This is a genomic window from Roseivirga sp. YIW32 (assembly GCF_057219245.1).
In genome coordinates, this window is sequence record NZ_JBXVVG010000002.1 from 634,386 (window position 1) to 749,728 (window position 115,343).

Here is a 115,343-nt window from a genome sequence, read left to right on the forward strand (position 1 = left end):
CCAGTCACTAATTGGTTTACCGCATCTTTTAGGTAATTCCGTGTTGCTCTTATCGGATTTCGACTGTTGTTGTCAATGCTTCCTTCATAAACAAGTTGAAAGCCCTCGTTGCTCTTTTTGAGTAAAAAGGCATGTGGACTACTTTCAGCACCGAGGGCCTTTGCAAGTTCGTTATCAAGGTCGATCAGGTAAGGGAAAGAAAGCCGGACCTTAGCCAAGTAGTTGGCTAAAGAAACAATAGAGCTTTCGAATGAATCAATCTTCGTTTCAATGGCAATAAGAGGAATGCCGAAGGACGAGAATTCTTCATAGAGCGCATTCAGCCGCTCGAGGTACAATTGAGAGTAGAGGCAATTGTGGTTGGTGAAAACAAGAACCAGACCTTGTTCGGCGTTTGCACCCGGATCAATGATCTGACCATAAGCATTCGGCAATGAGATCAAGCTGACGTCTTCACTTGGTTCTGCTTGGCCCCAACAGAGTAGTCCATTGAAAAGACATGCGATGGTTGCCAAGTAAGTTATTCTCCAATTCATGAAAGACTTTTTTCGTTACCTCAATAACAAATTTAAGGATGTATTCTGATCAACCTCGACGTAGCACACACTTTAAATTGTACTATTCTAAGATTGTACTTTTCGTCAATAGAATTGAGGGAAATCTATGCGTGTTGTTGACCACCGAGGGCATAAGAGATTCTTGATATAAACTTAATCCCTGATTAACAACACATAACCTCTGATTAGGAGAGAATTCCATCGGCCAAATGCACTATTTTCATTGCCCTAAACTCGTTGTTTTTGTCTAAAACATTTCTAAAAACCTAAAACAAAAAGCCTTTGCTTGCGGCAAATTTTGTCAGGAGTTTTAGACAAAAAAAAGAATCAAAAATTCCTCAAAGTTTTTTTCCACATTTTCAAGAATTTATCCACACCACTTTAGATAAGTTATGTAACTTACTAATAATGAGTTTTTTATAAAATAAAAGGGTGATTTTGATTTTGTTGATAACTTTTGTCTCAATGCAACTTTTTTATATTTTGTGAGCCTCTTGGAGGAGAAGAGGTAAAAGTGGCCTAGGTAAGCTCAAGTCCTTTTTTCTGTCTTTTCAACAAAGTGCGGTAAGCGTTAAAGATCCTTGATTTTGAAACGATACCCACATAGCCATTTTCATCGACTACCGGTAGGTTCCAAGCTCCTGTCTTTTCAAAGCAATTCATTACTTCTTGCATTTTTTCATCTGCCGTGATGATTGCAGGGGGTTTATGCATGAGGGTAGAGACAATTACACTTTTCTGTGAATCAGGATCAAACATGATCTCTCGGATATCATCGAGGGTGATGATTCCCACTAATTCGTTATCGGGACTCACAACGGGAAAAATGTTACGATGCGATTTTTTAACTAGGGCTACGAGGTCAGCTAAGGTTTCCTCGGGTTGAATGATCAAGAGGTCTTTTTCAATGAGCCGGTTGATCTGCATCAGGCTAAGCAACTGTTTGTCCTTGTCGTAAGGAATGAAGTCACCGGACTCTATCAATTTGCTGGTGTAGAACGAATATTTTTCAAAATACTGACTGGCATAGTAGCCTATGGCAGAGACCAGCATTAAAGGTAAGAACAAGGTGTAGCCACTTGTGATCTCTGCGATAAGGAAGATGGCGGTTAAGGGAGCGTGTAAAACTCCACTCATCACCCCGCACATGCCCACAAGGGTAAAATTGCTGACAGAAAGCGGATCGCCGTTAAGGATGAGGTTGCCGGTTTGTGCAAATACAAAGCCGACCAAAGCGCCCATGAACATACTGGGTGCAAAGATCCCACCGTTACCGCCAGCGCCGATGGTCAACCCTGTGGCAAAAGGTTTTAGTAGAAGAATGAGAAAGGCGAAAACAACCAACAACCAATCTGAATCCCACAATAGGAGGAGGCGATCACTAATGATCTCCTCGGCCTGTCCCTGCAAGATCAGCTTGATGCTGCGATAGCCCTCACCGTAGATGGGATTGAAGAAATAGATGATCAATCCAAGTGTCAATCCGCCAACAATGGCGCGGAGGTAATTGGATTTGACCTGTTGAATGAGTTTTTCTGCCAGTAAGGTACTTCGAGTGAAATAAACAGATCCTAAACCACAGAAAATACCGAGTAGAATGAAATAGGGAAAGTCACTTGCCAAAAAGGGGTCTTTCAGGTCAAAAGAGAAAAGAACATCGTCTCCAAGCAATAACATGGAGACCAAGGCGCCGCAGACTGAAGCGATGAGTAAAGGAATGAAGATGGCAACCGTCACTTCCGTTAGGATCACCTCAATACTGAATATCACCCCAGCGACCGGTGAGTTAAAGATACCGGAAATGGCAGCAGCGGCTCCACAACCAATGAGCAAGGTTCTTTGCCGGTAATTCATGTGCATCAGCTGACCGATATTTGAACCGATGGCTGAGCCTGTCACGACAATTGGGGCTTCCAGCCCCACAGAACCGCCAAAACCTACCGTGATCCCAGAAGTGACCATTCGGCTGAACATCTTATTCTGGCTGATCTTCGATGATTTTTTTGAGATGATGTATAGAATGGTCGTGACACCATGACCAAGCTGCTCCTTCAGTACCTTTTTGGCAAGAAATGTCGTGATGAGGATACCGATCATGGGCAAAACCACGTAGAGCCATGGGATATCAAGATGCTCAAAGCTGTCACGAAGCCAATGGACAGTACTCTTGAGTGTCACCGCAGCAACACCTCCGACAAGTCCTGTGATCGCACCCAAGATGATGACAAAGTTCTTGGTGCTGATGTGCTTGACACGCCAAAAGAGAAATTTCGATAAGGTTCCTTTTCCTATCATTTGAGCTTTTTGGCCTCTTCCCAATAAACATCCATTTCAGCAAGGGTCATTTCACCGATGTTCTTCCCGAATTTGTTGGCTTGTTCTTCCACATATTGAAAACGCTTGATGAATTTAAGATTGGTTCTTTCCAATGCTTCTTCCGGATCAATGTCGATGAACCTGGCATAGTTGACCAAGGAGAAGAGCATATCGCCAAATTCATTTCGTGCTTTTTCCTTGTTGATGGCGGTGCCTTTTTCAATATCAATCTCTTGTTTGAATTCTTGCATTTCCTCCTCAACCTTCTCCCAAACCTGTTCCTTCTTCTCCCAATCGAAGCCTACTCCTCTTGCCTTATCTTGAATTCTGGTTGCCTTGACCATTGCGGGTAATGAGGTAGGCACACCTCCCAGCACTGATTTATTTCCCTTCTCTTTGAGTTTGATCTTTTCCCAATTGGCTTTTACAGCTTCTTCATCCTTAGCCTCTACATCACCATAAATGTGTGGGTGACGATGTATAAGTTTGTCGCAAATGGCATGCAAGGCGTCGCCAATATCAAAATGGCCCTGTTCATCTGCAATTTTGGAATAAAAGACCATGTGGAGCATTAAGTCACCGATCTCTTTCTTGATTTCGTCGATATGCTCATTCAGTATGGCATCAGAAAGCTCATAAGTTTCTTCAATGGTCAAGTGCCGAAGGCTTTCCAGCGTTTGTTTCTTGTCCCAAGGGCAGTTTAGCCGTAATTCATCCATGATGGTCAGAAGCCTGTCGAATGCCGCCAATTTTTCTTTCCTTTTGTCGTCTTTCTTTGGTTCGATCATGATAATTGTTTTCTGCCCAGAAACTTATGCCGCAAAGGTAGTGTTAAGGCATTAAGAATATTAAATTTGCATCAAAATACTGCGAAATGACATTAATTGCGACTCTCGTGTTGATGGGATTGTTTTTTGTGGGCATGTCCGTACGATTAATTTTATTGAAGAATGGTGAGTTCAAAGGCACCTGCGCTTCCCAAAGCCCATTCTTAAATAAAGAAGGCGTGAGATGTGGTTTTTGCGGTAAAGATGTGAAAGCCGGTGAATCTTGTGGAAACCCAGACAACGAGGTGGACAAGGTATTGGCTAAATTCAAATAAGCTTTTTTTCAACAGTTTTCTTCCCTGGTTTGGTACTTCCTTCGACAAGGAAATGACTATCTTTGCCTCACCAAAAAACCCTATAAAGAAGTGACATTAATTAAATCTATCTCTGGTATCAGAGGAACCATTGGCGGCAAGGTTGATGAAGCCCTTACTCCAATTGATGCAGTAAAATTTGCCGCTGCATTTGGAACCTGGGTAAAAAAGGAAACAGGTAAAACGCGAATTGTGATCGGAAGAGATGCAAGGCCTTCGGGTCAGATGATCTCTGATTTGGTTTCTTCTACCCTAGTGGGGCTGGGCTTTGACGTGATCGACCTTGGTCTTTCCACTACTCCAACGGTCGAGATTGCTGTTCCGCTTGAAAAAGCTGGCGGAGGGATCATCTTGACGGCAAGCCATAACCCTGTTCAATGGAACGCCCTGAAACTCTTAAACGACAAAGGGGAGTTCATTAGCGGAGATGATGGCCAGGCGGTATTGGCGATTGCTGAAAAAGAAGACTTTCAATTTGCCGAAGTGAAGAAGTTGGGCAAAGTCACTAAGAACGACACCTATATTGACAAGCACATAGATATGGTCCTGGCACTGCCTTTGGTTGATGTAGAAGCAATCAAGGCGGCTCAGTTCAAGGTGGTGATCGATTGTGTTAATTCAACGGGTGGAATTTCATTGCCTCCTTTATTGAAAAAACTAGGCGTTAAAGTAGAAGAGTTGTACTGCGAACCGAATGGTCAGTTTCCGCATAACCCAGAACCGCTGCCGGAACATCTATCGGAGATCTCTCGTGTGCTTGAAAAAGGAAAATACGATTTGGGTATTGTCGTGGATCCGGATGTGGACCGTTTGGCGTTCGTTTCTGAAGATGGAACACCATTTGGAGAAGAATATACTTTGGTTGCTGTTGCGGATTACGTTTTATCGCAGACGCCTGGCAATACCGTGTCGAATTTGTCCTCCACCAGGGCCCTCAGGGATGTGACTGAGAAACGAGGAGGAGCCTATTTTGCTTCTGCCGTTGGCGAAGTGAATGTTGTGACTCAAATGAAGAACAATCAAGCCATAATTGGGGGTGAAGGCAATGGGGGAATCATTTATCCTGAACTTCACTACGGGCGTGATGCCTTGGTTGGAATTGCGCTTTTCTTAACGCATTTGGCTAAGTTCGGAAAACGCGTTTCCAGATTGCGTGCTTCTTATCCGAATTACTTTATCTCGAAAAATAAGATCGACCTATCCCCTGAGATAGATGTGGATGCTGTGTTGGCGGGCATGAAAGAACGATACAAAAATCAGCCTGTGAATGCCATCGATGGGGTAAAGATAGAATTTGGCAAAGAATGGGTACATTTACGCAAGTCAAATACTGAACCGATCATTCGTATTTATGCGGAGTCTGAGAGTGAAGCAACAGCAGAACATTTAGCGAATAAGATCATCAGTGATATTAGAGAGATTGTTGCGAAATAATTTTTTTGGCCATGAAGGTATATTTCGATAATGCGGCTACGACAGCCTTAGATCCTGAAGTGTTTGAGGCGATGAAGCCTCTCATGCTCGACATGTACGGGAATCCCTCTTCTACTCATGCACATGGGCGAGAAGTAAGGACCAAGATCGAATGTGCCAGAAGGACCGTGGCGCAACTGTTGAATACATCTCCGGCAGAAATTTTCTTTACCTCAGGAGGTACCGAAGCAGACAATACAGCGATACGTGGAACGGTGGAGGCTTACGGCATTGACCATATCATTTCCTCACCAATTGAGCACCATGCCGTTCTTCATACCATCGAGCGTTTGGAAGCTGAGGGCAAAGCGAAGGTAAGTTATGTGGAGCTCGATGCCTTGGGCCACGTGAATATGGATCACCTGGAAGAGCTGTTGAAATCAAATAAGCGCTCCTTGATCACCTTGATGCATGGTAACAATGAAATTGGAACGCTCAATGACATAGCGACTATCGGTGAACTGGCAGACGCCTACGATGCGGTGTTCCACACCGATACCGTGCAGACCATGGGGCATTTTCGCCATGACCTGCAAACCTTAAAATGCCACTTTCTAGTTGGTGCCGGACATAAATTTCACGGACCTAAGGGAGTAGGTTTTTTAAGGGTCTGCAAATCAAAGACCATCCCAAGGTTTATTGAAGGAGGAGGTCAAGAACGTAATCGCCGTGGCGGTACGGAGAATGTCTACGGCATAGTGGGCCTGGCCAAGGCTCTCGAAATCGCTTACCGTGACATGGAAAAACACCAGCAACATGTACAGGGGCTCAAATCGAGCATGATCGAGCAGTTAAAAGAGAAGATCCCGGGGGTTGGTTTTAACGGAGACCTTGACCCTCAAAAGAGTTTGTATACGGTACTCAATGTGAGCTTTCCTCCACATGAGGACAATGACATGCTGTTGTTCAATTTGGATATCAATGGAATATCTGCTTCCGGAGGAAGCGCCTGTTCAAGCGGAGCCAATACCGGATCGCACGTGTTGACCGGAATAAAAGCAGATCCAAATCGTCAAGGCATTCGATTCTCCTTTAGCAGAAACAATACCCAGGAAGAAGTTGATTATGTAGTTCAGAATTTGGCCGATATTGTTCAACCCTTAACGGTCGCTTAGCATGCGATTATTTAGGATGTTGATAGGGCTCTTTTTACTGGCAAGCGTTGCTTGTTCGGATACAGATGAATTGCGCATGATAGAAGGGGCCGGTCAAGTACAAGACTCTCCAGCAGGCTATGAAAACTGTGGTTGGGTGATCAATCTTGATGGACAATTCTTTAAGCCTTCGTATGTTCCGAGTCAATACAAAGTCGACGGGCTCAACGTGTTTGTTAGTTTAGAACTTGTGGATAGAGAAGAGAGCTGCCAATTGAGTAGTAATACCTTGATCGCAGGAAGAATTTTACAAATCAGCCAGCGCTAGGCAGTTTTCACCAGGTCTTCTAGGCATTCCACCCAAGTTGATGAAGTATTCAGGCTTGGTACTAAATCCCATACTTCTCCTCCTGCTTCCTCAAATTCTTCTTTGAATTCTTCGCCCACTTCGAGCGTCGTTTCTAGGCAGTCAGCAATAAAGGCTGGTGAATAGGCCAACACCTTTTTAATTCCTTTTTTCGGCAATTCTTTTAGCACCTCATCAATGTATGGCTGCACCCAAGGGTCTCTTCCTAATCTTGATTGGAAAGCCGTCGTGTACTCTCCCTCCTTTAGCCCAAGTGCTTTTACCAAGAGTCTAGTCGTTTGGAAGCACTGTGCGCGATAGCAAAACCGGTTGCGTTCGTGGAAGGCTTCACAGCAGCTACCGAGCTGGCATTGATCTCCCACTGAACCCTTACGGATGTGTCGTTCCGGCACTCCATGGTAGCTGAAGATCACATGGTCATATTCCTTTTCAGCCATCATCTTTTTGCCATTCTCAGCGAATGCTTGGATGAATTTAGGATGCTCCAGGAATTGATTGACATGTGTGATGGATGGAATAATTTGCCATTTGCTTACGATCTCATTGACCTTTGCGGACACGGATCCTGTGGTAGCAGAGGCATATTGAGGAAATAAGGGAATAACGATGATCTTGGACACATTAGCTTCCTTCAGTTCCTTGAGTGCAGATTCAAGACTAGGACTTTGGTAGCGCATGCCCAGAACCACTTTGTAGGTATCGCCCAGGGCTTCTTGCAACATGTCGCGAACATCTTCTCCCGTGTACTTCAGTGGAGAGCCACGGTCTTCCCATAGCTTGGCGTATTCCTTGGCAGATTTTGGTGCCCTGAAAGGAGCGATGATTCCATTTACTAGAAGAAAACGAGGAAGGGCCGGGATGTCGATGATCCTCCCATCCATTAAAAACTGTCTGAGGTATTTGCGTACATCACTGGTTTTAGGACTATCCGTTGTCCCCTGATTTACGATCAATACACCGGTTAAAGATTTTGCCATTCGCTCGGGTTTCCACTCAAAAACTGACCGTAAAGGTATTTGTTTTTAGGAAAGGAGAAATGAATGGAAAAGACAAAAAATAAGCCTGTATTCCAACAAGCTTACTTTTTATTCACGCTCACCCCAATGGGATATTCTAACCGATAATTTCCTCCAATCGGATCAACAACCTGTGAGCGATCTTGATTAGGTAGTTACTATAAAAACACCTTTACTCTGTTTAACCCTTATTCTGCCTCGGAATTCTTTCGACCATGCATTGAGTAGAAGTTTTGATGTGCTTTTGATAACTTCCTGAAAGAAAGCGCCAGCACAATAATTCGAAGTCACAGCCCATGAAAACCATTCACGTGTCATTCACCAATCCAGACGGTCATGACCTGTCCGCCAGTATTGAAATGCCAGTCAATAAAAGACCCATTGCCTATGCCTTATTTGCGCATTGTTTCACCTGCAACAAGAACCTTCAAGCGGTCATCAACATTAGTCGTGCGCTTACGGCCAAAGGAATTGCCGTGATGCGATTTGACTTTACTGGCCTTGGAGAAAGTGATGGCGATTTTGCGGATACCAATTTTTCTAGCAATGTGGAGGACTTAATTTGTGCTGCTAATCACTTGGAGAGCGACTATCAGGCCCCAAAGATCATCATTGGTCATTCATTGGGTGGTGCTGCTGTTATGATGGCTGCTGCTCAAATTTCGAGTATTGAGGCCATCGCAACCATTGGTGCTCCGGCCGATCCTGTGCACGTCAAGCGCTTGTTTAGGAGCTCTGTCGAGGAAATTGAAGAAAAGGGATATGCTAAAGTGTTTATTGGTGGCAGGCCGTTCACCATAAAAAAACAGTTTATGCAGGACTTGGAAGAGCGGAATGTCATTCAACGCCTGGCTGAGCTAAGCAAGCCGTTACTCATATTTCATTCGCCTCAAGATGCTATTGTTGACATTGCCAATGCAGAAAAGATCTACAAAGCGGCACATCATCCGAAGAGTTATGTTTCATTGGATAAGGCAGATCATTTGTTATCCAATGAGCGGGATGCCATTTATGTGGGTGAAGTGATTGCTGCTTGGGCCGACCGCTACGTGAATATGACAAAGGAGAACGGTTTGGATACAGACCATCAGGTGCTTGTAAGAAATGAGGCTCCTAACGGCTATTTGGCCGAGATCAATGCCAATGGACATTATTTGCTCGCCGATGAACCGAAAAGTGTGGGCGGAACCAACTTTGGAGGCACACCTTATGACCTATTGGTCAGTGCTTTGGGTGCCTGCACAGCATTGACCTTGAGGATGTATGCCGATCACAAGCAGATCGATCTGCAAGAGGTAAAGGTGCATTTGACGAGAGTGAAACGGCATGCAGAAGATGCTGAGCACCTAGACGTAACTAGTTTAATGGAATTCGTTGATGTTGAGTTGGAATTGTCTGGGCAAATGACACCGGCTCAAAAAGAGCGAATGATAGAAATTGCCCATAAGTGCCCTGTACATAAGACATTGACCCATGGTCTGCGCATACAGGTCAAATCCAAGCCTTAGTACATCCAAACAAAATTGGAATTGAATGGTGCTGCATTGAGCAAAGCTCCTTATTTTTCCTGTTTATGGAAAACCTACAATCGACCCTGATACTCCTTGGAGGCTTTGCCATAGTGGCTGTCGCTGCCAATCAAATTGCGCAGTTTTTTCAAAAACTGAAGCTTCCCTTGATCACCGGTTTACTCGTGATCGGACTATTCTCTGGGCCTTTCATATTCAAATTATTGCCATCCGGAACGGGGTCAGGGCTGCAATTCATTAATGACATTTCCTTGGCATTTATTGCCTTTGCCGCTGCCGCTGAGTTGTACGTCAAAGACATGCGCAGCCGTTTCAAAAGCATCAAATGGATGACCTTCGGTCAGCTTGGCGTCACGTTTATTGTCAGTGCGATTCTGATCTACTTTTTAGCCGATCAGATCGAGTTTATGCAAGGGATGAATACGGCGACGAAAGTGTCGGTGGCCATGCTCATGGCGACAATTTTCGTAGCACGTTCTCCGGCTTCTGCCATTGCTGTGATCAATGAGATGAGAGCCAAGGGGCCTTTCGTACAAATGGCGATGGGAGTTACGGTGATCAAAGACTTTTTGGTGATCCTGTTGTTTGCCATTTGTTTTTCCATTTCCGTCACATTGGTGAGCGGAGAGCCCTTTACCATTTGGTTCTTATTGATCCTAATCGGGGAACTATTGGTCTCTTTTGGTTTGGGTTATGTGGTAGGACGTGTCCTGTCTCTTGTGTTGAGCATTCGAATGAACGAATATGCCAAAGCGGTCTTCATTTTAGCCATTGGTTATGGTGTCTATGCGCTCAATTATTATATCGAGTTGCATTCCTTGGAGTGGGTTGGTAAGAAGATTCACCTAGAACCACTCTTGATTTGTATCATAGGAAGCTTCTTTGTTACCAATTATTCGAGGTTTCGTCAAGAGTTCATTAGAATCCTAGAAGACATTGGTCCTATCATATACATCTGTTTCTTCACCCTAACAGGAGCTTCTGTTTCGTTGGATGTACTCATTAGCCTGATCGGCGTGGCATTCATTCTTTTTGCTATTCGCTTAGTTACCATGATCGCCGGGTCTATAATCGGTGGAACCTTGGCTGGTGATCCTCCGCTCTTCAGACGAATTGGATGGATGCCCTTTGTAACGCAAGCCGGCGTGGGTTTGGGTTTAGCGACGGTTGTGGCCAATGCGTTTCCAGCCTGGGGGAATGAGTTTCAAACCACTGTTGTAGCGGTCATTGTGATCAACCAGTTTGTCGGGCCACCGCTCTTTAAATGGTCGATCAACTTGGTTGGAGAGGCACGCCTGCGGGCCAATACCCCACACTTCGACGGAGTGCGTGATGCGTTCATCATAGGCTTTGAGTCACAGACTGTGGCGCTGGCTCGTCAATTGAAAGAACATGGATGGGAAGCAGAGATCATTACGAAGAACAAAGAAATAAACGTGGAGGAATTTCCTGATCTCATCATCCGTCAAGTTGACGATTTTAGCCTGGAAACCCTTGAAGCGCAAGATATTCAAAAGGCAGAAGCTGTTGTATTGACACTAACTGACGAAGAGAATTTGCGAATTGCGGAGGCAGTTTATGAAGAAGTCGGTACGAAGGACATTGTGGTGCGCTTAAATAAACGCGAGAATTTTGAAGCCTTTCATGCTTTGGACTGCTTGATCGTAGATCCGACAACAGCCATGGTGAGTTTAATGGATCATTTGGTACGATCGCCTCAAGCCGCGACATTGCTCCTGGGCATGCAAGAAGATCAAGATACCATGGATGTGGAGGTCATGAACCAAGATCTTCGTGGTATTCCGTTGCGAGACCTGAGGCTACCTCAAGACATCATTGTGCTTTCGATCAATCGTGGTGGACAAACCTTGATCACCCATGGATATACGCGATTGCGTATTGGTGACGTGCTGACCATGGTGGGTTCTAATGATAGCTTACGAGAAGTGGCGTTGAAATTTGATCGTTAAAACACACGAAAAGGAACGCTGGCTTTTACCTTGTCCCATGCCATAATGAGTTGGGCTTCATCGTCATTATCGGCAAAATCAATCAAGAACTGCTCGACAGGTTGAGGTAATGCGGCAACATTCATGCGCACTTCGAGCACATTTTGACTTGGATCATATTCCGTTCCCCAATCGGGGATGAGCTGATTAAAAATCAGCAACCAATGCTCAGGATAAGGGATGGTCACAAGGGAATACTTCCCCGCAAGCAAAAGGTCTTTTTCATTGAAAAGTACATCGCGCGACAAATTTATGGTGGTCGGTTCGTTGGCTCCTGTCCGCCACCACTGACCATAAGGCACCAATTCCCCAAAAATGACCCTGCCTTTTTTAGAAGGCCGGTTGTACTCTACATCGATGCGCACGTCACCGCTGACGTATTGCACCTTAGCTCCGGGACTATATTGTTTAGTGAGAAACAATTGGTATTGCTGAACGCCCACAATGACCACGAGTATAATGATCAATGCTCCGGATATTGCCAATAACTTTTGTTTCATTTTCATCAAAATAACAGATTTAAAGCGGCCTAAGATGCTTTAATCCATGAGACGCACATTTTTCATGCCATCGGTTAATTCATTGGAAAATAGGGGGTGTTGGGTGGAGAAAATTCGCCCAATGAAAAGCTGTTTTTAATTACCGCAGAAGGACAAGATGCGTGAAAAAGGCCTTTTTGGTAACCTTCAAATACATATCTTTGCGCCATGGCACAGAATGACGACAATTTGCTCAAAAAGATCACAGCGCATGCTAAGGAGTATGGGTTTATTTTTCCTTCAAGTGAGATTTATGATGGCCTTGGCGCCGCCTATGATTACGGGCAAAATGGAGTAGAACTCAAGAACAACATCAAGCAGTATTGGTGGAAGGCGATGGTTCAGCTCAATGAAAACATTGTCGGTATTGATGCGGCCATATTCATGCACCCCACGACATGGAAGGCCTCAGGACACGTCGATGCATTCAATGATCCATTGATCGACAACAAGGATTCGAAAAAGCGTTATCGCGCGGATGTGCTCATCGAAGACCACATAGCGAAGTATGAGGCTAAAATTAAAAAGGAAGTAGCAAAAGCAGAGAAGCGATTTGGCGATTCTTTTGATAAAGCACAGTTTTTGGCTACCAATCCAAACGTTTTGCGCAACCAAGCAAAGATCGACGAGATCGAAAGTCGCATGGGGGAAAGTTTGGAAAAAGGAGATTTAGCCGCTGTCAAAGCCTTGATCGAAGAGTTGGGAATCGCTTGTCCTGTCTCGGGGTCAAAGAACTGGACGGAAGTACGTCAGTTCAATTTAATGTTCTCAACAGAGATGGGTTCGGTGGCTGACGATGCCAACAAGATCTACCTTCGGCCAGAAACAGCACAGGGCATCTTTGTCAATTACTTGAACGTACAAAAGACCGGAAGAATGAAGATCCCCTTCGGTATTGCACAAATAGGAAAGGCATTTAGAAACGAGATCATCGCACGTCAATTCATTTTTAGAATGCGCGAGTTTGAGCAAATGGAGATGCAATTCTTTGTGAAACCAGGTGAAGAGCTCAAATGGTATGAAGCTTGGAAAGAACAGCGAATCGCATGGCACAAAGCCCTAGGCATAGATGAATCGAATTATCGTTTTCATGATCATGTGAATTTGGCACACTATGCCAACGCTGCGGCTGATATTCAGTTCAACTTCCCAATGGGCTTCAAAGAGCTGGAAGGTATTCATTCAAGAACCGACTTTGATCTAAAAGCACATGAGGAACACTCAGGTAAGAAGTTACAATTCTTTGACCCTGAAGAGAACAAGTCATATGTGCCCTATGTCGTCGAAACGTCTATTGGCTTAGATCGGATGTTCTTAGCGATCATGACCGCTGCTTTTACGGAAGAAACATTAGAAGATGGTTCGGAGAGAACAGTTTTAAAGATTCCTGCCCCTTTGGCTCCATACCAAGTAGCCGTTTTGCCATTGTTGAAGAAAGAAGATTCCGGCTTACCTCAAAAGGCCAGAGAAATACTGAAAGAACTCAAATTCGACTTCAACTGTCAATACGATGAAAAAGATGCGATCGGTAAGCGTTACAGAAGACAAGATGCGATCGGTACACCTTACTGCGTCACGATAGATCATCAAACCTTAGAAGACAATACAGTAACAATCCGAGATCGGGATGACCTTTCTCAGATCAGAGTTTCTATTGAAGACGTAAAGGCCAAATTGAAGGAAACTACTTCGATGGAATCGTTACTTCGTAAGCTATAGACTCAAGACAGCTTTGTGCAATTAACAGTCAGAAATTCAATACTAAAAAAGCCTCAATTGTCCCTTTTCTGTTCGAACAAATAGGTCAGTTCTTAAGACGGTTTTCTCTATTTTTGGAAAATATTTCGCCTTGCCGAGTTCGAACAATCGCTGTATTGATTGGATCATTCGTCCTTCACCACGCATGCGGCTTCCAAAGCGACTATCGTTGAGTTGCCCGTGGTGTGCTTCTTTTATCTGATTCAAGATCTTTTCTGCTCTATCTGGATAGGCGCGGCGAACCCAGTGGGTAAATAGATCTCCTATTTGTCCATTGAGCCTAACAATGGTGTAGTTGACCCTTGTTGCGCCTGCGTTTGCCGCAGCTTGCATAATGTCCGGTATTTCATGGTCATTCAAGCCGGGAATGACTGGCCCGATCATTACGCCAACTTCAGCACCAAGATCGGCCAGTGCTTTTATGGCCTTAAGTTTTTGCTGAGCGGTAGCGGTTCGAGGTTCTAGCTTTCTTCTGAGCGATTCGTCAAGGGTGGTCAATGAAAAATAGGCAGTGAAGAGTTGATGATCCACCAAGGGACGAATAATGTCCAAGTCACGAGTGATCATGCTGTTTTTCGTGATAATGCCTACAGGGTTTTTATAGGTCAGGAAGACCTGGAGTAGTTTTCGGGTAATCTGGAGTTTCTTTTCAATGGGTTGATAGCAATCCGTATTGCCCGATAGAACGATGGTTCTTGGCTGCCAATTAGGATTTTGGAAGTGACGTTCTAGTAATTGAGGGGCATTGGTCTTGTATAGAATAACTCGTTCAAAGTCAAGTCCTGGGTTATAGCCCCAGTACTCATGTGAGTTGCGTGCATAGCAATAGATGCAACCATGTTCGCAGCCTTGGTAAGGATTGAGTGAATAGTCCATTCCCACATCCGGACTTTCGACTTTATTGACTATGGTCTTTGGATGTATTTCTAAATAGGTTGAGCGTGGTGCTTCCGTATCAAATTCATCAATTCCCTCGAGGTGCTCTTGCACGTAGTCATGCAGAAAAAACCTGTTTTTCAATTGCTTTTGAGCACCTCTTCCTTTGTAAATTACCTATTAAATTTAGTTTAACTAAAAATAATAGAAAAATGCTAAGCAAATACTAAGAATATGAGTATTGTGGCCAATGTAATGACCTCATAGGAGTCCTGTGGATGATATCATCCAATTAAGCATAAAACGCAGCAGAGAGGTCTTCTCCTGTTTCTTTGGAGATACTAAGCAGTCAAAAAAGCTGCACCGAACACACCGGCACTATCGCCTAGTTTGGGCCGAACGATCTTGGTGTCAAGTCTCAGATTGAAGACATACTTTGCCGCTTCTTCTATTCCTGCTGAGTACAGTTCGTCAATATTGCCGACGCCACCACCTAGAACGATCACATCGGGATCGAGAATATTGATGATGTTGGAGATGCCAAGTCCGAAGAAGTGGATCAAGCGTTGTAGGGTTTGCACGGCTACGGGATCCGTCTTGTCTCGGGCTGCAGGGATGATCTCTTTTAGCTTTTTTCGTACCCCCGTTTGTTCTTCATAATAGTTTTCCAAACCGGTTCCTGAGATGATCTTTTCAACGCAGCCGGTCTTTCCGCAATAGCAAGGTCCTCCACTTTCATCTAAGAAGTTATGTCCCCATTCTCCGCCAATTCCTTGTTTTCCATTGATCACTTGCCCGTTGACCACCACACCGCCACCGCAGCCGGTTCCCATAATGACACCAAAGACCACCTGGGCCAATGGGTCTACGACAGGCACAGCGCCCATGCGTGCTTCAGATAGTGCAAAGCAATTCGCATCATTCGCCATTTCGACAGGCACGCCAAAAAGATTGGTGAGGTCTTCCTTGAAGGCTTGGCCGTTGAGTACTGTTGAGTTGCTATTCTTATGTAAGCCAGTTTGTGGATCTCGTGTCCCAGGGGTACCAATTCCGATGGAAGTCGGTCTTTCTCCTGCTTCCAACATAAGCTTATCGAGCAGCTCTTTCAGCCGATTCAACACATGCTGATAGCCCTTATCTGCTTCAGTTTCGTGCCTGAGACGCACGAGAACTTCCGGTTCTTCTGCCGATTTAAGGACGACACCTTCCATTTTGGTTCCTCCCAGGTCAATACCCCAAAGTTTTTTACTCATGATTTAATCGTTTACTCTGAATAGTTTGGCTTCCCAAGGCCTCAGCAACAAATCTTCTGTGCTGTCATTGTAATTATAGACCAGCAATTCTAAGCCGGTAATGATGGGCTCAAAGTCTACGGTCTGCTCGGAGAAGTTCAACACCACCAAGAATTCATTTTCTTCATCCCACCGGCGATAGGCATAGATCTGCGGGTGCTCATTCATGATCGATTCGTAGTCGCCATAAACCAAGGTGGGGTGGGCTTTTCGAAAAGCGATCATTTCTCTGTAAAAATTCAAAATGGATTGACTATTCCGTTCCTGGTAGGTCACATTGAGATCTGCATAGTTTGGGTTGCTCTTTATCCAAGGCTCCACTAAAGAGAATCCTCCATTGGGTTCGTCAGTCCATTGCATGGGAGTTCTCGCATTATCGCGCCCCATTTTGTGCACATTGGGTAAATAGTGCTGTGGATTTTTACCCTCTATTTCCAGTGATTTAAAATAATTGATCGTTTCGATGTCTCGGTAGTCATAGGTGGTATCAAAAGCCACATTGGTCATACCAATTTCGTCCCCTTGGTAGATGTATGGCGTTCCTCGCATACTCAACAAGAGCATGGCAAGTAGTTTAGCCGACTGAATATGATATTCCCGATCATTTCCGAACCTTGAGACAATACGGGGGAAATCATGGTTGCCTAAAAAGATACTTCCCCAACCTTTGCCTTTGAGCTTTTCGTCCCACTGTGTGAAGACATTCTTGAACTCTACCAGATCGTATCTTTTTGGATCGAATTTTCCTCCAGGTCCAAAATCGATGAACATGTGGTCGAAGTGAAACACCATGTCGAGCTCTTCTCGAGCTTCATCCACATAATCCAGTCCATGCTCAAGGGTGATGCCAGGTCCTTCCCCGACGGTCATGATGTCGTACTTGCTCAGCACCTTTTGATTCAACTCATGCAAAAATTCATGAATGCGTGATCCATTTGCGTATTGCTGCCGAATGGTATCTTCAAAGACTTCTGAGACCATGTCGTCATATTCAGGTCTTTTGGAGATGAGAGAAATCACATCCATTCGGAAGCCGTCGACGCCTTTGTCAAACCAGAATTTGACGATGTCTGCCACTTCTTCTCTCACCTTCGGGTTTTCCCAATTGAGATCAGGTTGTTTTTTGGTGAAGAGGTGTAAGTAGTATTCTTCCGTAAGTTCATCATAGGCCCAAGCAGAGCCACCAAAAAAGGCTTGCCAATCTGTTGGGGGACCACCATTTTTTCCGGGCTTCCAAATGTAATAATCCCGAAAGGGGTTGTCTTTGGATTGTCGGGAGGCTTCAAACCAGGCATGTTCGTCAGAGCTGTGGTTCACCACCAGATCCATTATCAATTTGATTCCACGTAGGTGGCAGCCTTCCAGCAATTCATCAAAATCTGACATGTCGCCAAATTCGTCCATGATGTTGCGGTAATCAGAGATGTCGTAACCGTTATCGTCGTTCGGTGATTGATATACAGGACAGAGCCAAATGATATCTACTCCGAGGGAGGCGATGTAGTCAAGCTTTTGAATGATCCCTTGAAGATCTCCAATACCGTTGCCTGTGCTATCCATGAAGCTTCTAGGATAGATCTGATACACAATTCCTTCTTTCCACCATGTCTTTTTCATCGCATTCAATTTTGTGTTAACCAGAGCATTTCATAAGGGCGAAGTACTAATCTACCATTTTCGATGGAGACGGCACGATTAGTCAGCTTGTCCTTCAGTTCAAGCGGATTCAGCTGTGCTTGTTGAAAGACCAAATGGCTAAAAACTACTTGATCATCATCTTTGAAGTTTGCTAAGACTAAGGTGCGTGCTTCTCCCACGTAACGTTCAAAGGCAAAAACATGCTCGTTGGACGTTTCTACCAGCTTGAAGTTATTCTGATCGGTAAATTCAGGGCTCTTGCTGCGAATCTCGATCATGCGTTGGAGGGTAGCAAAGACCTTGGCCTGAGGACTGTTTTTAACATGCCGTTTTTCGGCTAATTTCCAATCCATTTTTGGTCGGTGCATCCAGCGATTGTCATCGCTTTTGTGTTCGTCCTCTAAAAAACTATAGTCATTGAGCATGGCGATTTCGTCGCCAGAGTAGATAACGGGAATTCCTCCAAAGGCCAGAATGACACCATGCAACAAATTTATTCTTGCGATCGATCGCTCAATGCCAAGCTTGTTTTTTTCTTCCAAGGCCTGCTCCAATCCGGCTAAAGAGGCTAAACTACCTGAAATCCTAGCATCACCCGTTTTTGGGTTATACATAAAGGGTAAGCCTTTGGCGAATGATCCGTGGAAATCGCCGGTAAAGAATTTTGTCAGAAAACTACGATGCGCACTCGGGTCAAAGCCTGATTCTTGTATGTGTCGGTCTTCAAAGCTCATCCCGATGTCATCATGGCAACGCACATAATTCACCCATGTAGTACCTAATGGTTTTTTAGGTTTATCGCGAAGGCCTGCTTTCATGACACGCGTACTTCTTGTGGCAATAGAATTCCAGAGCAAGGCCATGAAGGTGGCATTGTAGGCCATGTCATGTTCATTACTCCAAACGTCTGCCTCTCCAAAGTACTTGACAATCTCTTCTGGAGCAACGATGGCTTCTGCTAAAAAGGCAACTCCAGGAGCAACTACTTGTGAACACAACTTAAAGAGCTGATGTATGGTATGTGCTTCGGGTAAGTTCTGGCAGCTTGTGCCTAATTTTTTCCAGACAAAGGCCACAGCATCCATTCTGAAAATGTCAACTCCCAAATTGGCCTGAAGAAGCACATTGTTGAGCATCTCGACAAAGACATAAGGGTTGCGGTAGTTCAGGTCCCATTGGTAGGTATTGAAGACCGTCATCACCCATCTATCCATTTGCTTATCATAGGTAAAGTTTCCCGGTGCACTCTCAGGGAAGACTTCCGGCAAAGACTGTTCGAAGGCATCCGGAGTACTTCGATCTTCAAATGTGTAGTAGAAGTCCTGGCAATGTGGATCGCCCTTTTTCGCTTTTTTTGCCCAAATGTGCTCATCAGAGGTATGGTTGACAACAAAGTCAAGCATGAGGAGCTTGTTGGATTTTTTTAAAGCCTTGGTTACTCTGCTCAGGTCTGCATTGGTACCAAACTTCGGGTCGACTTTTTTGTAGCTGCTGACGGCATATCCTCCATCACTTTTTTGTTTTGGGCTTTGAAAAAGCGGCATAAGGTGAAGCATGTTGACACCCAATTCATCAAAGTAATCCAATTTGTTCAAGAGCCCATTCAGGTCATCGTTGAAGCGGTCCACATAAAGCATCATGGCAGTGATGTCCTGTGTGCAAAACCACTGATGATTCGCCTCGCGCGCAGTATCTGTTTTCAGCAGGTGACTACCTCTTTTACACGCTGCATCAGCCATCACATCCATGAGCATGTCTAGTGCGGGTTCGTAATTCGGGTGATCGCCATACAGCTGGGTAAACCGACTGTAAATGGCAGAGAATAAAGCCGTAAGACGCTGGTGAAAATCACTTGACAGTTGTTGGCTCTGTAAATTTTTGTTTTTGGCTCTTAGCTCCTTTAAAACAATATGGGCAGTAGGATTATACATTTAGCAATACTGTGGACGACGAATGTATTTTTTAATCAGTAGAGTGCCAACGATTTGGCATAAAAAACCCTGACTCTGCTGTGGCAGAATCAGGGAAGTATACTAGCGATAACTTATGCAAACCAGATCACGATAGCGGCTGTTAGCAACAAGAGTAGCAAAGACAGTACTCGGTAGTTTTTGTACCATGGCAAGCCCTCCAACTCTTTGGTCTCTTCTGTGTAGATCTTTTTTGACCAAATCATTCCTTGCAACTTCTCATCAGTTGGTGCTGGTGAGAATTGACTGATGACGAGATTCAAGGCAATGGCGATCACAAATAGAATCGGAACAGTATATAAGAAATGGACTCCGGTGTCTTCTGTGCTAATACCACCAAAAGTGGCAAATGCGTAAAGGATCCATGCAATAACAATGAGGTAAGAAAGCACCAAACTCCAAAAGCCTCCGTTTGCGTTCGAGCGCCTCGAGAACAACCCGACAACAAAAGCGGCAACAATTGGAGGTGAAATAAAGGCTAGGATTTGCTGCAAATAGGTCCACAATGAACGGAAGGTTTCGATCATTGGCGCCCAGGCAGCTGCTAAAATCACTAGGATGACGGTGGCCACCTGGCCCGCTCTTACCAGTTGTTTAGACGTCATGCCCGGCCTTAATTTTTGGGTGAAGTCCATCGTAATCAGTGTGGAGGCCGAGTTTAAGGTAGCAGAAATACTTGATGACATGGCAGCAAGTAAACCTGCGATCACCAGCCCTAGAATGCCCGTAGGAAGCAAAGAATAGATCAGTACGGGATAGGTCATATTAGGACAGTCCTTTAAGGTTGTGCAGGTTTCAAATCCTGTTTCTGTAGGGACACTGTAATTCAAAAAACTGATGTCCGTATCTGAAAAGAGCAGAATCGCCAAAACCCCAGGAATCACCATGATGAAAAGGACGGGAAGTTTCAATAAACCCGCAAAGATGGCACCCCAGCGACCATGGTTCAGGTCTTTTGCGGAGAGCACCCGCTGCACCATGAATTGATTATTCGCCCAGAAATAAAAACCCAACAAAGGAACCCCAAATAACAAACCGAGCCAGGGCATGGCTTCGTCGGAATTCGGCCGTATGAGACTCAGCACCTCATCTGATGTTTTGCTGAGTTCACCAGCGGCATGCATGTTATTCAATCCATCAATCATGGCTCTCCAACCGCCAACTTCACTGAAAGCAAAGTAGGTGACGAGCACGGAGCCAAAGATCAATAAGACGGCTTGAATTACTTCGGTATGGACAACCGAGGAAAGTCCGCCGGGAATCGTATAAGCTGCAGCGGCAAAGGCCAATAATGAGATGATGATCCAGGAGGGAACGTCTGGAAAAATGATCTTCAAGATCAAGTTTCCGGCATAAAGGCCTGACGCCGTATCAATGATCACATTACCAACTATGGTAATACCAGAGAACAAATAGCGAGAACGCGTATCGTACCGCCGTTCCAGAAACTCAGGCATGGTATATACCTTCGATTTAAGGTAAAATGGCAAGAAAAAGATGGCAAAGATGACCAGTACAACAGCGGCCATCCATTCGTAATTGTACACGGCCACGTTGGTGTTGAATGCATCGGAGGTTAGACCGATCAAGGTGTTTGAGCCAATATTTGCTGCAAAAAGAGAGATTCCAACGATTGGCCAGGCCATGTTTCGACCTGCCAAAAAATAATCTTCTGAGCTTTCCTGCTTTCCTTTTCTGATGCCGTACCAGACAATGCCGACGAGATATACGATGATGATCGCAAAATCGATGGTCGTTAAGCCTATGCTTTCCATGTTGTGAGTTAAGGTTGATGATGGTGCACCCACACTTATCGTGTGAGATGCTTGAATCTTAATAATAAGGCATAAAGCCTAAAATTCATAGTGAATTAGTGCCCAAGTACCTGACGTATGGCCTTATTGGCCAATGGAGCCATCATTTGATAGCCGGCTTCATTGGGGTGTACACCGTCATAGGTTAATTCTTCTCGGAGATCATTCTTACTGCCCACCATTGCCGAATAATAATCGAGGTAATGATGCCCCTCTTTTTCACAATAGCTCTTGATTAGGGCATTGAGCTTAGGAATCTCCATATTTGGTGCTTTTCCTGGGGCCCAGGGATAATTGAAAGCAGGCAGAACGGAAGACAGAATCACGTTGATATGATTAGCCTTGGAAAGCTCTGCCATGCTTTTGATGTTGTCCATGATCTGTTCTAAGGTCATTGGCCCAGTATTGCCAGCAATGTCGTTTGTACCAGCGAGTAGGATTACTACGTTTGGCTTAAGGTCAATGACATCTTGTCGAAAGCGCAAAAGCATTTGTGGGGTCGTTTGTCCACCAATACCTCTACCCAAGTATTGGTTTTGCTCAAAGAACTCAGGCATCATGCGTACCCAGCCTTCAGTTATCGAATTGCCTATGAAGACCACGGGGTGTTCTCCTGGAATAATCTGTTCATTTTCAGCTTGATACCTTTCCAAGTTTGCCCAATCTTGTGATAACACTAGCGTATGCATAAGGAATAAGAAACCGATGGTCAGTGACTTTTTCATCAATCCAAGATCAATAAAAAAGCCGACAAATACATGACGGCTTTCTTAGTGCTTAACTCGTTTATTGTTGACTCAGCGTTTCGTTTCTCAACTGCAATTTGTCTACAATGAAATGCCCAATGGCTCGGCCTTGAGTTACTCCATTGGCAATGGCTGGCATGTAGTGAATACCACCGTATAATCTTGAGATCGCGGCTTCTTCTGACGCGTGCCTGAAAGAGTCAAAGGAACGGATGGGTAATCCGTATTTTACTTCCGTGTCATCATCAAAGGAAAAATTATCGCCATAAATAGAGGTGAGAACCACAGCCGCTGCATTGGATATAACGGAATGCCCACTGGTGTATTCAGGGAACGGGGGTGTTTGTAAAAGAGGCAACCATTCTTCATCGATGTGTTGATTGATCAATGTTTCAGGTCGGATCAAACTAGATCTATATTTTTCATCCCAGCAACTAATAAACCCATCAGCCAGGGCAATAGAGGTGAGCGCATAGGCTTCAGCTGATTGCATCAGATCAGATCCTGCTTTTTGTGCCGCGATTTTCACGATCCCTATCCAGTGACCACCAGGGGTGATTTTTTTTGTTGCAGCCATTACATGACCCGTTACATTCATAACATACGGATTGCAATCCCAAAATGAGGCAATCTCTTTTTGTTCATCTGTTAGGTTGTTGCCAACCTCATAAACTTCCATGATCTCTTTGTAAAAGGCGCTTCCTTTTGTCAGATCAAAAGGTGTGGGTCGCTCAGGTACAAACTGGTTGGCCGAGTCGATCGCGAATGGTCTGATCTGATTCCAATGGGGCTCTATCGCTTCCATATACCCAGGGGGCGTAGGTTCCCATCGTGTTGGGTCATCGGTAATGGTAAATTTAGGATAGGTACGTGTCTGCTTGTACATGTCTCCATCTGCCCAGGCCATAATATGTGTGGCTACTTCGTTGCCATAGGCCAGAGAGGCCTCAAAGTACAATTTGTTCACTCCTTCGCTAAGCTCTTCATAAAGCGCTGCTTTGTACGTGTCTAGTTTCGCTTCGGAAAAGATCAATGCCGTTCCAATGTTGAGAAAGGCCTCCAATGCAGCAAGGTCATAACTGATGTCTTCGGTCGGTTCTGGAATGGCGGTTAAACCTGTGAGTTGTCCCGCGAGCGATTTGTATCGGTTATCGTTACTTGCCAGCACCTCGTAGGCGGCAATGCTCGGATAAGCGTAGATTCTGCTGGCCACAGGCGGCGAAAAAATGTCGTGAACGCTCACCTGGCTCAACTCTTCCATCGCCTCATGGTAGACGTTGGCCTCAATGCTTAATTCCTTTACGCCATTGTCGCAGGCAGTAAAGAATAAGGCTGTAATCAATAGTATTAAAAAGTTGGTCTTCTTCATCTTTGCCTTCTCGCTGTTGCTACTCGAAATTAGCGGTTTATCTCTTGAACTTTCAAGTGAACGCCTTGATAATTCTCTATTCTTGAAGAAATTCCATCACTTTTTCATTTGCTTCATGTGGCAAGAATTGATCGAACTCGTAGAAATACAGTTCCTGGCCAAGTGCTACGAATGCCTTGTATTTTCCATCAGGTCCGAGCGTAAGTTCCGAATTCCTCAGTCGCAATACCCCATTTGTTTTGACATAATCAAACCAGCCGTCCAGGTCTGTGAGGACAAAGGACATGTTCACTGCTTTTTCATCAGCATAATTGCGCATTCCTCTTCGTTCATCGACTAGTCCAATGAATCCACCTTGGCTCCCTTGGTAGATCTTTGTCCATCCTTGGTCAGCGACAAGCTCAAGACCCAGCACGTCTTCATAGTAGTTTTGAAGGGCCAACAGGTCTTTGTGATAGAGCCAGGTAATGCTGCCATGGAAACCAAGCGTTTTGCCATCATACCGCACGGTGGTGGGTACTTCTTCATTCTGTGCTAGGCGAGTAGCAAAAGGCTCATTTTCTTTGTGTGTTTTAAATAGCTCAAATTCTAGTAAATAACCTTCAGGGTCGACGGCGACAAAGCCGTCATGTGGGCCTCCTTCTTGTGGTTTGTAGGTATACTTGATGCTGACATTTTGTTCTTGAAGGTGAGCATACCAGTTGGGAAGGTCGCGCGTCAAGAAAGCCAGTGCGACAGATTTATCTTCGTCCGCTGAATGCATCCCCTTAGCCTCATCAACTAAAACGAGCATGGATTGATGCGAGATCTTGAACATGGAAGCATTATCATACTTTCCGATTAAGGTCAAACCCAAAGTCTCTTCATAAAATGTGGTCGCTGCCTCTAGGTCTTTGTAGTACAAAAAAACATTGGTCGCTTGAATTCCAAAGTCCTGTAATGTGCGGAAATCGGTGTTTTTCGCCAGTAGTTCATTAATATAATGGGGTTGATAACCGAGCAATCGACCAAAACGCCTGGCGATGTCCTCTCTTGCTGCTCCCTTGTAGGCATTCGCTGCTACCAGGGCTTGCTTGTCTGCTTTGATCTTCTCATAAGTGGCCAGTGTTTCGCCTTGAAAGAGCAAGACGACTTCTTTTCCTTCCGTAGCAGTTGTTGGAAAAAGATCAGTGACTAAAAAATCACCTTCTCTTTTTGCCTCCACTTGGTAGTTGGCTGCTTCCTGCTGTGCTAGTACAAAAAAGTCGTCCATCGCATAAGGCATCATGGAGGCACTCAGGGCCATGGGTTTGGCTCCCGCATGTATCGCTTCTGAAAAGGCAGCGATTTGTCCAAGTTCTCTTTGGAAATTATTGCTGCCGCAGCTCAAGAAGAAAAGGGAAAGGACAAATCCCTTAAAACTTGTTTTTAATAAGACAGCGATAGGACTACTGATCTGAAATGGGCTTTGCATAGAAAAGAGGGGGATGTTTTTCATCATAATCTGTAAGGGATTGAAAGGCTTTTGCCATGGTCAATAGTGTGCCTTCTTGGTATAAATTTCCGATAAACGTCATGCTTGTGGGCCTGCCTTTATCATCAAAGCCTGTTGGGACGGAAATCACAGGATGACCGGTAAGGTTGGTGATCTGCAATTGACGACCTCCGAATGATGGAGCGATGATCACATCATAGTCCAAAAAAAGCGCGTTGACCGCTTCGATCAGTTCACGTCGATGTCGGTTCGCTTGGAGGTAGTCCACTGCCGGAATAAAGAGGGCTTGCCGCAAGGAATTGGCACGAGAGCCTTGATGCTGCTCCACCAACTCATCTACTTTGCCCGAGCGAATCAGTTCATCAAAAAAAGCACCGGCTTCAGCTCTGAGAATGATGTCAAATACTTGGAAAGGGAAGTTGGAAGGTAAGGCAATAGAATCAGGTTCGATGCCAAATTCATCTTTGAGCAGCATTACTTGTTTACGCAAGTTGTTGCCGTTTGCCGATGTATCGCGATCCGCATCGGCTTTCAAATAAGCGAGCTTTAAGTTTTCTACGGCCCTAAAATCTCGAGTAAAAGGAGCCCGGTTGGTCGATGGGTCATTTACATCAAAGCCATAAATGGCATTAAAGACAATTTCACAATCCTCAGCGGAACGACAAATGGGGCCTATTTTGTCCATGGACCAGCTTAGGCTCATTACCCCATATCGACTGACGCGGCCGTAGGTAGGACGAAGGCCGGTGACACCATTTCTTGCAGCAGGCGAGGTGATGGATCCTAGCGTTTCGGTTCCCAACGAAAAGGCGACCAAGCCGGCAGAGGTGGCTGAACCAGAACCTGCAGAAGAACCACTTGCCCCTTGACTCAGGTCCCACGGATTTTTTGTTTTTCCGCCAAACCAAACATCTCCTCTAGCCAATGTTCCTGATACCAGTTTGGCGATCAAGACAGCCCCTTGCGCTTCCAGCAACTTGACAACAGTAGCCGTTTCGTTCAACATTTGGTCTTTGTAAGGAGCTGCTCCCCAAGTGGTGGGGTAGCCTTCCACAGCCATCAAGTCTTTTACCCCGTAGGGGATTCCATGGAGAATTCCTTTGTATTGACCTGCAGCAATCTCTTCATCAGCGCGTTTGGCTTGAACAAGGGCCATGGAATCGGTCACAGTGATCACAGCTTCTAATTGTGCATCGTAGGTCGCAATGCGATCCAGGTAGATCTGGGTTAACCGAGTGGAGGTTAATTGTTTATTCTTGAGCAGTGATGCGAGCTCCTTGATGCTTAAGAAGGCAATTTCTTCGTCTGTTTCTGGAAGAATTATTCCGCCTGGAATATTGGGTTGAAATCGCTGCTGCTTGCCCTTTGGCATGTCAAAACCATGCGGATGTGGATCAAAGGTTATCGCTGGGAAGGTGTTTTGGTTTGGAGTGAACCTCCTCATGTTTTCGTACCCTCGCTTATTTCGACCGAGGTAATTGTACATGGTGTCGATCGCTTCTTGTTGAAAATCGAGCCCGTAGAGGCGTTGTGCACTTTCTATATCTTTGGTGCGAAAGCCGTATTGCGGTGCTTTGCAGGCGGCAATGGTTAAGAGCAAAATGAGGTAAAGCGATACGTTTTTCATGTCAAGCCTGATGAATTCAACCCATAATCTCTGTAAAATCAAGGCAAGAACATAGCTGGATCACACAAATTTCATGCATGGCGTATTCTCATTGCCCCATAGTTCTTTCAAACAATAGGAATTGCAATCTACTTATTACTGGGAAACAAAAGGAGTTCGGACCTCAGGTCTCAAGCCACATCTGACGCAAGCTGAATTTTCAGTTGGCGGACCCGAATGGTTTAAGGTTAAGAAGAATTGGTGATTGATCATTCCTGACGGCAATGAGAAGGTTTTCACTCAACATTGCGGCACCACGATATTCCCCCCAAGTTGTGGTTGTATTCAAATAAGCATCCTGTGTAGTGGTAAAGCGTCCATTCCCTTTGCCTAGCAACAAGGTGATAGGCTTTGCATCTGCTTTGCCTTGATTAACTCGATAGGAATAGTTGTTACCAAATAGGATGAGATCCTTCAGGTCATCTCCATCAATGTCTTCAAAGACAATACTCATGGTTGGACTCATTTGAGCCTCCTGGGGTAGCAGGAGCTTCTCGAAATTTCCACCTCCCTTGTTCAATAACACAAGAGAGTGTAGTTCTGTGGCCAACAAACGCAGGCTTTCCTTCACTTGATCAGCACCAAGCAATTCCTTTGGACCGCTCAGTTTTGCGTATGATTTGTAGTCGCTGTGTTTTTTCTTGAACGCACTGACTTGTTTGATCAGTTCATCTCGGCTAGTGAAAGGGGTTTGTTGTCCTTCCTGGTAATGGAAAAGTATGGGGTCCGTTTGTTCGTTCTTATCAAAATCACCAACAAATAGGGTCAGGGGTTCTTCCTCAGAGGCCTTTAGTTTTGAATTCAAGCCCAAATTTCCCGCAACGAAATCCACTAAGCCATCCTCATTGATGTCGGTTACTAAAAGTGAGGACCAAAACCCGCTTCCACTTCCAGTGGTTCGATCTCTAAAAACGCCCCTACCATCATTTTCAAGCCAAAGCACTTCTGTCCATTCCCCGGCCAGCACAATATCCAAGTCCCCGTCATTGTCGACATCAGCCATTTCAGCTGCATTGATCATTCCAAGCGGACTAGAAATGTCCATTCTTCGCTGAAACTCATCGTTGAATTGCCCCCTACCGTTGTTGATCAGCAAGTACTGTTTCGGTGCTAAGCCGTAATTTCCTTTGTTGACATTGGCACCAACGAAAATGTCTAGGTCACCATCCCCATCGATATCTCCTGTAGTTATGGTCTTGCCCTGAGAGCCAATTTGTGGCAAGGCCATCGGTGCGAAAAAGAGATTTCCCTCTCCATCGTTGAGAAAAAGCTTATCGTAATTGTAGAGTTGTCCGTCAGCAAATTCATTTCCTGCTGAGGTAACGTAGAGATCTGGAGCCCCATCTCCATTCGCATCGAAGAATTCGGCGGCCACATCTTCTGATTTAGCCAATTGCTCGAAGGCACGATTCTTTTTTCGCTCAAACTGTTCGTTCTGTTTTTGTAACCAGAGCTCTGCAGCCTGTTCACTGGCTCCTCCAAAAAAGACATCGTTTAGGCCGTCTCCGTTCACATCAGCAAGAGCCAGTGCAGGCCCTTCGGTATTGAATTTACGAGGAATCAGGTACTCGATATCGAAATCACTGTAGCTGTTCTCCTGATGTCGATAGTCAATGTTGTGGTCCACAATGGCAATTTGTTTACTGGCACCAATGCCTAGGCTAAGGCGCCCGCCTTCTGGCGAATAGTTGATTTCAACCAATTGATTTGTAGCGACTTTTGTCATTGTTTGTTTCTGGCCATCAGACCAGATCACTTCAATATCGACTTCAGGGATGGTTCCTAAGCCAAAGTAAAGCTGTGGAGGCACGGAGGATTGAAAACCGCGAGTCGTATAATTTTGCCTGAAAAAAGATTGTGCCTTGTTTCGTACAATCACCTTAGCCCCGATGCCGAAAGGATTGAATGCTGGTCCATTGAGCTTAACCGTCAAATAATTTGCTTCCGAATTGGTTGTGTTCTCGTAGAGGAAAGCCTCTTGCTCTGTGTTATTGATGATCAATTCAAGATCGCCGTCATTGTCCAGATCAGCGAAGGCGGAACCATTAGAATAACTGGGTTGGTCGAGGCCCCATTTGTTGGCCACATCTTCCATCTGCATCTTGCCAAGATGCTTCTTTGCCATGTTGGGAATCTTTACTGTGGGTAAGGTATTGATCAAGAAGGCATCTCTTTCTTCTTGACTTTGTCCTCCTTCTGGTGGATTGGACAAATAGTTGAGGTAATCCAAGTCATTGGGCCTTTTGAAGATGCCATTGGTGATGTGGAGGTCTGGTAAACCATCGTTGTCCATGTCAAAAATCAGAGGCGACCATGACCAGTCAGACGCGAAAGTACCGGCCATTAAACTGACATCTGAAAACTGCCCATTTCCTAAATTTTGCTGTAAGGTATTTCTAACGTATTGATCTCCATAGCCCAGTCTCTTTTTGATCTGATAGACTTCCACTTTGTCTTCAGTAACCGATTTTCTCCAAATCTCAGGGTCTGAAGGAAGCATATCTGTAGTGACGACCTCAGGAAAGCCATCGTTGTTCATGTCGGCGATTTCGTTGCCCATGGAATAGCGGCTGGTTTGACGAATGCGCTCTTCAAGTCGTTCTGAAAAAGTACCATCTTGGTTATTGATGTAGAGGTAGTCGTTTTCCGTGAAATCATTTGAAACATAAATGTCTGGCCATTGGTCCTGATTCACGTCGCTGACCGTAAGGCCCAAACCAAAACCAATGATGCTACTGTAAATTCCTGCTTTTTCGGTTACATCAATAAATGTGTTTCTTCCTTGCGCTAGTTGGGACTGAAAAAGCTTGTCACCACCGGCATCTGCTTGTCTTCGGGCCTGGGATTCGCTAAAGACTTCCGGGTTCTTTACGGCATGTGTCAACAGGTACATGTCCAGATCACCGTCCCGATCGTAGTCAAAAAAGGCAGCTTGCGTGGAAAATCCTTCAAAATCGAGTCCATAAGTTGCTGCGGATTCAGTAAAGGTGCCGTCTTGATTGTTGATGAACAGTTCGTTCTTTCCCTGTGCTGTTTTGTAATTGCCAACGTTCGATACGTAAATATCCAACCAACCATCCCCATTGACGTCGGCCATGGTGGTTCCTGCTGACCAAGTACTTTTTCCGGCAACACCGGCTTTTTCCGTCGCATCTTCAAACTGAAGATTGCCTTTGTTGAGGTAGAGTTTGTTGGGTTTTTGGTTGGCGGTGAAATAAAGATCCACAAGTCCGTCGTTGTTGACGTCTCCAGCAGACACACCGCCTCCATTGTAGTAATAGAGGTATTCTAATATGTTGAATTCTACACTTGGTGAGAGCTCATTGATGAAATCAATTCCTGTGTCTTGGGAAGAGCGCAACTGAAAGCGTTTGGCGTCTTCCTCCTGACAAGAACAAAAGATCAATAAGATCAAAAGTGCGCCAATGGCCTTTTTCATTTTACCTGAATTTAAAGGCACGGATCGCTTCGTTATTCATGGCGACCAACAAAAACTGCTCTTTGCCTTCACCGATAATTTTGAGGTCTCTAGCCTCGCCGACAAGACTCAAACCACCGGCTGCTTTATCGATCTCTTGAAAATTACCTTTTCCATCACCCAATAGGAGAATGCCATAGTTCGCATCGTATTTTCCAACTTGTGGTTTAGCGGCATGTAAGTTGCCCACGAGAAGAATGTCAACATGTTCATCGCCATTAAAATCATGGGATTGGGTTGCATAGACTGGGGCATATTGCGCCTTAGTTGGTAAATCCTGAACTTGAAAATTACCTTTTCCATCATTCCATAAAATGGCAGAAGCCAGGTATTGTACTTCTTGGTTGACTGCATTTTCAAGCTGTTCTGGTGTAAAGATATCCTCTAAGGTTTGATCGTTGTATGCTTCGAACTTCAGGTAGCGCTTCTTGATTTCCGGAATTTGCATTTGCAAATCCTGTTTCAAGACATAAGGCAAATTTCGGTCGTTTGCTATTCGTGTAAGGATTTGCTCAGGGCTCCCATTTTGATCGAAATCATTGACGTATACTCGAATGGGTTCTTTTTGGCTCGCCTTAAATCGTGAATTCAGGCCATGATTTCCTACGACAAAATCCATGTCCCCGTCATTGTCGAGGTCAGCGGCTTCAATTGAGTTGTACCAGCCTGCGTAACCTTTTCCTATGGCTTTATTGCTCAAACTCAGTTCTCCCTGATCATTGATCAGGACCTGTGGTTCCATCCACTCTCCAACAATGATCAGGTCTTTGTCCTTATCCCCATCAATGTCAACCCAAGTCGCGTCGGTGACTAACCCGATATTTTCTAGGCTTGGGGCTAAGTAGTCACCACTCGTGAAGCCATCATTTTTATTGTTGATGTACAGATAGCTTGTTGCCGGAACGCCATAGAGAAAGGGCCGAAGACGTGTACCCACAAATAGATCTTGGTAGCCATCCCCATTGATGTCGTAGGCGATGGCAATAGATGAACTGGCTCTGTTGGCATTCAATAGGGGGACCTCTGCTTTCGTAAATTGGCCTTTTCCATCATTGAGGTAAAGCCTGTCGCTGAGCGCAAGATCACCTACACCGTGTTCATTTCCACCACTGGCGATAAAGAGGTCTTGGTCGCCATCATTGTCGTGATCGTAAAAGAGCAAGCTAAGGTCTTCCGATAGCTTATCTTGTTCAAATGCTTCTTGCGGGCTCTGTTGGTAGGTCCCATCGGTTTGTTGAAGGTACAGCGTGGCAGAAAAACCCTTCGCTCCTCCAAAAAGGAGATCCTTTAATCCATCTCCATTGACATCCGCTTCAGCGATCTTGGGTCCTTCATTTGATCGCATATGATAGGTAAGGCGGTCTCTGTCAAAATCAACAAAAGCATTTTCCTGGTGCTGAAAGGATAATGTGCTACTGACATCAAATTCACGGAAAATTGCTGCATCCGATGTTTTGGTTTGTGCTGGCATGTCCATCGCGTCAGCCTGTGAAAGGGTCAACTCTTGGTCAGTGCTGACTTGGGTCAAACGACTTGCTTTACCATTTGGCCAAATAATTTCCAGTTCGTCGATCGTGCTGTTATTTCCTAACCCAACCACCGGTTTTGTGCCAACAGTTGATTGAAATCCTCTAATGGGCATCTGTTCGATATAGTATTGATCCTTTCCGGCCTTGATTTTGATCTTGGAACCTACACCAAAGAGGTTAGCGTCTTCCCCTTTCAAGTTGAACTTGATGTAATGCCGTTCAGGAAAAAGCTCATTGGCTTTGTTCTCGAAAATATTCGAAACCGCATTGATGTTGTTGACCACTAGGTCTAAATCACCATCATTGTCTAAGTCGCCATATGCAGAGCCATTGGAGTGCACCGGTTCACCCAAACCCCATGCTTCCGCCATGTTTTCAAAACGAAGATTCCCTTTGTTCTGGTAGGCATAATTGGGAATAGGGTTGACCGGGATGGGGTCGATCAAGGCGCGATAATTGGTTCGTCCATTGGATTTAATGGCCGCTTTTGTGTCTTCATCATCGATAAAGTTCAGGTAATCAAGATCCGTTATGTCTTGGTAAATGCCATTGGCCACAAAAAGATCCTTTAATCCGTCGTTGTCCATGTCAAAGAACAAAGCTCCCCAACTCCAGTCCGTCGCCTCGATCCCTGCCATACGTCCGACCTCAGAAAAGGTCTCGTCTCCGTTGTTGAGATGAAGCATGTTTCTTGAATATTGATAATGGTAGCCATTTTGAACACCATAATGATGCCTATCCCAGCTTTCGAAGGTAGTTACCTGTTTTATGCGTTGGTCAGGCTCCGGCAACATGTCAGTTACAAAGACATCAGGACGCAAATCGTTGTTGATGTCTGCCATGTCAGCTCCCATTGAGGCTGCTGAGATAGACTGCATACTGTTTTCTAGCACTTCATCGAAGGTGCCGTCGCCGTTGTTCAAGTAGAGATAATCGCGTTCAAAGAAATCGTTCGAAATGAACAGGTCTGGCCAATTGTCATCGTTGACATCACCAACCGTAACCCCCAAACCAAAGCCAATGATACTGCCGTAGATCCCGGCTTCTTCGCTAACGTCCACAAATTGACCATTGTCGTTGCGGTAGAGCTTATCGCCCCCAACCGGATCTCTTTTCGGTCGTTCGTTGATGCGCAGGTTGAATTCTCCAATGGCCTTGTACGAGTTATTGAGGAGGTAGACGTCGAGGTCGCCGTCTCTGTCATAATCAAAGAAAGCAGCATGTGTGGAGAACCCTTTGTCTGCTAACCCATAGGCCGCGGCCTGTTCAGAGAAGGTGCCATCACCATTATTGATGAACAGTTCATTTTGTTTATCATCTCCATCAATATCTCCGGAGTTGCAGACGTAAATATCTAAGAAGCCGTCGCCATTCACATCTGCCATGCTGACTCCCGTACTCCATGCCTTTGCACCGGCTACACCAGCTGTTGAGGTAATGTCTTCGAACTGTAACCCACCCAGGTTACGATAGAGTTTATTGGCTTGTCGATTGGAAGTGAAGTAGATGTCTTCGAGTCCGTCGTTGTCAATGTCTCCAATAGCCACACCTCCACCGTTGTAGAAGTTCCTGTAGGTATAAATGTTGAAGACGGAATCATACGTCAATGTATTAGTGAAATTCACCCCCGTTGCCTCTTCGCTCAACTTATTGAATAAAGGGGGTTGTTTTTGCTCAGTTGTACAAGCCAGTAACAGTCCAAAAAGTCCCAAGAAGCTTAAGTTTCTTAGTTTCATTAAAAATTAGCTTTTTTGATTACGCTCAATTTCGTTCTTTTTTGCCAAATCTGTAATGGTAACTAGGGCCGTAGAGATGTTCTTTCGGCCTAGGCGAATCTGTCGGTTGCCATCAACCTTGACCCAAATGGTTAAGGAGCCGTCGGGAGTTTCCACAGCAATGAAATCATTTCCACCATACCAGTCGATCAACACGTCTTTAAGTTCTTCGATCAGTAAGTCTACCGTTGTCTCTTCGTTCCAAAGCGCCCAATCCTGATAGCGAAATTCCATGGGCATTTCAATCATTTGTCCGTTGATGTATTTTGGGTAAAAAGCGAGGTTCGTGGGTCTGGAAAAGTCTTCACTTACATCATATAGCACTTGACTACCAACCCCGTTCGTAAAGAGTCCTTTGCTGTTCATCTCCCAGCAATAATCGAAAAAGTCCTTTTGTGTCATGCTAAACGAAAGACCTGCAAAAAGGCTATCGTAGACTATGCCGGTAGCGAGTTCCGCGTCTACCATGCGTTGGTATTCACTCTTCGGTTGACAAGCTTGTAAGCAAATAATACTTAATAAGATGAATAATGCCACTTTCTTCCTCATACTCCGTTACTTAATTCAATTCGAAAGCTAAGCTTTTCTCATTGTTTCTGATAAATACAATTACTTCTTTTTCCCCGATCAATAGCTTTTTGATCGCACGGGTTTCTTCGGGAACCCATAAGCCACTTTCCTCAAGGGGCATGGCCTCAAACCCACCTTCTTGAATTCCTAAAAGGACCAAACCATAAGACGCATTGTTACTTCCCAACTCCGGCTTCACTCGTTTTTGATTTCCTGCAAGAATGATATCGACTAACCCGTCACTGTTGAGGTCTTGCACATAACTCGCATATACTTGAGAAATTTGGGCCTCAAATGGAAATTCATACATGACAAACCCTTCTTCTGCTTGAAGAAAATAGGCAGAAGAAAGCTGCTGTACCTGATGTACTATGGAGTTGGCAAGCACCTCAGGTTCAAAGATTTGTTCGATCGTTTGATTTTTGTAGGCCTCATGTTTGACATACTTTTTCTTCAAGGGAGGCAGTTGTTTGATCAGATCAGGTAGCATCACTATCGGGTATGCTTGTTCATTTTCGTATTGCGTAATGAGTTGTTCAATACTGCGGTTTTGATCGAAATCATTCACGTACATCTTGAGCGGTTGGTCTGGACTTGCTTTGAGCCTGGTGTTCAGGCCATGGTTGCCACCAATGATATCAGGGCGACCGTCGCCATTGATATCAACTACGTCAACATGATGCCATAGTCCTGAAGTATTTTGGAGTCCAAAGCGTGCGGTGGCATTTTCAAATTGCCCCTCAGTGTTGATGAGAATGGTAATGGGCATCCATTCGCCAGCCACAACAAGGTCAAGGTCGCCATCAGCATCTAGGTCTGCGAGTTTACCGGAGGTGATCATGCCAAGGTCTGTAAAGGCAGGGACTTGAACCTCGACAAATTGCCCTGCCTCGTTTTCGTAAAGGTGCAAACTCCCTGCGATGCCGTAGGCAAAAGGAATCTGGCGAGTTGCTGTCAATATATCGAGGTCACCATCTCCATCATAATCGAATGGTTGAATAAACGAGGAGGGTTCGGCAATCGACTTAAATGCAGAAGAAGGCGTAAAATTGCCTTGTCCGTCATTGATGTACAGACGATCCTTAAGCTGTAGGTTGTTCAAACCAAACTCATGTCCTCCACTGCCTACTAAAAGATCGAGGTCTCCGTCTTTGTCGATGTCCACGAGCTGGGCGTCTACATCTTCACTGTTTTTGTCATAGTCAAATTGGATTTTTCTAAAGCCTCTTGTCGTTTGCAAGTGAATCTGGGCTGCTATTCCTTTAGATCCACCAATAAACAGATCCTCCGATCCATCGCCGTTGATGTCTCCAATAGCAACAGCAGGCCCTTCATTCGAGCTCATTTGTAAGATCAGTCGATCCCTGTCAAAGTCGGAATAGTCGTTTTCTTGATGTGCAATTGCCACCGCTTCGGTACTTTCGAACATGGGCTTTACGCGTGGATAATTCATTGAGATGCCCATGTACTCTTTTGCGGTCAGGTCAATGTTCTGATTGGGTTGTACTTTGGAAATGGTGCTGGTTCCGCCATCCGGCCATTTGACGATGAGGCTGATTGCTGTTGTATCAGTGCCCAATCCAAAATGCATTTCATGGGACATAGAGGACATATAGCCCTTCACAGGTGTATATTCTTTGGTTTGTACCTTACCATTGCTGACGACGGAGACTTTTGTGCCGGAAAACTTATATCCTTCCTTGCCAAAGTTGAGCTTGAGGTAATTACTTTTTCCAGCGTCAGAGCTGAGGTTTTGATAGAGCAAAAGGTCGCCATTGATGTTATTGATCACCAATTCAAGGTCTCCGTCCTGATCGAGATCGGCATAGGCTGCGCCATTGGAGAAGACTTCGTCAGAGAGACCTGCGTTATTCGCCACATTTTCAAATTGGAAATTTCCTTTGTTTTGGTATAAGAAGTTTTGAAGAGGAACAGATGGAATGACGTCAATTAGTTTGGTAATGACGACGCTATCTCTTTTATATTCTTCAAACTGGAGCGTATTGTTCGCGTAAAAGTTGATGTAGTCTTGATCGGTCAGGTCTTTGTAAATGCCATTTGCGACGAATAAGTCATCACGCCCGTCGTTGTTGTAATCAAAAATAAGGGCACCCCAGCTCCAGTCTGTGGCTTCGACCCCTGACAATCGCGAGACCTCGCTAAAAACAGGAAAGCCATCGACGTTTCCCCGGTTCCATTGCAGCGTATTTCTTGTGAACTGATGATGATACCCTGCGTCAGCGTTGGCTTTATGCTTGTCCCAGTTTTCGAATACGGTTTTTGTCTTGACACGTTCAGGGTCATTGGGCAACATTTCTGTCACGAAAATCTCAGGTCGGCCATCGCCATTCAAGTCTGCGATATCGGCACCCATAGAACCCATGCTGGTTTCAGTGATCGACCGTTCTAAGACTTCTTCAAAGGTTCCATCTCGCTGGTTGATGTACAGGTAATCCCGCTCGAAAAAGTCATTCGACACAAAAATATCGGGCCAATTGTCATTGTTGACATCCGCAAAGGTGACGCCCAGACCGTAACCGATGGCGCTTCCGTAGATACCAGCGGCTTCACTGACGTCTGTAAAGTGATCGCCATCATTTCGATAGAGTTTATTGCCACCTTCAGGGTCTCTTTTTTCTCGCTGGCCTTTTCTCAGGTCGTAAATACCAACCGATCGCGTGCTGTTGTTCAACAGGTACATGTCAAGGTCGCCGTCCTTATCGTAGTCAAAGAAGGCCGCATGATTGGAAAGCCCTTTGTCGGCGATCCCCCACTCTTCAGCAGCCTCTGTGAACGTGCCGTCTTGGTTATTGATGAACAGTTCGTTGTTTCGGTTATTTCCTTCTAAGGGGCCAGACTTGCAAACGTACAAATCAAGCCAACCATCCCCATTGACATCGGCCATGCTCACCCCGGAAGACCACACATTTGGACTAGCGACGCCGGCTTCGCGAGTGATGTCTTCAAAGGTTAAATTGCCCTTATTAAGGAATAATTTATTATCGACAAGGTTACCGGTGACATAAATGTCTTCCAATCCATCGTTGTTGATGTCACCAATAGCGACACCAGCTCCGTTATAAAAATTCCGATAGGTATAAGGGTTTAGTTGCTCATTATAGGAAAGGGCATTATTGAAGTTAAGCCCTGATGATTCGGCGGGTACTCGAACAAAGGACGGTGTTGTCTTACTTGCCTTTTGACAAGAGGAAAACGCATAAAAAATAACAACTAACCCAACTAAAAATCTCTTATCCAACAGCCTCTTATTTAACGATTTGAGGATAAAAAAAAGGACTTGCTAAAGCAAGCCCTTTTTGAATTATAAATGTAAGTTTTTACTAGTATCCAGGGTTCTGTTGTAGATCTGGGTTGGCATCAAGCTGTTGCGTTGGAATAGGGAAGATGTTACGGAAAGCTTGAGAAGCTGGTTTTTCCCACCAGGCATCATTGTACTTACCGAATCTGATCAAGTCAGATCTTCTATAGCCTTCGGCAAACATTTCTCTACCTCTTTCTGCTAACAAGATGTCTTCATCAAGTGTAGCCAAAGCAGCAACTCCTGCTCTTGCTCTTACTTGATTCACAAAGTTCAATGCAGCTCCAGGACGTCCTTGTCTCAATTCTACTTCAGCTTTCATCAATAAAGCATCACCATATCTAAAGATAGGCCAGTCATTACTTAAGCTTTGTGCAGCACCAGATTGGATTTCGAATTTACCCACTCTAGCACCTGCTTGACGCAATGAATTTGGCTCTAGCTCATTGATCTCAGGAGTGAACGTCAATGGCGCACCATCAGGATCATTAGCCTCGGCTGATTCATCTTCTAGTCTCTGTCCAGTTGAAGAGAACTGAGGACCCACCAAGAAGCTATTTCTTCTGGTATCGCTGGCATCATAGGAGTTGTAGAACTCTTCCAAAGAAGCGTAACCATTCCATGGCTGCTCTTGCATATCAAACGTGAATTGGGTCAAGTAGTGACCTGTCATCTGACCTAGGTTGAACCCACCTGCATTGTCTTGATCATAAGGTAATGTCAAGATGTTTTCAGAAGATCCACCGTTGTTAGTAGAGAAGTTAGCGAAGTAATTGTTCTCTAGAGAGAACGGACCGTTGTTGATCACGTCATCCAATGCTGCTTGAGCATCGGCCCAACGAGCTGAACCCGTATACACTTCAGCATTTAAGTAGAGTTTCGCCAAGATCATTTTAGCAGACCAGTAGTTCAACGTCGTTTTTGTATTGTCTCTTGACAATAAAGCGAGGTTGTCATTTACTGAAGCTTCGATGAAGTTGAATACTTCCTGACGAGAACTTGTTGGTGGTGTTGGATCATCATCTGTTTCCAAGATGATTGGCACATTACCCCAAGCATCGATCAACCATAGGTAAACCAAGGCTCTTAACACTCTTAGCTCCGCACCGAGTGCAGGAACATCTGGGTACTGTTGTAAGAGTAGGTTGATGTCCCCAATAGCAGTGTAGCAGTATGCCCAACCGTTGTAGATCGCACCCTCTTGAGGGTTATACTCATGTTTATGCATTCTTAACCACAAACCGCCATCGAACCAGTCACCACCTTTTTGTGCAATGACCATTTCGTCAGAAGCCACTTCATGGATAGACCAAATGGAGTTGTGACCTCCCCATGAACCAATGATTCGCTGATAGGCAGATGCTTTCAATACATCCGTCAACGCAGTGTTATCGCTGGTTGCCAATTCTTCAGCTGAATAGCCGTTGAATATTTCTTGCTCAGGTTCGGCACAGGCACTGACCAAAATCAGTACTGCGGCAAACCACGCTAAGCTTTTATTTAATTTAAACATATCTAAGTAGTTTACTATTTAATATTTACTGTGAAACCGAGAGTGAACGTTCTTGTTAGGAAGTAAGTGTTTCTTCTCTCAAGTCCTGGTGACAAAGCACCTCCAATACCACCCTGGTTTTGGTCTACCCATCTTACTTCAGGGTCTACACCAGCGTAGTCAGTGATAGTGAACAAGTTCTGTCCAGCAACATAAACTCTTAAGTTTTCAACCCAATCAGCAGTTGTTGGGATGTTATATCCAATCTGCATGTTATCCAATCTGATGAATGAAGCATCTTCGATGAATTGATCAGAGAAGAGAGGACCAGAAGTGATTTCCGGAGTTTTATCAGTAGTTACTGAGTTCCATGTGTTCGACCCAGCATCTTGGTTCTCATAGAAACCTCTGAATGAGTTGTATAGCTGGTGTCCGAAAGATCCTCTTAGGAAGAATGACATATCCCAGTCACCGTATACGAAAGAGTTATTCCAACCGAAATCTGCATCTGGAAGCGCATTACCTAAAATAGAGTACTGCGAGTTGTCGTTAGGGTCGATTCTAGTCGTTCCATCAGGAGCAACATAGAATGCAGTTCCGTTTTCAATGCCACCTAATTTAGGACCCCAGAAGTTACCCAAAGTCTCACCTACTCGGTTTTCAATCGTTGGGTTGTCATTCTGACCTGGAGATCCAGGAGCAGAACCTTGAGGTCTGATGAAATCAAATCCAAGTCCTCCTTCGACAGAGAGTGATTCGATTGTTGTTTTGTCATAGATGGTAAAGTTCACAGATGGAGTCCATACCACAGGACCTAAGTTCACGCCATTATAAGAAGCAACAAACTCAAATCCTCCAGAAGAAAGCTCTGCTAGGTTTACCCAAGTAGTTCCTGCTGTGTTGAAGTTTCCTGGATCGAATGGATTAGGAGCTCCAACAGGTACTGTAATAGGGAACAACAAGTCTTCTACGTTTTTCTGATAGTACTCAACAGCACCGGTGATCTTATTGTCCAATAGACCGAAATCAAGCCCGATGTTAAACTCTTTACGAGTCTCCCATTTCAACAACTTGTTCGGGTTTCTATTTTGCTGCGGAGAGATGTATACATCATCTGATGTAGTTGGGTCTCCGTCAAGATCAATTCTTGGTCCATTTTCAAATACACCAAGTGCCAAATCAGCAGAAGGAGGCAATGCACCTGTAATACCGTAAGAGGCTCTGAATTTCAATTGGCTTACCGGACCAAGGTCGAAGATCTCAGTTAACTCAGCACCAGCAGAAACTGATGGGAAATAACCAGTTTTCTCATCCTCACCGAAACCAGAGAAAGATTCTTGTCTGATACTAGCAGATAAGAAGTAGATTCCTTGGTAGTTCAAGTTCACTCTTGCGAATGCTGAATTCAATACGTCTTGGTTCTTGTAAGAATAGACGTTGGTGTTGTTTCCTAATCTTACCGCACCAGCACCTAGGTTATTCCAAGTGTTTGAGTCAAACAAGAATTGTCTAGTTCTTGCGCCGAAGCCTTCGAACGTTCTTTTCTGCTGCTCACCACCTAATAGAACAGTCATGTTCAAACCGTCAGTGATTTCTGTGTTGTAGTTCAAGGTACCCGTTACAATTTGGGTGAAACCTTCGTTGCTGATTCTCTCAGCAATACCTCTGTTACCTAAACCAAGGACAAGGTCTTTTCTTGACCAGAATGAGCCGTTCATCTCGGTGAAACGGTCTTGGTTGTATTGAACAGCTGCAGTTAAGTTATCCAAAATGTCAAATTCAGCTCTGTAAGAAGTCAAGAACGTTTTTCTTGATCCTCCGAATAATTGCTGTTGTCTAAGTGCTTCTGGATTGTAGAAATCAAAAAGGTCTCTTTGGAAGAATGGTCCTACTTCAGCTTCACGATCTAATGAATAAACCGGAGCAGTAGGGTTATAAATCATTGCATACCTAAAGATTTCATTGTTTCTCGCAGTGAAGTCTCTGTTAGTGAATGTTGCATTCACATTTAGTCTCAATCTATCGTTGATGGCGCTGTGAGAAAGGTTCAAACGAGTGTTCAATCTTTCGTTGCCGATTCCTTTTACAACCCCTTGGTTCTCCCGCCAGTTAACAGAAGCTCTGTACGACGTTCCTCCAAAAGAACCACTAACAGAAGCATTGGTTGCTTGTGATACGGCAGTTCTTGTTACTTGGTCGATCCAATCGGTGTCACCACCAAAATCGGTTCCACCTCTTGCAAGAAATTCTTCTGTAGAAAGAGGCTCGATTTTATTGAGTACCACGTTGTCAATCGCAACGAATGATCCCACTGAAATATTGGTTACACCTTGCTCGCTTCCACCTTTAGTAGTGGTGATCAAGATGACACCGGAAGAAGCTCTTGCACCGTAGATGGCAGCAGCAGAGGCATCTTTCAATACATCGATTGACGCGATATCGTTCGGGTCAACGTTGTTCAAGTCTGCGCCTGGTACACCATCAAGTACAATAAGTGGTGAAGCATTCGCACCGAAGGTAGAAACACCTCGTAGACGAATATTAAACCCACCGTTAGGGTCACCACCCGGACGTGTAATAGAAAGACCTGCTACTTTACCAGCCAAAAGCTGTGTAGGGTCGGCCACGTTACCTTTGTTGAAGTCTTCAGGTTTGATGCTGGCCACAGCACTGGTGATCTCTTTCTTTTCCTGAGATCCGTAACCTACAACGACAACTTCGTCCAATTCAGCATAATCAGGTTGTAAGACGATGCTTATCGTCGACTGATTACCTACAAGAACTTCCTGAGAAACATAGCCAATGAAAGAAAAGACCAATGTTTCGCTTGAGCTCGCCTCGATGGAATAATTACCATCAAAGTCTGTCGCAACACCTCTAGTGGTGCCCTTAACCGTTACGTTTACTCGTGGAATGCCTAAGCCGTCATCCCCACCAGTTACCGTACCGGTAATTGTTCTAGTTTGTGCCAGTAGCGTCCCTTGGAAACCAACTGACATAACAAGAAGGATTAGTAAAAACTTTTTCATACAATCATTTTTAATTTACTTGTTAATTGGCCATACCTCGCCAATAAAGTGCAATCGAATGCTCAAAGTACAAGGCTTGTACTGCATTTCATAGGTATTCTTTCTTAAAATTAACGCAAACGATTGCAAAAACAGGTGAAAACGGGTTAGAATAGGAACTATCAAGGAGTTAACTGCTACACGTTAAGTTTATAGATGAAAGTGCTCGCTAGATCAACGGGAAATAATCATCGACTGAATTGCTCCTCTGGCGTCTAACGATTCCACAAAAGATATGGGGCTATGCACGCATTCATTGACGCCATTTTTTAAGTTCGGTCAGAGGGAGTATTTTCGCCTAACTTACTGCCATGGACTGGAGCGAATTATTACATACGGCCGCCTATAGCGAACCGGTGACAAGCCGATCGCAATTTGATCGAGATTTTGATCGTATTATCTTTTCACATCCTTTTCGCCGGCTTCAAGACAAAACGCAAGTTCATCCATTGCCCGAGCATGATTTTGTTCACAACCGCTTGACGCATAGCCTTGAGGTTTCGAGCGTTGGCCGCTCACTGGGTAGAACCGTTGGGCAATGGGTATTGGCGCAACAATCGGCATTAGATAAGGTTCTTTCTGCGCATGATTTTGGAGCCATTGTTGCCTCAGCCTCTTTGGCGCATGATATTGGCAATCCACCATTTGGTCATTCGGGAGAGGCCAGCATTTCCGATTACTTTAAAACCCATGAATCGGAATTCAGCACGCTCTTTAGTTCGGAGCAAAGGGCTGACCTAACCAACTTTGAAGGTAACGCACAGGGACTACGCCTGATCGCCAAATCAGGTAACGATGGCCTCAAATTAAGTCTTCCCACAATTGCCGCCTTTATTAAATATCCCAAACCGGCGCTCCCCACGGTAGTATATAAGGATAGAAAAAGTCAAAAGAAGTACGGTTACTTTACTTCGGAGGCAGACCAGTTTCTTCATATTGCCAACACCTTAGGTCTGCATCAGCTGAGCGAATCCCAGTTTGTGCGGCACCCATTGGCGTTTTTGGTAGAAGCAGCAGACGACATTTGCTATAATGTCATAGACCTCGAGGACGGTTGTAACCTGGGTTTGGTATCCTATGAACAAACTGTCGGCTTATTTGGAAAGATTTTAGGCGAACGTTTTCAACCGGAAAAGCTTGAAAGAATTCCTCTAATGAAAGACAAAATCGGCTTGTTGCGCGCATTGGCCATTGGCGTATTGGTCGACCAATGTGCAGCAGAATTCATTGCCAATGAAGAAGCAATTTTGGCAGGAACCTATGATCAGGCCCTCGCAGATCATGTCGATGCCAGTGGAGCACTTGGAGAGATCAAATCGTTGAGTATCGAAAAGATCTACCGGTCTCGAAAGGTTGTGGAGATCGAAGCCGCCGGTTATCGCGTGCTGAATGGTTTGCTCGAAGTGTTTGTGCCTGCTTTAATAGAATCCTTTCAAGGGAATCGCGCATACCGGCATCAGTTGTCGCTCCGATTATTGCCGGATGATACCCTCCAGCTATTGAAAGCGGAAGAAGGCATCTACGAGCAACTGCGTGTGTTGCTTGACTTTATTAGTGGAATGACGGATTCGTACGCCGTTAACCTTCACCGAAAGATCAATGGAACTACCTTGCCGGGAATGAACTGATTCTGAGCTGTTAATAAACAATTCCATCGGTATGATTAAAAGGTGAAAATATTACCTTTGTGTCCTTATTTGAACATGTGGTCTAAATTCCCTCATATCGTCCTGAAATACAGGTTAATACTGATCATTACCTTATTGGCCTTTACGGCCTTTATGGGATATCAGGCGCGTAATGTCAAACTCGCCTTCAATTTCAACACGGCTGTACCGGAAACAGATGAAAACTATCAATACTTCCAGAGCTTTAAGGAGAAGTTTGGTGAGGATGGTAACGTGCTGGTGCTTGGGGCAAAAGACAGCAGCCTTTATGCACTTGAGCAATTCTTGGCTTATCGGGAGTTAAACAAGACGCTAGGAGAGCTACCGGGCATCACCAACGTGATTTCGTTGGCTTCGCTACAGAAGGTAGTGAAAAACACAGAGGAGCGCACTTTTGACCTAGAACCCCTCATTCAACAAGAACCGCAATCGCAGGCGGAGCTAGATGCCATTCTGCAAGAAGCCATGGGACTTAAGTTCTATTCTGGTCAGCTGCTGAATCCTCAAAATGGCGCTACGCTCATCTTGATCAACATGGAGCGAGATGTCCTGAACTCTAAAAAGAGGAATGACCTCATTGACGAGATTCGAGTGATCGGTGCAGCTTTTAGTGAAGAGACAGGAATCCAGCTGTATTACTCTGGGATGCCTTTTGTTCGTACGGTCATGCAGCAAAAGACAAGTCACGAACTCCGTCTATTTATTGCCTTGTCCATTGGGGTGACGGCATTGATCTTGTTTTTGTTTTTTAGGTCGTGGACAGCAGTGTTGGTGCCACTTTTTGTCATCGGAATTGTGGTCACCTGGGTACTTGGTACTGTGGCGCTTTTAGGTTATCAGATCAATGTGCTCACGGGGTTAATTCCTTCGATCATAATTGTCATTGGCATACCCAACGCGGTCTATTTGCTGAATAAGTTTCATCAGGAATTTGCCAAACATGGCAATAAGATGAAGGCGATCAGTCGGATGATCCGTAAGATTGGTCTGGTTACGCTGATCACTAACTTCACCACAGCGATCGGATTTTTGGTATTGGTCTCCACGGACATTACCATCTTGAAAGAATTCGGCTTAGTGGCCGGAATCAACATTTTGGCCACCTTCATTGTCAGTATGGTACTCATTCCTGGAGTACTGACCTATTTGCCACCACCAAAGAAGGAGCAGCTCAAACATTTGGAATTTCCTTTGGTCATCAAGTTTTTGACCTTGCTGGATCTATTGGTTCATCGGCACCGCTACCGTGTTTTTGTCGTTACGGCGATCATTGTGGGGTTTTCCATTTTTGGGGTGACAAAGCTGTATACCATCGCCTACATGGTAGACGATATTCCAGAGAAGAGTCAGCTCAAACAAGACCTTTATTTCTTTGAGAAGAATTTTGCAGGGGTAATGCCGCTCGAGATCATCATTGATTTTGGAGAGCCACGTTCAACTATTAATTCAAGAAACTTAAGAAGAGTAGACCGATTGGAGAGGGCTTTAGCGCCATTGGAGAATGTTTCTCAACCCATTTCCATTGTGTCCTTTGCCAAAGCTGTGCGTCAAGCCTTTTACAATGGGAATTCCAGTTATTACGGTTTGCCTAGTCCAAGCGATAGGAATGTGATCTTGAGCTATTTGGCTAACCAACAAAGCAAAACAGATTTTCTAAGTTCATTTGTTGATTCTACCGGGCAGGTCATGAGGGTCTCCTTGAAAGTGGCCGACATCGGGTCGCATAAAATGGACTCATTGATCAATCAAGTCATACAGCCCGAGATCGATAAGGTATTTGGAGATGATGTGGATACCGCCGTTACCGGTTCGACACTGCTTTTTGTCAAAGGAAATCAGTTTTTAATCGAGAATTTGAGGCAGTCTTTGCTACTGGCCTTTGGGATCATCGCCATCATCATGGGCATTTTGTTTGCCAACGTACGAATGATCATCATCTCATTGATCCCTAATTTCATTCCCTTGATCATGACGGCGGGTATCATGGGTTATTTCGGCATTCCTCTTAAGCCAAGTACGGTGTTGATTTTCAGCATTGCTTTTGGTATCTCCGTTGACGATTCCATTCACTTTTTAGCCAAGTATAGACAAGAGCTGTTTGCTAAGAATTTCTTTGTTCCGGTCGCCATTAGCAATAGTATTCGAGAAACGGGATCGAGCATGTTGTATACATCCATCATTCTTTTCTTTGGTTTCGTGATCTTCATTTTCTCTAGTTTTGGAGGAACCGTTGCCCTTGGTCTGCTCACCTCTATTACCCTATTCTTTGCTATGTTGACCAATTTGACATTGCTCCCTGCCTTGTTGATGGTATTTGATAGTGGAAAGCGCAACAAGAATTTTCATCCTTTGATCGAGCATTATGAATTCTACATTGAAGATGAGGATGAAGAGATTGATACAAAGAGTCTATTGATTAAAGAAAATGACCCCTTTGTCGGGTCAAGTAAAAAGGAACGTTAACCTCGTTTAAAAGGAAGAAGCGTGAAGAAATATACAGAATACAAGCAATCGAATTTCGCTCAGGTTGGTACCGAAAAGTTAACCTACTGGAAGGAGAACAAGGTCTTTGAAAGGTCAGTAAACGACCGAGAAGGGCAGCCTACGTTTACGTTTTTTGAAGGACCTCCTTCGGCAAACGGCACCCCGGGCATTCACCACGTCATGGCGAGAACGGTTAAGGATATTTTCTGTAGATACAAAACCCAAAAGGGATTCCAGGTCAAAAGAAAAGGAGGCTGGGATACCCACGGGCTGCCTGTTGAGCTTCAAGTTGAAAAGGAACTGGGGATAAAAAAGGAAGACATCGGTAAAAAAGTAACGGTTGATGAGTACAATCAGAAGTGCCGTGAAACCGTGATGCGCTTCAAAGACCAGTGGGATGATTTAACAGAAAAAATGGGGTATTGGGTCGACTTGGAGGATCCGTACATCACTTTCGATAAAAAATATATTGAGACGCTGTGGAGCCTATTGAAGCAGCTGTACGATAAAGGCTTGCTTTATAAGGGCTACACGATTCAACCTTATTCTCCTGCTGCGGGCACCGGATTGAGCTCTCACGAGCTAAATCAACCAGGTACCTACAAAGACGTCAAGGATACGACGATCACTGCCATGTTCAAAGTGGTAGGTACAGAAAATGATTATTTCCTTGCATGGACAACTACCCCATGGACCTTGGCAGCCAATAACGGCTTAGCGGTTGGTGCAGGAATTACCTATGTGAAGGTCAAAACCTTCAATCAATACACATTTGAGCCTATACAGGTGATTTTGGCAAAGGACCGTGTGAATGCCTACTTCCAAGCCAAGGCAAAAGAGTTGAAGTTGACAGACTATACACCGGGCGATAAATTGATTCCCTTTGAGATCGTTGAAGAGTTTACGGGAAGGGATCTAGCGGGAATGGACTACGAGCAGTTGATGCCTTATATTCCTATTGAAAAACCAGGCTGTACGGTCGTCATCGGTGATTTTGTGACCACAGAAGATGGAACGGGTATCGTACACATCTCCCGCACTTTTGGAGCAGATGATGCACGTGCTTCCGAGCAAAATGGGCTGCCTGGTGTATTCGTCAAAGACGAGGAAGGAAAGGATGTTCCCATTGTTGATAAACAAGGGAAATATGTAAAAGAGATTACTGATTTCGCTGGAATGTACGTCAAGAACGAGTACTACACTGAAGGCGAACAACCGGAGAAATCGCTCGATGTGCTGATCTCGATCAAGTTGAAGGAAGAAAATAGGGCATTTAAAGTTGAGAAGTACGAGCATACCTATCCGCACTGCTGGCGAACGGACAAGCCCATTCTTTACTACCCACTCGATTCCTGGTTTATTAAAACCACGGCATACAAACAACAACTGGTTGAATTAAACAAAACGATCAATTGGAAGCCGGCATCGACAGGTGAAGGCCGGTTTGGAAACTGGTTGGAAAACTTGGTCGACTGGAACCTTAGCCGTTCACGGTATTGGGGAACTCCCCTGCCAATTTGGGTTTCTGAGGATAAAAAGGAACAAAAGTGTATTGGTTCGATTGCTGAACTAGAAGCGGAGGTAGAAAAGGCCATTGCCGCTGGTTTTATGACCGAACCTTTGGGTGAGGATTTTGACCTGCATCGTCCGTATGTGGATGACATTGTTTTGGTGAGCGAAACAGGGCAAAAAATGTTTAGAGAGCCAGACCTCATCGATGTTTGGTTTGACTCTGGCGCCATGCCTTATGCCCAGTGGCACTACCCGTTTGAGAATGGGGATATTTTCAAAGAGAATTTCCCGGCAGATTTTATTGCTGAGGGTGTTGATCAGACAAGGGGTTGGTTCTTTACCCTTCACGCCTTGGGGGTAATGCTCCATGGTAGTGTGGCTTTTAAGAATGTGATTGCCAACGGATTAGTGCTGGATAAGGATGGGAATAAAATGTCCAAAAGACTCGGCAATGCCGTCGACCCCTTCGAAACCATTGCCCAATATGGACCAGACGCAACACGCTGGTACATGATTTCCAATGCCAATCCTTGGGATAACCTGAGGTTTAACATTGACCGCGTTGGTGAGGTCCAACGAAAGTTTTTTGGCACACTTTATAACACTTATAATTTCTTTGCGCTCTATGCCAATTTAGACGGGTTTACTTTCGAGCAGACCCCAATTCCATTGGCTGAACGAACCGAAAGCGATCGCTGGATCTTGTCGCGCTTGAACTCGTTGATCGAGGCTGTAGATCAGGCCTATGAGGAGTACGAACCCACTAGGGCCGCTCGCCTCATCACAGATTTTGTAACGGATGAAATGAGCAACTGGTACGTTCGTCTGAACAGAAAGCGTTTCTGGAAGGGTGAATACAACGACGATAAAAAAGCAGCCTATCAGACTTTGTATACCTGTTTGATCACAGTGGCCAAAATAGGAGCCCCAATTGCCCCTTTCTACATGGAGCAGCTCTATCAAGACCTGAATGCAGTGACCGGAATGGAAAAAGGAGATTCCATTCATTTGACGGATTTCCCTCGAGTCGATCAGGCTTGCATCAACCCTGACTTAGAGGAAAAAATGAGGTTGGCTCAAACCATTTCTTCATTAACACATTCCATTCGTAAGAAGGAAAAGATCAAAGTCCGTCAGCCATTAACCAAGATCATGATCCCGGTATTGGATGAAAGGATCAAACATCAAATTGAAGAAGTTTCTGAGTTGATCAAATCAGAAATCAATGTGAAGGAGATTGAGTTCTTGCATGACACCTCAGGGGTTTTGGTTAAAAAGATAAAGCCTGATTTTAGGCAGATTGGTCAAAAATTCGGTCCTAAAGTCAAGTTCATTGCTGCAGCCGTGAATCAATGGGGTCAAGAAGAGATCGCGGCAATCGAGGCAACGGGATCTTTTGAACTCTTGATCGATGGAGAGCCGGTTTCGCTAAGCTTAGAAGACGTAGAGATCAGCAGTGAAGACATTCCGGGTTGGTCAGTCGCTTCTGAAGGAAGGGTAACTGTAGCACTCGACATTCACCTAACAGATGAATTGAGGCGAGAAGGATTTGCCAGAGATTTTGTGAACAGAATTCAGAACTTGAGAAAAGATGAAGGTCTGGAAGTTCAAGACAAGATCGAGTTGTTGATTTCAAGTGACGAATCTTTTGTATTGGAGGCGATAACGCAGAACCAAGAGTATGTGTGTGCAGAAACACAAGCCTTGCGCCTTGCTGTTGTGGAGGCTGCCGATGCGCACACCCTAGAGATCGATGGGCACAATTTAGCCTTGAACCTACATTTGATTGAAGCCAACTAAGTACTTTTTATTCGTCCTGTTGCTGCTTATTGCAGATCAAGCCAGCAAGCTTTCGGTTGATGCGTTTATGCAGATGGGACCAGATGGAGAGGTTTCATTAATTGGCGATTGGTTTAAACTGCACTACATTCTCAATAGAGGAATGGCCTTTGGACTCAGTTTAGAGGCCAACAACGGGAAGTTCATTCTCACCCTCATAAGGATATTGGCTGCTGGCGTCATGGTTTACTTGCTTTTCCGCCTTTCGCGCCAGCGCTACCCAAATGGCTTGCTTTGGTCATTGGCCGCCATATTAGGAGGTGCCCTCGGGAATGTGGTCGACAGTGTTTTTTACGGGGTGTATTTGGAAAACGCGCCTTTAAGTGCTCCAACACCTTGGTTTCATGGGCAGGTAATCGACATGTTCTACATAGATCTATGGGAGGGATTTTTGCCTGATTGGATTCCCGTTTGGGGAGGCGTTGAAATTGCCTTGCTGCCTATTTTTAACCTGGCCGATGCAGCCATTTTTATAGGGATTATCTTATTGCTGGTTAATCAAAAGCGCTGGTTTCACAAACCATTTATCATTGAAGGGTGAATAGACTTTTTTTAATATGAGACGAATTAAAGTCAAAAAATTTCATCTTTTCGCAATACTTTCATAGTTTAACTATTCACATAGTTAACACAATGAACATGAAACAATTAAAAAGCGTAGTTATCTGCCTTCTGCTGATAGGCCTTTTCTCATTTAACGGATTTGGACAAGACTTACCCACCGATCCTAGTGTTAAGATTGGAAAGTTAAAAAACGGGTTTACCTATTACCTGAGGAGCAACCCACGTCCTGAGAACAGAATTGAGTTCAGGCTTGCCGTCAAAGCAGGGTCAATTTTAGAGGATGATGATCAACAAGGACTGGCTCATTTTACAGAGCATATGTTGTTCAACGGCACCAAAAACTTTGAAAAGAATGAATTGATTGATTTTCTCCAGAAAATGGGGCTTGAATTTGGTGGTGACCTAAATGCCTACACCAGTTTCGATGAAACCGTCTACATTTTACCTATTCCTACCGAAGACCCCAGCCACATCGATGACGCACTCCTGGTGCTTAGCGATTGGGCACATCAGGCGAGCTTCGAAGATGAGGAGATTGACAAAGAGCGCGGGGTGGTCATGGAAGAATGGCGCTTACGTTTGGGCGCTTATGAACGAATGCGTCAGCAGATTTGGCCAGTGACGCTTGCGGGTTCCAGATATGCGGAACGCTTGCCCATCGGTAAACCTGAAGTGCTCGAAAACTTTGATTATGATGCAGCGAAGAGATTCTACAGAGACTGGTATCGTCCGGATCTGATGGCGGTAATTGCTGTTGGCGATTTTGAGCTGGATGAAATGGAGGCCAAGGTCAAAAAGAACTTTGGTCAGATCAAAGGCCCCAAAAAGCCCAAGGAAAGAGTTGAGTACGGCAAACCAGATTTTGAAGGTACTCGTGTAGCGATTGCCAGTGATGATGAAGCCACAGGAAATACCATCAATGTAAATTTCATTACCCCAGGTTCTATCGAACGCAAGGCAGACAAAGCAACCTTTAGAAAGGGATTGTTGAGAGGCTTGTACTCAAGCATGATCAATCAGCGCATGCGCGAATTGGCACAATCATCCAACCCGCCTTTTCAGTTTGCCTTCAGCTCTTATGGTGGCTCCTTAGGCAAAGGAAAATATGAGTACACCATTTATGTGGATGTCAAAGAAGACCAGTTTGAAGAAGGCCTTCTTGCTGCGGTAAGAGAAAATGAGCGAGTAAGAAGGTATGGCTTTACAGAAGGAGAATTTGAACGAGCAAAAGCCTCTTACCGGAATAGTTACGAGCGACGGGTCAAAGAAGCCGATAAGCAAGAGTCAGGTCGACTGATCAATCAATACGTCAACCACTTTTTGAACGGAGGCTATTTGTTGAACAATGCACAAGAACTGGCATTGCTTGAGGAATTCTTAGACGGGATTGAGCTCAATGAAATCAATGACCTGATCAATGGGTGGATTCGAGAAGACAACCGAACGATTGAAATTCAAGCAAAATCAGAAGATGAAGCAGCGATACCGACAGAAGCCGAGCTAATCGGTATTTTGGATAATGTAAGAGAAGACGAGAGCATCACTCCATACGAGGAAGAGGAATTGGCAGCTTCTTTAATGTCTACTATACCGCAACCCGGCAAAGTGATCGAGACAGAGTCCTTTGATCAAACCGGAATAACGCACTGGACCTTGTCCAATGGGGCCAACGTTTACCTCAAACCCACAGACTTTAAAAATGACGAGGTTCGAATGACCGCCTTTAGTTTTGGTGGAACATCGCTTTATTCAGACGAAGAGTATTTTACGGCCTCGAATGTAGGTCAAATTGCCAGCGAATTAGGTTTTGGTGAATTTAGTAGTGTTGATCTGGCCAAATTTATGACGGGTAAAACGGCAAGCGTTTACACGTCGGTAGGCTCTTTAGAGGAGACAGCCGGTGGTTTTTCCAGTGTTAAAGATTTGGAGACCTTCATGCAAATGCTCTATATGAAGTTTACTGATGTGCGCGATGATAAAGACGCATTCGACAGTTGGTTGAGCAAAACGAAGAACTTGTATGCCAACATTTTGAATAGTCCTGACGTCAAATTTCAGATTGAATTAATTGATGTGATTTATGGAGGCCATCCGAGAGCAGGATTTCCCACACAAGCGCAATTTGAATCCTTAGACTATGATCGTGCAAGAGAGATCTATTTGGAGCGTTTTGCCGACGCAAGTGACTTCCAGTTTGTTTTTGTTGGCAATATTGACCTTCAGACCTTTCAGCCCCTTGTTGAACAGTACATCGGAGCGTTACCTTCTTCAAATAGCAAGGAGTCTTACAAGGATGTAGGGCCAAAATTGATGGATGGACAGGTCGATAAAAACATCTACGTTGGGGTGGATGATAAAAGCCAAGTCAACATCATTTTGCATGGAGATTATGATTATTCTTTAGAGAACAACGGGTTGATGGATGCCATTGCAAGTATTCTTTCGAATAAAATGATTGAGACCTTACGCGAAGAAATGGGAGGTGTCTATGGAGCCGGTGCCTCCGCCAGTTTGGTTGAGCGTCCGAAAGGAGAATTTAATTTCTCCATATCTTTTCCATGCAAGCCTGAGAATGTCGAGGCCCTGACGCAAGCCGCGTTGGGCGAATTAGACAAAATCAAGGCCGGAGATTTTTCTGAAGAGGACCTTCAAAAGATCATAACAGCAAGAATCCAAAACTTTGATGAGCAGATCAAACAGAATGGTTATTGGGCTTCAGCGATGACTGGATACATAAGGGAAGGCAGAGATTTTGATCTGATTTTGGAAGGAAACGAAAGAGCAAAAGCAATGACCAAAGAAAAAGTGGTCGCCATAGCCAATAAATACCTCACCAAAGAGAACATGATCAAGGCCGTCAAATTACCAGAGAAGATGAAAGGGGAAGATTTGGGTCAAGAGATCAAGAAAAATTAAACAAAGAGGGCCTTTAAGGCCCTTTTTATTTGATGATCACTTCATTAATGACGCTTTCTCCAAATTCTTGCGTGAGCATGACCAAAATTTTTCCTCTTGACATGTTCAACTCATGTTTGAGTGGTGCGGAATTCAAATAGACAAAAAGCTTTTTGTCTTTAATAAAGAGTTTGGTGGTACGTTTGGCAATGGGTGTTCCCATCACTTTTTCCCAAGAGTTCACCAGATTACTTTCATGAAAGCGGCCCTCAATTTTAAAGGATTTGAGCATATCATTGATGGCAGACCCTAGGTCTGTCGGTTCATTCTTTCGCCCATTTCTTGATCGATAATTGGTCATGGTGTAAAACCCTTTGTGCGAAGGTATCTAATCTTCAGACGAATACACAAATAAGTCTGAAGCGATCTTGTCGGCCAGCAGTTTTCCTGATTGGGTCAAGATCAAATGGCCGTCCTCTTCAAAGAGATAACTCTGATAGGCCAGCTTCTCCAAATGATTGCCATGGATCTGCAAAAGGTCAACGCCGTATTTCTCTTTTAAAAGGCTTAAGTCGCAGCCCCATTTCGTACGTAATGAGGTCAAAAGGTATTCGTTGATCTGATCCTCCTTGCTCAAGGTGATGACCTCGAATGGAATCGTTCGATCCTGTAGTCCCTTTACGTATTTCGCATTATTGGAGACATTCGCCTTTCTGAATTTTCCATTGTAGGAATGGGCGGATGGTCCTATGCCCAAGTACTTTTCATCTCGCCAATAGCCGGAGTTGTGCTGAGACTCGTAACCCAGTTGCGTAAAATTGGAGATTTCGTATTGCTCGTATTTGTACTTGGCCAGCGTTTCCACCAATAATTCGAATTGTTCAGCTGCCAGGTCTTCGTTTATCGGCTGGATGAATTCTTTTTGGAGCCAGTTACCAAAGGCCGTTTTGGGCTCGATGGTCAAACAATAGGCTGATATGTGCTCTGGGTTTAACCTGACCATTTTTTGCAGGTCGCTCATCCATAGCACATGATCATCTGCAGGAAGAGCGTAGATCAGGTCCATGCTGATGTTCTCGAATCCGGCCGCTCGGGCGTCATAAAAACACTGTTCGGCCTCTTTAGCCGTATGCTGTCTATTCATCCACTTGAGCATCTCATCATGGAAAGTTTGTACGCCAATGCTCAATCGATTGATGCCATTGGCATAAAGCATCTGTAGCTTTTCTTTCGAGAGGTCATCGGGGTTGGCTTCTAGGGTGATCTCTGGGTTGCTACTGAGCGGATAATCATAGGTGATCTGCTTCATGAGTTGCTTGAGGTGTTGCTCTTCTAGCAACGAGGGTGTGCCACCACCAAAATAGATCGTTTGTATCTTGTCATTCCCTAAGAAGTCGCGCTGCAGATCGAGTTCGAGGGATATGGCCTCCACCATGTCATCGATTTGTTTGACATTTTGTGTAAAATGAAAGTCGCAGTAATGACATGCTTTTTTGCAGAATGGAATATGAATATATAATCCGGCCAAAGATTCGTTAGTTTTGAATAAATGTTAGAAACATTGAGATCGTTTCGCCTGATTCTTTGCACCTTTTTGTTCTCTGTTCAGCTGGCACTTGCACAGTCTGAGCTACAATTACAGGTACGATCGCAAGACGCTTCGGAAGTTATTCTAAATCGATACAAGTTCAAACAAAAGCATCCGGATTCCTTGTCCGTCATGCGCACGCTCAATGAATTGGTTGCTGCAATGCACAACGACGGGTACCTGCTTGCTCGGGTGACAGCAACTGAATTGAAAGAGCAAATAGTAGCAGCACAGCTAGAAATCGGCCCCGCTTTTAAATCCATTGATTTGTCTCCCGGCAATGTGGATCCCTTGCTGTTGAGAAAAGTGGATTACCGAAGGAATTCCAAAGGTCGAGACCGATTCAATTACCGGCAATTGGCGGACATAGAAAATGAGTTGCTCAGGTATGCTGAACGAAACGGACATCCCTTTGCCTCTTTGCGCTATGATTCATTGACCATTGCTGACGATCAGATTGGGGCTTCCCTGAACCTTGAGCTAGGGCCTCAGATCCGTTTTGATTCGATTCGAGTGAATAAGGAGGTGGTGAAACGAAGGTTCTTTGAAAGTTACCGAAGCATTCAAATGGGAGAGCTTTACGATGAATTGACCGTAGAGCGAACCGTTCAGAGAATACGCAATCTGCCCTACGTGCGGTTGGTGAAGTCACCCGACCTTAGCTTTCAAAACGAAGAGGCAACGCTTTACTTTGAGTTGGAGAAGCGCAGGATCAATCGAGTTGAGGGGATCATCGGGTTTTTACCACGTGCTGGAAATGGCAATGGACTACTGATCACGGGCCAGTTCGATCTGGACCTGTATAACCCTTTTCTTTCGGGTAAATACATAGGCATACATTGGCGCAGCCCACAAGAAAAGTCTCAAAACCTCAACATGACCTATCATCATCCGAATGCATTCAGGAGTCCGGTTTCGTTCAAAGGAGCACTTGATTTTCTAAAACAAGACAACACCTTTACCAAACTCGATTTCCGCATTGATTTTGATATCCGGGTAGGAAGCCGTTCACAGCTGGCTGTTTTTACCACAACAACGAGCTCGAATTTGCTCTCCACTAGCCAATACGACAACGCGACCGCATTGCCTGAGTTTGCAGACATCGATCAAACACTTTACGGGTTGGCCTTTTCGAGCAATCGTTTGGACGACCCGTTGCTTCCGCGACGAGGATCGAACGTATACCTCAGTGCAGGTTTGGGGAATAAGCGAATCAATCCGATCGCGACTTTACCAAGCGAATTGTATGCTGGGCTAGCGCTGAAATCTGTTCAGTACCAAATGGATCTTGATGTTCAGTACTATGTCGATATTCGTACAAATTGGAATGTGAAGCTGCATGCCAATGGTGGTTGGATCAGCAATGAAAACCTTTTTCAAAACGATGCCTATCGAATTGGAGGGTTGAGCTCGATCAGAGGCTTTGATGAGAATCACTTTTTTGCAACAAAATACCTTGCCAACTCAGTGGAAAATCGATTCTATTTTGAAAGCAATTCCTATCTCTTGTTATTTGCAGATTTCGGATTATTGGAGAATGTCGCACGCGCTAAGGAAAGGGAACATTTTATTGGCTTTGGAACTGGAATTAGTTTTGAAACCCAAAGAGGAATATTCAATTTGGTGTATGCCTTGGGCTCATCGGAAAGTACAGGACCGGTGAATTTTACGAGTTCTAAGATCCATTTTGGATTTACAACGAGATTTTAATGGAGGAAATTCAAGTTCTATACGGTACCCGGAGTGGCTTTATCATCATTATTGCCCTGATCATGGCAGGGTTTACAGGCATTCGATACGCCTATACGAACATTTTTAGAAATACCTATCAGCCCGTGGCCTTGTTCAGCCTTAAGCCGATGGCAGAGCAAGGTGCCGGAATAAAACTACTCAGTACGGAAAACCTCTTGATCACGCTCTTGCTGTCCGGCAGCTTGGCCTTCTCGGGGCTAATATTCGCTCGACATTTTGGGCTATCAGCTGATCTTTTGCCCAATTCGTTTGGTGGCATTATGCTTTCTTGGGCAATTCTGCTAGCGGGTATTGGGGTGCTTTTTTTACTCAAATTCATTTTTTTGGCCTTGGTGGGCTGGCTGTTCGATTTTCCCCTCTCACAAAGTGCGCATTACCAAGAGTATCAATCTATGAGCCATGTTTTCAATTTCTTTTTCGCCCTGGTATTGGGCTTAGGTTTGATTGGCATGAGTAAATTGAATGATTCCTTTATGCAGGTAATGGCGTATACCTACTTATTCTTTTTCGTTCTCCGCCAGGGCATTTTACTATTAAGGCTCTATGTAAAAGGAGGATATACTATCTATTATATATTTTCTTACCTTTGCACCACAGAATTGATACCGTGGATTATCTGTATCGGAATTCTTTGGAACAGATAGTCAGATAGCGTTGAAAAGTAGGGAAAATCTATGTCAAACAACATGCAAGAAGATAGGTTGAATGAGGTAAAAACCATTCTGGTCTCACAACCTAAGCCGGCAGATCCTAAGTCACCTTATTATACATTAGCCAAGAAATACGATATCCAAATCGATTTCAGGCCCTTCATTCAGGTAGATCCGATTGCAGCTAAAGAGTTTCGCAAACAAAAGATTGATATACTGAAGCATTCTGCTGTGATTTTCACAAGCCGGAATGCCGTTGATCATTTCTTCAATATCTGCAAAGACCTTAAGATTGAGGTTCCTGCAGACATGAAGTATTTCTGCATCTCAGAGCAAACGGCCTACTATCTTCAAAAGTACATCGTAGTCAGAAAACGAAAGATATTCACTGGTTCTAGAACAGCACAAGACCTTATCGAGATCTTAAAAAAGCATAAGAACGAAAAGTATCTTTTCCCATGCTCAAACATCAGAAAGGATGATATTCCTAAGTTTCTAGAAGACAATGGGTACGATTTCTCGGAAGCCATTATCTACGAAACTGTAGCAAGTGACTTGTCTGATTTGGACGATGTACTATACGACGTGATCGCCTTTTACAGTCCAAGTGGGATCAATAGTTTGTTTGTGAATTTTCCTGAGTTCAAACAGAACCAGACGAGAATAGCGGTGTTTGGCCCTACTACGGCACAAGCAGCACGCGATGCTGACCTGATCCTAGATATTGAGGCGCCCATGCCGAATGCACCTTCCATGACCGGGGCTCTTGAACTATACATCAAAAAGGCAAATAAGCTGTAAATCAAATAACCGATAAGGGCTTTTTGTGGTTTGTATGTAATAAGTTTATGTCATATCAATAAATGGCTTAGATTTAGCGTTAACTTCATATGCCAAGATTTGCGGTTTTTGTACTTGTGTTCACCCTTGTAGGGTACTCATTGCGCGGTCAGCAGGATGCTCAATTCACGCATTACATGTACAATCAGGTGTATTTCAACCCTGCATTTGCCGGTTTAACCAATACCAATTCCCTTATGGCCATCCATCGCTCGCAGTGGTTTGGTTACGATGGCACCATTAACGCAAGCGGCGCACCCAATACACAATTCATTAGCTACAATGGGGTTTCTAACCTCTGGAATGGAGGTTTCGGAGCCTATGTTGTGAATGATAATTTGGGGCCGGTTAACAACCTAGAAATTCAATTGGCCGGGTCTTACACATTCAACCTTGGCGACCGAAGTTCCTTGACTTTTGGTCTGAAAGCAGGGCTTTTTTCCAACAGCATTAATTTTGACGAAATAATTGTTGTTGATCCCAATGACAATTTAATTGGGATGTCCGGCAAAGAATCACAATTGAACCCTGATATCGGTGTTGGTCTCCTCTACCGTAATGGAAATTTTTTTGGTGGTTTGAGCGCAAATCACTTACTTCAACCAAGATTTGATTATGGTAATGATCAAGTTTCCAATCAACTAGTTCGGCACTACTACGTAATGGCGGGGTATGATTACGCTCTGAATCAAGAAGTGACCATCACACCAACTTTGTTAATCAAGAACATAGGCTTTAACGAATACAGCTGGGATATAACAGCAATCGCAAAGCTCAGGGATAGGATTTGGTTTGGTGCAGCATATAGAGATACGGAGTCAGCGAGTGCATTGGTCGGTTACCGATTATTGCAAGATCGTTCGCTTTCTTTGGGTTACGCCTTTGATTTTATTATCAATGATGCAGCCAATAAGGAGCCGACTTCTCAAGAAATCATGTTGATCTACACATTTAGTTCAGAGGGCGGCGGAAGAAGAAAATTAGGAAAGAATATCATAAGAACTCCAAGATACCGTTACTAGTAATACCGAGAATGGAGATGAGGAAGTAGAAAATACGGACTATTTGTACATAAATGACAATAAATCTCTATTTTCAGCGCTTTATTGAGGAGCCGTGCAAATTGCACAACAGATAAGACTACAAAAACTAAACGAATGAGGAAGACTTTACTGGGTCTGATGTCTTTTACCTTCATATTACTCACCACGGGGTGTAGTATGTTCGAAGGATTTCTGGGGGGTGGAGGTAAAGACCAGCAAAACTATGAGGCAGGCCAACTAATGGGTATTCTCGACAGGGAAGGTTGGTACCAAGAATTACCCTATGGCATGGTTGAGATACCTGGCAATACATTCTTTATGGGGCAGGCTGATGAGGATGTAGCTGCCTCACAAATCAATTACAACCGTCAGGTGACCGTCAGTGCTTTCTTCTTGGATGCAGAGGAGATCACCAATAATGAATACAGACAGTTTTTGACTGAAGTTGCCAAAATGGTTGGCGATGATGCCTGGACCGATGACGATCCTATCATCTACCAATACCATATGGCAGGACTAGAAACCACAGGCGCAGCAGGAAATGGTGGCGCTGGTGGCAATACCGGTATCAAGCAACGACTATTAGCTCAATTGCCTTCATGGATACCAAATTCAAACGTCTGGAAAGAAGAGTTTGCCTACCACTACAGCTCAAGAATGCAAGAGTATTATTTTGAGCACCAAGCCTTTGATAATTATCCTGTCGTGGGAATTACTTGGGAAGCAGCGGACGCCTTCACCAAGTGGAGAACCTATTGGTTGAATCAAAATGAATACCTAGAAAATCAAGTGGCCGGTGGAGGTGGTGGTTTCTTTGGCATGTTTGGCGCGGATGATCCGGCAGCAATTCCTGAGAATCCTTCTGATGATCCTTTTTACACGCACGCCGATATTATGAGTAGATATCCTCGCTTCCGTTTACCAACCGAGGCAGAATGGGAATACGCAGCACGAGGCGGAAAAGAAATTGTGAAATACCCTTGGGGTGGACCTTATACCAGAAACAGAGACGGTTGTTTTTTAGCCAACTTCAAGCCAGGTAGTGGGTCTTATGCCGATGATGGGTACGATTACACAGCTCCGGTTAACACCTTCCTTCCCAATAACTTTGGCTTGTATAACATGGCCGGAAATGTTTCAGAATGGTGTCAAGACGATTATTCTCCCGTATACAATCCATTGGTTTGGGATTTGAATCCGTTGTTTCTTTATGATCCGGTGAAAGATGCCAACAGTCCTCATTTGAAAAAGAAAGTAGTAAGAGGAGGAGCATGGAATGATGTTTCTTATTATATCCAAACCGGTACAAGAACCTATGAGTACAGAGATGTTGCTTCTGCATCAACAGGATTTCGATGTGCAATGGATTATCTTGGAAAGCTAAAGAATTAACCAAAACGATCTTCAACCTTATATTTATCAATAAAAATGGCTGATAATAAAAACCTTAAGATGGCTCAAGCAGGAAAACCATCGCCTGCTCCAGCAAAAACAAATGTAGTGGCTACTAAATCAGCAGCTAAGAAGGAAGAAAAGTCTTTCTCCTCTAAGTTTTACGGCGACATCATGCCTAAGATCTATGGTCTAGGTGCGGCAGTTGTAATTGTAGGTGCAATGTTTAAGCTGAACGGATGGCAAGGAGCCACCGAAATGCTAATTCTTGGTCTTGGTGTAGAAGCCTTGATTTTTGCATTTAGTGCATTTGAACCAAAGGCAACAGATTACACCAAGTTGCTTTATGAAGGATCTGGTGGTGATAGTGCTCAGAAAAATGATGATGACATTTCATTCAAGAAGCTTCTGCAAGAGGGAGCAATGAGCAAAGAGGACATTCAAAACCTCAGAACGGGCTTCAATAGCTTGGCGACCAATGCAAAAGAATTGTCAACAATGTCTAGTGCCTCTGTAGCAACCAACGAATATGCACAAAATGCCAAAAGTGCAGCGAGTTCATTGGCTAAAATCGGACAGTCAACGGAAGCAGCTGCTAGTGCTTTTTCTGAGGTAGCAACAACAGTGAAATCTACAGGAAGTAATCAAGGCCAATTGAAGCAGGCAACTGAGCAATATTATGGAGAATTGAACAAGGCAACAGAAGGCCTTAAGTCGATGACCGCCATGTATAAGTCTGAGTTTGCTGATTCAGAATCTGTGAAAAAATATTTTGAAGCCTATATGAAAAATATGGAGACAGCGATTGAGGGAGCGACGAAGAGTTCTGCAGAGATGAAGAAATTCCAAGCGCAACTGACTGAGTTGAATTCCAATGTAGGTGCATTGAATAAAGTATATGGCAGCATGCTTACTGCCATGAAACAAGGATAATCTTAAAGAGTTAGAAAATGGCTGGCGGAAAAGAAACCCCAAGACAAAAGATGATTGGCATGATGTACCTTGTACTGACTGCCCTTCTGGCTCTGCAGATTAAAGACACGGTACTTGAAAAGTTCGTGTTGATTGAAAATGGTTTGAAGGAATCGAATATTGCCATATTTGATTACAATCAAGCGGTTTTAGCCGATATCAAATCGGATGTAGCGAATCAAGGGAATAAAGAGGGTGATCAGGCGGTTGCGAAAGCAGCAGAGAACATTCGAAAATATACCAATGGATTGATACAAGACATTGAGGCACTTAAGGATGAGGTAGGACAAGTCTCTTCTGGTTCTCAAAATAGAGATGATTATTATACCAGAGCAGTTCTTAAGAAATACGAAGCTCAGTCAAACCTGATGGTTAATCAAAAGAAGGCAGACGAGTTGAAGGAGTGGCTGGATAATTATCCTACGCAAGTCAATGCAGCGATCGCTTCTTTAGGTAAGGGCGTAATGGATGAAGAGTGGGCCGAGAGCTTGGCCATCAAGGCAGAGGATATTGAGTTCTATGCGAATAATCCAGAGGCTTTGAAAGATGACTATGCGCATTTTAACTTCTACAAAGCACCACTAGCGTCCGTGTTGGCGCAATTGACCTTCTACCAGAATCAGCTGTACAGTAAAGAATCTGAGGCGCTGAATTATGTGGCGGATCTCATTGGTTCTGGCGTAACAGTATCTCCGAATGATGTACCAGACTTAGGTGGGTTGGCACCAGTAGAAGCAGCTCCGGCAACAGAGCAAGCTTCAAATGAGCCAGCAGAAAACACCAGTACACCAACTGCGGCTCCTAATCGAGGCAGTGGACCAAGCGCGATTCCACAGGAAGATATGCTAAAAAGAGCTTTCCAAGGAATTGACTACGCACAGGCCGTAGTGCTCGCAAAAAGCAATACCGTAACGGCTGGGTTGGATTTTGAGGCTGAGGCTTTCCTGACCTTGGGTAACTCTGCGCTTACGCCTACGATCACTAGAAATGGACAAGACGTTGAAGTGGTGAATGGAAGAGGTGTGATCACCTTCAAAGCAAGCGCTAGCCCTAACGAATACGATGCCAACGATTTAGCCAAAAAGTCATTTGAGTTGGAAATTTCAGCTAAGGATGGTAGCGGTGGTGAGGTCACAAGAACAAAGACGCACGAATACTACGTCGCTCGCCCAGTGATTGAGGTGGTGGCCAAATCAGTTCAAGCGCTGTATAGAGATTGTGCGAACAATGTGACGATCAATGTGCCAAGTTTGGGTGCATCGTATTCACCAAGTTTCCGCATGACGGGAGGTACATTCACAGAAGGTTCAGGCAAAGGAGAGATTCAGATCGCTCCTGAAGGTAACGAGGCTTCTATCCAGGTGTATAGCTCAGGATTAGCCATTGGAACCAAAACATTCCCGGTACGTTCTGCTCCTGCACCAGAGGTTGATGTATTAACGAATGGCCAACCGTATGATCCGGAAGCTGGATTTACAGGGTCATTGAATGACATTTCATTTGCCTTCAATGTGGACCCTGATTGGAAAGAGTCTTTTCCAAATGATGCTTCTTTCTTGGTGTCTAAAGGACAGATTTTGATTCAAAGAGGGTCATCTGTTGCTGCAAGAGTTAACATTGATTCGCCTGATGCCATCTTTAATATGGCACAGTATAGGAACTTGTTATCTACTGGTGCAAATGTTATTGTGAAGATAGAGGAGATCGTTCGTATAAACTTTGAAGGCAAGCAAATTAGAACACCTAAGTTCTTCAATGCAACGATCCGTATAAACTAATAGAAAATGAAGCGTTTAATTTTAGCTCTCTTTTGTTTGATGCCGATGGCTTTGTATGGATTTCAAGATCCACAAAACGGAGCTGGAAGTACTGGCAATGGCTACATGGATATTTTGAAAAGAGCCAAAGATGAGGTAAGAGCTGACACAGCTGGCAATGTGGTAAAAATGGCCAATTTAGGCAGCTATGGAAGGCAAAACGATACATCTTCGGTACGTCCGATCCGAGAATCGGATGTCATGTTTAAAGTGCGTCTTTGGTCTAAGATCAATTTCAATGAGAAGATCAATGCGAACTTTATCTCAACCCAAAGCGACATCATCAAGATCATTTATGAGGGGGTACAGGCTTACTATGATGCCGGTGCACCTACTGCTGGTGATGGGCTTCAATTGTTACTCGATGAAGGCTCGGTGATCGTTCCTTACAACGACAAAGATGTTGAAGGAAGTGTTGGGTATGAGAAAAGTAAATTCGTTGAGAAGACACCGTTAACAAAAGCAGAGTTTGAGAAAGCACTGGAAAGCCAAGAGTTTACCAGACAGAACTTTGATGAAGGAAACAACGAGGCTACCTGGACGTCGAAGGTTCGTGCAGACCAGAGATACCGAGATTTATTGAGTAACCCAACAGCACTAAGAGAGAAGGCCCAAGAATTGTTCTTGGCCAATCAGGACAGTACGTTCAAAGCGAATGCGTACAATCCGCTGGCTGGGGCTAAAATGGATCAGCTGCTGATTGAAGAGGACTTGTTATTTGACAAGAACCATTCATTACCGATGTGGGATATTATTTCAGTGACCGTGTTTAGCCCATCGACTAGTCCGAGTCAAGAAGGCTTGTTCAAGGTGGAATATGCTCAATTGAAAAAGTACATCGAAAAAGTCTACAGCGAGTCGAATGCAGAGCGTGCATTTTGGTTTAACACCAAGAATCCTGGTAACAAATCTTTGAGTTTTTCAGACGCAATTGATAAGCGATTATTCAACGCTTACATCGTTTCCGTTGAGAATGTGGGCAATGAAGACATTCTAGGAAGCTTTGCCCAATCAGATGAATACAATGCGCTATTGTTTGCCGAGAAGATCAGGCTTCAATTGCTAGAGCGAGTACATAACCTCTGGGAGTACTAGACTGACATTTAAAAATAAAGAGAAAAGGAAGCTTAGGCTTCCTTTTTTTGTTGTAAGTAGTTCTTAATGAGTCGCGCCCTGGCTTCTCCAACAAGTGTCGCCAGCTCTCCCTCAGAAGCCGCCTCTATGTTCTTCATGGTTTTGTACGTCTTCATGAGCTGGTCTACTGTAACGCGCCCTACACCTTTGACGTTCTCAAGAGCAAAGTTGAAGCTGTTTTTGCTTCGCAGATCACGGTGGAAGGTGATGGCAAAGCGGTGAGCCTCATCTCGTAGTTTTTGAATTAGCTTCAGTGATTCGGATTTCTTGTCAATGTGTAGGGGAAAAGAGTCTTCGGGGAAATACAGTTCTTCTAAACGCTTCGCTATCCCTATTATCGGTATCTCTCCATATAAGTTGAGGTTTCTCAAGGCATCGCATGCTGCATTTAATTGACCCTTGCCTCCATCAATCACAATGAGCTTTGGTAAGTCTTCACCTTCATCGAGCAGACGTTGGTATCGCCTGCCAACAACCTCTTTCATAGAACCGAAGTCGTCAGGGCCTACTACTGTTTTGATCTTAAAGTGGCGGTAATCCTTTTTGGACGGGCGCCCCATTTTGAAACAAACCATGGAGGCCACAGGATTGGTTCCTTGGATATTCGAGTTGTCAAAGCATTCTATGTGTGTTGGCAACTCCTTGAGTTGTAGGTCTTGCTGGAGTTGTTTTAGGACTCGATTGCCTTTGTCTTTGACATGCTCGAGGTTCTCATACTTCTCTTTTTTCGCAAATAGTGCATTCTTCAATGAAAGCTGTATGAGCTTCTTTTTATCTCCAATTTGAGGAACATACAACTTGAAGCCCTCTTGCTCTAAATCGATGGTGACATTGGTCAGCACCTCTTTGGCAGTACTCTGGTATTGATCGCGCATATCGACCATCACTAAGGCAAGAATATCAGCATCTGCTTCGTTGAGTTTTTTCTTAACCTCAGAAGTAATGCTCAAGTTGATCGTCCCATTCTTAATGCGTAGGTAGTTCACAAAGGCATACTTTTCGTCTGAGTTGATGGTGAAAACGTCAAGATCTGTGAGCTTGGGGCTGACAACGATGGAGCGAGATTGAAACCTGTCCAGCAGATCGAGGCGTTCCTTGTAGCGCTGGGCTTGTTCAAACTCTAGCTGTTCAGCGGCTTGATGCATGGCCTCTTTAAAGTACTGCTTGGGAATACTCAGGTTACCCTTCAGAATATTTCTGGCCTGATCAATGTCTTTTAGGTAATCTTCCTCTGTTTGTAGGCCTTCGCACGGGCCCTTACAATTACCGATATGGTATTCCAGACAAACTTTAAACTTCCCTTTATTGATGTTGTCTTCGGAAAGATCATATCGACAGGTGCGGAGCATGAAGATGTTATTGATCAAACGCAACACATTGTTCATGGCCTTCACATTAGCAAAAGGCCCAAAATAGGTCCCTTGTGAGGGAATCATTTTTCGAGTGCTGTAGATTCTGGGAAAACGTTCATTGGAAAGACAGATGTAAGGAAACGTCTTGTCGTCTTTCAGCAGGATGTTGTACTTCGGCTGGTTTTGCTTGATCAGATTATTCTCCAGCAAAAGAGCATCGAATTCTGAATTGACGATCGTTATGGCGATGGTTTCAATTTCAGAAACGAGCCGTCGTGTTTTTCGGCTAATGTCTTTTTGTTTGGTGAAATAGCTGGAGACTCTCTTCTTTAACGACTTGGCCTTCCCAACATAGATCAGTACTTCTTTTTCATTGAAGTATTGATAAACGCCTGGTTGATCGGGAAGCTTGCTTAGATCGTTCGGATGGAGCTTTGTGACCTGCATGGGTCGAAATTAAAAAATCTCGTCATCAAAAATGATGGTATTGGTCGTATCTGTTGGACTTGCGATCTGCTCGAATAAAGCGCAATCAATTTCCATGTTGAGGTCTGCTGGTCTCTCAAAGAGTGTTTTTTCAAATCCGATGGTTGTATCGGCATAGACTTTTTGCATGAATAAGCCAACGATTGGTAATGCCGTTCTGGCTCCTTGTCCTTCTGGCCATGAACTAAAGTGTATGGCACGATCATCACCGCCAACCCATGCACCTGTGACGAGTTCATTGGTCACGGAAACGAACCAACCGTCCGATGCATTCTGAGTGGTTCCGGTCTTAGCACCGATGCTATTCTTCTCTTGCTCCCGATCCACCAAGCCGTACATCCACTGCAGTCTCGCTCCTGAGCCACTTTTGACCGTTTCTTGCATCATATTGAGCATGATGTAAGCGACATCTTTACTTACTGCTCGCTTCTTTTTCGGCACATTTCTGTAGATCTCATTGCCAAATCGGTCTTCAATTCTATCGATATAATAGGGTTCGATATGTGTTCCCTCATTGGCGAAGGTGCCATAGGCTCCTACAACCTCTTCTAAAGAGACATCTTCTGTTCCTAAGGCAATGGAGTAGTAGGGAGGAATTGGACTCTGGATGCCTAAGCGTTTGGCCATGTTCACTACTTTTTGTGGTTTGACAATGTCCATCACGCGCGCTGTGATCGAGTTGACCGATTTGGCCATGGCCAGTTTTAAGGTGAGCTCATCTCCACTGAATCGGCCCTCTGCATTTTGCGGAAACCAGGGTTCATCTTGTCCGGGAATATCGATGGTGATGGCTTCATCTTTAAAGGTGAAGCAAGGAGAGTAGCCTTGTTCAATGGCTGCTGCATAGACGAAAGGCTTGAATAAAGAGCCGGGTTGTCTTTTGGCCAATCGCACATGATCGAATTTGAAGTGTTTGTAATTGACACCTCCTACCCAAGCTCGTATAGCTCCTGTGGTGGGGTCGGTGGCTAAGAAGCCCGCTTGTAGAAACTGCTTATAGTACATTAGGGAATCCATGGTACTGAATAAGGTATCCCGTTCACCTTGCCAGGAAAAGACATTCATCTCTTTCTTAAGGTTCATGTAATAATCAATGGAGTCGGAATCTTCGCCATACTTTTCGACCAAGTTCCGGTAAGCAGGAAGTCTTGGGACGATGAAATCTTCTAAGAAGTCATTCATGTCGCGTCCTTTGCTGTCGATCCAAAGGCTACGATCCTCTGCTCGGAAGATGGAGTCAAATCGCGCCTGCAGGGGCCTCATCGCACTGTCCATGGCGTCTTCGGCATATTGCTGCATACGTGAATCAATGGTCGTGTAAATGCGCAATCCGTCTCCATAAAGATCATAACCCAACGAACTGGCGAGGTCTCTAAGGTCTTTTCTTGCCTCTTCTCTGAAGTATTGGGCAAGGCCTTGGTTCTGATCTTGCTGACGGAAATTAGTGAGATCGATTTCTGTATTCTTTAAGCTGTCATAAGCAGTCTGTGATAAGAAGTCATATTTCACCATCTGATTCATCACAATATTTCTTCTTTCCTTCGAGTTTTGAGGGTTAATGTCGGGCCGGTAGGTGGTCACTCCTTTTTGCATTCCTGCCAGAACAGCGGCTTCTTCTACGGTCAGCTTATCGGGGAGCTTTCCAAAGTAGGTCTTTGCTGCGGCCTTGATACCGTAAGCATTGTTGCCAAATTCAACCGTGTTGTAGTACATGGCCATGATCTCTTCCTTGGTGTAAGACCTCTCCAATCGTACCGCCAAGATCCATTCTTTCGTTTTGTAGATCAGTTGATCCAAAACCCCAATTACTCCTTCTAAAGCTCCTTTTTCCTCTTCTCGAATTACCCTTGTTTTGAAGAGGTTCTTAGCGAGCTGTTGGCTAATGGTACTACCTCCCCCTCTCTGGTTAAAGGTTAGTACACCAAAGGCTACCCGAAACATTGAAGGAAGGTCGATGCCGGCGTGCTCATAAAAGCGGATGTCTTCCGCAGCAAGTAGTGCCTGCTGAAGGTTTTCTCCTAATTCATCGTAGGTTACCGGTTTGCGGTTATCTCTGTAATAACCAGAGCCTAACTGCACGCCATCGATGGTGTATACGATAGAGGTAAGGTTCTGCTTGGGATTTTCTAGTTGTTGATAGCTAGGTAATGGACCGAACCAATTATTGATGTTGTTGCTTACGGCCCATAGGTATACCGGAAATCCAATGATGCCAAGCACAAAGAAAACCCAGAGTAGCCTCGTAACTAATTTGAGTTTCAATTTTTGAGAAAGTTGTACGCCCATGCTAATGGATTATGCTATTGGTAGAATTTCTTATTGAACCCAAGATACTCTTCTAACCTCTTGCTTTGGAAAAGCAGGGTAAAATTATCTCTTGAGATAGCAAAATTATGAAAATTTGGGTCGGGTTGGCGATCCATTGATCTTAACGCTTTAGTCAGCGCTAAATTATATGTAACCGATGCGGATTTGGTTTTGAAAGAATTCACGAACATAATGCCGCTTTGTGTCTTCTCATCAAAGTTTAAAAAGCCAACAGAAAGCCGTTGGCGTTCGAAATTCTCAGCATTGAAAGCCTCTATGAATAATTTCAACTGCTCAGGGTCTGTCAATGATAGATCGAAGGATAAGGCAACCAAATGCAATTGATTGAAGTCTTCGCTGTACTCAAAGTCATCCGTTACCACAAGATCACTTTTTGCCGGGTTCACTTTGTTCAACAGTTCTTGTGCATAGGCATGCAGTTCTCCTTCCGGATATTTTGCTGAGAAGTCTTTCAACGCCTTTTCGTAAGAAAATAAGCCTTCTGTTCTACCCTTGATGATGGCAGCCAATAACTCTACATTTTGCAGAAAGTCCACGTCTTCGAAATCGTCTAAGGCCTGCCGAATCATTTGATCGGCCTTCACGTAATCCCCTTGATCGTAGGTTCGGTAGATCTCTTCATAGCGACGTTGAAGCGCTTGATTTCGTTGTTCCTTTTCAACCAGGTAATTGGGGTTGATCAATAGCTTGGCGATCAGACTATCTGGATAATCTTCGATGATGGTTTCTTTATAATTAGTGGCGTCGTTGATGTTTTTTGTTTCATTGAGTGTGTAGAGTGCATACAAGGTTTCAAGTCGTAATTTCGACCGAGGATAGCGCGAAAGTAGCGTCAAATAGGATTCCTCAGAAAGGTCTTCTCTCTCCAATCCAAAACGATAGATCCTTCCACATTCAAATAAGGCATCGGCAATGGCTAAATTGAGTTGCTCCTTTTCCTCGGCCGTTCGAGGAACAGTAGCAATGAGTTGTTGCTTTTGGGCAGCGCGATCATCCGCTTCCGGGGGAGTTTGTTCTTCTTCGGCAAGTACTTCATCAACTTTTTCAGGAGCACTATCATTGGTGATGCCAATGGTTGTTTTCTGTGAACGACGCCAATCATCAGCCAATGGTCGATTGCCCCAGTTTTTTTGAAATTCCTGTTGGCCTTGTCCGACGGCCACAATATTGTAGAAGTACCACGTGCCATCGGTGGGCTCATCAGCACCAGCATCAATCAGTGTATTTGAGCCTGCAAAGTTGTTTTGGTTTTGGTTGGCTCTTTTGCGTGATGCGGCTTTTTTTGCCTCTTCTTTTGCCAAGTATTGGTCGAGAAAAGCATCGAGCTGAATGGGGCTGAGTTCGGAGAGAGCCAGTAAGCTATCGTTTTTATCGATCACGTTGAGTTCTTGTACCAATTCCTTGAGTACCTCTTGTCGTTTAACGATACGCTCATAGCCGGGCTCGTCTTCAGGCAGTTTCATAACAGTGCTGTCGTAGTAGGTACTTGCGTAGCGATAGTTTTCGAATTCATCGTAGTAGATCTGCGCAATTCTAAGGCTGGCCAGGCCTTGCGTTCGTGCATTGGGTTGCTCAACGTCCAAGGCCCTAAGGTAATTGGTTATGGCGCGTTGGTATTCTTTTCTCCTTTGCTCGAGCCTACCCATAGAATAATAGATCTTGTCTTGGTACTCGGCGTTCTTTCCGTCTTTCAAAAGTTTTTCATAGAAGGCATAGGCTTTTTCCACATCGCTGTCATTTCGAATATCAGTAACCGCCATTTTTCGAAGTTGCGTATGAAAAAGGAGTTCATAAGGTGGGTTTCCTTTGATCGCTTTCTCATAATAGGCAAGCGCATTCGGAAAGTCTCCTTCTCTTTCGGCTAATTGGCCGAGAATGAAATAGGCTCTTCCTTTCGGGTCCTTTGCCGGTATGTACTCGGCAACGGCTTCTAGGTCTTCTCGCATTAGCGATGTTTCTCCCAGTCGCTGATGGAGAAAGGCTTGTTGTAATTTGTACTCGATGGCATTTTCTACCGTCAAATTCTCCTTGTCGAGGTAGTCCATCACTTCATAAGTGAGCTCTCTCTCGTCCATGTCCATGTAGGTGCGCATCAATAAGATGAGTGCTTTTTGCCGAGTTGGTGCGTCGTCAGATTTATTGTACACGTATTGAAACGTTTCGATGGCAAACTGAAACTCGGCGCGCAAGTACCTGATTTTCCCAATGATCAAGTAATTGTCATCTACCCAATCGCTGGTCGGATACCATTCAATGACTTGGGAGCTTTTTTTGAATGCTTCATCGAGCTTCTCTTTGTTGCTTTGTATGGTGGAGGAATCAATGTCAGGATAGATTTTTAGCAAGTCATTGAAGTTGTAATCATAGGCTTCTTCAATGTCGAGATACACCTCATTGACGAATTCGTTGGCATAGAAATACCCATTATAGCGGGCATTGATGTTCTGATAGGCCTTGGTACCGCAACCCATTGCAGATAAAATCAGTATAAGGAGGGCAAAGAGGATATGGGGGCGATTGTTTTGCAAAAGTAGTTTGATGACTAGAACACAACGAAATTAGTGAGCTATTCATACAATTAAAGATGCATTCTTACTTTTTAAGTAAAAATTTTATTCATTTTAGACATTCGTTTTGGCAAAATTCAAAAAGACCCTTTCCAATTGGCTCAATGCCCGTCATAACCTGATCATTCAGAATGAGGAGAATTTTTCTGAAAAGGCAACCTACAAATTCACTTACGCCAAAGTGATCTTTTTCTCTTTTATCGTCTTTTTGCTTGTGTTGTCCTTGGCTTTTTATTTGGTCAATACGGTGTTAAAGCAATGGTTCGACCCTCGCTATACGGCCCAGCAAAACAGAATAGAATTGATCGAAATGAGGCAATCGCTGGACTCTTTAGAAACAGAGCTCGACGAGCGTGATAATTACATTCAGAACATCAAACGGATCCTTTCGGGTGAGGAGCAAGAGCCCATGGGCGAACAGGACAAGGCTCCGGCGAAGGAGACAGAACCGAATGAGCGATATGCCCAGATCGATTCTTCTTTCAAGTCAGAGTTCGAAACAGGGGGTGATTTTTTATTGACCGCTGTCAATGACAATTTGGAATTGCGTGAAGTGTACTTCTTTTCCCCAGTTAATGGGTATAACATTTCTGCCCCATTCGACCCGCTGAATGAACACTATGGCATCGATGTATTGAGTAAAAAGGACGAGACGATCAAGAGTATAGCCGATGGTACGGTCATCTTTGCCGATTGGACACAGAATGATGGCTATGTGGTGGCGGTACAGCACAGCCAGAACTTGATTTCCGTGTATAAGCATAATTCTAGTTTGACCAAAGCATCGGGAGCGATCGTTACGGCGGGAGAAGTGCTGGCGATTATCGGTAATACGGGAGAACGAACTTCTGGTCCTCATTTGCATTTTGAGCTCTGGTATGATGGTGCCCCAGTGAATCCTGAAGAGTTCATATCATTCTAATTTTAGCTATATTCGCGCTATGTTCGCTAAAGACGATAAAAACAGCACTGTGGAGCTTTCGACGATTTCTAATATCATCGGAAAAGACACCATGTTAGACGGCAGTATGTCGTCTTCCGGAAATGTTCGTGTGGAAGGAAAAGTAACCGGCGACGTGAAAGCAAAAGCGAAGTTTGTGCTAGGAGGAGAGGCTGTGATCAAGGGCAATGTGGTTGCTCGCTCAGCCGAAATCGCCGGACGAATTGAGGGCAATATCGAGATCTCAGAGGTGCTCACCTTACGACCCACAGCTGTGATCAACGGAGACATCCTTACCAATAAACTGGTTGTTGAGCCCGGTGCCACTTTCAATGGTGGCTGTCGAATGGGACATCTTGCCAAAGAAATAGAAATAGAGCTACCCGAGCGTGCCAGCGAAAAAGTCTTCAAAAGAGCCTAAGGAACAGGCCAATGCTTTCCTCAAGTATTCTCAGTTGGGATTACAGTTATTCATCACCATCGGAATTTGCGGATACCTGGGGTACCTCATGGACGAAAAATGGCGAGAGGGATCTGCTTTATGGGTCATCGTCATGGTCATGGTGGGTACGGGTGGAGCACTCTATCATTTGTACCGGTCCTTGCCCAAAGAATAAAACAACGGACTGTTTTATGGTAATATGCCGTGAGAAGTCGCCCAACGGAGCACCCTTTTTACCAGAATATCTCTGAACTTTGCATTAGTATCTACCATTGAAAAGCCTACCTTTGCGGCATGAAAAGTCTGAGGAGGCAAATAATGGAGTCTTTGATCTTCTCCCTTGCCTTGACACTGCTTATTTGGGTCTTGACCTTTATTCCTGGAGCTGAGCGATTTATCCATGCGCAGATCTGGGGAATTCTTATTTTTTCAGCCCTTTTGGGGATATTGGTTGCCGGCATTGCCGCTTGGGGAATGAGCACATTTGATGCCCAATCTAGACCCAATATTTTCTTAGGTCTGACGGTGCTGAGGATGCTCTTGAGCATGGTATTCATTGGCATTGTAATCTTTTCAGGAGTAGAAGAGCGAATCCTCTGGGTAGCAGACTTTTTTGGGGTGTATTTATTCTACTTAGTATTTGAAATACTAAGCATTCTATCTAACTTGCGCGCGATTTCGGCAGAGGGCGAAAAACCATGATGAAAGAAAGACGAACTAACAAACTCAATTTACTGATCATAAGTGCTTTAATCGCACTTTTCAGTTTAACAAACAGTTCAACTCTTTTTGCTGCATCGGGCAGTGGAGAAGAAGGCGAAGGAGAAGAGAGCAAGACCGAATTCATCATGCACCACATCGCTGATGACTACCAGTGGCACATCATTACGCTAGGGCACACCCACGTGACGATTCCGTTACCCGTCATTATTTACGATTACGAAGAAGGATTAAAGGTATTTATGTCGTCTGACTTCTATGATGAGCACCACGAACCCGTTGCTCATGGTGGATTCATGATCGATCATGGTAAACTCATCAAAGTAGGTCCGGAACACAATGATCCTGAGCATGCGGACATGGTGAAAGAACATCACGGAGAAGGCGCTGAGGGGATGCATGAAGCACACGCCGAAGACGACGAACATGCCGGTACTACTTCAGGCTTTTTAGACATTTCCATTACAAAGAATGTGGCCTCTATGCTCATCAGCATGGTCCTTTTGATTATCGTATTTTTCTCCGTAGCAAAAGGCTACAAAAAGGGAGTTTCTGCGCCAAAGGGAATTCAGTCGTTCTTTGAACCCATCATTGTCTTCATACGAGATGATATTGCCAAAACGAACATTGGTGCCGATAAGTACGAGCGTTTTATGCCGTATTTGTTGACCCTTTTCTTCTTTATTTTATTCAATAACCTTATGGGCTTAACGCCTGGTGCAGCTAACCTTTCCGGTAACATTGCGGTCACCTTGTGTTTGGCATTGTTCACCTTTTTTATCACACAGTTCAATGGAAGAAGCGCGTATTGGGGGCACATCTTCTGGACGCCTGGTGTACCGCTTCCTTTACGACCTATTATTATGCTGGTAGAGGTAATTGGTATTTTCACCAAGCCGATCTCCTTGACGCTTCGTTTGTTCGCTTCGATCACAGCAGGGCACATCGTGGTATTGAGTATTATCGGATTAGGATTCATTTTAAATAGTTTGGCCGTTGGTGTTGTAGGAACCTTGTTCTCTACCATCATTACGCTAATAGAGATAATTGTTGCTTTGATTCAGGCTTACGTTTTTACATTGTTTTCTTCAATGTACATCGGCCAAGCTGTGGATGATGGGCATCACTAATTAGAACCATTGTTTCATTTATTAATAAACAAATTATGTTATCTATTTTATTGACAGCTGGTTATGCCCTAATGGGAGCCGGTATTGGTGCTGGTCTTGTTGCAATTGGCGCAGGCCTTGGTATCGGAAAAATTGGTGCTGCCGCTATGGAAGGTATGGCACGTCAGCCTGAGGCTGCAGGTAAATTGCAGTCTGGTATGTTGATTATTGCTGCCTTGATCGAGGTAATTGCGCTTTTTGGCGTTGTTGCTTGTTTCTTGTTGGCTGTAAACGGCGACATCGTAGCTGCACTTTAATTGATTTGAATGTACTTCCGCTTTTGCATTAGGCAGGCGGAAGGCATTCTATTTAACTCTTAGAAACATGGATTTATTAATACCAGACACCGGTTTATTTATTCTGCAGACATTAGCGTTTTTAATTCTATTGTTTGTTTTGGGCAAGTTTGCCTGGAAGCCCATTTTGTCAGGCTTAAAAGAAAGAGAGGAAACCATTGAAAATGCATTGCTCTCTGCGGAAAAAGCCAAAAATGAGATGCAGGCGCTTCAAGCCGACAACCAAAAGCTGTTGGCAGAAGCCAGAGCAGAAAGAGATAAGACCTTGAAAGAGGCTGTCGCTACTGCTAATGCCATCAAAGAAGAGGCAAAAGAAGAAACGTCAAAGATTGCTGCCAAAATGATCGAAGACGCAAAAGCTTCCATCGAAAATGAAAAGAGAGCAGCTTTAGCAGACGTAAAATCGACCGTGGCTGCATTGTCATTGGAGATAACAGAAAAGATCCTGAAAAAAGAATTAGCTGACGAAAAAGCGCAGCAGAGCCTTGTTGAAGGATACATTAAAGAATTGAACTTAAACTAATTCTGACGAATGTCTGAATATAGAATTGCTTCTCGTTACGCGAAATCACTGCTTGAACTGGCTGTTGAAAAAGGCAAGTTAGAAGAGGTGCATGCAGACATGCAGCTTCTTAACAAACTGGCTGATGAAAACAGAGACTTTGAGCTGATGTTGAAAAGTCCTGTGGTCTTGCACCAAAAGAAATTGGCTATCCTGAACAAGGTATTCACCGGTAAAGTGGATGAGTTGAGTTTGTCGATTTTTCAATTATTGACGAAAAAGCATCGAGAAGAATATTTGCCTTTGATCGCTAAGGAATTCCATCACATGTATAACGACCATAATGGAATCGCAGAGGCAACAGTGACAACGACCTTTGCCCTTGATAAGAAAACAAAGGCGGCCTTTGAAGAGGTGGTCAAGTCCATCACAAAAAAGAAAGTAGAATTAACAGAAGTGGTAGATAAAGAATTGATCGGAGGCTTTGTGCTGAAGGTTGGTGATCGTCAGATTGACGATTCTGTCAGCTCAAGGTTGAAAGCACTGCGGGTTGATTTTTCAAAGAACCACTATCAAAAAGCATTTTAAAAAATAACTGATCATAAAATGGCAGATGTAAGACCTGATGAAGTATCAGCAATATTGAGGGAACAACTCTCAAACTTCAAATCTGAAGCCGAACTCGAAGAAGTAGGTACAGTATTGCAAGTAGGTGATGGTGTAGCCAGAATCTACGGACTATCTAATGCTCAATCTGGTGAGCTGTTAGAATTTGACAATGGGTTGAATGCCTTGGTATTGAACCTAGAGGAAGATAACGTAGGAGCTGTATTGCTTGGCGAATCTTCTGAGATCAAAGAAGGAGATACTGTCAAAAGAACAGGACGAATCGCTTCGATCAATGCTGGAGAAGGCATGGTGGGTCGAGTTGTCGATACATTGGGTAATCCAATTGATGGTAAAGGACCTATCGAAGGGGAAACCTTTGAAATGCCTTTGGAGCGTAAAGCGCCAGGTGTAATTTATCGTCAGCCAGTAAACGAGCCTCTTCAAACAGGTATTAAAGCGATTGACTCGATGATTCCGATCGGTAGAGGTCAGCGTGAGTTGGTAATTGGTGACCGTCAAACGGGTAAGACTGCCGTTGTGATCGATACGATTATCAACCAGAGAGAATTTTACGAAGCTGGAGAGCCGGTATTCTGTATTTACGTAGCGATCGGTCAAAAGGCGTCTACAGTAGCGGGTGTGGTAGCGGCATTAGAAAAAGGTGGTGCAATGGACTACACTGTGGTTGTTGCTGCTTCTGCTTCAGACCCTGCTCCAATGCAGTTCTTTGCTCCATTTACAGGTGCAGCCATTGGTGAATTCTTTAGAGATACAGGTCGTCCTGCTTTGGTGGTTTATGATGATCTTTCTAAGCAAGCGGTAGCTTATCGTGAGGTTTCTCTTCTATTGAGAAGACCTCCGGGACGTGAAGCATATCCTGGTGATGTTTTCTATCTTCACTCAAGACTCTTGGAAAGAGCGGCAAAGCTGAACGATAACGATGAGATCGCTGCAGCAATGAACGACTTACCTCCTTCTTTGCAAGGAAAAGTTAAAGGTGGTGGTTCATTAACAGCCCTTCCGATCATTGAAACACAAGCGGGTGATGTTTCGGCTTATATTCCCACGAATGTGATCTCAATTACGGATGGTCAGATCTTCTTGGAAACTAACCTTTTCAACTCAGGTGTACGTCCTGCCATTAACGTAGGCATCTCTGTATCTCGAGTTGGAGGTTCTGCCCAGATCAAATCGATGAAGAAGGTATCCGGTACGTTGAAGCTTGACCAAGCTCAGTTCCGTGAACTAGAAGCCTTTGCGAAGTTCGGTTCCGATCTTGATGCAGCGACTCAATTGACGATCGATAGAGGTAGAAGAAACCAGGAGGTATTGAAGCAAGCGCAGTTCTCTCCGGTTCCTGTTGAAGAGCAAGTAGCGGTTATCTATGCGTCTACCAAAGGGTTGATGGATAAAGTACCTGTTGAGAAGGTGAAGGAATTCGAAGCCGAATTCTTGACGATTTTGAGAACGAGCCATGCCGATGCATTGGCGAATTTCAAAGCAGGTAAACTAGATGAGTCAGCAACCTCAACATTAGAAAAAGTAGCAAAAGAAGTTTCTGCTAAGTATTAATTAACGGCTACGGCCCATTGAAATAGCTTATGGCAAGCTTAAAAGAAGTAAAAGAACGAATCAAATCCGTCTCCTCGACGCAGCAGATCACGAAAGCCATGAAAATGGTGGCCGCTGCTAAATTGAGAAAGGCGCAAGACAGGACTGTCCAACTCAGACCTTACTCTCAGAAGTTAGGTGCTATTTTGGCCAATGTAAGTTCGGGCACCGATGAGGGGCTCGATACCTACGCAGCTGAAAAAGAAGGTGGAAAAGTGCTGGTTGTTGCGGTTTCCTCAGATAGAGGACTCTGCGGTGCGTTCAATTCGAATGTATTCAAAGGGGTGAAGGCGCTGATGGCTAACCATGAGTTGGGAAAAGCTGATGTGGATGTTATGCCAGTAGGCAAGAAATCCTATGACTTCTTTAGAAAGAATGGATTTAATCTTGTCGATTCTTATTGGGATGTATTTGGTGATTTGACCTTCGAGAACGTTCGTGCAGGTGCAGAACATGCCATGTCTTCTTTTGTGGCGGGTGATTACCATAAGGTAGTGATCGTTTACAATGAGTTCAAAAATGTGGCGACGCAGATCGTAAGAACAGAGCAGTTTTTGCCAATTCTGGAAGTGCCAAAGGTGGAAGGAGCGGAAACGAATGCTGATTACATCTACGAACCATCAAAGGAGTATATCATTGAGGAGCTCATTCCTAAATCATTGAAGATACAGTTCTATAAAGCTGTTTTGGAATCTAATGCTTCTGAGCATGGGGCACGAATGACAGCCATGGGCAAAGCAACAGATAACGCTGGCGAGTTGTTGAAGGAGTTGAAATTGACCTATAACAGAACGCGTCAGGCGGCCATTACCAAGGAAATCTTGGAGATTGTAGGTGGTGCCGAGGCTTTATCCTCTGATCGTTAAGAGAAAGAAATCATTTCTGATAAATTTAACCCTGATCCCGATTAATCGGCATCAGGGTTTTTTTATGGTCAAGATCATTCATTTCATCCAAAATCTAAGCATAGACATCACAGTGGGTTCGGTGATCATGACCCTGTTCATTGCCAAAGTGTTTGGTGTGGAATTGACCACACCAATGGTGATCGGTTTGTCCATTGCCATTTGGCTGATCTATACGCTTGATCATTTATTGGATGCGAAGAAATCAAAGGAAAAAGCCACAAATCCTCGCCATGCATTTCATCAGACGTATTTTAAACAGGTCGTGGGTCTTGCCCTTATCATTTTTGCCTTTGGGTTGTGGAATTTGAAATTTCTACCTGAGTCGACGCTAGTGTTTGGGTTTTTTCTGGCGGGAACCAGTGGCATTTACCTGATCTATTCCTTTTTGAGCAAGAAGCCCTTTCGCAAAGAGCTATTTGCGGCCTTCGTGTACACCGCAGGAATTGTGACAGCACCTGTAAGTTTGATGAACACAGTCAGCTGGTATGAATTACTGCTCATGGTCCAATTGTTCACGCTGGCGTACGGCAACCTTTTGATCATTCCTTTATTCGAACATGATATTGACATAAAGGATCAACATGCCTCGGTTGCAACCTTAAAGGGGGCTTCTATCGTGAAGCAGCGGGTTCTGTTGATATGCACCTTCAACGCCATCTTTATTGCCTTTCAGTTTTATGGCCCACTTCCGGAGGCTATTCCGATCATCTTTGCTTTGATGACCTTTGTGCTCTTTGCATTGATCAACAGACAAGACCTTTTTCGACGGGTTCAATTATTCAGGATTTTGGCCGATGGCATCTTTTTCTTACCCGGGATCTACCTCATGCTATGAAAAATGATTTCGATCGGTTGGCAAGCGTTTATGACCTCTTGGCCCAAATGGTATTTGGCCGTCAACTTGATCAAGCGCAGCAGGTGTTCCTGACAGAACTGGCTCTGCACGACAAGGTATTGATCGTAGGGGGTGGCACCGGTAAGGTATTGGAATGGCTACCCGCAGAATTAGCGGTCCAAGTGGATTACCTTGAGCTGTCCGAGAAGATGATGGCGAAGGCCAAAAGAAGAAAAAGCAGTGCGTCACTAACGCATTTTTATCATGGAGATATTCTTGAGCATGAAGGATCATATGATGTCATCATTGCCAATTTTTTTCTCGATTGTTTTAGCGAAGAGGTCTTGCATCGTGTACTCCGGAAACTATCGGGCATGATGGACAAGAGTAGTACGTTGATCGTTACGGATTTTAAACAAGCGAGGAGACGTAACAATCAGCTCCTGCAACAAGTCATGCACTGGTTCTTCAGGCTATCGTCGAACTTGGACGCTGATCATTTACTGGATCTTCACAAGGCCCTGCTTCACGCTGGTTTTAGAGAAGTGCAGTACAGGGAATTGTCTAAGGAGCAATTGTTTGCAGGCGTCTTCCAAAGATCTAATGGATGATCACTTTAAAGGTTTTTGTTCCTCCTGCATATTCGGCTAGTCGTAGGAGGTAAATGCCTTTCTGAAGGTTTGCTGTCTCAATCGTCAGGTCATTGTCTCCATCCGAAAGTAGGATTGATTGATAGAGAAAGCGCTGCCCTTTGTTATTGATGATACTCACTTGTGCCTGTTGTTCGCGGGCAGAAAAATAATTGATGTAGATGGTTTCTCTTTGCTTTACAGGATTAGGGTAGAGTCGAGCGATTTGACCTGGTTTTCCAATAAAATCCACTAATACAATGGCAGAATATTCAAAGTTCCCATTGAGGTCTGTTTGCTTTAATCGGTAAAAGTTGAAGCCTTTTAATGGGTTTGAATCGGTGTATGCATAATCGATTTGTTCGGCGCTATTGCCTGCGCCGTCAATTGTTGCAATCGGGCTGAAGTTGCTGCCATTGGCACTCCTTTCAACGGTGATGAACGAGTTGTTGCTTTCATTGGCAGTTGACCAAAATGTTGTCATAGCCGGCATTGAGTAGGTCAGATCGATATAGGGCTTCTTCGTTCAGCACTATGTCGGGGTTGATGTTGATTTCATCTGGGGTTGGGCCCGTATCGACATTCGTGTATTCGTAGAAAATGACCAATTGAGTTCCAGCATCCACACGACGGATCACCAAGGTATCTGGTTTTATGAATCGATCGAATACCTCGGTTATTCATGTAACTGTGTAGGAGGTTACAAAAAGATTGTTGGCCGTTCCATAGAGCATTTGATACTCAGCATTTGGCGTTAAGCTTCCTCCAGCATCTGAAGGAGCAAAGTCAGTATAGTCATTTGCTGTGGCTCCGGCACCCGAAGTGGTTGTGGTAGATATGGTTGCAATGCCTGTTTGTCCTATCAAGAGATTACTTGACTGGCACATAAAAAAGATAACCAAAAGAAAAGACTTTCTTATCGGCAAGACTAATAGTGCATTTAGGTGAAAAGAACTATCGTACCCTTTTCTAGCAAGGGCAAGTAGTGCTCGACTGCAAGATAGCTGTTTTTCTGATATTTCTAAGGGCGCCGCGATAGGTTTACTACACCTCAACACGCCAATCCCCTACGTATATTAAGAATGGTTTAAACCTAATGACCAGTTGGTTGAGTATAAAAAAGAGCTCTTTATAATTATTTGTAGGTAAAGGTCTCTTGACCACTCCTAATGGTCACTTGCGACTGTTCCGAGGCTTCAACGCGACCAACGATTTGGGCTTCAATGTTGAATGATCGCGCAATGTCGATGATGGTTTGGGCATGAGCTTCGTCAATATAGATCTCCATGCGGTGGCCCATGTTAAATACCTTATACATCTCTTTCCAGTCGGTTCCACTTTCTTCTTGGATCATCTGAAATAGTGGAGGTATAGGAAGGAGGTTGTCCTTAATGACATGCAGTTGATCGATAAAATGTAGAACCTTGGTTTGTGCACCGCCACTGCAATGGATCATGCCACCGATCTGCTGCCTTAGTTCTTTGAGTATCTCTATGATCACCGGAGCATAGGTTCGAGTTGGGGAAAGCACGAGCTTGCCTGCATCTAAGGGGCTTCCGTCAACGGAATCGGTTAACTTTTTACTACCAGCATAGATCAGGGAATCGGGCACGCTCGGATCAAAGCTTTCCGGGTATTTCACCGCAAGACTGTTGTCAAACACATCATGTCGTGCAGAAGTAAGCCCATTTGAGCCCATGCCCCCATTATACTCACTTTCGTAGGTGGTCTGACCATAAGAAGCCAGGCCGACGATTACTTGACCGGGCTTAATTTTTTCATTAGTGATCACGTCTTCGCGCCTCATCCGGGCGATGACCGTGCTATCTACTACCACAGTTCTCACCAAGTCACCGAGGTCTGCGGTTTCGCCTCCCGTACTGATGATATTCAAGCCATTGTCTCGAAGCATCTGCAAGACTTCTTCTGTGCCATTGATCAAGGCAGAGATGACCTCTCCAGGAATCAGGTTTTTGTTTCGGCCAATCGTAGAAGAGAGCAAGATGTTTTCTGTTGCGCCGACACACAACAGGTCATCGATGTTCATGATGATGGCATCTTGGGCAATGCCCTTCCACACCGAAAGGTCACCAGTTTCTTTCCAATACATGTAGGCCAAAGACGACTTCGTTCCGGCACCGTCAGCATGCATGATGTTGCAATAGTTCTTATCACCACCCGTGAAATCTGGAACAACTTTGCAGAAGGCTTTTGGGAAAAGTCCTTTGTCTAGGTTTTTAATGGCATTATGGACATCTTCTTTTGATGCAGAGACGCCTCGTTGCATGTACCGATCACTCATGTGCTTGGAAATTATCTTACAAAAATAAAAAAGCCTCCTGAAAGGAGGTCCTTTTCACCAATATCTTCCGGCTTATTTATCGACGGAAAGTACCTTGAATTCGGTTCTCCGGTTTTGCTGATGTTCTTCTTCCGAGCATTCGTCGATGCGTTCGTTGGTACAGCCATTGATCAGCTGTGATTCACCATAACCTTTGGCGACCAATCGATCTCTTGAAATTCCTTGCGAAACAATGTAATCAACAGCGGATTGGGCCCTTCGTTGTGAAAGGTCCAGGTTATAATCATCTTCTGCTCGGGCATCCGTATGTGAGCTCAGTTCGATACGCACAGTGGGATTGTCAGCCAATAAAAGCACCAATTTGTCGAGTTGCTCGGCGGCATCGTCGCGTATTTCTGCACGGTTTAAATCATAGTAAATATTTGGGATGACGATGGCTTTGTTCAAGATGATGGGGTCTAAGGTCACTTCTGTGGTCAGTGTTTTTTCAGTAAATCTCTCAACTAACGCTTCCTGAGGAATCGATTCACCGATGGTAGAGAAGGCTGTTCTTTCAGAAAAGAAATTCTCCTTGTCGCCAATGAGAGTGTATGACTTTTCGGGTTCAATAGGGAAGCTGAATGATCCTGCTCTACTACTTATGATGTCGTCCACTAGGTTGCCTTGCTCATCAAGCAGCTTCACCAGCACATTTCCAAGGATGCTTTGCACACTATCCTCGTCGCGTTGGTAGGTGGTTCCTTTAAGCACGTAGGTGATCTGTTTTAGATCCGATGAATTATCGACAAAACTATAAATGTCATCTCCGCCGGCACCACCTTCTCTATTGGACGTAAAGAAGCCTTCGAATGGGAAGTCAGTATAAATCAAACCGAAATCGTCTGCTGAGGTATTGAAGGAAGGACCGAGATTTCGGACAGTAACATTTCCTCCTTGATTGACCGCTTCAAAGAGGTCTAATTGACCAAAACCGGCATGGCCGTTACTCGCGAAGTAAAGTTTGTTGTCTGGCGAGACGTACGGAAAAACTTCGTCTCCCGCAGTATTGATGTCTGGCCCCATATTGGTCACGTCTGCCCAACGACCTCTCTCATTCAGTGAAGCTCGGTAAATATCCGAACCGCCGTAACCTCCGGGCCTGTCGCTAGCGAAATAGATGGTGGTTCCGCTGTTGTTAAAAGCAGGTGAGGTATCCCAATAATCGGGACTGTTAATGGTCATGAATGCAGGTTGCGTCCACTGCCCATTCTTTTTTTCTGAAAGGAATAGGTCAACACTTCTTCTTCCTTTTTTGTCGTCAGAATTGCCCTTGGCAAAAACCGCCAAATTGCCATCCGGGGAAAAGGTTATGCTGCCTTCATTAATGTTCAGGTCGTTGAATCGGCCCGGCATTGAGCCGGTGGTACCTTCTTCTATGCGTAAGCCGTTGAGTTTCGCCCGATTGATCTGGCTGAAGGGAGTGCCGTAGCGCTCAAATGTTTCAGGTTCATTAGTCGATACGTAATAAAGATCTCCTTCAAAATACGAAGGGCTGTATTCAGATTTTTCAGTATTGATCTCGTTAAGCAGTTCCAGTTCAACATTTCGCACCTGCAGTCGGATGGTATCTAATTTCTTCAGGTTTTGAAGCTCCTTTTGTGCCCTCTCTTTGTAGATCTCTGTACTTACGAAGGTTAAATAGTCCGCTAATACTTCTTGTGCTTTTTCGTATGCTTCATTCGCCTTCAAGGCCAAGGCATAATTAATTTCTAACTCTTCTTGTTGATAACCCAATTCAACAGCCTTTTCATAATAAGGAAGAGACGCTTTGATTCGACCTAATTTCCTGTACGATTCTGCCAAAAAGAAATTGACGTCTGGTGCATTTGGATTCTCTACTAGTTCAGCCTCGAGATCGCTGATGGCTTGAATATAATTTTCATCTTCGACGTAGGTTTCCAAGTACTTGGGCATTTTCTGCTCTTCGCTCTCTTCTATTGCGGCTGCCGTGGCCGCGGTCTGATTTTGTTCGAATGTGGCATTAGAAGGAGGAACAGCTGTTTTTTTTGGTGGTTCTTGGACGCCTAAAAAATTGACATTTTTAGATGATCCACAGCCAAATGCCAAGTAAAGGATACCAATAAGAATAGCCAGCTTCTTTTTCATGAATTGATTGCGAAACAACTCTCTGTAATTATACGGTTTCTGTGGCGTTAAAGTATCTTTTCAGCCAACTTTCCTCAGCTTTAACGAGCCAATTATCATTGAGTTCTTTCAGCGTTGAAATATTGCTGTTGAAATATGGGGTGGAGCGAGTGATCAGCCCTGCGGTAATTTGTTCTGAAAGCTCACTCAATTGAATGGCCCTGATACTACCGTCGATCTTGAACATGAGGTTCGTTCTTTCGAAAAAGTTGATGTTGTATTTAGCTCCTAATTCTTGCACAAAACGAACCGCACTGTCGATAGAGCATCCACTTGCCATTTGGAAAGTTTCATCAGCTGCTATGATCAAAAAATATCCCTCCAATAGTTGTGCTGAGGCTTTTAAATCGCTGCCATGTGCAGCCCATCGACTTAAAAAAGCAGCACAATCCTTCAGGATGTCCTCGTGAGTTTGGTCATTTATCAGTTGGTTCGAGGTGTAAACCCAAACCCTGGAATCAGGATGAAATGCGTCAAAAGTAGAATTCATTGCTTGTCTTGCTGTTTGCAGACTATAAACCTTCGTACTGCGCGATAAGTTCAGCCAGATCCATTACCTCTACCGTTTCCTCTTTTTCCTTATTCTTCACTCCGTCCCTCATCATGGTTAGACAGAATGGGCATGCTGCTGCAATGATGGAGGCACCTGTGTCTAGTGCCTCTTCGGTTCGTTCGATGTTTACCTCTTTGTTACCGGGTTCAGCATCTTTGAACATTTGTGCCCCTCCCGCTCCACAGCAAAGGCCTTTGGTTTTACAGCGCTTCATTTCTACCAGTTCTGCGTCGAGGGCTGCCAGTACTTCACGAGGAGCCTCATAAATGTTATTGGCTCGTCCAAGATAGCAAGAGTCGTGGTAGGTAATTTTTTTGCCTTTGAATTCACCTCCGCCTTTTAAACCGACCTTCCCTTCGTTGATCAGTTGCTGAAGAAAGGTAGAATGGTGGATGACCTCATACTCACCACCCAATTCTGGATATTCGTTTTTGAGCGTATTGAAGCAGTGAGGACAAGCAGTGACAATTTTTTTCACATTGTATCCATTCAACACCTGTATGTTGGCAACGGCTTGCATCTGAAATAGAAACTCATTTCCTGAGCGTCTAGCAGGATCTCCTGTGCAGGTTTCTTCCTCTCCCAATACGGCAAAAGAGATGCCGACCTTGTTCAATATTTTGATGAAGGCCAATGTGACCTTTTTATAACGATCGTCGAATGAACCGGCGCATCCTACCCAAAAGAGCACTTCGGGCGATTCTCCACTTGCCGCCATTTCGGCCATCGTTCTTACTTTCATATCCTGACTCATCGTTTAGCTATTTTTATTGATTTCATCTGCCCATTTAAAGCGATCGGTCGGTGCAAATTTCCATGGTGAAAAACTCGTTTCGATGTTTTGGAACATGTTGTTCCAAGAAGCGGGAGCACCTGATTCTTCCATGGCGACGTAACGTCTCATTTGAAGTATGATCGAAAGTGGGTCAATATTTACCGGACAAGCTTCTACACAAGCATTACAGCTGGTGCAGGCGTTGATCTCTTCTTTGGTAATGTAATCGCCTAACAAAGACTTCCCATCCTCTAAACCTTTTCCTCCTTTTACCAAGCTTGCACCAACTTCTTCCGCACGATCTCTCGTATCCATCATGATCTTTCGAGGAGAGAGTTTTTTTCCAGTCATATTCGCCGGGCAATTAGACGTACAGCGACCACATTCCGTACAGGAATAGGCATTCATGATGTTGACCCAGCTTAAGTCATTGACATCCTTTGCTCCGAATCGGGCAATTTCTGCTGGAGGATCATTGCTTCCTTCAACAGGCATCCCAAGCATCATTTTTACTTCATTGGTTACCACAGGCATGTTTTCCATAGTTCCTTTCGGGTTGAGATTGGAATACCATGTATTTGGAAAGGCCAAGGCAATGTGCAAGTGTTTGGAGTAGGTGACATAGACAGCGAAGGCTAAAATGCCAATGATATGGAACCACCATGCAAAGCGTTCGATCAAGATAAGGGTGCCTACGTTGAGTCCTTCGAACAGTGGAACCAAAAAGCCACTAAAGAAGAATTGTCCAGTTTGTACGTAGTGCTCATCCTTTCCTTGAATCAGCATGTCTGTTGCATTCATGGTTAGAATGGCAAACATCAAAATGATTTCGATCACTAAAATGAGGTTCGCATCTAAGGTCGGCCACTTTTTCATCTCGTCGCCACTGAAGCGCTTGACCTTAAGCACATTTCTTCTGATTAGGAATACGACACAAGAAAATAACACTCCAACAGCTAAAAATTCGAAAATGTTGATCAAGACGGTGTAAAAGTCACCTAAGAACGGAGCAAAGATGCGGTGGGTACCGGCCATGCCATCGATAACGAATTCCAAAACCTCCAGGTTGATGACAAGGAAGCCCACATAGATCAAAAGATGCAAAAGGGCCGGGATGATCTTTTTGAACATTTTTTGCTGTCCAAAAGCCACTAGCAACATGGTTTTCCATCTTGTCGATGATTGATCATTGCGCTCGGCCTTTTTTCCAAGAAAGATGTTCTTTCGGATTTGTGTAATGCGCTGATAAATGAAATAGGTAGCGACACCCACTACAACTAAAAATGCGATCTGTGATATGTATTGCATCATATTGGTCTGATTAGCGGTGTTTTAAAGGTATTCGATATTTATAGAAAATGTTTTGCACCGATTGAGTTTTTGTATACTTTTGTGCCTCCAATTCGAGGTGCTGTAGCTCAGTTGGTAGAGCATCGGACTGAAAATCCGTGAGTCGGTGGTTCGAATCCACTCAGCACCACGTACAATAGGCCTCTCCTTTCGGAGGGGCTTTTTTGTTGAATATGTATTCAATCGATTGCAGCCCACATGCGAATATAGAGAAGACAGGGAAAAAATAGTATGCATGCATACTATTTTATTTTATCCAGCGAATTTCTTTTTCTGTTAATTGTCGCCATTTACCTCGGGGGAGGTCTTTTTTGGTGAGGTTACCGAACATGACCCGGTCGAGTTTCTCTACTTGATAACCCAGGTGTTCGAAGATCCTTCTGACGATACGGTTTTTCCCTAAATGGATCTCAATGCCTAATACCTTCTCGTCTGGACTTACAATCGCCAGGTCATCTACTTTGACCATGCCATCCTCGAGTTTAAGCCCATCAACGATGGCCAAAAAATCGGCTCTGGTTATGGGTTTGTCCAAGGTGACTTGATAGACTTTTTTGATCTTATTCGTTGGATGCGTGAGCTTTTTTGCCAACTCTCCATCATTGGTAAAAAGGAGCAAACCCGTGGTGGTTCGGTCTAATCGCCCGACGGGAAAAATTTGTTCGGTGCAGGCATTTTCAACGAGCTCCATTACGGTCCGGCGACCTTTTGGATCAGAAGTGGTGGTAATAAAGCCCTTGGGTTTATTCAATAAGATGTATTGCTTTTTTTCAGGATTGAGCTGCTGTCCTTTGTAGCTCACTTTATCGTTGCTCTTTACACGAAAACCGAGTTCTTGAACAACCTTCCCGTTTACGGAGATGGCACCTTCTGCAATAAGTTTATCCGCTTCTCGTCGCGAGCAGATGCCGGCGTTAGCGATGTATTTGTTCAAACGAACGTCCTCTTTGATGACATGTTCCTCTTTGGAAGGGCTGGAAGATGCCTTTTGACGAGGCTTATGCTGTGGTTTTGGTTTTCTACGGTTCTGCATTTGTATTCAGTATCCCTACTGTATTTATTGCAAAGGTAGTATTAATCTTCCGTAGCGTCGCTCTCTGATTCAAGTTGACCGATTTCATTTTCGTTAGGGCTGAAATCCTTGGGTGTTGGCAGCTCTTTGATGTCGTTGATGCCGAAATAGTCCATAAAACGTTCAGAGGTGCCATAAAGCAACGGGCGACCAATAGCTTCTGACTTTCCTTTGATCTCAACCAACTCTTTTTCGAGCAATTTTTGGACAGTGTAGTCGCAATTGACCCCTCTTATTTGCTCAATTTCAGATTTCGTCACCGGTTGTTTGTACGCAATGATGGAAAGAGTTTCTAGGGCAGAAGTAGATAGTCTTTTTTTCGATTGCTGTTTTAGCAAAATTCCAATGCTGGCTTGATAGGCTGGTTTAGTGAGAAACTGGTAGCCTCCTCCTGTTTGCACGATTTCGAATGAGTAAGAATCCTCTTGATACTTTTTCTCCAGTTGGGAAAGAGCCGATTCAATATCGCTTACAGGCACGTCTGCCTCAAACATTTCATTGAGGCAATTGTGAATTTCTTTCTTTTGAATCGGTTTAGGGGCACAAAAGATGAGGGCTTCGATATGATTGCCCAAAAAGTCCATTACTTACGTTGTGCCAGTTTCGCTTCAATAGAATGCATGGTGTGTGGAACCGCCATTAAACGTTCTTTTGAGATGAGTTTACCCGTATCAACACAGATGCCATAGGTGCCATTTTTGATTCTAATTAAGGCATTTTCTAAGTTGTTAATGAACTTCTGTTGTCTTGCAGCCAACTGGTTCAAGTTTTCTTTTTCTAAGGTATCGGCACCATCTTCCAACACTTTCGTAGAATTATTGGTAATATCCTCTCCAGAATCTCCACCTTTTTGAAGGCTTTTTTTCAGCTCAGTCAGTTCATTTTTAGCTTTGTCGATCTTGTCGATGATGAGGGCTTCAAATTCTTTCAATTCGCTCTCAGTATACCTTGTTTTCTCTTCCTTACCCATAACGTATCAATCAATATTTAAAGATGCGCTAAGATAGAATTGACCATAGCAATAGCAAAACTTTAGTTTGTTTTTCAATCGAGGCTAAGGAGTTAAAAGGCATATCTATCCCTTCAGGGGAGGAAAGATTCTGAAAACGTGGCCTTAGAGCAAATATTATTGAGCCATCTATTGCAAAGCTTGCAGTCTTCTGAGCAGCACTTGGGCATCCATTTTTATCCGGTGCTTGATTCTTAAGTATCGAGAGATGACTTCTGCGTTGGCTTCTTTTCCTTTAAAGCGAGTGAGGGTTTCGTTGATTAAGCAATTCATAGGTGGTGTAAAAAGTTGAGTTTTATAATAATAGACCAATCTACTATAAATTGTTTGGTTTCGTTATTACTTAGCCCTTAATAAACGTTGTTATTCAAAGGATTTGTGTGAACCTAGAATCTACCTGCAATGGCGACCTTGTCTTTGCGATAACTCACTCTCCCTTCGGCATTGATTACTTCCGTAAGGATCATGTAATAGCCTATTCGTGCCCTGCTTCCATCGTCCTTGGTACCGTCCCATGTCAAAAAAGTAGTGGTGCCGGCGAGATTGTTCTCTGATAGACGGCGTATGAGATTACCATTTGCATCGTAGATCGTCACATTCAACACATTGCCCGGATTATCAAAAGAGTAGGTTAGGGTGGTAAAGTCTGCCGTACCGCTGATGTCAGGCGAAAAGGTCAATGGAGCTACCACGACGATATCATTTCGAGCATCTCCCATTAAGGCTTGAGAGTTCACAAAACCTGGAGTTGCGTAGTTCGTTGCGGCCACTGCTGAGAACCAATTATTTGCATCATTGCTCTCGCCATTGTGCCTAAGCCGTTCTAGAGAGACGCCCTCATTGTCATTTAATAAGGGAGAATGATAGGCTTCATCATAATCAAAGCGATCGATGGTTCTACCGGTGTTGTCGAGAATGATAACAGCGCCCTTGTCATCTCGCATTGACGGCATGGAGCTTATTTCAATGAATGCTTCAGCTACTGTGGCTGGATATTCTGTTTGAATATTCGTGAGATCATCGGTGATCCCTAAATAACTATTTGGAGGAATGATCAGGTCTTCTTCGCTAATTAGTCGGGTATTATTGAGTCCACCAATTCGCCAATCTTTTAAATTGATGTACTTATTGGAAGAGTTATACCACTCGACGAACCTCGCTCCTCCAGGTCTTGGATTGAACAAAACTTCGTTTACGAGTAGGTCTTTGGGTTCTGCAAGGGCCGGTACGATCAGCTGAACGCTGTTGCGTGTGCGATCGATCAGGTTTCCGCTGCAATCGGATAAGTTGTCAACGGTTAACGTATAGACCTGGTTGTTGACTAAGTCAGCTGACGTGTACAGGGTGACTAGTCGTTCAGTATCGTCAAGGAGGAAAGCGATAAAACTCAATCCATTGTCAATGCCAAAGTCTGCAACGTCTATACTACTTGCTGCCAAACGTTCTGAAAAGCGTACTTGTATACTTCCTTCGTCGAGCATGACAGCCTGAAGAAGCTGGGGCCCTTGATTGTCCGGGTTGATGCCATTGATTGAATTGATTCGTCCTGGAGTTCCTCCGTCGTTAGATTCGCTTGCCGACCAATTGGGAGATTCAACGCATGGAAAATTCAGATCGATCATCTCCAAGCTATACCCACCATTCGCTTTTAAACTACTTCTGTACCACGATTCGTTAAAGCGCAAGCTGAACAAGAGGCTGTTCTCTGCATTAAAGAGCTTGACAATCTCCTCTTCTTGATTCAGGTTAGGCCAGTTAAAAACACCAATTGTATTATCCGCGAAATCTTTTGCCGTAGAGTTAGGGGTCAGCAGGAGGTAGTCTCCCGGGTAGATGACGGTGTCCGGTAGAGTGGTTGAATTGACCGCATCAGCCAGGACCACATTCTTGAGGCTCAAAACATCAGAAGACCGGTTATAAATCTCGATGTATTCACTCTCAGGTAAACCAACTGACGGCGACGGGTTAGCCATCAATTCGGTAATGATCAGCTCGTAGGCTTGTGGCGATCGCCCTCTGACAAATTCAAATGACCTTGGTACTATTGCATTCCCGGCACAGTCTCTTAGGTTGTTGAGTTCTAAAGAATGAATAACACCATAGCTGAATGGCGCATTAGTTTTGATCAGTAATTGATAACCAAACGAGTCGACTGCTTCTATGCTCGCTATTGTTAAGCCAGGGTTGAAAACGATATTGTCAGCAACAAAGGTGGAAGCATCCATGGCTTCGTTAAAGGTCAAACGGAAAGAGGTGTCTGATAGCACTTCGAAATTTGTCACCTCTGGAGCAAGAACATCAGCTGCTGAGGTAAACAGGGAATTTTGTTGGCCAGGAGTTCCTCCTTCTTGTGCCGTTGAAGCTGCCCAGTTATCAGGGCTTTGACAAGCCGGATTGAGCCTGATCATTTCTAAGCTATAACCGCCTTGTGCCTTTTTCTCATTTTTGAAGAAAGAACGATCGTAGGCCACTCTAAAGAGTATCGTTCCATCTGCATTTTCAAGACGTACTTCATCTTGTGTGGTTAACGTTGGGAAAGAGTTAATGCCTTGAACATTTCCATACCCATTAAATGCATCCACCGCGCTGTTCTTTGTCAGGACCAGATAACCACTTGGTGCTATATTGATCTCGCCAATCCGTGTTTTTCCAGCATTATCAGCCAAATAGACATCGTTAAGTGCGATAATGGTCGTTGTGTTATTGTAAAGCTCAACGTATTCATGAGGAGGTAATCCATTCGAGGGAGTTGGCGTCGCCATGATCTCGGTGATCAACAGATCATTGGCTGCAGGCAGAGCCCCTAATTCGAAATTCAATTGAACATTAATTCGGTTGCCCGAGCAATCCTCAACACCATTGATGAGCAGTCGTTCTGTCGTGCCTCGTTGAAAAGCACTTTCCAGGAAGAGTTCCACCTCTCGACCGAAGGGGTCGTTCACGAGAATTTGACTGATGCGAATGCCTGATTGCAGGTTGAAATTGGCTTCAGTCAAGGTGCTAAGGTTGAGGGCTTCGGTAAACTTCAATCGGATGGCTGTGGTAGAGACAATTTGTAATTCATCGACTTGTGGAGCGGTTGAATCGGGACTTGAGTTGAATACCGCATTTTGATTTCCCGGAGTACCCCCTGAAGGATGAGTTGAGCCCGCATAATTGGCCGGATCGAAGCAAGGTTTATAGGGGTTGATCAGCTCTATGCTGTAGCCTCCGCTTGATTTTGAGGCATCATTGTACAAATCTCTATTAAAGGCCAATGAATCTACTATCCTATTGTTGCGATCGATCAGAAAAATGGTTTCTCCTGTATTGGAAAGCGAGGGAAAACGCGAAAGTGACAAACCGTTGAATGCACGAGCTCCGCTGCTGGTTGAGAGTACCAAGTGCTCTCCACTATTGAGGGTCTGCGTTTTGAAAATGGCCGTATCATTTTTATCGGTAAGCTTAAAATCGCGTAGCTGGAAAGCAGTGTTTCCTGCATTGAACAGCTCAATAAATTCATAAGGGGCAAGACCACTTGAGGCATCCACATCAAAATAAACTTCGTTGATGACGAGCTGCCTGAAGTCGGGAAGAGCGAGCGCCTCAAAAGTGAAATTGGCAGAGGTTAAGTTTATCGCTTTTCCTTGGGTATCTTCCACACGATCAATTGACAGAACGTAGGCTTGTCCATCGATTAATGCATTGGCAAAAGTGAGGGTGACCTTGTTCTGTTCGGAATTGCTGAACGCCACCTTTATCGGTGCTCCGATGCCATTATCAAGGGCATAATGATTTAAAGCCAAACCGGAAACAGGGTCTATGCGTTCGTTGAATGCAACTTCAATTTCATTCGTGTAGACTGAATTTACAGCTGTCACTACTGGTGGTGTTATGTCGTAGACGAATTTGGTCGAAAAATGAGGTAATGTTCCTCCAAAAGAGTCTCTTAGTCCGGTAAGGGTCATTTCATATTCGGCCGATTCCTGAAGGTTAGCGCCTAAAGTCAGCGTTACCTGAGTTGGATTTGAAGGATTGAGCACCGCACTAACGGGGGCGCCAATATCGCTAATGAGAAAATGTGCCGGGACTTCGGCAGGTGCCTCCAAGAGTTCGACATCGAAGGTTAGCCTAAGACTAGAAGGAGACAAGATCTCTAAGTTGTTCAGGTGATCGTTGAAGGTAAAATCATAAGTTGTGGGCGGAATGAAATTGCCAAATACATCTTCAAGGCTATCAACCACCAAGCGGTACCTGATGTCTTCTTTCAGTTTCGTTGTGAGGGTTATTTCGACAATCGAAGCATCCGTAGAGCTTTGTGAAATGCTGAATGAACCGATGCCATTGTCAAAACCATAATTCTCTACATCCTCAGCTGATGCTTGTTGGAGGTCTTTGGTGAATTGTATTTGCAGTAAGGTATCAGCAAGGATATCAAAATTCCCAAATTTAGGGGTTAAACTACTGAAAGGGACTGTGATGTCTTGGGCTAGGTCGTTCGAGAATTGGTCGCGTTGATTGGAGATGGTTAGGGTATTTTGTGCATTATTTCCAAGTCCGCTAAAAGTCAAAAGCACCTTTTGAGTTGCACTATCGAGCCGGAGTGCCTGAGTAGGGTTTCCAATGCCATTGTCCACTGTATAGTTAGTGATATCCTCGGCAATTCCTTTTACAACTTCTTCTGTAAAACTAATCAGCAAGGAACGAGGAGAATAAACAATGAGGCTGTCGAAGCGAGGGGCTAAGGTATCAAAGGTGAAGTCTAAACGCCTGTTGGTAGAAATGCCATTTTCGCTTAAGTCTTCAATCCCAGTATATGTCAGTATGTTTTCTACTTCTTGCGTAAAAGCTTCTGTAAACGATAAGACAACAGAAGAGTCTCCATTAGTAAGATTGATCGCAGACGGGAAACCGATGCCGTTATTTACACTGTAATGATTGATGATTTCTGCACTTGTCTGGTCTAGCTTTTCATCGAAATCCAATCTCAATTGGTTTGCATTAACCACCGTATGGTTGACCAAATCAGGATCGTCGGTGTCATAGACGAATGTGGTATTCAATGTTTGAAGGTAATTGCCTGCTGTATTTTGAATTCCCTCAACTTGTAATTCTCTTTCTGTATTCTCGGGGAAGCTACCATCAAAAGCAAGGTGGATCAATTGGGCATTAGCGTTATCTATTGTAGCGGATACGGGGTTCCCCAAGTTTTCCACTGTAAAATGAGTGAGTGAAGCACTTTGTGCATTGACCTCCTCCGTGAAATAAATATCGAGTAGCTGACTACTGAGCACAATGACCGTGTCAAGGTCATTTCTGAATGTAAAAGATTCCAGTTGGTTTGCCATTGCATTGCCCAAGGTGTCTTGGAGCTGATCGAGTGTGACTTGATAAGTCACTCCCATTGTAAGTGCATTGGCTAAATTCAAGCGGACGCTATTGTTGCTTGGACTGATTACATCGGCAGAATTCGGTTGTCCAATGCCATTATTGACAACATAATTGGATACGTTTTCCGCTATCAAAGGGGTGAGAGGTTCATCAAAGACAAGGTCGATGATGCGATTACTTTTAAAGGCAAATCTTGTTAAAGCGGGTGGTTGATTATCAAATAAGTACTGAATGCTCGATTGGGCCATAACATTTCCTGCGCAATCAGCGCCTCCTTGAACATTAAGGGTATACCTGGTCCCGGACTGCATGGCGGCATTTATGCCTAACTGGACGGCGCGCAAACTAGCCTTAACAGAAACGGAGGTAATAGTAAGTCCGTCAGACAGTGAATAGTTGGCCATGCTAAGGCTGGTCGCGTCCATCAGCTCTGTAAAGACCAAGGTGATCTGTGTGGGAGAATCCACGAGCACGGTGTCTATCCTCGGCGCCACAATGTCTGGTGCATCAGTGTAGCGACTGTTTATGGTGCCTGGGGTTCCGCCCGCAATAGCATTTGAGGAATTCCAATTGGTCTCATCGGAACAAATCAAGGTGGGGTTGATCTGTTCGAGCGACCATCCTCCGTCGGCTTTGTCATTATCCTTGTACCAAGCAGTATTGAAGGTTAAACTATCGACCAAATTACCCAACTGATCGGAAAGTGTTATTTGCTCGCCTCCATTGGTTAGGGTGTTCCAATCGGCTACGGCTACTGTATTTCCGAAGGCTTGATAAGCCTGTACATTAGCACTTGAAGTAAGAATCACATAATCATTGGCTCCTAGTGTATAGTTGCCCAGGGTACCGCCAGAAAGAGTAAAGTCAGTTATTTCTATGGCCTCGTTTGTCGTATTATAAATTTCAATGAATTCAGCGATCGACGCTGTGGGTAAAATGGTTGGATTTGGTGGATTCGTTCCGTTTGGATCAGCATAGATCTCGTTGATGACAAGCTGCCGCTTTAGGGTCCTGATGGAATTCTTCGCGGTAATGGTTAAATCGCTTGCAACAGAGCTTCCATCACCATTTTGAACATTATTTACGGTTACTTCATAGGTGTTGTTCACGAAGTCTTTGGCGAAAGTCAACTGTACAATTGCGCCATTTGAACCGTCTTGAAGTGCTGAAACAGGTTGTCCAAAACCAAAATTCAAGCTGTAGTTTGACAGGATTTCTGCACTTGTTTTTTCTACCGGCTGGTTAAAGATCAAGTTGATGGAATTGCTTCCGGTAAAATCCATGGATGAGATTGCCAAGGCTGGCAATGCTTCTTCAATAAGGAAGTCGTCCAGAACCAATTCGGCTGCCGAACCGCTGCCATTTCCCCTTCTAGCTTCGATTTTTACAAGCACTTGGTTTTGGCCAGCCACCTCCCCAGGCATCTCATAGGTGTAGGGAGCATAACTCGTGGTGTTGTCATTCGGAAAAGTGGTATCGTCGCCTATTTGAACGGCGGTAGAATAATTGTTTCCGCCATCTGTTGAGGTGCTCAAGTATAGAAGGACTGGCCGTGTTGAGGTACTTCCATTGGCTTTTGAATAGGCGTAAAAACTCAGTTTTCCACCAAGCTTTGAGGTCATGTCTAGCGAAATGAGCACTTCTCCGGAAAAGCTAGAAGTGGGTATGATATTCAGCGAACCCGTACCAGTTCTTCCATCATTACCCTGAAAAATTCGATTGGTGGTAGCGACTTCATTGCCTTGCCAATTGGCAATAAAAGATGCGTTCGTACCAGTTGTGAAAACTTGTTCGAAACTTTGTGTGTGCGGAAGACTGGTAATTTGACATACCAGTAGATGGGCGCACAGTAATAACACTGTCGAAAATGTTAGTCGCATGTGATGCTTAGGTACATGAATATACTAATTTTGCGCAGATAAAAAGTTGAGCTGCACTTGATAAAAGAGAAGAGATGAAAATTGCTGTAGTGGGGGCTACCGGTTTGGTAGGTGGAGAAATATTAGAAGTAATCACAGAGAAAAACTTGCATTTTGACGAGCTCTTGATGGTAGCATCTGAGCGCTCTGCCGGGAAAAAGAAAACTTTTCAAGAAAAAGAGTACACGCTGCTTACGTTAGCGGAAGCGGTTCAGCAAAAGCCAGATTATGCCATATTTTCTGCTGGTGGAGCGACCTCTTTAGAATGGGCACCAAAATTTGCTGCTGTCGGAACAACGGTTGTAGACAATTCATCTGCTTGGCGAATGAGTCCCGACCATAAACTCATTGTGCCTGAGATCAACGCAAAAGAACTTACTGAGCATGACAAGATCATTGCAAATCCTAATTGCTCTACAATCCAAATGGTTGTGGCGCTTGCTCCACTTCGTCAGCGCTATGGACTCAAACGTATAGTGGTGTCTACGTATCAATCAGTGACAGGCTCTGGGAAGGGAGCTGTTGATCAAATGATGGCTGAAAGGGAGGCGAAACCTGCAGCGATGGTTTATCCTCATAGAATTGACCTCAATGTGCTTCCGCATATTGATGTTTTTCAGCAGAACGGCTATACGAAAGAGGAGATGAAAATGATCAATGAGACCAAAAAGATCTTCAATGATCAGGACATCGCGGTGACAGCCACAACCGTTAGAATCCCTACCATGGGTGGTCATTCGGAAGCGGTGAATGTGGAATTCAAGAAGGAGTTTGATCTAGCGGAGGTTAGGGATCTCCTACAAAAAGCCGAAGGGGTAGTGGTTCAGGACGATCCGGCGAATAATATTTATCCCATGCCATTAACGGCTCATAAAAAAGATGAAGTCTTTGTGGGCCGTTTGAGAAGAGATGAAAGTCAGCCGAACACTTTGAATATGTGGATCGTGGCTGATAATCTGAGAAAAGGAGCGGCAACTAATGCCGTTCAGATCGTAGAATACCTGCAAAAACAACCCTCTTTTCATTGATCGATTATTTAGTTTCTGAAGAAGTACAACAATTCATCAAGGCACATCAGGCGCAAGATTCTGCGTCACTGATGCTTTCTTCGGAGGCTAAGCAATGGCCCCATTTTGAAAAGGTGGTCGAGCAGATTCGAAGCCGACAAAAGGCGAAAGGAAAGCTCGACCCTTGGTTAGCGAATGACCGTATCTTGTTCCCACCACCGCTGTCTATTGAACAAGCATCATCAAGTCTAACGGCTAGAAAAAAAGCAGATCTTATCACAAAGGGAAAGCAAATGTTCGACCTGACGGGAGGCTTAGGCCAAGACACGTATTACCTATCTGAGAAATTCGATTCATGTACCTATGTGGAAGAATCAGCATGGCTTTGTCAACTCGCTAAGCATAATTTTGAGGTGCTTGGCAGGGCTATCGAAACGATCAATGATAAAGCAGAAAGGGTATTAGAGACCCTTGATTCATGTGATTTGATCTATGTGGATCCTGCCAGGAGGGATGAACAGGCAAAAAAGGTCTTTAAACTTTCTGATTGCTCACCTGATGTTGCTAGGATACAGCATCAATTGCTATCTAAAGCACGACAAGTGCTGATTAAGCTTTCTCCCTTGATCGATATCAAATCAGTCCTGAAAGAGTTGACATGCGTTAAAAAGGTATACGTTATTGCCGTTAAGAATGAAGTGAAAGAGCTTTTGATTCTCATGGAAAAGGGTTTTAAGGGAGATGAACAAATTAGCTGTATCAATATGGATCAACACGGAGAAGATGAGTTCTTGTTTGATTTTCAACAAGAGCGGTCCGTTCATTTGCCCTTCAGCGATGTCAAGCGCTACCTATATGAGCCCAATGCGGCAATCATGAAGGCAGGTGCGTTTAAAAGTGTAGGCGAACGGTTTCAACTGTTTAAGCTCGATGCCAATACGCATCTCTACACATCTTCGGAGCTTAAGCCGGACTTCCCTGGTAGGAGCTTCGAGGTGCTTCAATCATTGCCTTTTGACAAGCGAAAGCTCAACAAGATATTACCGGGCAAGAAAGCGAACATAACCGTTAGAAATTTTCCAATGACCGTTGCAGCGCTTCGAAACAAGTATCAAATCAAAGAAGGGGGTGAGCACTACATTTTTGCCTGTACCGGACAAGAGGGAAAACTATTGTTGCTTACTCAAAAAATAAAGCAAAGTAGTCATGCCGAATGGGCAAGCTAAGTTAGTATCACTATCTAGAAGCTCAAATTCGAGGTTATTTTAGTTTAAGTACTTTAAAGACCTCAGTATACTCTCCGTTTTGTATTTTAAGAATGAATAGTCCTGGTCGAAGGGCAGAGATATCTAGCTCTACTGTGTTTTGACTGTCAAGACTTATGTTTTCAAGGACCAGCTGTTCTACTCCATCACTTGATATGATGGAGTAGGATAATGGGCCTGAAAGGGGCTGATTAAGCTGTATCGTCAGTAGGTTGTCTTCTACGGGGTTCGGAAATATGCTGAATTTGTAGGAGGCTTCTTGACCAGCCTCAAGGCTGGCAATTACCTCTGTTTGAATCTCTAGATTATCAATGGCCCAACCCCAGCCTTCTCCTCTACCTCTTCTCTCTAATTTGAATCGTAAAAGAATAATGTCTCCATCATTGATTTGTGGTGATTGAGTCATTTCAATTCTTCGTTCTCGAAATAAGCCTTCACTACCCGATTCACCATCATCAAAAACAGGTCTCCAGACATCAGGGAAGTCGTTTGTTCCGTAGCGGATGATTTCGAACCAGGTTTCTCCATTGTCTTTGGAGGCTTCAACTGCTGTGAAGTCAAGTGTTGGATCAACCAATACCACTTCATCATAGATCAAAAGAGCCTTTTGTTCATCTATACGTATTGGCGTTTTAAGCATGTAAGTGAATGCTCCACTACCCAACACACCATAACCGATTCGGTAGGGGTGATCCGAATGAATGGCACCATTGTTGAAACCTGTAGGTGTATCAATAGAATAGAAATTACCAACGAAGTCGGTTGTTTCGCTATTGAAATCATTGGCATAAAGATCAACAGGGTTTTCGAAACTAATGATCGGGACTTGGATGAACTCACTTGCACTTGGGACAAAAGAAGCATTGGCCTGAGGACTGTTATTATCAAATGCCGCTAGTCTGTATTCGATCAGGTCTCCGGTTTGAAGTGAACTGATGTTCAAATTGGCCTGATAATTATCACCACTACCTCTCGTTAATGCAATGGGATCCTGAGCTTGTCCATTTACTCTAACCAATAACCCCACGCTGTCCACCGCTGCATTATCAGTTACACGTGCAGCAATTTCTATGTCGTCAAGAGAACTGACAAAATTGAGGTGATTGTGTACAATTGTTGGTCCCAGATCGTCTACTTGCACTTTTAGGTTGTCGATGACCCAGCCCCAACCACGAGCCGCCTGGTCGGCAAAAAGCCTGAATCGTATGATGATCTCATCTCCAACAACGAAATTTCCGTTTTCCAGTATGTTGATCTGTCTATTGACAAAAAGTGACTGATCACCTACGGCTTCTGAATTGCCATCAGCATTGATGTTGCTATTGTAGGTTTGTTCCCAACTGGAGCTTGCTCTATTGTCATAACCATCGACCAGTGGAAGCCAAGTGCTGCCCCCATCTTTAGAACCTTCTACGATCACATAATCATAGAAGTCATTGTCTCCAAACACAGAGCCACTTTCTCCAGCTTCGATCAAAGCTACTTCATCGAAACTAATGATAGGAAATGCATTTTGAATAAGCACCGGAGCTTTTAACTCAATGGTATAATTGCTTTCGCTATTTGCCCCCGTTCCATTGGCATAGGGGTGAGCAGAGTGCAAGGCTCCATTACTAAAGCCACTTTCTTCTCTTATTGAGAAATCAGCGCTGAACTGAAAGTCATTTGCAGCACTTGTTAGGTCATTGAAATCGGTACTGAATTGAGTAATGGCCGCCGGTGTATTGGTCACGGTTAGTTCAATTAGTCCTGTTTCAGGAAAAATTGAATTGTTGGCATTTCTACCAATATCTGTGGCTAAAATGCGATAACTCACCTTGTCTCCTTCTTGAAGGCCCAAACCTCCCAAAACAACGTCAGCAGCATAGGTACTGGTCAGCGGGTCGCTTGACTGGAAAGGAACAGTCTGAGCCGTTCCTCCATTGATCGAATATTCTAGTTGTACATTGACAGGTAAATAATCTTCAACGATCGCCAAAAGCGCTAAACGCTCATCTTCTGCTCGAACGAAATTGGGCGGGGTATGCGTGATGACAGGAGCCTCGCTGTCCTGACTTGTGCTGAATTGCAAATACCGTTGAGCAGCAACTAAACTGGGTCTACTAAAGGTCCTCGCTTTGACATCTACGACGCTGATGTAGTACGAGTAAACCTGATCCTCCGTTTTTGTGGAGGGGATCGTTGCCGAAAATTGATCAGCTGTTCCAGTTGGTGTCATGACCACCTCGTTATTATCCGATTGGAATCCATCATTGCTGTAGAAGAGCTTGACTGACTCAGGCAAATAACCTACGTCACTTTTTATCGAAGCGGTAACCAAGAAGTTATCGGCTTCAAACTCATCTGAATTGGGCCTGTTGATGTTTTCTATGTAGGTATATTCCCATCCCATGTCCCCAAACATGTCCAATGTAATTTGACCAGGCTCTTGGATCACCTCATTGCGACCGATAAATGGACTCATGAGTGAGTTAGGAGTACCAGCAGGATAGGTGGTTTCATCGAGGTGTGCAATACTAGACCCTCCATTCCACTCACTTGGGGCATAGAGTTTTGGTCTTTGACCGTCATTGGTAATGGCAGAAGGTGAATTGAAAAACAACTTGCCTGAAGTCAGTGCATCTGCTAGGGAATCTGGAAAATTGACCAAGCCTGAAAGCTGAACATTCTGGTCGGTTTCGACTCTTCGATCAAACGTGAAGGGAAAGCCTTGAATGCCAACGCTACCTCGTTGCGTATCTTCATTAATGTTATAACTATCAATAAAACCCAAACCATGCCCTAATTCATGCAATACCACAGAAACCAAGTCTGTTTCGCCACCACTCGTTTGTCCATCAGTACCTAAATACCAATTAGCTCCCCGGTTAAAATTTGCAACGATATCTGGGTCGTTAGGACTGTTCAATTCTCTTTCAGCCATTTTTTCAGCAAGGGCGACAGGATACCAAGTGTCATTGTTCAATGCCCCTTCAAAACCCCTGTAGGCTGTTCCCCAAATTGCGGAGCCCAATACACCTTCCTGATCAAAAGATCTCCAATTTGCTTCAACCCTGATCACAACATCAGAGCTAATGTATGAAGCCCAAATATCCACTGCCCGTTGAAAAGCTTGCTTTGCTTGCTCCGTAAAACCAATGTAGGTTACTTCGAATGTGGCTCCACCATTTTGGCCGGTTGACTCGGATCGATATGCAGCCAATGCAGGATGGTAATGATTTGTAGGAAGAACCTTGGTGCCTTCTTCAATACCCGAAGAATAACAAATGATTTTAACTTCCGCATCAAGTTGCTCCATCTGTTGTGAGTAACTGATCTTGGCTGTAAACAGGATAAGGATAAGGAATAGCGTTCTTTTCATCATGTTGAGATACCAATAAGTAACTTCTGAACTAGGCATTAATTTTGATGGATTTCTATGGCTAGTTTTAACAAAGAAATAAATTTTAATCTAACTTATCACTAAAATGAGACTTGAAATGAAGAGGTTTGCTTTAATTCTGTTGGTTGTAATGATGGGCTGCAAGTCCACTGAGGTGACCTCAAAAGCTCAACCGGTGATTTTTATGACAAAAGGGGTATGTATGGGTACCTGTCCGGTATATGATATTTCGATTTATGCCAACGGCCAGGTCTTGCTCAATGCAAAGCAATTTTTACCCATTGAAGGGAATTATGAAGCAAAACTGCCAAATCAGGACTTGAAAGCACTTTTAAATGCCTTTGAGCAAAGTAATTTTTCTTCTTTTGAAAAGTCCTACACCTCAAACATGACAGACCTACCGACAACGAAGTTGACGTATCGAGTTTCTGATGAGCCATACACAGTTATTGATTATGATGGCGCACCCAAGGACTTAAAAGATCTTGAGCAGCGAGTACACGAATTGATTGAGAAGCTCGATTGGAAGAGTACGCGTTAAGGGGGAAGAACCTTGTTTAGTGGTTACTGCGTTCTGAATCGTCCGATGAGGCATGCAAATAAAATTCATTCTACCCAACCATAAAGTAATAAGCTAAAGATGAGTGGTGGCAGGTAGTAACTGATCACACGCAAACGGTTTTGTTTTTCCATCCACCACAGTACATACCAAGGTTTGTATAGACCCGTTAGAACCACTACGGAAAGGATAACAATTATTAACAATAAGACAGACTTCATGGATGAGTTTGGTCTATTAATTGCCTTAAAATCAAAAATTTAAAATGTCTACTTATGAAAACCTTCATGCTCATTAACTTTTCGCTTCTCATTTTTTCCAACACATTGACTTTTCAGGCCGATCGAATATCGGTTGATGTAAAAGTTAAAAAACTTGAAGGGAATGTCTATGTAAAGGTGAATGAGACTGAGATAAATGCCGATCTAGCCTTGATCGATGAAGCGAAAAAGGAGATTATCGCCACCTCTAATGAAGGGAATAAGGTCAGATTGAGCCTGAAAGGTAAACAAACGCTTTTATCTGATTCCATTCGGTTGAATTATGAGGACAATACGTTCACAGCAAGTGAGATAAGCCTGATTAAAAACTAATGCTTCTTGCATAAAAAAAGCTTCGCTTTTGGGCGAGACTTTTTCGTTTAGTTTCAAATCAATTAAAGTTTTCTCTTCACTTCCTGGATTTCGAATCCTTCGATGATGTCTCCTTCTTTGATATCGTTGAAGCCTTTGATGCTCAGTCCACATTCGTAGCCTGATTTCACTTCGTTCACGTCGTCTTTAAATCGCTTCAATTGACCAATATCTCCTGTGTAGGTAACAATACCATCGCGGATCAATCGGATCTGGTTTTGGCGTTTGACGAATCCATCGGTCACGTAACATCCTGCAACGGTTCCCACTTTCGAGATCTTAAAGGTCTCACGTACCTCTATGTTACCCGTGATCACTTCTTTCTCAGTAGGCTCAAGCATGCCTTCCATCGCATCTTTCAGCTCGTTGATGGCATCGTAGATGATGGAATATAACCTGATCTCGATTTCCTCGGTCTCGGCGATTTTTCGTGCACCGCCTGAAGGACGAACCTGGAAACCGATGATTACGGCATCTGAAGCAGTGGCAAGCAATACATCCGATTCTGAGATCTGTCCAACACCTTTATGAATAATGTTGACTTGTACTTCTTCAGTTGAAAGTTTCAATAATGAATCACTCAAGGCCTCAACGGAACCATCCACATCACCTTTCACAATGACATTAAGTTCCTTGAAGTTACCCACGGCCAATCGTCTACCGATCTCGTCGAGTGTAATGTGCTTTTTCGTTCTAACACTTTGCTCTCTGAGAATCTGCTCACGCTTGTTCGCAATTTCTCTTGCTTCTCGGTCAGAATTCATCACGTTGAATTTGTCACCGGCTTGAGGAGCTCCGTCCAAACCAAGCATTTGAACTGGTGTAGAAGGACCAACTTCTTGGAGTCTATTGCCCCTGTGATCGAACATGGCTTTTACTTTGCCATAGTGTGATCCGGCTAGAACAACATCTCCGATCTTCATTTTACCTGCCTGAACCATTAAGGTGGCTAGGTAACCTCTTCCTTTATCTAATGATGCTTCAACTACTGTACCGACGCCATTTTTGTCTGGATTAGCTTTTAATTCAAGCATTTCTGCTTCAAGCAATACTTTTTCGAGCAATTCATCCACGCCTTGGCCTGTTTTTGCAGAGACTTCTTGACACTGGTATTTTCCACCCCAGTCTTCCACTAAAATATTCATTTGAGAAAGTTCTTCTCTGATCTTATCAGGGTTTGCAGTGGGCTTATCTACTTTGTTTATGGCGATGACGATAGGCACTTCAGCAACTTGGGCGTGATTAATCGCCTCTTTTGTTTGTGGCATCACGTTATCGTCAGCGGCCACAACAATAATGGCCACATCCGTTATTTTCGCTCCTCGGGCACGCATGGCAGTAAAGGCTTCGTGACCTGGAGTATCCAAAAACGCAACGCGTTTGCCATCTTTCGTTTTTACATCATACGCTCCAATGTGCTGAGTAATACCACCGGCTTCACCGGCAGTTACGTTTGCATCTCTTATGTAATCAAGTAAGGACGTTTTTCCGTGGTCAACGTGTCCCATGATGGTCACAATTGGTGCTCTATCCTGAAGATCCTCTTCGCTATCTGTATCTATGGCAATGTCCTCTTCTTCCTCCGATGTAGTGAAACTGACATCATAGTCAAATTCATCAGCGATAATGGTAATGGCTTCTGCATCGAGTCGTTGGTTGATCGATACGAACATCCCCAAACTCATACAGATAGAGATGACCTCATTCACCGAGACACCCATTAAGCTGGCTAAATCACTAGCAGAGATAAACTCTGTTACCTTCAGGATTTTGCTGTCCTCCTGCTCTTTCATCATCTGCTCTTCAGCAGCTTCAGCAGCAGCAGTTCGCTTATCTTTTCTGTATTTCGAGCGGCTTTTTCCACTACCCTTTTTACCACCGCCACTTAGCCTCGCAAGCGTTTCTTTGATCTGCTCTTGAATTTCCTTATCGGTTAATTCTTCTTTAGGAACCCTTTTGTCAGTTCTGTTACCACCTCTTCTATCACTGAATTTACTTGCCTTTTCAACACGAGCTTTTTGGATCCGTTTTCTAGGACGCTTCTTTTTGTCATCCTTGTCATCTTTGCTTTCTTTTTTCTTCTCCTTCGGTAACTCGATCTTGCCCAAGACTTTTAATCCTCTGAGCGAATCGGCTTTTGCCTTGTAGGTTTCTTCAGGTTTTGGAGTTTCTGTTTCAGGCTTTTTCTCTTCCTTTTCTTCAGCAGCGGGCTTTTCTTCCTTGGGTGCAGGCTTTTCTTCTTTAGCAGGTTCTTTCTTCTTGCCTTGATCGAGATCGATTTTGCCCAGCACCTTCAAACCGCCTTTTCTTTCTTCTGCAGGCGATTCCTCGGTTTTTGGAGTTTCTTTTGGCGCTTCAGCCTTTGGTTCCTCCTCTTTCTTCGCTTCTACTACAGGCTCAGCTTTAGGTTCAGGAGTAGGGGTTTCCTCTTTTTCTTCAGCTTTTTGCGTAGGGATTTCTTTTGGCTCCTCAGTTTTTACTTCTTCAACCTTCGGTTCAGCTTTAGGCTCTTCTTTTTTGAGCTCTTCCACATGTTTGGTGCCAATGGTCAGGTGAGAGGCCTCTTCTTTTTCTGAAGCGGATGCAGCAAACTCTTTAGCCAAAAGGTCATATTCTTCGCCAGAAATTTTGGCATTTGGGCTACTGTCTACCTCAAAACCTTTGTTGACTAGAAAATCAACGATCGTATTTCTACCTACGTTCAATTTTCTGGCCACCTGGCTTAATCTCATCATCTTTTCTTCTGCCATATTTTATTACCCCTAATTAAAAATAAAATTGTGCTCTATTTATTCGAATTCTTGTTGTAAAATCTGGAATAAGTGTTTCACTGTTTCCTCTTCAAGTTCCGTTCTTCTGACGATGTCTTCCGAACTCATTCTTAAAACACTTTTCGCTGTGTCAAGCCCTATTCTCTTCAGCTCGTCGATGATCCAGTTGTCGATTTCGTCTACAAACTCATCCAAGTCGACGTCTTCTTCTTCCAACTCACTCAATTCTCTGAATACGTCTATTTCCATGCCTACTAGACGAGAAGCCAACTTAATGTTCTGTCCTCCCTTACCAATAGCCAAAGAAACTTGGTCAGGTTTTAAGAAAACAGAAACTCTTCCTTCTTCATTCAGAATTTTCATGCTTGAGATCTTCGCCGGGCTAAGTGCACGAGCAATATAAAGTTCCATATTATCGGTGAAGTTGATCACGTCAATGTTCTCGTTCTGCAATTCACGCACGATGCTGTGAATTCTTGAGCCCTTCATTCCTACACATGCGCCTACAGGATCTATGCGATCGTCGTAAGACTCAACAGCGACTTTTGCTCTTTCACCAGGTTCACGAACCACTTTCTTAATGGTGATCAAACCATCGTAGACTTCAGGAACTTCACTTTCAAAGAGTCTTTCCAGGAACTCACCAGATGTTCTCGAAAGAATGATTTTTGGGTTGCCGTTGACCATGTCGACACGATCGACAATTGCTCGAACGGATTCTCCTTTTCTAAAGCGATCTTTTGAAATCTGTTCAGCCTTTGGAATCGATAGCTCATTGCCCTCTCCATCAACTAAAAGAACTTCCCTTCCCAATACTTGATATACTTCTGCATTGATGATCTCACCAACAAGGTCTTTGTATTTTTGATAAAGGATGTCCTTCTCTAGATCTTTGATTCGCTGAATTAACGTTTGACGGGCGGTCATGACCGCTCTTCTTCCGAAATGCTCAAGTTTAATTTCTTCTGCCACTTCTTCTCCGATCTCGAAATCGGGTTCGATTTTTTGTGCATCAGATAGGCTGATCTTGTCGTAGTCCCAGATATCCTCTGAATTGTCATCAACAATTTCACGGAACCTCCAGATCTCTAAATCTCCTTTGTCCGCATTGATGATGATATCGAAATTATCATCCACTTCGTATTTTCTTCGGATCATGGTTCTGAAAACATCTTCCAGGATCCTGATCATAGTAGGTCTGTCTACGTTCTTATGTTTTGCAAACTCTGCAAATGACTCAATTAATACTGAACTGTCCATTTTCTTTACTTAAATGACACTAACACATTCGCTTTTTCTATCTCGTCTTTGGCTACCTCAATACTTGCAGGCGCCTCGTCTTTCTTTTTTGGCTTAACCAAACTGATCAGCTTAAGCTGTCCATCGGTTACTTCCTCGAGCCTTCCTTCTACGCTCGTTCCATCTTTTAGATGTACCCTGAAGTTGCGCCCTATGTTCTTTACAAATTGCCTTGGCAATTGAATGGGATGATCTAAGCCCGGTGAGGAAACTTCAAGCACATAGGCATGTTCAATGACCTCATTTTCTTCCAGGTACCTTCCTAAAGCACGACTTAGTTCTGCACAATCGTCGATGTTCACTCCTTCATCTCCATCCAATAGGACCAAAATCTTTTGCTTGGAAGAACTTGCTTTCGCAATGACATCAACAATGAAGTAACGCTCATCTTTGAGGAAACTTTCTGCCAATTCTTTTAATCGTTCTTTCAAGTCCATTGTCGGATAATGAAAGAGGGGACTTTCGGTCCCCTCTGGTTTTTTAATTCCTAAAGCACTGCAAAAATAGCGCAATTTTATATTATTTCAAATAAAAGGCCCAGACAAACATTTATTCTCTAACATGATTAATTTAGACCTTGAAATGACAGATATGAAAAAAGGAATATCCTGGTTCTTGATGCTATTGATTTTTGGTGTCCTTGGATGCGGAGAAGCAGAAAAAAGGAGTGCTAGCCAAGAAATTACTGACCTGAAGCCGTCTCCAACGGCAAATGCAGATTCTTTGTATCAGTTTGTCGCACAGCAGGTCGCTTTTGGTCCTAGGGTGCCCAACTCTTCAGCCCATTGCGAGGCGGCCGATTGGTTTGTTGAAAAATTTAGATCCTATGGTGCTCAAGTTCAGGTTCAGCAATTCGAAGCGATCACCTATGATGGCACTGTGGTGGACCTCAAAAATATCATTGCCTCATTTAATCCTGAGGTGAAGAAGCGAATATTGCTTGCTGCTCATTGGGATACCCGCCCTTTTGCTGATCAAGACAAAGAGGATGCATATGCGTCGTTGGATGGGGCAAATGATGGAGGAAGTGGTGTTGCCGTCCTCTTAGAAATTGCTAGGCAGCTGTCAATATCTTCACCGACAGTGGGTGTGGATATCATACTTTTTGATGGAGAGGATTGGGGCGAACATGCTGAAAAATCGGGTACCGAGTTGCCCAATGGACTAGACTCATGGTGGTGTTTGGGTTCCCAGCATTGGAGCAAGAATAAACACAAAAGCAATTACACAGCATTTTACGGAATTCTATTGGATATGGTGGGGGCGCCGAATGCTCGTTTCCATTATGACAATGTTTCTCAAGAAAATGCCGGTAGAATTCTGGACAAAGTGTGGAGTATTGCCCATGCAAAGGGCTACCAAAATTATTTCAAAAAGCAAGCGGGCTTTGCCGGGATAACCGATGATCATGTGTTTGTGAACAAGTATGCCTTGATTCCGATGATAGATATCATTGATTATCAAAATGGCACATTCATGCCGGCTTGGCATACACAAGACGATAACCTTCAAAACATATCGAAAGAAACACTGTCTGTTGTTGCGAATACTGTTTTGGCGGTCCTCTATAATGAGTAAACTATCGGATCAATTTTTTTAAGTAGGTGCCGTAACCGGATTTCTCTAAGGGGCCAGCGATCTTGATCAGTTGTTCTTGATCAATGAACCCTCGGGAGTAGGCGATCTCCTCTATACAGGAAATCTTGATGCCCTGTCGTTTCTCAAGGATTTGTACAAATTGACTGGCCTGCATTAAAGAATCTATAGTTCCTGTATCTAACCATGCCGTACCACGGTCCATTGTGCTAACTTTCAGCTTGCCCATTTCTAAATAGGCCTTATTGACATCTGTGATCTCCAACTCACCACGAGGGCTTGGTTTGATGTTTTCTGCAATTTCAACAACCTGATTGTCGTAGAAATACAAGCCGGGAACAGCCCAATCTGATTTTGGGTTGGCTGGTTTTTCTTCAATAGAAAGTGCGTTCATTTCCTCATCAAAATCGACCACGCCGTATCGTTCAGGGTCACTCACGCGGTAGGCATAGATGATCCCACCATCAGGATCTGTATTCGCCCTCAACTGACTCGGTAATCCAGATCCATAGAAGATGTTATCCCCTAGAATAAGTGCAACCTTATCACTGCCAATGAATTCTTTGCCTATGGTGAACGCCTGTGCTAAGCCTTCCGGTTTTGGCTGTTCTGCGTAACTAAATTGACAGCCAATTCTACTCCCATCACCCAACAGCCGTTGAAAATGTGGCAAGTCATGAGGCGTTGAGATGATCAATATCTCACGAATGTCAGAGAGCATCAAAATGGACAATGGATAATAGATCATTGGTTTATCATAAACAGGCATCATTTGTTTACTAATGGCCAAAGTCAAAGGGTGTAATCGTGTGCCGGAACCTCCGGCTAAAATAATTCCTTTCATTGCTGATATTGTTTATCGTAATAGGCTTGATAGGAGCCGGAGGTAATGGAACTTAACCATTCTTCGTTTGCCAGGTACCAATCTACTGTTTTTTCGAGACCTTCTTCGAATTGCAAGGAGGGCTCCCAACCTAATTCTCGTTTGATCTTAGAAGCGTCAATGGCATAGCGCTTGTCGTGCCCTGCTCGGTCTTTGACGAAAGTGATCAGCTTGCGCGATTCACCTGCTGGTCTGCCAAGTTTTCGGTCCATCACATCACATAATAATTCGACGATATCCAAGTTTTTCCATTCGTTGAATCCGCCAATGTTGTAGGTCTCTCCTGTTGCTCCTTTGTGATAGATGTCGTCGATAGCTCTTGCGTGGTCCACAACATAGAGCCAATCTCTGATGTTGTCTCCTTTTCCATAAATGGGCAATGGTTTTTGCTCTTTGATGTTGTTGATGCAAAGAGGGAGCAATTTCTCTGGAAACTGATTTGGGCCATAATTATTCGAGCAATTCGAAATGACTACAGGTAAACCAAAGGTGTTGGCGTAGGCGCGTACAAAATGATCGGAGGACGCCTTCGATGCCGAATAAGGCGATTGAGGATCGTATGAGGTGTCTTCCAGGAAAAAGCNCTCCTTTTCCATAAATGGGCAATGGTTTTTGCTCTTTGATGTTGTTGATGCAAAGAGGGAGCAATTTCTCTGGAAACTGATTTGGGCCATAATTATTCGAGCAATTCGAAATGACTACAGGTAAACCAAAGGTGTTGGCGTAGGCGCGTACAAAATGATCGGAGGACGCCTTCGATGCCGAATAAGGCGATTGAGGATCGTATGAGGTGTCTTCCAGGAAAAAGCCAGTTGCACCGAGCGAACCGTAGACCTCGTCTGTAGAGATATGATAGAAACGTTTGTCTTCGAAAGACGCCCAGTTATTTTTTGCTGCATTGAGCAAGTTCAGTGTGCCAATGACGTTGGTCTTGACGAAAGCCAGCGGATCTGTGATAGAACGGTCGACGTGTGATTCGGCAGCAAGATGAATGACACCACTGAAGTCATGTTGTTGGAAAAGAGAATCAATAAAGGCCTCGTCCGTGATATCGCCCTTCACGAAGCTGTAGTTTGGCTTGTCCTCTAGGTATTTAAGGTTTTCCAAATTACCAGCATAAGTCAGCGCATCTAGATTGATGATGTGGTAATTAGAGTACTTGTCGGTGAACAACCTTACCACATGAGAACCAATAAAGCCTGCACCACCTGTGATCAATAGTTTTTTCATAGAACAAAATTAATGAGTTAGACCATCCTTGTTTGCTAATATCGATAAAGCGACCAATTCTGACTTTTATTCATAGCAAAACTTCGTTAAACCATTCAGCCTAACGAACGTTTGTTTGATTATTGAAATTAGCTAATTTCGGCAAACTATAATAAGCAATGGAATTTGGATTGAACGAAAATCAGCGAATGATCGCTGACATGATCAAAGACTTTGGAGAGAAGGAAATTACCCCACACAGAAATCAATGGGATGATGATCAGGAGTTTCCTATTCATATTTTCAAAAAATTTGGGGAATTAGGCTTGATGGGAGTCCTTGTCCCTCAAGAATATGGAGGATCAGGCTTTACCTATGACGAGTACATTACTGTTGTTTCAGAGGTGGCTAAATTGGATCCAGGCATCGGACTTTCTGTCGCTGCACATAACTCACTATGTACAGGCCACATCATGCAATTTGGTAACGAAGAACAAAAACGAAAGTACCTTCCAAAATTGGCTACCGCAGAGTGGATAGGTGCTTGGGGCTTGACAGAACCTAATACCGGATCAGACGCAGGAAATATGAGGACTGTGGCCAAGAAAGACGGCGATGAATGGGTAATCAATGGCGCGAAGAATTGGATCACGCATGGAAAGTCTGGTGATGTCGCCGTGGTGATCGCGCGGACCGGAGAAGTTGGTGACTCACATGGAATGACAGCTTTTGTCGTTGAGCGAGGAACACCTGGCTTCAAGGCAGGGAAGAAAGAGGATAAACTAGGCATGAGAACTTCGGAGACTGCCGAGATGATCTTTGAAGATTGCCGTGTTTCTGAAGCGAATTTACTTGGTGAAGTAGGAGATGGCTTCATACAGAGTATGAAAATATTGGATGGAGGACGCATATCGATTGCGGCCTTGAGTTTAGGAATTGCCGAAGGTGCTTACGAGGCAGCGCTTGCCTACGCCCAAGAAAGGCAGCAATTCAATCAACCCATCTTCAATTTCCAGGGAATCTCTTTCAAATTGGCCGATATGGCTACTCAGATCGAGAGTGCCAAATTACTGACCTACAGAGCAGCAGACCTTAAAAACCGCGGTGACAAAGTGACAAGGGAAAGTGCAATGGCGAAATACTATGCTTCAGAGTGTGCAGTGCATTGCTCGACAGAGGCCGTGCAAATATTTGGAGGCTATGGTTACACCAAGGATTATCCGGTGGAGAAGTTTTATCGTGATTCTAAATTATGCACCATTGGTGAAGGAACCTCAGAGATTCAAAAACTGGTGATTGCTAGAGAATTACTCAAGAATTAATTGTGTATCTGTTTGATTCTAAAATAAATTTTTACCTTTGCCCTCCGAATTGAGAGGAGGTGTTTCACGAATGATAGTAATTAACGTAAAAGAAAACGAGTCAATTGACAAGGCCTTGAAAAGGTTCAAGAAGAAATTCGAACGAACTGGTGTCCTTAGAGAATTGAGGTCAAGACAGCAATTTGAAAAGCCTTCTGTTTCTAAAAGAAACGAAAAAATCAAGGCTGCTTATAAGCAAAAAATGTACGCAAAGGATAACTACTAAGGTTTCCTAATCTATAGATTATTGGCTATGTTAGTACTGTGTCTTCGACGAGTGCTAGCATGGCCAATTCTTTTTTAAAATACATTGCTTTTGAGAAGCGATTCTCCCACCATACGGTAACTTCTTACCGGAGCGATCTCGAGCAATTTTCAAGGTACATATCGGATCACTTTAGCGCTGGAGGGTTGAATGAGACCACTCAACTAATGGTTCGTTCCTGGATTTTAAGTCTGATGGACAGTGGAGTGAGTCCTAGATCAGTCAATAGAAAAATAGCATCACTGAGGGCTTATTTTAAGTTTGCGCTGAAACGCGATGAGATCCTTAAAAACCCTATGGAAAAGGTTAAGCCTTTAAAGGTGCAAAAGGAGCTGCCAAGTTTTGCAGAAGAAAAGCAATTCTCACAAATTCTAAACGCCACCACTTTTGACAACCCACAAGATCAGATCATCATTGAGTTATTGTATGGTACGGGCATTCGTTTAGCTGAATTGCTTGGTTTGCGTCACTCAGCGATAAATGTTTCAGAAAATACCATCAAGGTCCTTGGGAAAAGAAACAAAGAAAGAGTTATTCCCTTGACTCGGCCCTTGGTTCATTTGATCGAAAACTATATTCATGAGAAAAATCATGAAAAACTTATAGACCCTGACCCATATTTGATCGTTAATAAAAGTGGAACCAAAGCTTATCCTATGCTTGTCTATCGGGTAGTTAAGAAATTCCTGGATGGCGTACAGTCATCAGATAAGAAAAGCCCCCATGCGCTACGGCACAGTTTTGCTACACATTTATTGAATAAAGGAGCCGACCTAAACGCGGTTAAAGATCTTTTAGGCCATAGTAGTTTAGCAGCTACACAGGTCTATACGCATAATACGCTGGATAAGCTGAAGTCAACCTTCGACCAAGCGCATCCAAAAGCTTAATAAAGTTTAACCTTAAATGATAATGTTATGAAAGTACAAGTTCAATCCATTCACTTTGATGCTGACCAGAAGCTCATTGATTTTATTCAGAAGAAATTGGATAAACTAGAGACCTTTTACGATGGAGCGATCGACTCAGAAGTAATTTTAAGGTTGAATAATGAAGGGGTTGAAAACAAAACGGTTGAGATAAAACTCAATGTGCCAGGGGAGCAGCTTTTTGCCCAGAAGACCAACGGTTCTTTTGAAGCGGCGACTGACCACTGTGCGGAAGCTCTGAGGAGACAGATCAAGCGTCACAAAGAAAAGACGCTAGCTAGATAGCGGTAAAAAACAAAAAGCCCTGCTTCAGAAATGAGGCAGGGCTTTTTTATGTTCGTTGAAATTAAAGTCCAAATGCTGTTTTTACTTTATCCACGTAATCGAGTTTTTCCCATGTAAATAACTCAACATCGAAGTCTTGAGATTTGCCATTTGAATCGATAAATGATTTTGTCACCACCTCATTTTCTCTACCCATATGTCCATATGCCGCAGTTTCGGAATACATTGGGCTTCTTAACTTGAGACGCTGTTCAATAGCGAATGGGCGCATGTCAAAGAGCTCTGATACTTTTTCTGCGATTTCTCCGTCAGTCATGTCCACTTTAGCTGTTCCATAGGTATTGACGTAAATTCCCATCGGCTCAACCACTCCAATAGCATAGGAAACTTGTACGAGTACTTCATCACAAAGGCCGGCGGCGACTAGGTTCTTGGCAATATGACGTGTCGCATAAGCGGCAGAGCGATCCACTTTGGATGGATCTTTACCAGAGAATGCACCACCACCATGAGCGCCTTTTCCTCCATAAGTATCTACAATGATCTTTCTTCCGGTTAAACCAGCATCTCCGTGTGGGCCTCCAATCACAAATTTTCCAGTCGGGTTGATGTGGTATTTGATATTGTCGTTGAATAGCTTCTGAATATCTTCAGACAGTTGTTCTTTCACTTTCGGGATAAGGATTTTAACGATGTCTTCTCTGATTTTTTGAAGCATGGCCTCGTCATTATCAAAGTCATCATGCTGTGTAGAAACAACAATGGCATCGATTCTTTGTGGCACATTATCGTCTGAATACTCAATGGTTACTTGCGATTTAGCATCTGGTCTCAGGTAGGGAATTTCATCTCCTGCACGGCGTAGATCAGCAAGTACTTGTAAGATTTTATGAGAGATGTCAAGGGCCAATGGCATGTAATTGGATGTTTCATTGGTTGCATAACCGAACATCATCCCTTGGTCACCTGCTCCTTGTTCTTCTTTAGACGCTTTATCTACCCCTCGGTTGATGTCTTCAGATTGCTCGTGAATAGCAGAAAGGACACCACAAGACTTGTAATCAAACTGGTACTCTGCTTTTGTGTAACCAATCCGTTCGATCGTTTCTCTCGCGATTCGTTGAACATCTAAGTAAGTAGCGGACTTAACTTCTCCAGCTAAAACTACCTGACCGGTTGTCACGAGAGTTTCGCAAGCTACCTTAGCGTTTGGGTCAAAGGCCAAAAAGTTGTCGATCAACGCATCTGAAATTTGATCCGCGATTTTATCAGGATGACCTTCAGAAACTGATTCAGAGGTAAATAAGTATGCCATAATTTTAATTTGTCGGGCAAAAATAGATTTTACAACCTACATATAAAATTGCATCTAGAATTATTTCGCGTAGAGCAAAAACATCACAGGTATTTTGTGCAGACTAATTCGCTGTTTTTTCCATTTTTCAATGGGTTGAGATTTGATCAATTCCGATTTACCAGTAATATCTTTTGCAATACAAAGCCATGTGTCGCCTCTCAAGTGCTTCATTAGATCTTGAAATAATTGTTCATTACGATAGGGTGTATCCATGAAGATTTGTGTCCTGTCAAGTTCATTGGATTCCTTTTCCATTTTCCTAATGGCAAGGGCTCTTTCTTTTTTGTCAATGGGCAGGTAGCCATGAAACGAAAATGATTGTCCATTGAATCCGCTGGCCATCAACGCTAGCAAGATCGAAGAAGGTCCGACCAATGGAACGACTTGGATATTTAGTTGATGGGCCATATGGACCAGACGAGCCCCGGGATCTGCCACTCCAGGGCATCCCGATTCAGAAAGGACCCCAATAGACTTTCCTTCAAGGGCCGGCTGTACCAACTCAAAACAGTCTTCGAAGGAGGTGTTCTTGTCCAAAGATTCAAAACGTAACTCTTCTATTGCCAGCCCGAGCTGTAAGCTACTGATGAA

At 44.0% G+C, this 115,343-nt stretch carries 87 protein-coding genes, 1 tRNA gene and 2 pseudogenes (2 of these 90 cut by a window edge); 42 read left to right on the top strand and 48 right to left on the bottom strand.

What is annotated here, in order from left to right; all coding sequences use genetic code 11:
* From AC2D6U_RS11600 to mazG, 3 genes are all read right to left on the bottom strand, one after another.
* A protein-coding gene (locus AC2D6U_RS11600; RefSeq protein WP_484721152.1) for a redoxin domain-containing protein crosses the window boundary here: on the bottom strand, nt 1-536 show its 5' portion. The gene continues 58 nt to the left of window position 1, outside the view; 536 of the gene's 594 nt are visible here — the first part of the coding sequence; the start codon lies at nt 534-536; its stop codon lies beyond the left edge, outside the window.
* A gap of 540 nt (nt 537-1,076) precedes the next feature.
* Entirely contained in the window at nt 1,077-2,852 is a 1,776-nt protein-coding gene (locus AC2D6U_RS11605; RefSeq protein ID WP_484721153.1) for a chloride channel protein, read from the bottom strand.
* Complete coding sequence (gene mazG / locus AC2D6U_RS11610; protein WP_484721154.1) at nt 2,849-3,661, bottom strand: nucleoside triphosphate pyrophosphohydrolase; 813 nt, start codon at nt 3,659-3,661, stop codon at nt 2,849-2,851. Before mazG ends, AC2D6U_RS11605 begins: the two co-directional genes overlap by 4 nt.
* A gap of 86 nt (nt 3,662-3,747) precedes the next feature.
* On the opposite strand from mazG, the gene AC2D6U_RS11615 reads away from it, so the two are divergent.
* The 4 genes from AC2D6U_RS11615 (at nt 3,748) to AC2D6U_RS11630 (ending at nt 6,909) form a co-directional block, all read left to right on the top strand.
* Nucleotides 3,748-3,975 (top strand): hypothetical protein, encoded by a 228-nt coding sequence (locus AC2D6U_RS11615; RefSeq protein ID WP_484721155.1) that lies wholly within the window; start codon nt 3,748-3,750, stop codon nt 3,973-3,975.
* A 90-nt stretch (nt 3,976-4,065) separates the two neighbouring features.
* On the top strand, nt 4,066-5,448 hold the full coding sequence (gene glmM, locus AC2D6U_RS11620) for a phosphoglucosamine mutase (RefSeq protein WP_484721156.1): 1,383 nt from the start codon (nt 4,066-4,068) through the stop codon (nt 5,446-5,448).
* Nucleotides 5,449-5,459: 11 nt separating this feature from the next.
* Nucleotides 5,460-6,602 carry a cysteine desulfurase family protein gene (locus tag AC2D6U_RS11625; protein WP_484721157.1) on the top strand — a complete coding sequence of 381 codons (1,143 nt, stop codon included), beginning with the start codon at nt 5,460-5,462 and terminating at the stop codon, nt 6,600-6,602.
* A gap of 1 nt (nt 6,603) precedes the next feature.
* Entirely contained in the window at nt 6,604-6,909 is a 306-nt protein-coding gene (locus tag AC2D6U_RS11630; RefSeq protein WP_484721158.1) for a hypothetical protein, read from the top strand.
* Here AC2D6U_RS11630 and hemH read toward each other — a convergent pair.
* On the bottom strand, nt 6,906-7,925 hold the full coding sequence (hemH, locus tag AC2D6U_RS11635) for a ferrochelatase (protein WP_484721159.1): 1,020 nt from the start codon (nt 7,923-7,925) through the stop codon (nt 6,906-6,908). The genes AC2D6U_RS11630 and hemH overlap by 4 nt on opposite strands.
* A 335-nt stretch (nt 7,926-8,260) precedes the next feature.
* Here hemH and AC2D6U_RS11640 point away from each other — a divergent pair, with 335 nt between their 5' ends.
* Together AC2D6U_RS11640 and AC2D6U_RS11645 are read left to right on the top strand one after the other, a co-directional pair.
* Nucleotides 8,261-9,472 (top strand): bifunctional alpha/beta hydrolase/OsmC family protein, encoded by a 1,212-nt coding sequence (locus AC2D6U_RS11640; RefSeq protein ID WP_484721160.1) that lies wholly within the window; start codon nt 8,261-8,263, stop codon nt 9,470-9,472.
* A gap of 65 nt (nt 9,473-9,537) precedes the next feature.
* On the top strand, nt 9,538-11,463 hold the full coding sequence (locus AC2D6U_RS11645) for a monovalent cation:proton antiporter family protein (protein WP_484721161.1): 1,926 nt from the start codon (nt 9,538-9,540) through the stop codon (nt 11,461-11,463).
* Here the strand turns inward: AC2D6U_RS11645 and AC2D6U_RS11650 are convergent.
* Nucleotides 11,460-12,002 carry a DUF2911 domain-containing protein gene (locus AC2D6U_RS11650; protein WP_484721162.1) on the bottom strand — a complete coding sequence of 181 codons (543 nt, stop codon included), beginning with the start codon at nt 12,000-12,002 and terminating at the stop codon, nt 11,460-11,462. The genes AC2D6U_RS11645 and AC2D6U_RS11650 overlap by 4 nt on opposite strands.
* A gap of 207 nt (nt 12,003-12,209) precedes the next feature.
* On the opposite strand from AC2D6U_RS11650, the gene AC2D6U_RS11655 reads away from it, so the two are divergent.
* Nucleotides 12,210-13,760, top strand: coding sequence for a glycine--tRNA ligase (locus tag AC2D6U_RS11655; RefSeq protein WP_484721163.1), 1,551 nt, complete (start codon nt 12,210-12,212; stop codon nt 13,758-13,760).
* A gap of 42 nt (nt 13,761-13,802) precedes the next feature.
* Here the strand turns inward: AC2D6U_RS11655 and AC2D6U_RS11660 are convergent, their stop codons facing one another.
* From AC2D6U_RS11660 to AC2D6U_RS11730, 15 genes are all read right to left on the bottom strand, one after another.
* Entirely contained in the window at nt 13,803-14,849 is a 1,047-nt protein-coding gene (locus AC2D6U_RS11660) for a PA0069 family radical SAM protein (protein WP_484721768.1), read from the bottom strand.
* A gap of 167 nt (nt 14,850-15,016) precedes the next feature.
* Nucleotides 15,017-15,928, bottom strand: a complete 912-nt coding sequence (locus tag AC2D6U_RS11665; protein ID WP_484721164.1) for an ROK family protein — start codon at nt 15,926-15,928, stop codon at nt 15,017-15,019.
* A gap of 3 nt (nt 15,929-15,931) precedes the next feature.
* Complete coding sequence (locus AC2D6U_RS11670) at nt 15,932-17,584, bottom strand: glycoside hydrolase family 13 protein (protein WP_484721165.1); 1,653 nt, start codon at nt 17,582-17,584, stop codon at nt 15,932-15,934.
* A gap of 5 nt (nt 17,585-17,589) precedes the next feature.
* Nucleotides 17,590-19,536: an amylosucrase gene (locus tag AC2D6U_RS11675; protein ID WP_484721166.1), complete on the bottom strand. Its 1,947-nt coding sequence runs from the start codon at nt 19,534-19,536 to the stop codon at nt 17,590-17,592.
* Between the two features lie 113 nt (nt 19,537-19,649).
* Nucleotides 19,650-21,350: a sodium:solute symporter gene (locus tag AC2D6U_RS11680; RefSeq protein ID WP_484721167.1), complete on the bottom strand. Its 1,701-nt coding sequence runs from the start codon at nt 21,348-21,350 to the stop codon at nt 19,650-19,652.
* Between the two features lie 95 nt (nt 21,351-21,445).
* A complete protein-coding gene (locus AC2D6U_RS11685; protein WP_484721168.1) occupies nt 21,446-22,114 on the bottom strand; it encodes an SGNH/GDSL hydrolase family protein in 669 nt (222 codons plus the stop codon).
* 61 nt (nt 22,115-22,175) lie between these two features.
* Entirely contained in the window at nt 22,176-23,504 is a 1,329-nt protein-coding gene (locus tag AC2D6U_RS11690; RefSeq protein ID WP_484721169.1) for a vanadium-dependent haloperoxidase, read from the bottom strand.
* Nucleotides 23,505-23,580: 76 nt separating this feature from the next.
* A complete protein-coding gene (locus AC2D6U_RS11695) occupies nt 23,581-24,957 on the bottom strand; it encodes a VOC family protein (protein WP_484721170.1) in 1,377 nt (458 codons plus the stop codon).
* Nucleotides 24,932-26,605, bottom strand: coding sequence for an amidase (locus tag AC2D6U_RS11700; protein WP_484721171.1), 1,674 nt, complete (start codon nt 26,603-26,605; stop codon nt 24,932-24,934). Before AC2D6U_RS11700 ends, AC2D6U_RS11695 begins: the two co-directional genes overlap by 26 nt.
* Nucleotides 26,606-26,804: 199 nt before the next feature.
* A complete protein-coding gene (locus AC2D6U_RS11705; RefSeq protein ID WP_484721172.1) occupies nt 26,805-30,083 on the bottom strand; it encodes a VCBS repeat-containing protein in 3,279 nt (1,092 codons plus the stop codon).
* A 1-nt stretch (nt 30,084) separates the two neighbouring features.
* Nucleotides 30,085-33,387, bottom strand: coding sequence for a VCBS repeat-containing protein (locus AC2D6U_RS11710; RefSeq protein WP_484721173.1), 3,303 nt, complete (start codon nt 33,385-33,387; stop codon nt 30,085-30,087).
* A gap of 6 nt (nt 33,388-33,393) precedes the next feature.
* A complete protein-coding gene (locus AC2D6U_RS11715; RefSeq protein ID WP_484721174.1) occupies nt 33,394-33,975 on the bottom strand; it encodes a hypothetical protein in 582 nt (193 codons plus the stop codon).
* A gap of 10 nt (nt 33,976-33,985) precedes the next feature.
* Nucleotides 33,986-37,255, bottom strand: coding sequence for a VCBS repeat-containing protein (locus AC2D6U_RS11720; RefSeq protein WP_484721175.1), 3,270 nt, complete (start codon nt 37,253-37,255; stop codon nt 33,986-33,988).
* Nucleotides 37,256-37,337: 82 nt separating this feature from the next.
* Nucleotides 37,338-38,828 (bottom strand): RagB/SusD family nutrient uptake outer membrane protein, encoded by a 1,491-nt coding sequence (locus AC2D6U_RS11725; protein ID WP_484721176.1) that lies wholly within the window; start codon nt 38,826-38,828, stop codon nt 37,338-37,340.
* 14 nt (nt 38,829-38,842) lie between these two features.
* The gene (locus AC2D6U_RS11730) at nt 38,843-41,836 is read right to left on the bottom strand and encodes a TonB-dependent receptor plug domain-containing protein (RefSeq protein WP_484721177.1); all 2,994 of its coding nucleotides are present in this window, start codon (nt 41,834-41,836) and stop codon (nt 38,843-38,845) included.
* Nucleotides 41,837-42,186: 350 nt separating this feature from the next.
* On the opposite strand from AC2D6U_RS11730, the gene AC2D6U_RS11735 reads away from it, so the two are divergent.
* The 5 genes from AC2D6U_RS11735 (at nt 42,187) to AC2D6U_RS11755 (ending at nt 52,857) form a co-directional block, all read left to right on the top strand.
* A complete protein-coding gene (locus tag AC2D6U_RS11735) occupies nt 42,187-43,503 on the top strand; it encodes a deoxyguanosinetriphosphate triphosphohydrolase (protein ID WP_484721178.1) in 1,317 nt (438 codons plus the stop codon).
* Between the two features lie 75 nt (nt 43,504-43,578).
* Complete coding sequence (locus AC2D6U_RS11740) at nt 43,579-46,005, top strand: efflux RND transporter permease subunit (protein ID WP_484721179.1); 2,427 nt, start codon at nt 43,579-43,581, stop codon at nt 46,003-46,005.
* Between the two features lie 21 nt (nt 46,006-46,026).
* The gene (gene ileS / locus AC2D6U_RS11745) at nt 46,027-49,338 is read left to right on the top strand and encodes an isoleucine--tRNA ligase (RefSeq protein WP_484721180.1); all 3,312 of its coding nucleotides are present in this window, start codon (nt 46,027-46,029) and stop codon (nt 49,336-49,338) included.
* Nucleotides 49,325-49,918 carry a lipoprotein signal peptidase gene (locus tag AC2D6U_RS11750; RefSeq protein WP_484721181.1) on the top strand — a complete coding sequence of 198 codons (594 nt, stop codon included), beginning with the start codon at nt 49,325-49,327 and terminating at the stop codon, nt 49,916-49,918. Before ileS ends, AC2D6U_RS11750 begins: the two co-directional genes overlap by 14 nt.
* Nucleotides 49,919-50,016: 98 nt before the next feature.
* Nucleotides 50,017-52,857, top strand: coding sequence for a M16 family metallopeptidase (locus AC2D6U_RS11755; RefSeq protein ID WP_484721182.1), 2,841 nt, complete (start codon nt 50,017-50,019; stop codon nt 52,855-52,857).
* A 25-nt stretch (nt 52,858-52,882) separates the two neighbouring features.
* Here the strand turns inward: AC2D6U_RS11755 and AC2D6U_RS11760 are convergent, their stop codons facing one another.
* Nucleotides 52,883-53,197: a DciA family protein gene (locus AC2D6U_RS11760; protein WP_484721183.1), complete on the bottom strand. Its 315-nt coding sequence runs from the start codon at nt 53,195-53,197 to the stop codon at nt 52,883-52,885.
* A 27-nt stretch (nt 53,198-53,224) separates the two neighbouring features.
* Nucleotides 53,225-54,364, bottom strand: coding sequence for a radical SAM family heme chaperone HemW (gene hemW / locus AC2D6U_RS11765; RefSeq protein ID WP_484721184.1), 1,140 nt, complete (start codon nt 54,362-54,364; stop codon nt 53,225-53,227).
* A 21-nt stretch (nt 54,365-54,385) separates the two neighbouring features.
* Between hemW and AC2D6U_RS11770 the strand changes: the two genes are divergently transcribed.
* The 8 genes from AC2D6U_RS11770 (at nt 54,386) to AC2D6U_RS11805 (ending at nt 63,985) form a co-directional block, all read left to right on the top strand.
* Nucleotides 54,386-56,134: a ShlB/FhaC/HecB family hemolysin secretion/activation protein gene (locus AC2D6U_RS11770; protein ID WP_484721185.1), complete on the top strand. Its 1,749-nt coding sequence runs from the start codon at nt 54,386-54,388 to the stop codon at nt 56,132-56,134.
* Nucleotides 56,134-56,820 (top strand): DUF4271 domain-containing protein, encoded by a 687-nt coding sequence (locus AC2D6U_RS11775; protein WP_484721186.1) that lies wholly within the window; start codon nt 56,134-56,136, stop codon nt 56,818-56,820. The genes AC2D6U_RS11770 and AC2D6U_RS11775 overlap by 1 nt, the downstream gene beginning before the upstream one ends.
* 30 nt (nt 56,821-56,850) lie before the next feature.
* Nucleotides 56,851-57,627, top strand: a complete 777-nt coding sequence (locus AC2D6U_RS11780; protein ID WP_484721187.1) for a uroporphyrinogen-III synthase — start codon at nt 56,851-56,853, stop codon at nt 57,625-57,627.
* 89 nt (nt 57,628-57,716) lie between these two features.
* Nucleotides 57,717-58,688 (top strand): PorP/SprF family type IX secretion system membrane protein, encoded by a 972-nt coding sequence (locus tag AC2D6U_RS11785; protein ID WP_484721188.1) that lies wholly within the window; start codon nt 57,717-57,719, stop codon nt 58,686-58,688.
* Nucleotides 58,689-58,823: 135 nt separating this feature from the next.
* Nucleotides 58,824-60,101, top strand: coding sequence for an SUMF1/EgtB/PvdO family nonheme iron enzyme (locus AC2D6U_RS11790; protein WP_484721189.1), 1,278 nt, complete (start codon nt 58,824-58,826; stop codon nt 60,099-60,101).
* A 36-nt stretch (nt 60,102-60,137) separates the two neighbouring features.
* Nucleotides 60,138-61,034, top strand: coding sequence for a type IX secretion system motor protein PorL/GldL (gene porL, locus AC2D6U_RS11795; RefSeq protein WP_484721190.1), 897 nt, complete (start codon nt 60,138-60,140; stop codon nt 61,032-61,034).
* 17 nt (nt 61,035-61,051) lie between these two features.
* Nucleotides 61,052-62,851, top strand: coding sequence for a type IX secretion system motor protein PorM/GldM (gene porM, locus AC2D6U_RS11800; RefSeq protein ID WP_484721191.1), 1,800 nt, complete (start codon nt 61,052-61,054; stop codon nt 62,849-62,851).
* A 6-nt stretch (nt 62,852-62,857) separates the two neighbouring features.
* Nucleotides 62,858-63,985 (top strand): hypothetical protein, encoded by a 1,128-nt coding sequence (locus AC2D6U_RS11805; RefSeq protein ID WP_484721192.1) that lies wholly within the window; start codon nt 62,858-62,860, stop codon nt 63,983-63,985.
* A gap of 32 nt (nt 63,986-64,017) precedes the next feature.
* Here AC2D6U_RS11805 and uvrC read toward each other — a convergent pair whose 3' ends face one another.
* From uvrC to porW, 3 genes are read right to left on the bottom strand one after another with little or no spacing between them, the layout of a single operon-like run.
* The gene (gene uvrC, locus AC2D6U_RS11810) at nt 64,018-65,823 is read right to left on the bottom strand and encodes an excinuclease ABC subunit UvrC (RefSeq protein WP_484721193.1); all 1,806 of its coding nucleotides are present in this window, start codon (nt 65,821-65,823) and stop codon (nt 64,018-64,020) included.
* A gap of 9 nt (nt 65,824-65,832) precedes the next feature.
* The gene (locus tag AC2D6U_RS11815; protein ID WP_484721194.1) at nt 65,833-68,124 is read right to left on the bottom strand and encodes a penicillin-binding protein 1A; all 2,292 of its coding nucleotides are present in this window, start codon (nt 68,122-68,124) and stop codon (nt 65,833-65,835) included.
* A gap of 38 nt (nt 68,125-68,162) precedes the next feature.
* Nucleotides 68,163-70,661 (bottom strand): type IX secretion system periplasmic lipoprotein PorW/SprE, encoded by a 2,499-nt coding sequence (porW, locus tag AC2D6U_RS11820; protein ID WP_484721195.1) that lies wholly within the window; start codon nt 70,659-70,661, stop codon nt 68,163-68,165.
* Between the two features lie 163 nt (nt 70,662-70,824).
* On the opposite strand from porW, the gene AC2D6U_RS11825 reads away from it, so the two are divergent.
* The 12 genes from AC2D6U_RS11825 (at nt 70,825) to AC2D6U_RS11880 (ending at nt 79,400) form a co-directional block, all read left to right on the top strand.
* Entirely contained in the window at nt 70,825-71,679 is an 855-nt protein-coding gene (locus AC2D6U_RS11825) for a M23 family metallopeptidase (RefSeq protein WP_484721196.1), read from the top strand.
* Between the two features lie 19 nt (nt 71,680-71,698).
* Nucleotides 71,699-72,118: a bactofilin family protein gene (locus tag AC2D6U_RS11830; RefSeq protein WP_484721197.1), complete on the top strand. Its 420-nt coding sequence runs from the start codon at nt 71,699-71,701 to the stop codon at nt 72,116-72,118.
* Entirely contained in the window at nt 72,087-72,314 is a 228-nt protein-coding gene (locus tag AC2D6U_RS11835; RefSeq protein ID WP_484721198.1) for an AtpZ/AtpI family protein, read from the top strand. The genes AC2D6U_RS11830 and AC2D6U_RS11835 overlap by 32 nt, the downstream gene beginning before the upstream one ends.
* Nucleotides 72,315-72,457: 143 nt before the next feature.
* Entirely contained in the window at nt 72,458-72,841 is a 384-nt protein-coding gene (locus AC2D6U_RS11840; RefSeq protein ID WP_484721199.1) for a hypothetical protein, read from the top strand.
* Nucleotides 72,838-73,989, top strand: a complete 1,152-nt coding sequence (gene atpB, locus AC2D6U_RS11845) for a F0F1 ATP synthase subunit A (RefSeq protein ID WP_484721200.1) — start codon at nt 72,838-72,840, stop codon at nt 73,987-73,989. The genes AC2D6U_RS11840 and atpB overlap by 4 nt, the downstream gene beginning before the upstream one ends.
* A 32-nt stretch (nt 73,990-74,021) precedes the next feature.
* A complete protein-coding gene (atpE, locus tag AC2D6U_RS11850) occupies nt 74,022-74,285 on the top strand; it encodes an ATP synthase F0 subunit C (RefSeq protein ID WP_484721769.1) in 264 nt (87 codons plus the stop codon).
* A 67-nt stretch (nt 74,286-74,352) separates the two neighbouring features.
* Nucleotides 74,353-74,847, top strand: a complete 495-nt coding sequence (locus AC2D6U_RS11855) for a F0F1 ATP synthase subunit B (RefSeq protein WP_484721201.1) — start codon at nt 74,353-74,355, stop codon at nt 74,845-74,847.
* A gap of 9 nt (nt 74,848-74,856) precedes the next feature.
* The gene (gene atpH, locus AC2D6U_RS11860; protein WP_484721202.1) at nt 74,857-75,414 is read left to right on the top strand and encodes an ATP synthase F1 subunit delta; all 558 of its coding nucleotides are present in this window, start codon (nt 74,857-74,859) and stop codon (nt 75,412-75,414) included.
* A gap of 18 nt (nt 75,415-75,432) precedes the next feature.
* The gene (gene atpA / locus AC2D6U_RS11865; protein WP_484721203.1) at nt 75,433-77,007 is read left to right on the top strand and encodes a F0F1 ATP synthase subunit alpha; all 1,575 of its coding nucleotides are present in this window, start codon (nt 75,433-75,435) and stop codon (nt 77,005-77,007) included.
* Between the two features lie 29 nt (nt 77,008-77,036).
* Nucleotides 77,037-77,912, top strand: coding sequence for an ATP synthase F1 subunit gamma (atpG, locus tag AC2D6U_RS11870; protein ID WP_484721204.1), 876 nt, complete (start codon nt 77,037-77,039; stop codon nt 77,910-77,912).
* A 64-nt stretch (nt 77,913-77,976) separates the two neighbouring features.
* Nucleotides 77,977-78,789: a hypothetical protein gene (locus tag AC2D6U_RS11875; RefSeq protein WP_484721205.1), complete on the top strand. Its 813-nt coding sequence runs from the start codon at nt 77,977-77,979 to the stop codon at nt 78,787-78,789.
* On the top strand, nt 78,786-79,400 hold the full coding sequence (locus tag AC2D6U_RS11880) for a class I SAM-dependent methyltransferase (RefSeq protein WP_484721206.1): 615 nt from the start codon (nt 78,786-78,788) through the stop codon (nt 79,398-79,400). The genes AC2D6U_RS11875 and AC2D6U_RS11880 overlap by 4 nt, the downstream gene beginning before the upstream one ends.
* Here AC2D6U_RS11880 and AC2D6U_RS11885 read toward each other — a convergent pair.
* The 8 genes from AC2D6U_RS11885 to AC2D6U_RS11920 form a co-directional block, all read right to left on the bottom strand.
* Complete coding sequence (locus tag AC2D6U_RS11885) at nt 79,390-79,902, bottom strand: T9SS type A sorting domain-containing protein (protein ID WP_484721207.1); 513 nt, start codon at nt 79,900-79,902, stop codon at nt 79,390-79,392. The genes AC2D6U_RS11880 and AC2D6U_RS11885 overlap by 11 nt on opposite strands.
* Nucleotides 79,874-80,059 carry a hypothetical protein gene (locus AC2D6U_RS11890; protein WP_484721208.1) on the bottom strand — a complete coding sequence of 62 codons (186 nt, stop codon included), beginning with the start codon at nt 80,057-80,059 and terminating at the stop codon, nt 79,874-79,876. Before AC2D6U_RS11890 ends, AC2D6U_RS11885 begins: the two co-directional genes overlap by 29 nt.
* A 39-nt stretch (nt 80,060-80,098) precedes the next feature.
* Nucleotides 80,099-80,305 (bottom strand): hypothetical protein, encoded by a 207-nt coding sequence (locus AC2D6U_RS11895; RefSeq protein WP_484721209.1) that lies wholly within the window; start codon nt 80,303-80,305, stop codon nt 80,099-80,101.
* Between the two features lie 248 nt (nt 80,306-80,553).
* Nucleotides 80,554-81,720 carry an AIR synthase related protein gene (locus tag AC2D6U_RS11900; RefSeq protein ID WP_484721210.1) on the bottom strand — a complete coding sequence of 389 codons (1,167 nt, stop codon included), beginning with the start codon at nt 81,718-81,720 and terminating at the stop codon, nt 80,554-80,556.
* A gap of 72 nt (nt 81,721-81,792) precedes the next feature.
* Nucleotides 81,793-83,865: a CHU_0125 family OmpA-like outer membrane integrity protein gene (locus AC2D6U_RS11905; protein WP_484721211.1), complete on the bottom strand. Its 2,073-nt coding sequence runs from the start codon at nt 83,863-83,865 to the stop codon at nt 81,793-81,795.
* A 28-nt stretch (nt 83,866-83,893) separates the two neighbouring features.
* Nucleotides 83,894-84,394: a hypothetical protein gene (locus AC2D6U_RS11910; RefSeq protein ID WP_484721212.1), complete on the bottom strand. Its 501-nt coding sequence runs from the start codon at nt 84,392-84,394 to the stop codon at nt 83,894-83,896.
* A gap of 22 nt (nt 84,395-84,416) precedes the next feature.
* Nucleotides 84,417-85,199: a (Fe-S)-binding protein gene (locus tag AC2D6U_RS11915; protein WP_484721213.1), complete on the bottom strand. Its 783-nt coding sequence runs from the start codon at nt 85,197-85,199 to the stop codon at nt 84,417-84,419.
* Nucleotides 85,200-85,214: 15 nt separating this feature from the next.
* Nucleotides 85,215-86,540, bottom strand: a complete 1,326-nt coding sequence (locus AC2D6U_RS11920; protein WP_484721770.1) for a 4Fe-4S dicluster domain-containing protein — start codon at nt 86,538-86,540, stop codon at nt 85,215-85,217.
* A gap of 99 nt (nt 86,541-86,639) precedes the next feature.
* Here AC2D6U_RS11920 and AC2D6U_RS11925 point away from each other — a divergent pair.
* Nucleotides 86,640-86,712: transfer RNA gene (locus tag AC2D6U_RS11925), tRNA-Phe, on the top strand.
* Between the two features lie 117 nt (nt 86,713-86,829).
* Here AC2D6U_RS11925 and AC2D6U_RS11930 read toward each other — a convergent pair.
* From AC2D6U_RS11930 to AC2D6U_RS11950, 5 genes are all read right to left on the bottom strand, one after another.
* Nucleotides 86,830-87,615 carry a pseudouridine synthase gene (locus AC2D6U_RS11930; RefSeq protein ID WP_484721214.1) on the bottom strand — a complete coding sequence of 262 codons (786 nt, stop codon included), beginning with the start codon at nt 87,613-87,615 and terminating at the stop codon, nt 86,830-86,832.
* A gap of 41 nt (nt 87,616-87,656) precedes the next feature.
* Nucleotides 87,657-88,238, bottom strand: coding sequence for an SMC-Scp complex subunit ScpB (scpB, locus tag AC2D6U_RS11935; RefSeq protein WP_484721215.1), 582 nt, complete (start codon nt 88,236-88,238; stop codon nt 87,657-87,659).
* On the bottom strand, nt 88,238-88,624 hold the full coding sequence (locus tag AC2D6U_RS11940) for a TraR/DksA family transcriptional regulator (RefSeq protein WP_484721216.1): 387 nt from the start codon (nt 88,622-88,624) through the stop codon (nt 88,238-88,240). Before AC2D6U_RS11940 ends, scpB begins: the two co-directional genes overlap by 1 nt.
* Before the next feature lie 168 nt (nt 88,625-88,792).
* Nucleotides 88,793-88,936 carry a hypothetical protein gene (locus tag AC2D6U_RS11945; protein ID WP_484721217.1) on the bottom strand — a complete coding sequence of 48 codons (144 nt, stop codon included), beginning with the start codon at nt 88,934-88,936 and terminating at the stop codon, nt 88,793-88,795.
* Between the two features lie 113 nt (nt 88,937-89,049).
* Nucleotides 89,050-95,913, bottom strand: coding sequence for a lamin tail domain-containing protein (locus tag AC2D6U_RS11950; RefSeq protein WP_484721218.1), 6,864 nt, complete (start codon nt 95,911-95,913; stop codon nt 89,050-89,052).
* 74 nt (nt 95,914-95,987) lie between these two features.
* Here AC2D6U_RS11950 and AC2D6U_RS11955 point away from each other — a divergent pair, with 74 nt between their 5' ends.
* A complete protein-coding gene (locus AC2D6U_RS11955; RefSeq protein WP_484721219.1) occupies nt 95,988-96,980 on the top strand; it encodes an aspartate-semialdehyde dehydrogenase in 993 nt (330 codons plus the stop codon).
* Complete coding sequence (locus tag AC2D6U_RS11960; protein WP_484721220.1) at nt 96,977-98,185, top strand: class I SAM-dependent methyltransferase; 1,209 nt, start codon at nt 96,977-96,979, stop codon at nt 98,183-98,185. Before AC2D6U_RS11955 ends, AC2D6U_RS11960 begins: the two co-directional genes overlap by 4 nt.
* A gap of 34 nt (nt 98,186-98,219) precedes the next feature.
* Here the strand turns inward: AC2D6U_RS11960 and AC2D6U_RS11965 are convergent, their stop codons facing one another.
* The gene (locus AC2D6U_RS11965; protein WP_484721221.1) at nt 98,220-101,588 is read right to left on the bottom strand and encodes a T9SS type A sorting domain-containing protein; all 3,369 of its coding nucleotides are present in this window, start codon (nt 101,586-101,588) and stop codon (nt 98,220-98,222) included.
* A 115-nt stretch (nt 101,589-101,703) separates the two neighbouring features.
* Here AC2D6U_RS11965 and AC2D6U_RS11970 point away from each other — a divergent pair, with 115 nt between their 5' ends.
* Nucleotides 101,704-102,147, top strand: a complete 444-nt coding sequence (locus AC2D6U_RS11970; RefSeq protein WP_484721222.1) for a DUF6438 domain-containing protein — start codon at nt 101,704-101,706, stop codon at nt 102,145-102,147.
* A gap of 65 nt (nt 102,148-102,212) precedes the next feature.
* On the opposite strand, the gene AC2D6U_RS11975 is transcribed toward AC2D6U_RS11970, so the two are convergent.
* The gene (locus AC2D6U_RS11975) at nt 102,213-102,386 is read right to left on the bottom strand and encodes a hypothetical protein (RefSeq protein ID WP_484721223.1); all 174 of its coding nucleotides are present in this window, start codon (nt 102,384-102,386) and stop codon (nt 102,213-102,215) included.
* 54 nt (nt 102,387-102,440) lie between these two features.
* Here AC2D6U_RS11975 and AC2D6U_RS11980 point away from each other — a divergent pair, with 54 nt between their 5' ends.
* Entirely contained in the window at nt 102,441-102,758 is a 318-nt protein-coding gene (locus tag AC2D6U_RS11980; protein ID WP_484721224.1) for a hypothetical protein, read from the top strand.
* Between the two features lie 62 nt (nt 102,759-102,820).
* Here AC2D6U_RS11980 and infB read toward each other — a convergent pair whose 3' ends face one another.
* The 3 genes from infB to AC2D6U_RS11995 are packed head-to-tail and all read right to left on the bottom strand — an operon-like array spanning nt 102,821 to nt 107,304.
* Nucleotides 102,821-105,547 (bottom strand): translation initiation factor IF-2, encoded by a 2,727-nt coding sequence (gene infB / locus AC2D6U_RS11985; protein WP_484721225.1) that lies wholly within the window; start codon nt 105,545-105,547, stop codon nt 102,821-102,823.
* A 39-nt stretch (nt 105,548-105,586) separates the two neighbouring features.
* The gene (gene nusA, locus AC2D6U_RS11990; protein ID WP_484721226.1) at nt 105,587-106,828 is read right to left on the bottom strand and encodes a transcription termination factor NusA; all 1,242 of its coding nucleotides are present in this window, start codon (nt 106,826-106,828) and stop codon (nt 105,587-105,589) included.
* Between the two features lie 5 nt (nt 106,829-106,833).
* Nucleotides 106,834-107,304 carry a ribosome maturation factor RimP gene (locus AC2D6U_RS11995; RefSeq protein WP_484721227.1) on the bottom strand — a complete coding sequence of 157 codons (471 nt, stop codon included), beginning with the start codon at nt 107,302-107,304 and terminating at the stop codon, nt 106,834-106,836.
* A 154-nt stretch (nt 107,305-107,458) separates the two neighbouring features.
* Between AC2D6U_RS11995 and AC2D6U_RS12000 the strand changes: the two genes are divergently transcribed.
* Nucleotides 107,459-108,445 (top strand): M28 family peptidase, encoded by a 987-nt coding sequence (locus tag AC2D6U_RS12000; protein WP_484721228.1) that lies wholly within the window; start codon nt 107,459-107,461, stop codon nt 108,443-108,445.
* 1 nt (nt 108,446) lies between these two features.
* Here the strand turns inward: AC2D6U_RS12000 and rfbA are convergent, their stop codons facing one another.
* The 3 genes and pseudogenes from rfbA to AC2D6U_RS12015 form a co-directional block, all read right to left on the bottom strand.
* Nucleotides 108,447-109,307 (bottom strand): glucose-1-phosphate thymidylyltransferase RfbA, encoded by an 861-nt coding sequence (gene rfbA / locus AC2D6U_RS12005; RefSeq protein ID WP_484721229.1) that lies wholly within the window; start codon nt 109,305-109,307, stop codon nt 108,447-108,449.
* A pseudogene (locus tag AC2D6U_RS12010) lies at nt 109,304-109,927 on the bottom strand (dTDP-glucose 4,6-dehydratase); the annotation flags it as partial. The gene rfbA and the pseudogene AC2D6U_RS12010, both read right to left, overlap by 4 nt.
* Before the next feature lie 4 nt (nt 109,928-109,931).
* Nucleotides 109,932-110,576 (bottom strand): annotated as a pseudogene (locus AC2D6U_RS12015) (dTDP-glucose 4,6-dehydratase); the annotation flags it as partial.
* Nucleotides 110,577-110,734: 158 nt separating this feature from the next.
* On the opposite strand from AC2D6U_RS12015, the gene AC2D6U_RS12020 reads away from it, so the two are divergent.
* The 4 genes from AC2D6U_RS12020 to hpf all read left to right on the top strand — a co-directional run bounded on the left by AC2D6U_RS12020 (nt 110,735) and on the right by hpf (nt 113,395).
* Nucleotides 110,735-111,877, top strand: a complete 1,143-nt coding sequence (locus AC2D6U_RS12020) for an acyl-CoA dehydrogenase family protein (RefSeq protein ID WP_484721230.1) — start codon at nt 110,735-110,737, stop codon at nt 111,875-111,877.
* A 70-nt stretch (nt 111,878-111,947) separates the two neighbouring features.
* Complete coding sequence (gene rpsU, locus AC2D6U_RS12025) at nt 111,948-112,142, top strand: 30S ribosomal protein S21 (RefSeq protein WP_484721231.1); 195 nt, start codon at nt 111,948-111,950, stop codon at nt 112,140-112,142.
* Nucleotides 112,143-112,201: 59 nt separating this feature from the next.
* On the top strand, nt 112,202-113,071 hold the full coding sequence (locus AC2D6U_RS12030) for a tyrosine-type recombinase/integrase (RefSeq protein ID WP_484721232.1): 870 nt from the start codon (nt 112,202-112,204) through the stop codon (nt 113,069-113,071).
* A 27-nt stretch (nt 113,072-113,098) separates the two neighbouring features.
* Entirely contained in the window at nt 113,099-113,395 is a 297-nt protein-coding gene (gene hpf, locus AC2D6U_RS12035) for a ribosome hibernation-promoting factor, HPF/YfiA family (RefSeq protein ID WP_484721233.1), read from the top strand.
* Nucleotides 113,396-113,456: 61 nt separating this feature from the next.
* Here the strand turns inward: hpf and metK are convergent, their stop codons facing one another.
* Nucleotides 113,457-114,710 (bottom strand): methionine adenosyltransferase, encoded by a 1,254-nt coding sequence (metK, locus tag AC2D6U_RS12040; RefSeq protein WP_484721234.1) that lies wholly within the window; start codon nt 114,708-114,710, stop codon nt 113,457-113,459.
* Between the two features lie 60 nt (nt 114,711-114,770).
* Nucleotides 114,771-115,343: the 3' portion of an SAM-dependent methyltransferase gene (locus AC2D6U_RS12045; protein ID WP_484721235.1), read on the bottom strand. The gene runs 135 nt beyond the window's last position; only the last 573 of its 708 coding nucleotides appear in the window; the start codon falls outside the window, past its right edge; the stop codon is at nt 114,771-114,773.

Coding starts and splice junctions, on each gene's coding strand:
- AC2D6U_RS11735 (WP_484721178.1), top strand. CDS start 42,187: ATGGACTGGAGCGAATTATTACATACGGCCGCCTATAGCGAACCGGTG.
- AC2D6U_RS11785 (WP_484721188.1), top strand. CDS start 57,717: ATGCCAAGATTTGCGGTTTTTGTACTTGTGTTCACCCTTGTAGGGTAC.
- AC2D6U_RS11940 (WP_484721216.1), bottom strand. CDS start 88,624: ATGGGTAAGGAAGAGAAAACAAGGTATACTGAGAGCGAATTGAAAGAA.
- AC2D6U_RS11885 (WP_484721207.1), bottom strand. CDS start 79,902: ATGACAACATTTTGGTCAACTGCCAATGAAAGCAACAACTCGTTCATC.
- AC2D6U_RS11970 (WP_484721222.1), top strand. CDS start 101,704: ATGAAGAGGTTTGCTTTAATTCTGTTGGTTGTAATGATGGGCTGCAAG.
- AC2D6U_RS11650 (WP_484721162.1), bottom strand. CDS start 12,002: ATGAAACAAAAGTTATTGGCAATATCCGGAGCATTGATCATTATACTC.
- rpsU (WP_484721231.1), top strand. CDS start 111,948: ATGATAGTAATTAACGTAAAAGAAAACGAGTCAATTGACAAGGCCTTG.
- AC2D6U_RS11685 (WP_484721168.1), bottom strand. CDS start 22,114: ATGAAAAAGTCACTGACCATCGGTTTCTTATTCCTTATGCATACGCTA.
- porW (WP_484721195.1), bottom strand. CDS start 70,661: ATGGGTTGCGGTACCAAGGCCTATCAGAACATCAATGCCCGCTATAAT.
- metK (WP_484721234.1), bottom strand. CDS start 114,710: ATGGCATACTTATTTACCTCTGAATCAGTTTCTGAAGGTCATCCTGAT.
- AC2D6U_RS11725 (WP_484721176.1), bottom strand. CDS start 38,828: ATGTTTAAATTAAATAAAAGCTTAGCGTGGTTTGCCGCAGTACTGATT.
- AC2D6U_RS11645 (WP_484721161.1), top strand. CDS start 9,538: ATGGAAAACCTACAATCGACCCTGATACTCCTTGGAGGCTTTGCCATA.
- AC2D6U_RS11930 (WP_484721214.1), bottom strand. CDS start 87,615: ATGCAGAACCGTAGAAAACCAAAACCACAGCATAAGCCTCGTCAAAAG.
- AC2D6U_RS12030 (WP_484721232.1), top strand. CDS start 112,202: ATGGCCAATTCTTTTTTAAAATACATTGCTTTTGAGAAGCGATTCTCC.
- uvrC (WP_484721193.1), bottom strand. CDS start 65,823: ATGCAGGTCACAAAGCTCCATCCGAACGATCTAAGCAAGCTTCCCGAT.
- AC2D6U_RS11675 (WP_484721166.1), bottom strand. CDS start 19,536: ATGTATAATCCTACTGCCCATATTGTTTTAAAGGAGCTAAGAGCCAAA.
- AC2D6U_RS11995 (WP_484721227.1), bottom strand. CDS start 107,304: ATGGACTTGAAAGAACGATTAAAAGAATTGGCAGAAAGTTTCCTCAAA.
- AC2D6U_RS11780 (WP_484721187.1), top strand. CDS start 56,851: ATGTCAAACAACATGCAAGAAGATAGGTTGAATGAGGTAAAAACCATT.
- hpf (WP_484721233.1), top strand. CDS start 113,099: ATGAAAGTACAAGTTCAATCCATTCACTTTGATGCTGACCAGAAGCTC.
- AC2D6U_RS11915 (WP_484721213.1), bottom strand. CDS start 85,199: ATGAAAGTAAGAACGATGGCCGAAATGGCGGCAAGTGGAGAATCGCCC.
- AC2D6U_RS11730 (WP_484721177.1), bottom strand. CDS start 41,836: ATGAAAAAGTTTTTACTAATCCTTCTTGTTATGTCAGTTGGTTTCCAA.
- AC2D6U_RS11975 (WP_484721223.1), bottom strand. CDS start 102,386: ATGAAGTCTGTCTTATTGTTAATAATTGTTATCCTTTCCGTAGTGGTT.
- AC2D6U_RS12020 (WP_484721230.1), top strand. CDS start 110,735: ATGGAATTTGGATTGAACGAAAATCAGCGAATGATCGCTGACATGATC.
- AC2D6U_RS11710 (WP_484721173.1), bottom strand. CDS start 33,387: ATGAAACTAAGAAACTTAAGCTTCTTGGGACTTTTTGGACTGTTACTG.
- AC2D6U_RS11830 (WP_484721197.1), top strand. CDS start 71,699: ATGTTCGCTAAAGACGATAAAAACAGCACTGTGGAGCTTTCGACGATT.
- AC2D6U_RS11695 (WP_484721170.1), bottom strand. CDS start 24,957: ATGCAAAGCCCATTTCAGATCAGTAGTCCTATCGCTGTCTTATTAAAA.
- AC2D6U_RS11740 (WP_484721179.1), top strand. CDS start 43,579: ATGTGGTCTAAATTCCCTCATATCGTCCTGAAATACAGGTTAATACTG.
- porL (WP_484721190.1), top strand. CDS start 60,138: ATGGCTGATAATAAAAACCTTAAGATGGCTCAAGCAGGAAAACCATCG.
- AC2D6U_RS11895 (WP_484721209.1), bottom strand. CDS start 80,305: ATGTGCCAGTCAAGTAATCTCTTGATAGGACAAACAGGCATTGCAACC.
- AC2D6U_RS11920 (WP_484721770.1), bottom strand. CDS start 86,540: ATGCAATACATATCACAGATCGCATTTTTAGTTGTAGTGGGTGTCGCT.
- AC2D6U_RS11670 (WP_484721165.1), bottom strand. CDS start 17,584: ATGAAAAAGACATGGTGGAAAGAAGGAATTGTGTATCAGATCTATCCT.
- AC2D6U_RS11755 (WP_484721182.1), top strand. CDS start 50,017: ATGAAACAATTAAAAAGCGTAGTTATCTGCCTTCTGCTGATAGGCCTT.
- AC2D6U_RS11715 (WP_484721174.1), bottom strand. CDS start 33,975: ATGAGGAAGAAAGTGGCATTATTCATCTTATTAAGTATTATTTGCTTA.
- AC2D6U_RS11900 (WP_484721210.1), bottom strand. CDS start 81,720: ATGAGTGATCGGTACATGCAACGAGGCGTCTCTGCATCAAAAGAAGAT.
- porM (WP_484721191.1), top strand. CDS start 61,052: ATGGCTGGCGGAAAAGAAACCCCAAGACAAAAGATGATTGGCATGATG.
- atpH (WP_484721202.1), top strand. CDS start 74,857: ATGTCTGAATATAGAATTGCTTCTCGTTACGCGAAATCACTGCTTGAA.
- AC2D6U_RS11805 (WP_484721192.1), top strand. CDS start 62,858: ATGAAGCGTTTAATTTTAGCTCTCTTTTGTTTGATGCCGATGGCTTTG.
- AC2D6U_RS11640 (WP_484721160.1), top strand. CDS start 8,261: ATGAAAACCATTCACGTGTCATTCACCAATCCAGACGGTCATGACCTG.
- atpA (WP_484721203.1), top strand. CDS start 75,433: ATGGCAGATGTAAGACCTGATGAAGTATCAGCAATATTGAGGGAACAA.
- AC2D6U_RS11705 (WP_484721172.1), bottom strand. CDS start 30,083: ATGAAAAAGGCCATTGGCGCACTTTTGATCTTATTGATCTTTTGTTCT.
- scpB (WP_484721215.1), bottom strand. CDS start 88,238: ATGGACTTTTTGGGCAATCATATCGAAGCCCTCATCTTTTGTGCCCCT.
- hemH (WP_484721159.1), bottom strand. CDS start 7,925: ATGGCAAAATCTTTAACCGGTGTATTGATCGTAAATCAGGGGACAACG.
- AC2D6U_RS11605 (WP_484721153.1), bottom strand. CDS start 2,852: ATGATAGGAAAAGGAACCTTATCGAAATTTCTCTTTTGGCGTGTCAAG.
- AC2D6U_RS11855 (WP_484721201.1), top strand. CDS start 74,353: ATGGATTTATTAATACCAGACACCGGTTTATTTATTCTGCAGACATTA.
- AC2D6U_RS11700 (WP_484721171.1), bottom strand. CDS start 26,605: ATGAAAAACGTATCGCTTTACCTCATTTTGCTCTTAACCATTGCCGCC.
- nusA (WP_484721226.1), bottom strand. CDS start 106,828: ATGGACAGTTCAGTATTAATTGAGTCATTTGCAGAGTTTGCAAAACAT.
- atpG (WP_484721204.1), top strand. CDS start 77,037: ATGGCAAGCTTAAAAGAAGTAAAAGAACGAATCAAATCCGTCTCCTCG.
- infB (WP_484721225.1), bottom strand. CDS start 105,547: ATGGCAGAAGAAAAGATGATGAGATTAAGCCAGGTGGCCAGAAAATTG.
- AC2D6U_RS11665 (WP_484721164.1), bottom strand. CDS start 15,928: ATGAGTAAAAAACTTTGGGGTATTGACCTGGGAGGAACCAAAATGGAA.
- AC2D6U_RS11880 (WP_484721206.1), top strand. CDS start 78,786: ATGAAAAATGATTTCGATCGGTTGGCAAGCGTTTATGACCTCTTGGCC.
- AC2D6U_RS11770 (WP_484721185.1), top strand. CDS start 54,386: ATGTTAGAAACATTGAGATCGTTTCGCCTGATTCTTTGCACCTTTTTG.
- AC2D6U_RS11980 (WP_484721224.1), top strand. CDS start 102,441: ATGAAAACCTTCATGCTCATTAACTTTTCGCTTCTCATTTTTTCCAAC.
- AC2D6U_RS11840 (WP_484721199.1), top strand. CDS start 72,458: ATGGAGTCTTTGATCTTCTCCCTTGCCTTGACACTGCTTATTTGGGTC.
- AC2D6U_RS11625 (WP_484721157.1), top strand. CDS start 5,460: ATGAAGGTATATTTCGATAATGCGGCTACGACAGCCTTAGATCCTGAA.
- AC2D6U_RS11955 (WP_484721219.1), top strand. CDS start 95,988: ATGAAAATTGCTGTAGTGGGGGCTACCGGTTTGGTAGGTGGAGAAATA.
- AC2D6U_RS11615 (WP_484721155.1), top strand. CDS start 3,748: ATGACATTAATTGCGACTCTCGTGTTGATGGGATTGTTTTTTGTGGGC.
- AC2D6U_RS11950 (WP_484721218.1), bottom strand. CDS start 95,913: ATGCGACTAACATTTTCGACAGTGTTATTACTGTGCGCCCATCTACTG.
- AC2D6U_RS11790 (WP_484721189.1), top strand. CDS start 58,824: ATGAGGAAGACTTTACTGGGTCTGATGTCTTTTACCTTCATATTACTC.
- AC2D6U_RS11965 (WP_484721221.1), bottom strand. CDS start 101,588: ATGATGAAAAGAACGCTATTCCTTATCCTTATCCTGTTTACAGCCAAG.
- AC2D6U_RS11690 (WP_484721169.1), bottom strand. CDS start 23,504: ATGAAGAAGACCAACTTTTTAATACTATTGATTACAGCCTTATTCTTT.
- atpB (WP_484721200.1), top strand. CDS start 72,838: ATGATGAAAGAAAGACGAACTAACAAACTCAATTTACTGATCATAAGT.
- AC2D6U_RS11680 (WP_484721167.1), bottom strand. CDS start 21,350: ATGGAAAGCATAGGCTTAACGACCATCGATTTTGCGATCATCATCGTA.
- rfbA (WP_484721229.1), bottom strand. CDS start 109,307: ATGAAAGGAATTATTTTAGCCGGAGGTTCCGGCACACGATTACACCCT.
- AC2D6U_RS11760 (WP_484721183.1), bottom strand. CDS start 53,197: ATGACCAATTATCGATCAAGAAATGGGCGAAAGAATGAACCGACAGAC.
- AC2D6U_RS11905 (WP_484721211.1), bottom strand. CDS start 83,865: ATGAAAAAGAAGCTGGCTATTCTTATTGGTATCCTTTACTTGGCATTT.
- AC2D6U_RS12000 (WP_484721228.1), top strand. CDS start 107,459: ATGAAAAAAGGAATATCCTGGTTCTTGATGCTATTGATTTTTGGTGTC.
- mazG (WP_484721154.1), bottom strand. CDS start 3,661: ATGATCGAACCAAAGAAAGACGACAAAAGGAAAGAAAAATTGGCGGCA.
- AC2D6U_RS11655 (WP_484721163.1), top strand. CDS start 12,210: ATGGCACAGAATGACGACAATTTGCTCAAAAAGATCACAGCGCATGCT.
- AC2D6U_RS11630 (WP_484721158.1), top strand. CDS start 6,604: ATGCGATTATTTAGGATGTTGATAGGGCTCTTTTTACTGGCAAGCGTT.
- AC2D6U_RS11875 (WP_484721205.1), top strand. CDS start 77,977: ATGGTCAAGATCATTCATTTCATCCAAAATCTAAGCATAGACATCACA.
- AC2D6U_RS11775 (WP_484721186.1), top strand. CDS start 56,134: ATGGAGGAAATTCAAGTTCTATACGGTACCCGGAGTGGCTTTATCATC.
- AC2D6U_RS11945 (WP_484721217.1), bottom strand. CDS start 88,936: ATGAATTGCTTAATCAACGAAACCCTCACTCGCTTTAAAGGAAAAGAA.
- AC2D6U_RS11910 (WP_484721212.1), bottom strand. CDS start 84,394: ATGAATTCTACTTTTGACGCATTTCATCCTGATTCCAGGGTTTGGGTT.